The organism is Spirosoma fluviale, assembly GCF_900230225.1.
In the GTDB taxonomy this organism is placed as follows: Bacteria; Bacteroidota; Bacteroidia; order Cytophagales; family Spirosomataceae; genus Spirosoma; species Spirosoma fluviale.
Genome location: NZ_OCNH01000001.1, coordinates 57,672 through 173,014, shown reverse-complemented (window position 1 = coordinate 173,014; position 115,343 = coordinate 57,672). Strand labels below are relative to the sequence as shown.

The following is a 115,343-nucleotide window of genomic DNA, read 5'->3' as shown; positions in this document are numbered from 1 at the left end:
TCCTGGTTCGTGTTGATGCTGCTCACGTCGGCGGTCAGGTCGATTTGAGCATCGGTGAAATCAGGTTTCGACGACGTCATCTTCACATCGAAGTTCTGGAATTTACCATCCACTTCAGATAGCATCATGTGCGTTACCGTGAACCCTAAGTTAGAGTGCGACTTGTCGAGCGTCCAGTTTTGAGCGAAAGCGCCTACTGTAGAGAACAACAGGGCAGCGATCATCGTTGCTTTTTTCATTGGTTTGTATTAGATAAATGGTTAGTAAATGATAGTTTAATAATGAAATTCTTGATGGCTTCAGGCGCGAAGTCTGTCGAGCAGGTGGCTTAATGCTTCAGCCTCCTCTGCCGTTAGTTTACCCTCAAACGACTTGTTTAACGTATCCTGATGCGTATCCAGTTGTTTGAGCAGCGCCAGGCCTTTCTCGGTGATAATCACATCAACAGCCCGGCGGTCGCTGGGGCATTCGGTACGTAGCACCAGCTTCTTGGCAACCAGTTTGTCCACTAACCGCGATGCATTCGACATTTTATCGAGCATTCGCTCGGTAATGTCCGACACTTTGATTGGGCTTGGATGCTGACCACGCAAAATTCTTAACACATTGTATTGCTGCAATGTGAGTTTGAACGGCTTCAACAATTGTGTCTGGTTACCCGCTATCCAGTTGCTGGTGTACATCAAGTTCACGATCACTCGCTGGTACGGTGATCGGAAGGGTGTGCTTTGCTTGATGTCAGTTTCTATAGACATGCCACAAAGATAATGCAATTGTATTTAATGTTCCTACATTTAATACAGATATTTTTACCTATAAGGAATAATTTGTGGAGCGGATAGATCGAAATCCCGTAAACGAAGCGTCGATATGCCTTCAAACGCCTGCCGGAAAGGTATGGTGTTGCCCGGAATATTCGGATAATACGCCAGTCGAATCTGGAAACTGTTGAAGGTCAGATTCTCATTTCGGAGCCGGAAGCCAATGCCATAGCCCTGATACAGGGGACCGCTCAACAGTGGTCGATCGGGAAAACTAGCCAGCCCCAGGTTGGCGAATGTGATAAAGGCCACCCGAAACCCAACCAGATTGAGTTTGGAAAACAACACGTTTTCGTAGTTGATGAACCAGCGCTTCGTACCAATCAGCGCATCGCTGGTAATACCAATGCCATCGGTATTAATGCCGCTTCCGTTACTGCTCAAGGTAACATATTCATTGTCGAACCGATTGATGCCGGTAGTAAACCGTGTGTTGAAAAAATGACGCATGTTGCCCCATTTGGTTTTCATGAGCTGACTGAAATAGTTAGATTCCAGCGAGAAAACGCCCTGTTCAATTCGGTTATTCCGAATGTATCCGCCCACGCTGATCAGCCCGTAGAGGTATCCCAGATGACGAACGTACTTACCTTGCGAAAAATTGAACCCAGCATACAGCCGTTGGCCCAGTTCGGCGTTATCGAACCCGGCAATGGCGGCTATCGACTCGCCAATGGGTACGTCTTCGGTGCGGCCAAAGCCATAAATCAGCACATCGCGAACGTACTTCCGGCGGGAGAACCCTACACTGAACAGGGTTGTGCGGCTATCCTGATAGATCTGGTTCGTGTCGGCCGTTACGTTGGGGCGTATATTATAGGTATAACTGGTGTTACGAACTGCAATCACCAGCCGGGAACGTCCCTTCTCGTCGGTATTGTTCTGTTTATAGAATAGCCGGAACGAGCGGCCAATCCAGATGTCGGAATAATTATAACTGAGCGGCACCAGTAAAACACTGTCATTTCGGGTGATAAGTCGATTATTAATTTGGGTATGATTCAATTCGATAGCCCCCGCGTACTTCATGTCGGGCGTCAAAAAAGGTCGATACAACCGAATAGATGCCTGTTTTAGATCGCGCAGGTACAACATGGTAGCTTCGGCAGTCATGAAGGTTTTACCAATAAACGGAACCGTATACCGGGCCTGGTATTCCAGTTTTTGCCGGGGGTCGTTGGCCGCATAAGCCACCTGCGCAAACAAACGATGGCCCAATCCTCTAAAATTGGCCTGATCGAACCCAACACTAAAGTTGTTAAAGCCCCCGAATCCACCATTGGGTAAGAGCGACCAAACGTCCTGCGTAATCACGTAGACGTCAACAAACTGCTTGCTGCCCGGCCTTGGCAATACCAGAATCCGAGCATCGTGAAAGATCGACGTAGTGCGCAACAGACGCTCATTGTCACGCAGCACATTGGGTTCAAGGGCGTCCCCTTGCCGAAACAGTAGGTATGAATTACGAATTACGTGCTCACGAGTGTTGAAGTGCAACCGGTTGCCGGTGCGCTCGAACCAGTTGGCAGGTTTACGCAGGGTGTCGTAAACGGTCTGGCCAAAAACGCCGAGTCGCCGGATGTAAATGTCGCCAATGATTTTCCCCTCGAAGACCTTGAACGGATTAGCTTCGAGCTGACTAACTTCACCTATTCGATCCCGGCTGTTGTATACGTCCTGAAACACAGCATCATAAAACTGCCGGGTAAGCCGATGCTTGTACATTTTGGTTTTCAGGCGGCTGTAGAACACGCTATCCCGCTGTTGCAGGACACTGTCGGGCAGCGAATTTTCCTTGATGGTGGTCAGCGAGTTGATAAGCGCCAGCGAATCCACACTCATGGGCTTAATTACCTGGTTTCGAAGGGTATCGATCTGGTAGATCGTTGGAGCGGGCAGCACCGGGGCAATCTGCTCCGCTTTCGGTGGTTGAAGGCCAGGCTGGGCGAGTAGGGTGCTTGAACATCCGGCAACGACCAGCAACCACACCAGAAAACGGCGCAGACTGAGGCAAGGCGATACCGGATAAACTTTTTTCATTTCTGTGTAAACGACAGTTAGAATACTGCCGGTACAAATGGTTTAATGGGTATTAGTTAATCGTCAATGGTTATTGAGTTAATAGTCAATAACTAATAACTCAATAACCATTAACGATTAACTAATCAACTAACTGCTTTTGAAGCCAAAAGTCCCGCTGTCGTTCTGACCCGAATTGAAAATAATGAAAGCCGAACCGCTCGAAACCCATCTTTTTATAAAAAGCCTGCGCGCGTCCGTTCCGCTCCCAAACGCCCAGCCATACCGCCTGAAACCCTTGTTCTTTGGCCCAGTTGAGGCAATGGTTCAGTAATATTCGGCCCTGCCCCTGCCCTATTTGTGAAGCCAGCAGGTAAATACGCTGAACTTCTATAGCAGTACGTAATTTCATCCGTCTGGGTGGCGCGTGCCTCCTTAATTTTGCAAAACCAATCGGCACATGATCAGACGAAACCATTAAAAAGAAGGTGGAGCGGGGATCGGCCAGTTCAGTTTCCAGTATGGGAAGCGTAATGGCCGACTGAATATATTCGTCGACAAGGGCAGCTGGGTTATGCGGTGGCCCGAAGGCTTCGCGCATTGTTACGGCCGATAATTCTGTCAGTATAGCCGCATCGGCCGGGGTAGCAAATCGGATAGTCACAAGATGTATGATATAATATGTATGATATAGGATGTATGCTAACCAAATCATCCTGTGATGATTTACGAATTTAAAACGAAATTTGCCAGCGATGCCAACAGACCAGCTTCCAGAATTGCCCAAAGCAACCTAACGGTATACATCATACATCATACATCCTATATCATACATCATCTATCTTTTCCTCTGTGTTAACCTTACGTTATCCTTTGCTACTGGCTTCTGGCTCGCCCCGCCGAAAACAGCTTATGACCGATGCGGGCTTTTTGTTCACCATCGAAACGCGCCCCACCGATGAGCTATTCTCCGACACGATGCCTGTCGATGAGGTAGCCGAATACCTCGCCCGCCAGAAAGCCGAACAATTTCTGAGCGATGCCGAAGCCCAAAACCGCATTGTCCTGTGTGCGGATACGGTTGTCATTCTGGATAACCAGATTATGAATAAACCGCAGGACGAAGCCGATGCCCGCCGTATGCTCCAATTGCTCTCCGGCCAAACGCATCGGGTGCGCACGGGTGTCGCCATTCTGGCGCCCTCCGCCAGTGGCCAACCGGAGTTACACTCCTTTACGGATGAAACCATCGTTCAGTTCGCAACCCTAACCGACGACGAGATTACCTACTACATCCGGGAATGCAAACCGTTCGACAAAGCCGGGTCATATGGGGCGCAGGACTTTATCGGTCTGGTGGGTATCGAGCGGCTCGAAGGCTCGTTCTATACCGTCATGGGCTTGCCAACGCACCGGGTCTATCAGGCCCTGAAAGCCTACATAAAATAGGAATAAACCTGTATGTTTGTGACCTATTTCATCAACAACGATATGAGGTCACGTTTCTACACGGTTTTTCTTTTCATTTTTCTGCTGGTACCGGCCTTTGGTCAGGTCATCAACACCCAACCAACATTCCCCACGGCCGACGCCGAGATCACCCTTGTTTTCGACCTGACGAAGTCAACCGATAGTCGGGCAAAGGGGCTGTTGGGCAAACAGGACGACGTTTTTTTATGGTCGGGGGCCGGGTCGACGGCGAGCGGAAACGCGTTTGAGTTTCAACCCACCGGGCAAACTGATTTCAGTAAACCCTTTACGCCGGGTAAAATGACCGCTTTGGGCGGGGACAAATGGCAGATCAAGCTCGTACCGCGCACCTACTTCGGTGTGCCAACCGGAACACCCATTCGAAAACTTGGCCTGTTGCTGAAAAGTGGGGACGGAAAAGCCCAGACGGAAGACTTGTTCATCACCATTTACGACGCGAGTTTTAACCTGACGCGCTTAGCGCCGAATCAAAAACAGTTTTATGTTGACGCCGATGCGCCTTTGCCGGTACGCTATAAAAGCTCGCAGTCAGCAACGTTTAGCCTCACGCTGGATGGGCAACCGACGGCCAGTTCTACCGGCACCGATTCACTAAATACCAGCCTGAACACCGGCAGGCAATCGGGTTTGCTGCGAACGGTCATTGTCCGGGCAACTTCACTGAGCGCAACAACCGGCACCACCGCCCTTGCCGACACATTTCACTTTACCGTTAAGCCTTTGCCCACCGTGGCTGCGCTACCAGTGGGTTTACAGGATGGCATCAATTACACCGGCCCCAACAAGGCAACGCTGGTGTTATACGCACCGAAGAAAAGTTTCGTGTACCTGCTCGGCGAGTTTAACAACTGGGCCCTAGACCCGGCCTACCTGATGAACCGAACGCCCGACGGTACCCGCTACTGGCTCGAACTCCCTAACCTGCCCACCGGCGAAACGGCCTTCCAGTATCTGGTCGATGGAACCATTGGCGTGGCCGACCCCTACGCCGACAAGATTCTGGACCGGGACAACGATAAATTTATTCCGGCAACGACCTACGCGAACCTGAAAGCCTTCCCCGAAAAAGCACAGGGCAATACGGTTTCGGTCCTTCAGCCCGGCCAGACGCCTTACGTGTTTCAGACAACCGGTTTCCAGCGGCCCGCCGTTAATACGATGGTCGTTTATGAGTTGCTGGTTCGTGATTTCGTTCAGAATCGAAGCTACCAAACCCTTACCGATAGTCTGGCCTATCTGAAACGACTGGGCATTAATACTATTGAGCTCATGCCCGTTACGGAGTTTTCGGGTAATGATTCTTGGGGCTATAACCCAACGTTCTATTTCGCCCTCGACAAAGCCTACGGGACCAAAACGGCCCTCCGGCAATTTATCGATGCGGCCCACAAGCAGGGAATCGCCGTGGTGCTCGACATGGTGCTGAACCAGGCAGACTACGAATTCCCCTATGTAAAAATGTACTGGGCCGGTGACCGACCCTCGGCAGATAGCCCCTACTTCAACCAACAGGCCACGCACCCGTACAGCGTCTTTTTCGACTTCAACCACGAAAGCCCGGACACCAAAGCCTTCGTGGATCGAGTCTGTAAATACTGGTTGCAGGAATATAAGATAGACGGTTTTCGATTTGATCTGTCGAAAGGATTCACGCAGAAAATCTCGGGCAATGATGTAGCTGCCTGGGGAAACTACGATGCCAGCCGGATTGCGATCTGGAAACGCATTTACGACCAGATCCGTACCGTCGATCCAACGGCCTACGTCATTCTCGAACACTTCGCCAACGATTCCGAAGAAACTGAACTGGCAAATTATGGTATGCTACTTTGGGGAAATCATAACGGCGATTTTCGGGGGGCTGCCCGCTCCGCTGAGGTCGATTTCTCGGGCTTATCGTATCAGAAACGTAACTTCCAGAAGCCAAACCTGATCGGTTACGCCGAAAGTCACGACGAAGAACGGCTCGTTTTTGATTCCCGCCAAAATGGGGCTGCAACGGGTTCGTACAGCATCAAGTCCCTGCCAACGGCGCTCGATCGGGCCAAACTGACAGCTGCGTTTCTGCTGTCGGTGCCGGGGCCAAAAATGATCTGGCAGTTTGGCGAACTGGGATACGACCTGTCTATCAACACCTGCTCCGACGGCACAACCATAAAAGACGACTGCCGAACGGCGGCTAAACCCGTCCGGTGGACTTATTACCAGGACGTCGACCGGCAGAAATTATACAAAGTTTACAGTGCCCTGATTAACCTTAAAACCACGGTTCCGGCCTTTGCCACAACGGATTTTACGACCGATTTTACGGGCGTAGTAAAACGGTTAACCTTGCGCAGTACCTCAGGCACCGTTTTCCTAATCGGCAATTTCGATACGAAAGCGCAGACTGTTTCGGCCGGGTTTCCATCGGGCGGTAAATGGTTTCATTTTTTCACCGGGCAGGAGGTGCAGATTGCCGACGCCAGCCAATCGGTTACGCTGGAGCCGGGCGCGTTTCACCTGTATTCGACCACCAAATTACCGACGCCCGAAGCGGGCCTTGTTCCCTTCGCGCTGGTGCCGGGGGTTGTAACGGCGGTTGAACCGGACCCCGACAGCCAGCTACTTCTTTCGCCAAATCCCGCAACGGAACAAACGGTTTTGGAGATAAACAGCCGTTACCGGGGGAGCATCGAATTCAGCCTTCGCGAATCGGGTGGCCGGTCGGTCCGGTCCTGGAACGCACCCAAAACCAGCGACCGACTTCGTCAAGCAATCGACCTGCAACATCTGCCAATGGGAATCTATTTTCTGCAAATTCAGCAGGGCGAGCGGCAAAGCACCCTAAAAGTAGTGAAGCGGTAGCCGCCGTTAACGGGTACGTTTGCTGACTAATAAACAAAATGAGCCGGGGAGCATACGACGTGTCCCCGGCTCATTTTGTTTATCAGTGTACTCTACAGCGTAGCCATGTCGATCACGAACCGATACCGGACATCGCCTTTCAGCATCCGTTCATAAGCCGGTTGAATATCTTTGATGTCGATCAGTTCAATATCCGAAACGATGTTGTGTTCGGCGCAGAAGTCCAGCATTTCCTGCGTTTCGGCAATACCGCCAATCGTAGAACCGGCGATGCTCTTCCGACCGGGAATCAGACTGAACGCCAGCAGGGCTGAAGGCGTCGGGGGTGCACCTACGCAGATATGCACGCCATCGGTTTTCAACAGGCTCAGGTACTGGTTGTAATCGTGCTCGGCAGAAACCGTATCCAGAATAAAGTCAAAATAACCGGTAACGGACGCAAGCTGGGCCGGGTCGCTGGTGACGACGAACTTGTGCGCACCAAGTTTTCGGGCGTCTTCTTCTTTCTTCGGCGATGTGCTCAGGACCGTTACTTCCGCCCCAAAAGCCACCCCGAATTTAACGCCCATGTGGCCAAGACCACCCAGCCCCAGAACGGCCATTTTGTGTCCTTTGCCCACTTTCCAGTGTTTGAGGGGCGAATAGGTCGTAATGCCCGCACAAAGCAGCGGGGCCGTAGCGGCCAGATCGAGTGTTTCGGGAATATGAAGTACAAAATCTTCATTCACCACAATGGTGTTGGAGTAACCGCCGTAAGTAGGCGTTTTCTTATCCTGCTCCAGACTGTTGTACGTAAGCGTGTTGCCATTGGTGCAATACTGTTCCAAACCGTGCTGGCAATTTTCACACACGCGGCACGAATCGACCATGCATCCGGTTCCGGCTAAGTCGCCAACGTTGAATTTTTTAACGTTACTCCCGACAGCTACGACCCGACCAACGATCTCGTGTCCGGGAACCATTGGAAAAATGCCACCACCCCATTCATCTCTGATCTGGTGAAGGTCGGAGTGGCAAACGCCACAAAAGGTTATATCGAATTGCACATCGTGCGGGCCAACGTCGCGTCGGTCAAAATTCCAGGGTGCCAGTTCAGAATCTTTGGTCTGAGCGGCATAGCTTTTTGTGTCAATCATACGATTTGGTTTGATAAATGTGTTTCCCCTAAACGAGTTCAGGTTGCTGGATCTCGCTATTGGCGGGAATTATGCGGTCGGCCTGTAGTTGGGTAAAAAGATCAAAGAAGGACTCGTCGGTGCGCTGAAAAACCAGAAAACCCAGCTTACGGCTCTTCGACATGTCGGTCATTACTTCAATGGGTCTTCCCAGATCAAGGTCTGTGTGCCAAGCCGATGCCACACGGGTCAAATCAGGTTCGAGTAAGTGTTGCTTTTCGGCGATTTCCTGCCATAGCGGGCCATCGTTTGCCAGTTCGTCTTCCAATGGATGAATCGTGCCATCGAAACCAACGGCTTCAATACCGAACCAGTCGGCAATTCGTTGCCATAGCCAGCTCCAGCGGAACACATCGCCATTAACCACGTTGAACGCTTCATTATGCGCGGCTTCGGTGGTTGCGGCCCAAATGAGGTGTTTGGCCAGTACACGGGCGTCGGTCACGTCCGAGAGTCCCTCCCACTGGGCTTTGGAACCCGGCCAGCGGAAGGGCCGTCCACTGGCCTGGCACAGGCTGGCATAAACGGCCAGCGTGCTTCCCATATTCATCATATTGCCTACAGCCTTCCCGATAACGGTATGCGGCCGGTGGATGCTCCAGGTGAAGCCATCTCGGGCGGCAGCGGCATATACTTCATCTTCCTGAGCGTAGTAGAAATTTTCGATGTCAAGGCGGGGGTGCTCTTCCCGCAAGGGGGTTTCAGGCAGAAAGCCGTCTTTGGCATACGCGTCGAAAGGCCCCAGATAGTGTTTCAGCCCCGTAACCAGCGCGACGTGCTGTACCGATTTTTTGGGTGCCAGAGCATCCAGAAGGTTGCGAACCATGGTGCCATTTACCCGGATGTTCTCGGCTTCTGTCTCGTTCCGCATCCAACTCGTAAAAAACACATGAGTCGGGTTAATTGTCGACAGAGCCGTTTGCAGGCTCTCCGGATTCATCAGATCGGCAGCTACGGGCTGCAAATCAGTTAGTTCGGTATTGGGGTTCCGGGCCAGCCCGTAGGTCAGCCATCCCTGCTTAATTAATTCGTGGGCAAGATTGCTGCCGGTAATTCCACTGGCCCCAACAACTAAGGCAATTTTACGTGTACTCATACATTTGTCTGGTCTCGTCAACGCACAGGATGGACCGTATTTTAAGCCATCCGGCGTTATTGACTACAGACTAAACGGCGCTTAGGTCGACAAGTTTTTTTCGGGTCAGTCTTTGTGTGGCCCGATGTCTGATTTTCAGCAGTACAAGTGCCTGAATCCCGTAGCTTACCCCTTCGTAACACATTAATTGACATCGGCTTACTGAACCAGTTTTTCCCGAACTTTAAATTCCTCCAGATCAATTAAAGAAAGGTATTTTCGAATCAGTTCTTCATCGAACTCTATGCCGTGGTTCATCTCGATCAGGGTACTTCGTTGCTGCTGCAACAAGTCCAGATAGGTGCGTTGATAAGCCATTATGGCGTTCGTACGGGTATTACTCGTTTCGTTCAATTCCTGATTGAGCAGACGCAGGTCAATGTTTAGCCGTTCGTGCAGGTTAGCGATGTGTTCGTTGGTCAGCTCGTTTTTCCCCAAAAAGGCAAGCGAGGTTTGGGTAATGGCTTTTTGGATAAGAAGCTCCTGCTGTTGCTCCGGAATAGCGTTTGGCATACCTCTAAACTTCACTTTTCTAATTAACAAAGGCAAGGTTAACCCCTGAAAGACCAGCGTGACCAGAATAACGATAAAGGTGATGAACAAAATCAGGTTGCGGTGTGGGAAAGGCTGACCAGCTCCGATCAGTAACGGGATTGACAGCGCAGCAGCCAGCGACACCACACCGCGCATACCAGCCCAGCCCAAAATGAGGGGTCCGCGCCAATCAGGATTCGGGTCGGCCACCGTAATAAAACGACTGGCAAAGCGAGTGAAAAGGCCCGCGCCATAGGTGCAGAGTAAGCGGGTTATCATTAATACCAGCGAGATCGCCAGCCCATAGCCAATGGCGCTGCGGATACTAACCGTGCCAAGTTGCTGAACAACAGGCGGCAGTTGCAGACCAATGAGCAGAAAGACCAGCCCGTTCATGACAAACACAATGTTGGTCCAGACATTTACGCCCTGTATTCGACTCTGGTAGGTCAGCATACTTTGCCGTTTGTTGGAAAGCAGCAGTCCCCCGCTGACGACCGCCAATACGCCTGAATAGTGAAGATGCTCCGCTCCGTAATACATGCAGTAAGGCGTTACCAGCGTGAGCACAATTTCGATACTGGGGGTAGTAGGTAACCAACGGATGATGGCGTAGAAAATGACGCCAACCAGTAGACCAACGCCTATTCCCATGAAAACCACCAGGCCAAAACTGGTGGCAGCTTCCTGGAAATGAAACTGCCCGGTAATAACGGACGCCAGCGCAAACCGAAACACGATCAGGGACGACGCATCGTTCAGCAGACTTTCGCCCTCGGCAATACTCACCAGCGACTTGGGTACGCTGACCTGCCGCATAATGGTGGTTGCCGAAATAGCATCGGGCGGAGAGATAATACCGCCCAGAAGGAAACCCAGCGCTAGTGTGAAGCCTGGAATAAGGGCGTGCGACACAAGAGCAATGACGCAGGAGGTCAGGATAACAATGGGAAAGGCAAAACTGGTAATGACCCGTCGCCATTTCCAGAACTCTTTCCAGGACGTTTGCCAGGACGCTTCGAACAGAAGCGGAGGCAGGAAAATAAAGAAGACCAGATCCGGGTCGATGGTGATTGATGAAAACTCGTCCGTAAAGCTGAGCGCCAACCCACCTAACACCAGCACAATGGGATAGGCCAGCCGGAGCTTATTGGCCAGCATAACCAGCCCCAGGATAATCAGGATGAGAAAGATGTATTCGATAAATAGCCCTTGCATAGTGTAGATACCCGATAACAAACGAAAGCCCGGAAGTGGGCTTTCGAAAGGTCGCATTAGTGTATTTACTATCCAAGGACAAGCGCCTTATCATATCCAGAGGCCGTTTGTGACGTGCTGATCTGAGAACGCAGACGGGTTATAACGCTGGCGCGAGCACCCGAACGGGACCCATCAGGCCCGACGGCAGCAGGGGCGAATTGGCGCGGTAGAACGGTATGGTTGTAAACGTAATCTTGTTCGTCACGCCGGGCTGCGCATCGCCTACCAGCCGGTTGACCCAGAGGTTCGTCACCTTGACCTGCACCGTGTTGGCACCAGTTTTCAGAGCGTCGGTGATGGGTAGGCGGAAGGGTTTCTTCCAGACAATACCCATGTTTTTGCCGTTTACGATCACTTCGGCCAAGTTCTTTACATCGCCCAGATCGAGGATATACGAAGCTGCTTTATTAACCGTTGGCACCTCAAACGAATTTTCGTAGGTAGCCGTGCCCGAGAAGTATTTGATACCTGCATCGGCATTGTCGGTCCACGACGCCAGCTTATCGAACGTGGCCCCTTGCGGAGCGCCCCGTCCTTCCTGAAAACTCACCTTCCATGCACCATCCATCCGCGCCACCGCCGACTCCGTGACGGTTGGTTTGGTATAAGCCGCAACGGTGGCTTTTTCGCCAAATACGATAAAATACGCATCCCACGATTCGAACCGGAGCGGGATGATCGTGCGGCCATCTTTCACCTGATACGAAACCGTTTCTGTTTTGCCCGTTTGCGGATTCCACAGCTGCGGCACCTTTCCCGTTACCCGAAAGCTGATCTGCGCTTCGTTAAGGGCATCGCTGCGGTTATTGAGCCAGTAAATATCCTGTCCGGCCGTTTGGCGGTGAACGTACAGAATCTCGGCCGAAGCCCCCGAGATAATCACATCTTTAGCAACGCCCATCTCGCCCAACACCGCGTCGATCGGTTTGGCCGATACGGTTGGCTGGCTCCAGATCTGGTTCACGAGGGCGGTAAACTCGGCGGGGTTATCGCTCAGGCTCGGCGACTGTTCGGGCCTGGTACCCGTTACGTGCATACCCGCCTTCACCAGTTCGCTCAGTTTTTTCAACGTCGGCAGGGTCATGTACCGGGCCGACGCGTCCAGCACCAGCAGGCGGTACGGCTGGCCGCTCTTCGCCACAATTTTCCCACCCTCCACGCGCAGGGCCGTTTTGAGGGCTGTTGCGTTCACAAAATCATATTCGTAACCCGCCGGAAATTCCGGCAACTTGGTCGCGCAAAGCTGGGTGATGTTGTTATTCTCGCCGTAATAGTACAGCACATCGACAACGGGTTTGCCCTGCTGAAGCAGGTAACAGCTCCGGCCCAGGTAGCCGGTCCAGGCTTTGGCCTGCTCGGCCCAGGTTTCGTGGCGGGTAAAATACTGGCCGAACGGTCCCAGAGAAAAACCGGGTAGTTTATCGTCCAGCGGCTGGTGAACAGAGGTATGCACCACAAAGCGGTTCAGGCCAGACGCCATTTCCAGATCGGCGGTGCGCTTCAACTTTTCGGGATGATAGCTGAACGCGTTGCCTACCGAGGTCATCGACTCGGCCGCCACCAGATTCTGCCCGTAAATATGCGCTACCGACGCCGACTCGCGAATATCGGCCTGACTGCGGGGTTCTTCGTTGACCCCCTGCCCCAGACTACCGGGCGTCCACATGGCCGACATCGGAATATCGGCGTTTCGCTTCACATCCATACCATCGGCCAGATAAATCCGTTTGTTCTCGTGCGATTCCGTGTAGCGTTTCATGCCCCGCTCGTGGAGGGCGTCGCCAATGACATCGTAATGGTTGTCGGAAATCAGTTCACCGATGGTTTTGCGGTAGTCCCACAGGAATTTCTCACTCGCTTCGGCACTTTTCACCACCCGACCCGCCAGCACCGGAAGCCAGGGAATAAGGCTATAGCCGCGCCGTTTGGCAAACTCCTCGGGCATGGCTTTGGTCCAGGTCATAGCCCCCGCTTCGTAGCTGTCCAGCACCATGTATTCCAGCCCCTGCTTGCCCATCTGGCCACCCGTGGCATCCTTGTACATGTCGAGATAGGTATCGATGTATTTCCGAACGGCTAGTTTATCCAGTTTATCGACTTCCAGCCCCGTCGCTTCGGGCGATGCCGGGTGGTTTTGCCGACCCGTAAGCGAATAGCCCATGCGAAGGACTACCCATTCCCCAGCGGGGGCGGTCCAGTTCAGGGTACCGTCAGCGTTCATTTTACCCGTTAAATCGACTACATCCTCCGTCGGAATGGCATCGCCCGTTGTTGATGCGGCCGCCAGCTTATCTTCCCACCAGGGGCTGAAACCGGCTTTCTCCTCAAATTTATCAATACGCTCGGTGGTGTGCAGCACCAGCTCAGCCACATTAACGCCCTCCGGCTTGCCCGGTTTATCTTCCCCACCCATCAAGGCGGCAAAACGATTACCGGCTGGTGGTAACGTTTTGAAGGTAAACCGGAAATAGTTAGCCGTTGTGGGCGGGATACTGAGCGTAGTCTGGGCCACGGTACTACCCGGAATGGTTCTGACTTCGCGGAAGTTAACGCCATCGTCACTCACTTTTAAACTCCGGTTATTAGGAGCGCCCTCAAACTCCGCCAGGACTCCTCCGCTAGCGGCCCCAACAATGGAGAGTGCCTTAAACGTCTGGGGCTGTGCAAACTCGTATTGAATCCACATATCTTGCCCAACCTCCATGGGTGGCAGGGGTTTGGCATTGGTCAGGTCACCGTCGGTGAGGTCGGCCAGGGTAAAGGAGCCCCCGCTGGACGTAACTTTAGGGTTGAGCGCCGACAGGAGGGTTTCGCTTTTGGGCACACGGTAGGCAATAACGGCGGCATCCTGGTAGAAAGTGGGTAATACACCAACTGTTCCGCCGAAGCCTCCTCCCCCGGTGGGCAGGGGTACATGCTGGAAGTTACCCGTTGTGGCCGCTGGCTGGGGTAGTTTGCCAGTGAAAGCTTTGCCACCCGAAATCCGGGTTTCTGTCCAGACGTATTTTTTCATGGCATCACTCGGCGGAACCCACGGTCCGCCCGTCACGCTCCAGCCCGGCGAACCGGCAATGGCCATTTCGAGTTGCAGCTTTTTGGCTAGTTCGGTAGTGAACTTAAAGGCGTCTTTCCACTCGGGGGTCATGAACACCAGCTTTTTAGGCACGACATTGGGAGTCAATAAGCTGGCGTCGAAATTCTGAAACCCGCCAATGCCTACGCGCTTCATCCATTCGAGGTCTTTCTGAATACCTTCTTTGGTGATGTTGCCATTCATCCAGTGCCACCACACACGCGGTTTGGCGGCATCGGGGGGTGTACTGAACTGCTGCCGGAGCGTAGTAGCGGCACCCGCTGCCGGTGGATTTTGTTTTTTCGTCTGACCGAAACTGGTCTGAATGATAAGTGGTAAGGTTAGGCAAAGAGCCGCCAGGTGCTTCATAGTAAATTACAGGTAGGTGATTTTGCCGGATAGTAGAACGATTCCCTGTAAAACTAGGGCGATAATAATACCGCACTGTCCTGTACTTACCTAGTTATCTCCTTATTCGCAATGGAGAAGGCTTTGACGAAGGAGGTAGATTTTGGATTCAAAGTATAGGCCACATCCCTGGCATAGTTTAATTAGCCCAGTATAGGCGGCCCGTCAATAGTTAGTATCGCTCAGTTCTCGCCTGAAGCGCCGTAGGTGCGACCTACTCTGGTTCATGGAGGTCGCACCTACGGCGCTTTGTAGATCTACTCATTCTCTCTTTTCTATTGATAGGCCGCCCAGACAGGGCTTTTCGGTAAAAAGAGAGGGTATACAGCTATACAGCGTAGATTATTGATAAGTCACGAATCGATTGGTCACCGGCTGACCAGTTTTCCTCAAGACGGTTCATTGTTATCGACTACACTACCCCGCCGGTTGCTGACGCCATTTTCGAGCGGCATGGAGGTAAGCACTGGAAGCCGAGTAACCCAGCAGATAGGCGATATCCTGCGTGCCCAACGTTCGACCCCGTTCCAGATGAGTCGCCATCTGGCGTTTGATGTCGTCCGCAATGGATCGGAACGAAGTGCCCTCTTCGGTCAACTTGCGCTGAAAGGTTCGGTGGCTCATGGCAAACTGGCTTACCACCTCATCCAGACATGGTAACTCGGGCGAACAGAGATTGAGGATCATGGTACGCACCTGATCCGCAAACGGGCTACGACGAACCGGTGACTGACCCAGTAATTGCAGAAAAACCGGCAGCAACACGTCCAGATTCTTGAGCCGCCGACGATTGATCGGGCCAGCCACCAGACGCAGTTCTACCATTAATCGGTGAGCATTAGCGGTTGTGATGGGGCTGGCACAGAGCCGCTGGTATTCCTCTAATTGGCTATAGGGCACTTGTACTTCGGCAATGTCATCCTCAATCATCAGGCTAATTTCCCGGTACATCAGGAACAACACCGAGTCGAGTACCTGATTTTTCAGCGGATTTTGGAGTAGGGAACTTTGCAACTCAATGATCAGGTGATCCTGATGCTGGGTTGTTACCAGATTAATTACGGGAAAGGTGCTCGCCAGATAGTCGGCCAGTAAACCCAGGGCCTGCTCAATGCTGGAAGACGCCAGCGAGATTTGGTAAACCAGCCCCAACGCCCGTAAATTCAGGTAGTAGCCGTAATGCAGGCCCAGATGCGGGTCCCGGCTGAGATCGAGCATACCCGCCCAAAGCCTGGTATAATCTGCCAGACTCACCCAGCCTTTTTCATCCGTTAGATCAGACTCAGGAACATCCAGCTGGCTCAGCAGAAGCCGCCTGTCTAACCCTTTGCAGACGGCATAGTCCAGAAGGTTAAGAAGGTGCTGACTGGAGAGGTTTGTGCACATCGGGCCGGGGTCGTTGAGTTGACGCAAAATAGCCAAAAATTGGCGCAAACTATCAACCTAACCCAAACCCAGAGCCCGACTTTTGTCCTGTTCAATGCAAAACAAACAGTTCACCAAAAACCAATTTAGTTATGAAATCGCTGAAAACTGTTTTGATCATCAATGCTGTTAGTTCGGGAGCGACCGGCCTTTTGCTGTTGGCATTAGCTAATCCTATCGCCCAACTCTTCGGACAATCATCGACGGGTATTTTCACCGAGGTTGGCCTTTTCCTGGTTGCCTTTGCCGTGTTTGTCTTCTACCAGAGCCGCCAGCATTCTGTATCAACGGGAGCCGTCCGATTCATCATTGCCCTGGATTTACTATGGGTGGTAGCTAGTGTTATCCTGCTGGTATGGCCCTCGGTGGAGCTGACCGGATTAGGGCAGGCTGCCATTGCCGCCGTTGCCCTCTGGGTAGCCTTGATGGCGTATCTCCAAACGAATGGGCTAAAGAAAGTAACGGCTTAGGAAATATGGCGTACCGACCGTCGATCCAGTCGGTACGCCATCTCACAACAGCTTATCCGGCGTAATGGGCAACTCCCGGACTCGCTTGCCGGTAGCGTTGAAGACGGCGTTGGCTACGGCGGCCGCTACGCCAACAATGCCCACTTCACCGATGCCTTTTACGCCGAGTGTATTGGATTTCTGGTCGTCTTCCCGAATAAAAATAGCTTCCATGTCGCCAATATCGAGATTGGCCGGAACGTGGTAGTCGGCGAAGGAGCGGGTAACGAAATTGCCCCAGCGCGGATCGAGAATCGATTCTTCGGTTAGCGCCATACCAATGCCCCAGATATTGCCGCCGATGATCTGCGACCGGGCCGTTTTAGGGTTCAGAATGGTGCCCGCACCCGTCACCGCCAGAAACCGGTTTACCCGCACCATGCCCGTAAACCGGTTTACGGATACTTCGGCAAAGTTGGCGTTAAAGCTGTGCGCTGAGTATTCCTCGGCGCTTTCCAGCGGTTTGGCGTCGATTCGGGTCTGAAACTCGGTTAGTTTTTCGGACAGCATCAGCTGCGAGGCCGTTGGGCGGGCGAAAAACTGCTTGCCGGATCGCGTCAGTAGTTCATCCGTAATCTTTTGGCAGGCGTCGTTCACGGCGTTTGCGTAGCTGGCAGCCCCCACCGAACCCACCGCACCAGCCGCTGGCGGGAGGTCAGAATCGCCAATGACCACCTTGACGTTACGAAGGGGCAGACCGAGCGCATCGGCGGCCGTTTGCGTTAGGATTGTGTAGGTACCGGTTCCGAGATCGGCAGCGGCCAACTCAACCGTAGCCATCACGTCGTTACCGGTACGTTTCAGTTTCACAATGGCCGACGTGGGCCGCTGATGGGCGGGATATGTGCCAGCCGCCACGCCATAGCCAATCAGGTAATTACCCTGCTGGTTCTGGCGGGGTTCAGCTTTTCGCTTTTCCCAGCCAAAGGCCTTGGCCCCCACTTGTAAACAGTCAACCGCTTTTCGCGACGACCAGGGTTTGCCGTTGGAGGGATCGCGTTCGGGTTCGTTTTTAATACGCAGCTCAATCGGGTCCATCTTCAGGGCGTAAGCCAGCTCATCCATCGCCGATTCGAGGGCGAAACTGCCCGTCGATTTACCGGGGCCGCGTGTGTAGGTCGGCAAAATCACGTTCATCGGCACCGCCCGGTACGTAATGAGCGAGTTCGGCACGTCGTACATGACCTTCGAACAATCGCCACAAGGTTCGACGAACTCATTTTTTATGGCACCATGCGTCGTGATTTCGTGCGCCAGCGCCGTCAGTTTACCGTCTTTGGTAGCGGCCAGACTTACTTTCTGGTGATTCCGCTGGCGCAACCCCACCGAATTCACCATCTGCTGACGGGTCAGCGCCAGCTTTACGGGCCGGTTCACCTGTTTAGCGGCCACCGCCGTTAGTACCAGATTGGCCCACTGGCCACCTTTCGAGCCAAAACCACCCCCGATGTACGGCGTAATGATTCGCACCTGTTCGGGCTTGATATTTAACGTATTGGCCGCAGCACTTTGCGCCCCGTTCACGATCTGCGAACTATTATAGAGCGTTACACGATCACCGTTCCATTCGGCAATGGTGGCGTGGGGTTCCAGCGGATGGTGGTGCTCGATGGGCGTTTCGTACACCTGCTCAACTTTGTACTCGGCATCACGAAGCGCGGCTTTTGCATCGCCCCGTTTGGCATCAGCTCTTTCTTTATCCTTCGGGAGTGTAGCCTCTTTAGCCAGTTTCTCGAAATCGACTTTCGGCTCCTTCTTATCGTAGGTGACGTTGATCAGGTGCGTAGCATAACGGGCCTGCTCGAAGGTTTCGGCCACGACCAGACCAATATGCTGTCCGTAAAACTCAATTTCGGGACTTTGGAGCAGTGCACCCCCGCGAATCCCACCATTGACATTGAGCTTCGGGGCATTGGTGTGGGTGATAACGGCCAGCACACCGGGCGCTTTTTCGGCCGCAGTGGTGTCGATGATCCGAATCGTTCCGGCGGCAATCGTACTTTTAAACAGCACGGCGTAGGCCAGATTTTTGACCGGATAATCCGTCGAATAAGCTGCCTTTCCCGTCACTTTGGCAATCCCGTCGATGCGACTAATGGGTGTGCCGGTTAGTTTGTTTTTGTCTTGCATGGAAGTAGTGACGTTGAAATTAGGCTTTACCGCCGTTCATGGCCATTTGCAGCGCCAGCACAATGCTGCGGTTGCCCAGTTCTACTTTGAACTTGTTATGCTCCAGCGGCTTTGCATCGGCCATTTCGGCATCGGCAGCCCGCTTGAAATTCTCGGCTGTCGCTTCTTTACCCGCCAGAAATTGCTCGGCTTTTAAGGCCCGCCACGGTTTGTGTGCTACGCCACCCATTGCAATTCGCGCCTGTACGATCTTATTGCCCGACCCCATCTCCAGGCCAGCGGCTACCGAAATGAGCGCAAAAGCATACGACGCCCGGTCGCGCACTTTGAGGTAGTACGATTTGTCGGCAAACTTGTTAGGAGGCAGGTCAATGGACGTAATGAGTTCGCCATGCGCCAGGTTCGTGTCCCGTTCGGGCGTATCGCCGGGGAGTCGGTGGAAGTCCGTAAAGGAGATGCTCCGTTCCTGACCGCTGGCGTTCTTAACCTTAACTATGGCATCCAGTGCCGCCAGCGCAATCGCCATATCAGAGGGGTACACGGCTACGCACTTCTCGGACGCGCCGAAGATAGCGTGCAGCCGGTTAACGCCTTCCAGCGCCCCACAGCCGCTGCCCGGTTCGCGTTTGTTGCAGGGCATCGCCACCTCGTAAAAATACGGGCAGCGGGTACGTTGCAGCAGGTTACCGCCATTGGTCGCCATGTTCCGAATCTGTCCGGACGCGCCCGCCAGAATAGCCTGGGTCAGGAGCGGGTAGTTCTGGCGGATCAGCGGGTGATTGGCGGCATCGGTGTTTTTACCCAGCCCGCCAATCGACAGGCCGCCTTTGGCAAACCCGGCGGCAATGGGTTTTATCTCTGTCAGGCGCAGGCCCGAAATGTCGACAATGGCGCTGGGGCGCTCCACATCTTCCTTCATCAGGTCGATCAGGTTAGTGCCTCCGGCGAGGAATTTTGCATTTGGGTTTCCGGCCAGTTCCTTCGTGGCTGACGCAGGATCATTGGCCCGGCTGTAGGTAAAAGGTCTCATGGATTAGTGACTGGTTAGGCCGAAAACCGAAACGTCTGTTCGACGGGCTTTCCGCTGTGAACCTCCTGAATGGCGGCAACAATATTAGGATAGGCACCGCAGCGGCACAGGTTTCCCGACATCCGCTCCCGAATTTCTTCGGTCGACAGTTGAACCGGTGCCGTTTTTTTGCGTACGTCCTCAGTGACGTAACTGGCATCGCCCCGCTTCGCTTCGTCCATCAGGGCCACCGCCGAGCATATCTGGCCGGGCGTACAGAAACCGCATTGAAAGCCGTCGTGTTTCAGAAACGCTTCCTGCATCGGATGTAATCGAACCGTCGAACCGGACGTCCCCTTGGCGAGGCCTTCGATCGTTTTCACACTTTTCCCTTCGCAGCTGGCCGCCAGGGTCAGGCAGGACAAAACCCGCTGTCCGTCGACAATGACCGTACAGGCACCGCACTGGCCGTGGTCGCAGCCTTTTTTGGAGCCGGTCAGTTCCAGCCGCTCGCGCAGCGTATCCAGCAGGGTCATTCGGGAGTCGACCAGCAGCTTGCGAGCTGCCCCGTTTACGTTAAGCGATACGTTGACGCCATTTTCGATCGTTGCCGACGATAACTCCGCAGCAACCGGTACGCTGAGCGGTCGGGTAAACAGCTGCTCGGCCACCGCCGATTGGGCCGCCAGGATGCCCCCGCCAGCCAGGGTCACGAGCTTCAAAAAATGACGCCGGTTTACGCCGGTATCGAGAATCTCGTCCAGATCTTCCGGCATCAGATCTTCGAACAGTTTCTTTTCGTCGTCCGACAGGTCGGGAGTTTCGTTCACGTCCATTATGCAGTTCGTTGTGGCTCAATACGCGTATCGCTATGTAGCCAGGAAAGGTTATTTTTAGGGGCCAGTGTCTTCTGAACGTAAACGTTCTGTAGCCTCTATTGTTATGAGCGTCGACGGGCTCACTGCTTTCAGGCGAATCTTCTCACCGATCACATAAACATCAGGTACTATGCTCTATTACACGCAAATCGTTTTTGTAAAGGAAGGTCAGGAAGCCGTTTTCCATGCTTTCGAAGATCAGGTCTTACCCCTGCTCGAACGACACAAGGGTACATTACTCTACCGCGTCCGCCCGGATACTGCTTCTGTCCTGACAACTACGTTAGGCCATCCTTACGAAATCCATCTGGTCAGCTTTCCGGACCGAACCGATTTCGAGTCCTATCGGGATGATCCGGAGCGACGACAACACATAACATTGAAGGACACCTCAGTCGAGCGTATCCTACTCGTGGAAGGCAGGCGGCTGTAAGTATAGCTCTATGGCCATCGCTTTCGCGTGCTGATAACTCTTTATTGGTAGTTGGGTAAAACTCGAAACGGATGATTATCTTCAGTTATTTGCTACTCTCCGTAGTAGCCCAACTATAGATCGATTCTCGTTTTACTCAACGTTACGACAAACTGGAAAACATTGAAAGCTCGGTATTGAACCGGGCTTTCGCTTTATACAAACGATTCACTTCTCGTTATAGAATTATTTATCTAAGTTGGCTAAACTGGCGCATAGCGTCCGTTGATTTGGGCAGTATGAATTTTTCGGGGAGCAGAGTATACCCCAAAAGTACCTTACCTTTAATCCGTAAACTTTTCACCTTTGTTTAACCACCAACCAATTTGACAGGGTTACCCTTCGTTTACAGTTTATTATTTAACCAATTTCTACAATGAAAAGAGTAAGTCTGTTTCTGTTCATCTTTCTCCTCGGCGTCTGCGTAAGGGGATATTCTCAGGCCGCTGCGCCCGCTGACTTCTTCGCGGGTAAGTGGGAAATTACAATTACGGGTACGCCGGACGGCGATGCAAAAATGGTTACGGATCTGGTTCGTAAAGACGGTAAGCTAACGGGCGAAATGAAAGACCCAACGGGAAAGCGAACGGAGGTCACGCCGATTACGAAAGTTGAGGAAGGAACCGACAAAATGACGATCTACATTGATACGGCACAGGCGGGCGAAATCCCCATTGAGCTGAAAAAAGTGGACGACGACCATTTGAAAGGACAACTGATGAGCATGTTCGACACCACTGCACTGCGCATCAAAAAGTGATTCGTTAATTCAGTCATGAGCATGAGAACATTGCTCAGGGAGAATCGCCCTCTCCGGGTAGTGGAAAATCGTCAGGATACTCCCACTTGCCCAATTTCTGACTAGAGGTGCTTCTTCAGGGACAGGTTAAGTAGATTTGTAGCGCGGCCGGAGCCGCGCTACACGTTTATATTGATCATGAAAAACCAAATCGCTTTCTGGCTCGTATGGGCTTGCTGCCGGGCGGGCGCACTTTTGTTGGCTCATCAGGTTGCGGCTCAGTCGTCCACGAACCTACCGCATCTGCAAAAACAGGGGACGGCAACTCAGTTGGTCGTGGAAGGCAAACCGTTTCTTATGTTGGGTGGAGAGTTAGGTAATTCCAGCGCATCCAGTACAGCATACATGAAGCCCAGGTGGCCTAAGCTTCAGCAAATGCACCTCAATACCGTTTTGGCCCCCGTTTACTGGGAATTGCTGGAGCCAGAGGAGGGCAAATTCGATTATACACTGGTCGACGATCTACTCAAAGATGCCCGCCAGCACCAGATCAAACTCGTTTTACTTTGGTTTGGCACCTGGAAAAACAGCATGTCCTGCTACGTACCGGCCTGGGTCAAAACCGATACGAAGCGGTTTCCACGAATTCGGGATAAGAAGGGGAAAGCCCACGAAATCCTGACCCCGCTCGACAAAAACAACCTCGACGCCGATGTTAAGGCATTCAGTGCCTTGATGCGGCACATTCGCGAGGTTGACCAGCGGCAGCAAACTATCATCATGGTGCAGGTCGAGAACGAAATCGGGATGTTACCAGAAGCCCGCGATCACTCCCCTATGGCCAATGCCGCGTTTGGGCAACCCGTACCAACCTCCCTCGTTCAATACCTGCAAGCCAACAAAGCCTCACTGGCTCCGGCCGTTCGGGCGGCCTGGCAAACCAGTGGATTCAAGACCAGTGGCACCTGGGAAACGCTCTTCGGTTCTGGTCTGGCAACGGACGAAATCTTCATTGCCTGGCACTTTGCTCAATTTGCCAACCGCGTCACAGAAGCCGGAAAGACCATTTACCCCTTGCCCATGTTTGTCAATGCAGCCCTTAACCGGCCCAATGTAAAACCCGGCGATTACCCCAGCGGTGGCCCACTACCGCACATCATCGACATCTGGAAAGCGGGTGCCCCGGCGGTGGATTTCCTTTCTCCTGATTTCTACAATCCCGATTTCAAGTACTGGAATGACCTGTACACGCGCAAAGACAATCCGCTCTTTATTCCGGAAATACGCTTTGAGCCGTCCGATGCGGCAAAAGTTTTTTACGCCATCGGCCATTATGAAGCGATGGGCTTCTCCCCTTTTTCTATTGAATCGACGCATGAGCCCGCCAACGAACCCATTGCCCATAGTTATTCGATCCTTAGTCAGCTTTCGCCCCTGCTGGTGGCGCATCAGGGAAAAGGAGTCATGAACGGCATGCTCTTCGAGAAGCAAATACCCGTCGACACCATTCACCTGGGCGGCTATACGTTTACTTGCAAACATGATTATACCCTGGGCTGGTCGCCCAAAGCGAAAGAGGACGAATGGCCAATAACGGGCGGGCTAATTGTCCAAACCGGACCCGACGAGTTTACGGTGGCGGGCTCGGGCATTGTTATTACCTGTACCTCAGACAGACCGCAGACCCCCAACGCCGGTATTTTACAACTGGATGAAGGTGTATATATAGACGGGAAATGGCAGGCAGGTCGCCGACTCAACGGCGATCAACATCATCAGGGACGTCATATTCGTATTCCAACGGGAGAGTATGGCATTCAAAAGCTGACTTTATACCGTTACTAGCCAATAGCCTAACAAGATAATCCGGGGCGTATAATCGAGCGAAACGATGCGTGCGTGTTTTATCGGCACACACAGCGCTTAATAAATTGATGATTACCCCCGGATTTTAAGTTTTACATCTATCTGTATAATTTATATAAAAATTATGCAACCGATTGCAAATCTAAAAGATATTCTGATATTTGTATTAAGATAAGTATTAATAGTACCAATCTAGGAGACATTTCAGGCATTTCATTACTCAACTTTCATAACCAGACAGTCACCACTTTTTGACCTTAGCAAATTTGCAAAAGGGTTAAATTGATAAAGTTATACAAGCTGTATTTGCAAAAAATGGGACTGTAGCCCACCTTATCATTTTTCAATCAACACATAAACCAACCTTTTTTCCACCTCCTGTTATCACACCGAGCCTATGCCAAAAAACGTATCTACATAAAAAAAGTCAGTGATGGGCCAACATCACTGACTTACGAACACATCCCCGTTTCTCCTGCGAAAACCATCCGAAGTCGGATGCAGGGATTTTTTTGCCGTTTTTAAACCGACAAACAGTCAAAATTATGTCAAAACAACTACAGTTGCGTAGCTTGCTACGTACTTTTTTACGCCATGGGTTCTACCAATTTGTACTCATTGCGGCCTTTACAACAATAGCCTTTACGCATAGCGCCCTGGCCGACCAGCCGGTTTCGGGTGCCATTCTTGACGAGAAAGGAAGCCCACTGGTTGGGGTTAACGTTCAAATTAGAGGGACAACACGCGGCACAGCCAGTGATGCACGGGGCGCCTACCGAATTGACGTCCCTAACGGAAATTCGGTTCTGGTTTTCAGCTACATCGGCTACAAAAAGCAGGAAATAACGGTCAATAACCGGTCGATCATCAACGTATCGCTGGAGGCCGATGCCGGTGCGCTGGAAGAGGTCGTTGTGGTTGGTTATGGTACTCAAAAGCGTTCTTCTCTAACAGGTGCCGTTTCGACAGTAACCCCCAAAGAGCTTACGGCATTACCCGTACCAAACGTAGCCGCTGCCTTACAGGGCCGGGTGCCGGGGGTATCTGTTGTCAATAATGGCGGCCCGGGCGCGTCTCCCATCGTACAGATCCGGGGTATTGGCTCGATCAACTACGCATCCGGTCCACTATATGTGATCGACGGTGTACCAACGGGCGACCTCAACAGCTTCAATACCAATGATATCGAATCGCTGGAAGTCTTGAAAGATGCCAGCTCAGCCGCTATCTACGGGTCGAGAGCATCAAACGGCGTTATTCTGATTACCACCAAGAAAGGCGGGCGGGACAGCAAAATACGCATTACTCTGGATTCGTATGTGGGTACCCAAAGTGCCTGGCGCAAAGTGGATGTGCTCGATCGCGATCAGTATGTACAATACGCCAGAGCCCTCACGTCCAATGCCGGTATTCCTGTTCCAGGTCGGTTGAGTGACCTGAACCAGCCTATTTATGCCGGTGCTTCACAAACGTTTGCCCAGACCCAAACCAACTGGCAGAACGAGCTTTTCCGCAATGCGCCGATTGCTCAGCACCAGATTTCACTGTCAGGCGGAAATAGTGCATCCCGCTTTTTTGCATCGGGCAGCTATTTCAAGCAGGATGGTATCATGCGGGGCACCGATTTTGAGCGGGGCTCCTTACGGCTCAACTCCGACCACCAGGTGTATAAGTTTTTAACCATTGGCCAAACCCTGACGGCCGCGTATAGCAATCAGCGTTCCGAGCCATCGGCAGATCGTTCGCAGCTGATGCATGCCATTCGGATGATGCCTTACTGGCCTACTTCGGATCCAACCAAAGTAGGTGGCTTTAGTGCTCCTACGGCGTTAGACGGTTCTGACCCGGAAAACCCGCTCCGTGCCCTGACGATGGACATGAGCCGGAATAAATTCCTGAAAGCGTTTGCTACCGTTTATGCCGACATTAAATTGACCAGCTACCTGAAATACCGTTTCAACTATGGTGTTGATTTAGGCTTTAACAACGGCAGTACCTTCAACCCTATTTATAACGATGGGTATGGTCAGCGGGCTTCGGCTACGGTTTCGCAGTCACGCAACACAAACATTTCTCAGGTAATCACCAACCAGTTGTCGTTTGATAAAACGTTCGGCAAACATAACCTGAGTGCGCTGGCCGTTGCCGAAACCCAAAAAGTGCTGGGCACCGGCATGAATGGCTCGGGTAACCGACCCAATAACGACCTCGATGTTATTCAGGGCGTTAGTAACCCGGCGATTACGAGTACGCGCAGTGAAATCAACCTGATTTCGTACGTAGGCCGTATCAACTACGATTATGATGGCAAATACCTGTTAAGTGCTTCGATTCGTCGGGATGGCTCCTCGCTGTTTGCACCGGGCAACAAATGGGGTAACTTCCCATCGGCTTCGGTAGGCTGGCGCATCAACCAGGAGAACTTCATGAAAGGCCTCTCCAACCTGTCGGAACTGAAGCTTCGCGCCAGCTACGGCCGAACGGGCTTCAATGGCATTAACAACTACGCCTGGCAGTCGCTGGTACAAGCCGATGCTACGGCCTATCCCTTTGGCAGCGCCAACAGCTTAGGTTCTTATTTCAACGCCCTGGGCAATACCGAACTGAAGTGGGAAACGACCGACATGGTTAACGTAGGTGTTGATGTGGGTCTGTTCAATAACAAGCTCACCTTCACGGGCGAAGTTTACAACCGGTTTACCGACGGGCTGATTCTGGGAGTCCCCATTCCAAACTCGATTGGTTATTCCAATGCTCCCGTTGCCAATATCGGCAGTATGAAAAACTGGGGCTATGAATTCCAGGCAGGTTACAACATTGCAAAAGGTGATTTCCGGGGGAATGTATCGGCCAACATCGGCATCACCCGCAACCGGGTACTGAGCCTAGCTACCCCAACGGCTTCGATCTATGCCGGACAGAATGCGGACTACGGCGGATTTGACATTACCAAGACCGAAGTTGGGCAGCCCATCCAGTCGTTCTATGGCTGGCAGGTAGATGGTATTTTCCAGAATCAATCGGAGATCAATGCTGCCAACGCCATCGATGCCAACGACAAGACGCTTTATCAGGATAAAGCCGCTCCCGGCGATATCCGCTTTAAAGACCTTAACGGCGATGGTAAAATTGACGCCAACGACCGAACCTATCTGGGCAGCTACCTGCCGAAATTCAACTACGGTGCCAATTTCAGCGGTACGTATAAGAACTTCGACTTTACGCTGTACATACAGGGCGTTCAGGGCAACAAGATTTATAACGGTACGAAAGTCGTTACACAGGGTATGCTGCGCCTGTTCAATGCGGGTACAGACGTGCTGAACGCCTGGACACCAACCAACACCAGTACCAATATTCCGCGTGCCGTTAGTGGTGACCCCAACAACAACAGCCGTACCTCAGACCGCTTCATTGAAGATGGCTCTTACCTGCGGCTCAAAAACCTGACCATCGGGTATTCAATTCCGGGTACAACCCTCAGCAGCCTCACGAAGGGTACGGTTAGCAAAGTTCGGGTGTACATATCGACGCAGAACCTGTTGACATTCACCAAATACACCGGTTACGATCCGGAAGTGGGTTCCCGCAATGGTACACTGCTGCGAAATGGTATCGACTACGCTATTTATCCGCAGTCGCGTACGTTAATGGCTGGCCTTCAGCTTACGTTCTAATTAGTTTTTCACAAGCTAAAAATCTTATTCTTACCATGAAAAAACAGTATTTCATAATTGGCGCACTGGTCATTGGTGTCGCTATCGGGTGTGATGATAAGCGATTGGATCAGCTTAACCCGAATGCCGTGACCACGGATAGTTACTTCAGAACGGATGTTCAGATACGAAGCTCTGTCAATGGCGTCTATGGAGCCCTTCAGTCGACCAATCTGGTAGCGCGGGAGTGGTTTTTTACTCAGGACCTGCGTTCTGACGATGTATCGGCTGGCGGTGGTCAACTCGAAACACCTCGTAACCAGTTACTCAACGGTGTCCACGATACGGGTAACTCGCTGGTAAGTTCCGTTTGGACCGGTGCTTATCGGGTTATCCACCGGGCCAATGTTGTTATTGACAAAGCAGCCGCTTCGACCGCTACCCTAACGCCCAGTGTCGCCAATCAGGCCGTTGCCGAATCGAAGTTTCTGCGTGCCTGGTCTTATTTCGAGCTGGTGAGCTTGTGGGGTGGTGTACCCTTGTACAAAAACTATGTTACCTCGCTGGCAGCTTCGGCGCCCCGTTCGTCGGAAGCGGATGTGTACGCATTTGTCATTGCTGATCTGAAAGCGGCTCAGGAAGCCCTTCCGGCAACCTACGATGCTGCCAACCAGGGCCGGGCAACGAAAGGAGCAGCCCAGATGTTGCTGGCACGGGTCTATATGCAACAGGGCGATTATGCCAACGCCAAAACTGAACTTCAGAAGATAATCAGTTCAGGAACTTACCGATTGGTTGATGAATATTCCGATAATTTCATTGAAGAAACGGAATTCAATAAGGAGTCGATCTGGGAAATCAACTTCCTGCCATCGGGTGGCTCCTTTAACTGGAATGGCGATGCCGATGGTGCTTCGGCTGGCGAAGAAACCGTTCGTACTCAAGAGTATTCGGGTATTGGCTGGCGCAACATTATTCCATCCAACAGCCTGCTGGCCGAGTTCGAAAAGACGAGTAAAGGCGATGCTAAAACCGACCCTCGTTACGCGAAATCGGTATACACTACGGGCGACAAATACAACAATGACCAGAGCGTGCTGACCGATGGTCAACAAAATGGCTTTGGATCGATTGTCGACGGTAAAGAGGTAAAAATCAGCTGGCGGAAGTTTACCCTGATGTACAAAAATGGGGTTTCGACAACAGGCGGTATCAACCAGCGTATCATGCGCTACGCTGAAACGCTGCTGGCCATGGCCGAGTGCGAAAACGAGGCAGGCAATACAGCGAGTGCGATCAGCTACCTGAACATGGTTCGAGCACGGCCCAGTGTAGCCATGCCCGCTTACCCAACGGCCAACTACCCCGTTTCGACCAAAGATCAGATCTTAGCGGCTATTATACACGAGCGCCGAATTGAACTGAATGGCGAAGAGATTCGCAACCGGGACATTCTGCGCTGGCGCAAGCAGGGCAAGTTAAAGACTGAGCCATTTGCTTATTTCCAGAAAGGCAAGCACGAACTGCTGCCTATTCCACAGCAGGAAATCGACAATAACCCCAACGTTGGTCTGAAAGGCCAAAATCCTGGTTATTAATCGAATCAGATTAGCTAATTCATGAACAATGACACCGGAGTCTTCCGGTGTCATTGTTGTAATAGAGGGTACTGGTTATGATTTCAACTCACCCAACAACTAGTTATTATAAGCAAACGAATAGCTAATTTCCGACAGAATTTAGGATTACTTACAACTAAAAATCCTGTAAATCCTGTCAGAAAAAATTAAGTCTTATGAAAAAAGCAATCTTAGTCAGCCTACTAACCTTAACCTGCACCCTGACATTTGCACAGAACGCTACCGTCTGGAATGGAAAAAAATGCGCGGTTGTTCTCACCTACGATGATGCTCTGGATGTGCATCTGGACAATGTTATTCCGGTTCTGGATTCGGCAGGACTAAAGGGGACATTCTACTTATCAGGCTACTTTCCCGGTTTTGTCAGCAACATTACCCGCTGGAAATCAGCCGCTGTGAACGGGCATGAGTTGGCCAACCACACGTTATTCCACCCATGCACTGGTAATACGCCAGGGCGCGAATGGGTGAAGCCCGAAATGGACATGAGCAAATACACTGTTCAGCGGATGACGGACGAAATGAGAATGACCAACGTTCTTCTCAAAACCCTCGACGGACAGTCGGCCCGCACGTTTGCCTATCCTTGTGGCGACACAAAAATTGGCGACGTTGACTATTACAAAACAGCGGAAAATGATTTTGTAGCCGCCCGTGGCACCAAAAGCGAAATGAAGAAAATTACCGACCTCAACTTTGCCGAGATCGGTTCGTATGCCATCAATGGGCAATCGGGCGAGGAGTTGATTGCGCTGGTGAAGCAGGCACAGGCAAGTAATTCGGTACTGGTTTTTCTATTTCACGGCGTAGGTGGCGGCCACTCTCTGAATGTCGCGCTGCCGGAACACAACAAGCTGGTTCGTTATCTAAAGCAGAACCGATCCGATATTTGGGTAGCACCGTTTATTGAGGTGGTTCAATACGCAAAGGCTCACCAATCGAAGCAGAAATAGAATCGCTAATGAGAACAAAGCCCTTTATCCTCCTCGTTCTATTCGTCGGCCTGATGTCCGGTCTTAGCGCCCAGCGCGTGGCTGTCCAACAGGTAAAGCCTACCCTCCAAACCAGGTACGCGGCCGAGCAACTGACAAAAGCGCTTATTGCCCGGCATTATACCATCGTTACCCAAGCAGGTGTGACGGACATAACCATACGTCTGACCCCTGATAATCAGCAACTAGGAAGTGAAGCGTATTCGATCGCCAAAGAGGGTAATCAACTGACCATTACCGGGGGCGATGCCCGGGGGCTTATTTATGGTAGTCTTTCGGTGGTAGAAGCACTGCAAAACGGCACTTCGCTGCAAGCCATCAAATCTCAAAACGAGAAGCCCCATTTGCCGTTGCGGGCCATCAAGTTCGATTTACCCTGGGATACGTACCGGCATAGTGACGCCCTCGATCTGCATTACGAAACCTGCCGCGATACCCTTTACTGGAAAGCGTTTCTGGATATGATGGTCGCCAACCGGTTCAACGCGTTGAGCCTGTGGAACCTGCATCCGTATACGTACATGATCAGACCCACAAACTTCCCGGCAGCCACGCCCTTCAACGACCAGCAACTGGCCGAATGGCAATCTCTGTTCCATGCGATTTTCCGGATGGCCAGTGAGCGGGCCATTGATACCTATCTCGTTCCCTTCAATATTTTTACCAGTCCGGAGTTCTCGAAAGCCTACAACGTTAACCCCAAACTGAACAACCTGGAGCATTTCCACTTTATCGACGGCGACACATCGGCAATCGTGAAACGCTACACGCGGGAATGCGTGACGCAGGTGCTTCAGGAGTACCCCGAACTCACCGGCTTTGGCCTGACACTGGGCGAAGCCATGGGTGGCATGAGCCCCCAGCAACGCGAAGACTGGATGAAGGCAACCATCATTGACGGGATGCGGCAGGCCGGACGAAAAACGAAGCTTATTCACCGAATTCCGTTTTCCAGTACAACCGGCTCGCTGGGCGTTACCAGCATCGAAACCGAGAAACTAACCCGGAAGTCGATCGAAAGCGAAGGCGCGCTGGACTTTATAGAAGGGCCAATCTGGGCCGACTTGAAATACAACTGGTCGCACGCGCACTCGACCCCTACCCTGGTTAAAGTACACGGCGGTAAGTTGTACGACACGTACTTCAAGCCAGACCCGACGGCCTACAAAATTACCTGGACGGTGCGTAACGAAGATTTCTTTTGCCTGCGGTGGGGCGTTCCCGATTTTGTCCGGGCGCATATTGCCGCCAATAACCAGTCGTATGTAGGCGGTTATTTTCTGGGGTCGGAGACCTATATTCCGGCTAAAGACTATTTCACGAAACCCGGCGGACCAGTCGACTGGAAATATGCCTTTGAGCGGCAATGGCTATTTTACAAACTCTGGGGCCGTTTGCTGTATAACCCCACCACGCCCGACGCCATTTTTAAAGCTGAATTTGTCCGTCGCTACGGTGCTCCGGCGGCTCCCTTGCTGGAGGCTTACGCATTGGCTTCGGCCACACCCCTGCGGCTGGCATCGGCCTTTGATTTCACCTGGGATTTTTCGCTCTACAGCGAAGGGATGATGGCCTTCGACAGCCAGAAGAACGTTTCCTACATCTCGGTCAATCAGCAGATTACCCAACCAACGCTGGACCCGAATTATGTGTCGGTCACTGATTATGTAAAGACGATGGCTGCTGGAGGTTCATTCGGTTCCGGCAAAATTACCCCCCCTATTCTAGCCAGTATGCTGGAAACCGATTGCCGAAAATCCCTGCAACTCGTGCGTTCGATCAATGTAAAGGCGAGTCGATCGTTACAATACGAAGTTTCGGATGTGCAGGTTTGGGCTAATTTGGGACTACATCTGGCGGAGAAACTAAAGGCGGCCGTTGCCTTGCAAACGTACCGGACTACGGGGCAGGAAGCCCAGAAACAAGCGGCTATTCAGCACCTGAAGGCAGCTCTCCGGTATTGGGACACCGTTATAGCCATCACCCGGCCGCTGTATAACGACATGCCGCTGGTGCACCTGACGGAGCAGAAAGGACATACGTGGGAAGAAAACAATAAACTCCGCTTCCACTGGGAAAAGCTACGCCCGGATGTAATGAAGGACATTGAACTGGCCGAGAAAGCGAAACCGGATACGGGAAAGTGATGAATTCCTCAATCTTTTCTGTACTATTCCCGTGATGTCAGGTTCTTAAACCTGACAAGGTAGGTTTTGAGAAACCTACTGTCTGTTCGATTAATGTAGGTAGGTTTTGAGAAACCTACCTATGTCGGGTCTGAGGACCCGGCACCACGGAAAGCACAAAAACTCCACAAAAAAAGCTCCCTCATACCTGAAGGAGCTTTTTGCCTGAAACGATCACGAGCCGTTACGGCGTAATCAATTCGATTGATCCATCGGGCTTGCGCATCAATTCCCTCATTTTGATATTGCGTAGATGCGTTTTGCCCGTCAGTTCCACATCGTGGTAGAAAATGTACCACTTGCCTTTAAATTCTACAATCGAGTGGTGCGTCGTCCAGCCGGTAACGGGCTTCATGAATGTGCCCTGATACGTAAAGGGACCATAGGGAGAGTTACTGGTGGCGTAGGCCAGAAAGTGCGTATCGCCGGTTGAATAGGAGAAGTAATATTTCCCCTTGTACTTGTGCATCCAGGCACCTTCAAAGAAACGTCGATCATGGTCGCCCGCTAACAGCGGCTTCCCGTCTTTGTCGATAATTTGTACATCCTTGACCGGCTCGTCGAAGGTGAGCATATTTTTATTCATCCGAACGACTTTGGCACTTAGCGCAGGCTCGTTGTCTTTGCCTAAATCAGTCTTCAACGTTTTATCATACGTACCGGTTGCCCAGCGCTGGAGCTGTCCACCCCAAATGCCGCCAAAGTACATATACGTTGTACCGTCCGTATCCGTAAAAACCGCCGGGTCTATGCTGTAGCTGCCCGGTATGGGTGCTGGCTCGGCTTTAAACGGACCTGTCGGCGATTTGCTGGTGGCTACGCCCATACGGAAAACATCTTCTTTATCCTTTACGGGGAAGTACAGGTAGTAGGTTCCGTTCTTATAAGCGGCATCGGGAGCCCACATTTGCCGACCTGCCCACGGAACATCCTTAATGTCCAGCGCCACGCCATGATCCGTTACTTTGCCATTGATTTTATCCATCGAATAAACATGGTAGTCGCGCATGTTGAAGTGCCCGCCTTCGTCATCTTCCGGCACGTTGGCCTCAATATCGTGCGAGGGGTAGATGTAAATCTTCCCGTTGAATACGTGCGCCGACGGGTCAGCCGTATACAGATCCGTAACCAGCGGTTTGGGGCTGGCGGGAGTCGTTGTGCTCTGGCAAAAACCAGCCTGGAGACCAACACCAATCAGCGCGACAGCAACAAGAGTAATTTTAGTTGAGATAAACATAGGAAACAGGTTATTTAAATTCTTTGAGTCTGCGAATCAGACTCGCCGGGAAGATTCCCGAACGATCAGTTCATAGTTTAAGAGGATGGTATTTGTGGTGCTGATACGCAGAAGGCCGTTGAGGTGGTTAATCAGACTTTGAGCCGCTATTTCCCCCATTTCCTGACCGGGATAGTGAATCGTTGTCAGGTTAGGCTCCACCAGTTGCGCAATCGGGTCATCGTTGAAACCAACTACCGCAATATCTTTTGGAATGGAGAAGCCATTTTTCCTTAATCCGCCCATACAACTGGCTGCGCATAAATCACTGGCAACAAAGAGGCCGTCGGGTGGCGAGGGCATCCGGGCAATTTCATCGGCTACATCAAGACCATCCTGCCGGGTAAAGTCTGTTAACCGAATCAGTTCATCCTCAACCGGGAGCCCGTGTTCAAGTAATGCCATTTTATACCCTTTGAGCCGGTCCGCGTAAACGTTTCGCTTAACGCTGCCGGTTACATGCATGATCCGTCGGCAACCCTGGCCTAGTAAATGGGCAGTTGCTTCGTAGCCTGCCTTCAGGTTGTCGATAACGATATTGGTGCAATTTTTCTGCGGCATCACCCGATCGAACAGAATCATGGGAATACCCTTACGAAAGAATGTGCTAAAATGCTCCAGGTTATCGGTATCAGCCGCTAGCGAGACGAGCAACCCATCTACCCGGCTGTTAAACATGGTTTTTGCATTGGCCATTTCCTTCCTGGACGATTCAAGCGACTGGCTGATAATCAGGTTATAGTTGGCCTCATTTGCCACCTTCTCCATCCCCGAAAGCACAGTCGACATAAAGGAACTATCCAGCCTGGGTACAATGACCCCAATCGTTTTGGTTTGCTGCCGTCGTAGGTTACTCGCAAACGTATTTGATCGATAGCCCATCTCCAGCGCTTTGTTGCTGATCAACTGTTTTGTATTACTATTAATGGCCGGATGGTCATTAAGTGCTCTACTTACAGTGGCAGGAGACAGATTCAGTAACCTGGCTATGTCATAAATCGTCGTTTCTTTCTCCATATGAGCGATACTCTGAGTATAAATCAACTACGTTACAGAACACCCGTGCTCAACACACGCATTTCTATGCAATCGGTTGAAGTCAAAAATAGAACAAAGCAGTAAAAATAAAACAACTAGCTAAAAGACAACAAATTAGATAAGAAACTTAATACTTCTTTTAGTAGCTTAGGCTTAAAACAATCTAGTAAGCCTACCCATTAACAAGTTCTATTACCTATCCCCGTATTGAAAGTCCATTCGTCAGACCTTGTAATAAAAGAAATGACGGCTAAAGACTATCAATCGGAATGTAAATCTATGTTTTTTTCTCAAAAGTTAGTGCAATCGGTTGCAATTATAAAAATTATCAGGAACTTTATACTGAAAATAAGACAACAAAGGGATGTTCGGCCAGATAGCCCTTTTATGCCCGTATGAAAAAACTACTTTACTTTAGAAACCAGGTTGGCGTTACACTGCTCTTAAGCGGCATGGGGTTGCTTGGTATGGGGCTTAATGCCGGGCCAACTGCCGAACCAACGTTAAAAGAAGCGTATAAAAAATACTTTCCCATCGGTGTGGCCGTAGCACCGCGCAACCTGACAGGGCCGGAAGCAGATCTGATTGTTCAGCAGTTCAACAGTGTTACGCCCGAAAATGCCATGAAAATGGGGCCAATCCACCCTGAAGAGAATCGGTACTTCTGGCGGGATGCCGATGCCATTGTCGATTTTGCCCAGAAAAATGGCATCAAAGTCCGCGGGCACAATCTATGCTGGCACAGTCAGGCTCCACGCTGGTTTTTTACCGACTCCCTCGGGAAGCAGGTGAGCAAAGAGCTGCTTTTAAGCCGAATGAAACGTCATATCACCGATGTGGCAACCCGGTATAAAGGAAAAATATACGCCTGGGATGTGGTCAATGAAGCCGTGCCCGACACGGGTACCGGTGTGTATCGAAAATCTAAATTCTACGAGATCTTAGGAGACGAGTATATCGAGAAGGCATTTGAGTACGCCCACCAGGCCGATCCGGATGCTCGCTTGTTCTACAATGATTACAATACCGAAAATGCGGCTAAACGGGCCAAAATCTATCAGTTGGTTAAGAAATTGACCAGCAAAGGGGTTCCCATTCACGGCGTTGGCTTACAGGGGCACTGGTCCATCTATGAACCTACCGTTCAGGAGTTGGAAACGTCGATTAAGCAGTTTGCCAGCCTGGGTCTAGCCGTACAAATAACGGAGCTAGACGTGTCGGTTTATCCAAAAGAGCACGAACGTCGGGAAAAAAGACCAACAGACACCAGCGAGTTTACACCCGAAATGAACGAAAAACAGGCCGCTCACTACAAGATGCTGTTCGATGTGTTCCGGAAACACAGGAAGACCGTCACGAACGTTACATTCTGGAATGTGTCGGACAAAACCTCCTGGCTCGATAATTTTCCCGTTCCGGGCCGCAAAGATTACCCCCTCTTATTCGACCAGAATTACCAGCCTAAGAAAGCTTTTTGGAGTGTCGTTAAATTCTAAGCTACTTACTAACGCTAGGTTCAGGATAACTGTAGAATAGCCGGTCGCTATCCAGTAATCCTGAACATTACAGCCCGAATTTAATCGGGCAAACTGGTCAGATTGCCAGTACAGTGCGAAAATCAGCTATCCAACTAACGGACAAAGAATCTGAATTATGTAGCTTGCAGGCGATTATATCATCGTATTTCGCAGGCAGTTGCCAATGGTTGAACAGTACAAACAACAGCAGCCGTATTTGCTGGCTTTGGATTCCATCATTTTTGGTTTTGATGGAGAGAGTTTAAAAGTGTTGTTGGTTAAACGGGGTCTTGAAGAACAGACCTGGTCGTTGATGGGCGGGTGGCTTCAACCCAACGAAAGTCTGGAGCAGGCAGCCGCCCGGATTCTGTTTGACCTGACCGGCCTGACCAATGTATACCTGGAACAGTTGTATGCATTCGGCGAACCCCATCGCGATCCCATCGTCCGAACGATTTCAGTGGCCTACTTTTCGCTGGTTAAAGTAGCGGATTATGAGTCCAAGATTTCCGAGCGTTTCCAGGCTCGCTGGTTTTCCATTTATGATTTACCGCCTTTGCTTTTCGACCACGGCGACATGGTGGATCTGGCCATCAAACGATTACGCTACAAAGCCGCCCAGCACCCCATCGGCTTCGAGTTACTACCCGAAAAGTTTACCCTCCCCCAGCTCAAGAAGTTGTACGATGCGATCTACAACACCGACTTCGACAAGCGCAACTTTAGCCGGAAAATCCTGTCTACGAATCTGCTCATCAAACTAGACGAGAAACAGAAAGGATTTTCCCGAAAAGGAGCCTTTTATTACCAGGTCGATTCAGCTAAATATCAGCAACTTACCTCTTCTTTCCTGAATTTCATCCCGAATTCAGACACCATATTGTAAGAATTGTTATTGGTTAATTGTTATTGGTTATTCCCTAATAGTAAATCCTTCAATAACCAATACCGGGTCTATTATTTTGAAAAAAATTGTAGGTGTCAATTTGACATTTAAATAATAAGTGTCAACTTTACACTACTAAACAGAAGTGGTATAATCCTCTCTCAACTCATGTCAACGATCACGCTGGGCAACCAGGAATTCTTCCCCGGTATTGATGCCATCGCTTACGAAGGCCGTGCCTCTAAAAATCCACTTGCGTTCAAATGGTACAATCCGGATTTAGTTATTGGCGGAAAAACCCTACGCGAGCAGTTGCGATTTGCCATTAGCTACTGGCACACATTCACCGGAACCGGTGGTGACCCCTTCGGCCCCGGCACACGCGTTTTTGCCTGGGATCAGGATAACGATGCCGTTGTTCGGGCTAAATTGAAGATGGATGCCGCCTTTGAGTTCATCACCAAAATAGGCGCTCCTTACTATTGCTTTCACGATGTCGATCTGGTCGACGAAGCACCTACTGCCGCCGAGTACGAAAAACGGCTACAGGCCATTGTCGAATATGGGCAACAGAAACAGAAAGAAAGTGGCGTAAAACTGCTGTGGGGAACGGCCAACGTATTTTCCAATCCCCGCTACATGAACGGCGCATCAACCAACCCCGACTTTTCGGTGTTGGCCTACGCAGGTACACAGGTAAAGAACTCAATCGACGCAACGATTGCGCTGGGTGGCGAAAATTACGTTTTCTGGGGCGGTCGCGAAGGCTACATGTCGCTGCTCAATACCAACATGAAGCGTGAAGTGGAGCATCTGGCGAAGTTCCTGACCATGGCCCGCGATTATGCGCGTAAGCAAGGCTTTAAAGGCACGTTCTTCATTGAGCCAAAGCCGATGGAGCCAACCAAACACCAGTACGATTACGATGCCGCCACCGTTATCGGCTTTCTGCGTCAGTACGGTCTGGACAAAGATTTTCAATTAAATATTGAAGTGAACCACGCAACGCTGGCGGGCCATACCTTCGATCATGAATTGCAGGTGGCCGCCGACGCGGGTATGCTGGGCAGCATCGACGCCAACCGGGGCGACTACCAGAATGGCTGGGATACCGACCAGTTCCCAATCAACCTGTATGAACTGGTAGAAGCAGCCCTTGTTATTCATCAGGCGGGTGGCATCAAGCCCGGCGGCATCAACTTCGACGCCAAAGTACGTCGTAACTCGACCGACCTCGAAGACCTGTTTGTGGCGCACATTAGCGGTATGGATGCCTTTGCCCGCTCGTTCATCGTAGCTGATACCATCCTGAAAGAGTCTGATTACCTCAAATTCCGCAATGAGCGCTATGCCTCGTTCGATGGTGGACAGGGTAAAGCGTTTGAAGAAGGTAAACTGACGCTGGAAGACCTGCGCAGTTATACTATGGAGAACGGCGAGCCACAACTCCGCAGTGGCAAGCAGGAATGGCTCGAAAGCATTATCAATCAATACATCTAAGTACCGTTCCGTTAAAGTCTGACTGCTATCTGTACCGTGGCTAACGGGCAGGTAGTAGTCAGATCAGTTTACTCTTCCACCCTGACTCCTACCAGTATAAACCATGAAATTTTTCATCGATACGGCTAATCTGGCCGAAATTCAGGAAGCTGTCGAATTAGGTGTGCTCGACGGTGTGACGACAAATCCCTCTTTAATGGCCAAAGAGGGCATTACGGGGCAGGACCGTGTCTTGAAACACTATGTGGACATTTGTAAGCTGGTAGATGGCCCCATTTCGGCTGAAGTGATCGCGACGGACTTTGATGGAATGGTGCGCGAAGGCGAAGCGCTCGCCGACTTGCATCCCAATATTATTGTAAAAATCCCTATGATTGAAGAAGGCATCAAAGCCATTAAATACTTCAGTCAAAAAGAGATACGGACCAACTGCACCCTGGTCTTTTCGGCCGGTCAGGCTCTGCTGGCCGCTAAAGCAGGTGCTACGTATGTGTCGCCCTTCGTTGGTCGCCTGGACGATATATCGACAGACGGACTGGCGCTCATTGCCCAGATCCGGACTATTTACAGCAACTATTACAGCTTCGACACCCAGATTCTGGCGGCATCCGTTCGGCATCCGATGCACATTGTTAAATGCGCCGAGATTGGAGCCGATGTCATTACCGGGCCGTTGAGTGCCATCAAAGCCCTGTTGAAACATCCGCTGACGGATAGTGGTCTGGAGAAATTCTTAAGCGACTACAAAAAGGTTAACGGCTGATTCATCCGGCAAAGTACTTATCCTTTCTGACTGACCGCAGCAGCAGTTACGCTGCGGCTTTTTAAACTCATCGGTGATTTTCTCGGTTTGGTACTACGTAGCACTTTTCCGTTGAATGCATTCCGATAGTACTAAAGTAATAAACACGCAGGCCAATACTCTGGCCAACTCTTTGCCCGTCAGCCAGATACGCACAGGCGTTTCGGGTGTCCATTACGAAATTTTCGTTCGCTCCTTCGCCGACTCCAACGGCGATGGCATTGGCGACCTGAACGGGATAACCGGCAAACTCGATTACCTGAAAGACCTGGGGGTTTCGGCCATTTGGCTGATGCCCGTCAGTCCATCGCCCACGTACCATAAATACGATGTTACGGACTACTACGGCATCGACCCGGAGTATGGCACCCTCGACGATTTTAAACGACTGATTGCCGAAGCCCACCAGCGCGGCATTGCCGTTATTATCGACCTGGTTCTGCACCATACCAGCATTCGGCATACGTGGTTTCAGGAGGCATCCAAAGGCCCCGACAACCCCTATTGGAATTATTACAAATGGCTGCGGCCCGAGGAAATCAAACGGCGTAAACTAGCCACCCGCGACATTACAGCCGATTCGGGTGAGAAAAACCCGTGGCATGCGGTAACGGGGGCCACCTATCCGGAAAAATACTACGGTATGTTCTGGAGCGGTATGCCCGACCTTAACTTCGATTATCGGCCCGTTCGGGAAGAGGTCTTTACTATTGTCCGTTACTGGCTCAGCGAGATCGGGGTCGATGGCTTCCGGCTCGATGCCGCCCGGCATTTGTACCGCGAAGCCGAAGAACCCAAAAACCATGAATTCTGGCAGGAGTTCGGGCGCGTGGTGGAAGCCGCCAAACCCGGCGCGTATACCGTAGGCGAAGTATGGACAAGACCGGAACACATTGCGCCGTATTTCCGGGGATTGAAAGCCAACTTCAACTTCGACCTGCAACTGATGATTGCCGAGATCGTCCGGCGGGAGAACGACACTGAAGACCTGATCGAATACCTGACCTATGTCCACAGCACATTCGCGACGGTCAATCCGGACTTTATTGATGCACTGCTGCTCTCCAACCACGATCAGAACCGCATTGGCAGTTTGCTTAAGGGCAACCTGGACCATTTGAAGGTGGCGGCAAACCTGTTACTCACGCTTCCGGGCCTCCCCTACCTTTATTACGGGGAAGAAATTGGTATGCTGGGTATGAAACCCGACGAAACTATCCGTGAACCCTTCTTGTGGGACATCCGGGCCAACGATACCCAACGAACCCGATGGCGTCGGGGTAAGTACAGCACCAGCCAGACGGTTCGGCCACTGGCACAGCAGCAAAGCGATCCTGATTCGTTATTTAATCACTACAAACGTCTGATTCACTACCGAAACAGTCACCCCATCCTGAATGATAACCTCAGCCGACTGGTAGCAACGGGTATTCGCCAGAAGGGCATCATCGCCTTTAGTCGGCAGCAATCGAGTGGCGGCCCCTGTGTTCTGGTTATCCAAAACCTGACGCGCAAACCAATCGAGGTTGTCTTTTCCCCGAACGAGGACTGGTGTCGCTGTGTGGTTTTCGAAACAATACCCGCCAGTTCGTTTGTTGGCGACCGCGTAACCGTACCGGGTTATGGCTGTACGATTATCGAGTAAACACGCTGGTATTTAAGTTAGTACCTTCAGCTGTTCGGCTCGGATCGGTATCCACTGTACGGTATACCTCTGACAGACGCACTGTTTTTTCAAAAAAAGGTGGCAAAAAGCCGTATAACTTCCTGTTTGTAGCCTTTATCCTGGTAGAAACCGGTTCTGTAAAATCGGTTTCTACCAGGATAACCCACACACCATACAGCAAGCCAGCGTAAATACTACGCCGGGATACTAACACCACTTCATCATGACTAAATTTTTAATAGGACTATTGCTGATTGTGTCAGTCGGATTGCAGGCACAAACTCAGAAAACCAGTCGCCCCAATATTATTTTTATTCTGGCAGACGACCTGGGCTTCGGCGATGTCGGCATAAATGGTCAGAACTTGATTAAGACACCCAACATCGACCGCTTGGCGGCAGAGGGTATTCAGTTTCGCCAGTTTTACGCGGGCACCACGGTCTGCGCTCCCTCACGCTCAGCGTTGATGACGGGGCAACATACGGGGCATACGTACATTCGGGGCAACCGGGAGGTACAACCCGAAGGCCAGCAACCCATTGCCGACTCGGTGCTGACGATGGCCGAGATCTTAAAGAAAGCAGGTTATACGACGGCGGCTTTTGGTAAATGGGGCCTTGGACCGGTGGGCTCGGAAGGTGACCCATTGAAGCAGGGATTCGACCGGTTCTATGGGTACAATTGTCAGGGGCTGGCGCACCGCTACTACCCGAATCACCTTTGGGATAATGATAAAAAAGTAGTACTGGCTACCAACAAAAACCTGACCCAAACAAACGAGTTTGCCCCCGATCTTATCCAGAAACAGGCGTTGCGCTTTCTGGACAAGCGCTCCGGAAGTCAGCCGTTTTTCCTGTTCCTTCCGTACACGCTTCCCCATGCCGAACTTGTTCCGCCGGATGACAGCTTATTTACCAGTTACAAAGGCAAATTCACCGAAAAACCGTTTGCCGGAGCCGATTATGGCCCTAACGCCAAAACGGGCGGCTACGCATCGCAACCCTACCCGCACGCAGCCTATGCCGCTATGGTAGCCCGACTCGACCGCTACGTAGGGCAGGTGATCGCCAAATTGAAAGCTAAAGGGCTCGATAAAAATACACTCGTCATCTTTTCCAGCGACAACGGACCTCACGTTGAAGGCGGTGGTGACCCTACATTTTTCAACAGTAATGGCGGGTTTCGCGGTGTCAAGCGGGATTTGTACGAAGGCGGCATCCGGGAGCCGTTTGTGGCTCGTTGGCCAGGTATGATCAAGCCCAAAACACAAAGTGATTTCGTAGGGGCTTTCTGGGATCTGCTCCCTACGTTTGCGGAACTGGCCGGGGCTAGACTACCGACCCGAATCGACGGCATTTCATTTGTACCGGCCCTAACGGGCAAAGGTGTTCAGCGGAAACACGATTACCTCTATTGGGAATTTCACGAAGGTGGCGGCAAACAGGCCATCCGGCAGGGCGACTGGAAGGCCGTTCGGTTGCAGGCCGCTGGTAACCCAAATGGGCCTGTTGAATTATATGACCTCGCCAAAGACCCGTTCGAGAGCCACAATCTGGCCAATAAGTTTCCTGATAAAGCTCGCTACCTCATCAAGCTGATGAACGAATCGCACATGGAATCCACTATTTTCCCCTTTGCGAAGCGGTAACCGAAAACGTAGTCTACCTGACTAAACAGCCTGAATGCGTCGGCCGGAAGTCCTCATTGCCTAGCGAATCCTGCGAAGCCGTTTTTCTTTAACGGGTTCCGGTCTATCTTTGCCCAATTTATAGTTATACTGCTCTCATGGCCCAATCGACCCATCGAACTGCCCTCAGTGTCCGCCATTTAGTGGGTATCAAAGACCTGACCGAGTCTGACATTCAACTTATTCTGGACACGGCCAGTCAATTTAAAGAAGTCATCAATCGCCCCATCAAGAAGGTCCCTTCTCTGCGTGATGTGACCATTGCCAACGTTTTCTTCGAGAATTCGACCCGAACCCGACTTTCGTTTGAGCTGGCCGAGAAACGATTATCCGCCGATGTTGTCAATTTTTCGGCCTCGGGCAGTTCGGTTAAGAAAGGGGAAACGCTGCTGGATACGGTCAATAACATTCTGGCCATGAAGGTCGATATGGTGGTGATGCGTCACAGCAGTCCCGGTGCTCCGCATTACCTGACCAAACACATTAAAGCCAACGTGGTCAACGCGGGCGACGGTACCCACGAACACCCCACCCAGGCCCTGCTCGACTCCTTTTCCATTCGGGAAAAGCTGGGCGATGTGGCCGGTAAGCGGGTGGCCATCATTGGCGACATTACTCACTCACGGGTGGCGTTGTCCAACATTTTCTGCTTGCAGAAACAGGGTGCCGAAGTGATGGTTTGCGGGCCTAAAACCCTGATCCCAAAACACATTGAAGCCCTGGGTGTGAAGGTTGGGCATGACGTTCGGGCCGCTTTGGCCTGGTGCGATGTTGCCAACGTACTGCGCATTCAGCTGGAACGGCAGCAGATCAAATATTTCCCTTCGCTGCGGGAATACTCCCTGTATTTCGGCATCTCGAAACAGATGCTCGACGACCTGGACCGGCCCATTGTGCTAATGCACCCCGGCCCCATTAACCGGGGCGTCGAACTAACCTCCGACGCGGCCGATTCATCGCATTCCATTATTCTGGATCAGGTCGAAAACGGTGTTGCCGTTCGCATGGCAGTCCTGTATCTGCTGGCGCAGTTGTAGGTGGGTGGCCAGTCGGCGAACTTAGTGAAGAGTGCTTTTATTAGACCGAACAAATCCGCGAAACGCGCTGTTCTGCTGGTGGACCGGTACCCTACAAAAGCCGCAAGGTATTGCGGCTCGACAAACGACGATTCTTATGAAAGGCTTTCAATTTTCTGATTACATACCCCCCGAACAAAAGGAAGGCAGCAAATTTGACCAGTTGCTGAATATCTTCCAGCAGTTGCTGCTGCTCACCTCCGGCGATGTAGAGCAGGCAATGGCCTGGATGAGCCAGCTCGACCGGCAATATGGCCTCACCGATGACAAATACGGCATTGGTAACTTCTTCGACGACCTGAAAGAAAAAGGCTATCTGACAGAAGAGAACCAGGAAGGCAAGATCGTGATGACGCCCAAAAGCGAACAGACGATTCGGCGCAGTGCTCTGGAAGAGATTTTCGGGAAACTCAAACGATCCAAGTCAGGCGGGAACCACAACTCGCCGTATACCGGAACGGGCGATGAGTTGAGCAGCGACCTCCGTACTTACCAGTTTGGCGATACGCTGGAACAGATTTCCATGACCGAATCCATCAAAAACGCCCAGATTAACAGCGGTGTTGAGGAGTTCAGACTCATGGAGCGTGACCTGGAAGTAACCGAGAAAGAGCAGAAAACGCAAACGTCGACGGTGCTGATGATCGACATTAGCCACTCGATGATCCTGTACGGCGAAGACCGGATTACACCCGCTAAAAAAGTGGCCCTTGCGCTGGTTGAACTCATCAAACAGAAGTACCCCAAAGACACGCTCGATATTGTGGTGTTTGGTAATGATGCCTGGCAAATTCAGGCTAAGGAACTCCCCTATCTGGAAGTTGGCCCTTACCACACCAATACCGTAGCCGGGCTTGAACTGTCCATGGACTTACTGCGTCGGCGGAAGAACAAGAATAAGCAGATTTTCATGATCACGGACGGCAAACCGACCTGTTTGAAAGAAGGCATTAAATACTACAAGAACTCCTTTGGCCTCGACCGCAAAGTTGTGAGTAAAACCCTGACGCTGGCCGCCCAGTGCCGTCGGCTTGAGATTCCCATTACGACGTTCATGATTGCCTCAGACCCTTACCTCAAGCAGTTTGTGCAGGAGTTCACCAAGGTCAACAACGGCCGCGCCTACTACAGCGGCTTACAGGGATTGGGCAACATGATGTTCGAAGATTTCCAGCGCAACCGCCGGAAAAATATTAAGTAAAGCAACGTTCAAAGACGTGTGAAGGGTGGGTCAAACGCCATATCTTGGAGATATGGCGTTTGACCCACCCTTCACACGTCTAAACAACATTCTACCAATGAACACCTTCGCAGACAAAGCCGTTGCGTATTACAACTCGCTGGCGGCTCCGACTAATCTTCCGCCCGATATAGGCGTCATGAATCCCTATCAAGAGCCAGACGTAAAGGCAATCGTTGCGGAGTTTTATACCAAATTCTTTACCGATAATACCCCGCGTGTTTTTATACTGGGCATCAATCCGGGGCGGTTCGGTGCGGGGGTAACGGGCATTTCCTTTACAACACCCCAGAACCTGCGCCGATATTGTGGTATCGAAAATGACCTCCGAGATACTCCTGAGCTGTCGAGCCGGTTCATTTATCAGGTTGTTGATGCATTTGGCGGTGCGAAGGACTTTTACGCACGCTTTTTTCTGACCTCTCTGTTTCCGCTGGCGCTCACGAAAGCCACGCTGGGCACCGGACCAAAAAACTATAATTTCTACGATGACCGGGCCACTACCGAAGCCCTCTGGCCCGCCATTGCCGACACCGTTCGTACGCAACTGGAATTTGGGTGTAACAGGCGCGTAGCCATTTGCCTGGGCCGGAAAAACGAAACGTATTTACGCAGACTGAACGATAAGCAGGGCTTCTTCGACCGTATCGTCACCCTCGACCATCCCCGCTATATTCTTCAGTATAAAAGCAAAGCTATGCCTGCGTATCTGGAGAGCTACATTGCTACGCTGCATGAATGTACCGAATAAGCCTGCTAAAGACTCGAATGCGCGTCTTTAGCAGGCTTTATGTAAAGGTGTGTAGGATGGCTGTTATCAGTGATTTACACCCGCTTAAATTCGACCGTGGTTGTGTAAGTTTCCTGAACTCCATCGCCATCGATGTCATCCTTTTCCAGAATGCTCCAGGTCATTACGTTTCCATTTACGGTATAATCGTACGTAGAGGGTCCATCTTCACCGGTGATCGTCAGTTTATTTCCCGCCGTTTTCCAGGTAGCCTGTTTTCCAACCGGGCTGTAATCATCAGCACCAGCGGACTTACATTTTGGCGAATCGGTACCCGTTACGGCGCCATTACCTTTCAGGGTAAACGTTATATCGGTCAGGCAGGCAACGACATCTTCACCGGCAAACACCTTCATCAGGGCCAGGTAATCCTGGGTTGTCTGACCATCGGATAGCTTCATCCCGGAAATTTTCCAGCTTCCTTCAACTGAATTTGGCGTTACCGGATCGCCACCATTACTATCACTTTTTTTACAACTGCCAAACCATAATGGCATTGTGACAACGAATGCCCAGGCTAGTAAACGACTTACATGCATCATGTTCGTAAAGTATTTGTTTGAGTTTCTTTGGTTCTGTACAAATGTAGAGAGCCAGAGAAGCCTCGTCAGGGACACGCTGCCTGACTTGTCATTTAGGCTGTATGAAATGATGCAGGAAGTGGATGAAGCGGTTGGCGGCCGACACCTGCTACGGTCCGGCCCTAGTAGAAAAATAAAAACCGGCTCGTTAATGAGCCGGTTTTTCAAACGGTAGTCTCTATTGAGAGTTACTGCTTTTTGAGGTCCATTGTGTAGGTATAGGCCGTTTTGGTACCTGTACCTAAAAAGTCCTGGCTGTCCTTCCACTGCAATTTAAGGATCGTGCCCGTACCCAATACCGCATAGGTCGTCTTGGTCCCATCACTTTTTGTGAGCGTCAACACATTGGCATCATATTTCCAGGTACTCGTGGCATCGATACCCGTGATCGTACTGGGTGGTATGGCGCTTTTCTGACAGGTAACGGGATTATCGTTGGCAATCGTCCCACCCGATTTAAAGGTCAATGTAATATCGTTCAGGCAAGTGGTCGTTAACAGCAATGGAGCAGCAGCCAGTAAGTCTTCGTACACGCCGGCAACTTTTGGGTTTGCCGTAAGCGCACTGATTTTGTAGTTACCCTCCACCGTTGATGAGGCCGTGTCAGGATTATCATTTTTCGAGCAGCTACCAAACCACATTGGAAGTGCCAGTACTACCGCATAAGTCAGTAGTCGGGATGGGATTATGTTTTTCATTTTCCTGGTTGTAAGACGTAAAATCTGGAGTAGGCGATTGCTTTTACCTACAAATAAAAACGGTTCCTGAGTTAATGTCCCGTTAATTTATCAGGAGAACCCTATTTCGTGATTCAATGCAGTAGACAACTGAAGACCGTCTTCTTCGAGCTACTGAATTACCCGATTAACTGTAGCAATGACTACTACGTATTAAGTTGGATCTGCTGACCAAGGGCAATAATTGCCGGAGACGAATTGCTCGACAAATAAGCCACTACGTGCTGGAGTTCCAGTTCTGCATAGGGGTTGTTCTGCTGATTGACCAAGGGTATGGCGACTACCCCCGCCAACTGGCTCACGTTGAAATGAGATGGAATAAGGGCCACTCCTTTCCCAAGTTGTACCAGTTCGGCCAGCAGTTCGAGCGAGGTCACTTCCTGCGCAATGTGCCGTTGATACCCCGCCTGTCGGCAAAGCCACTCAACCGATTCGAAGACGGGATTGAGCGGGGGAGGAATTTCAACCCATGCCTCGTGTTGTAACTGAGCCAGAGAAATGCTATCTCGTTGAGCCAGCGCATGATGCCGTGGAAGAAGTACGGACGTAGAGCCTTTTGTGAATGGAATGGCCGATAGGGTAGCGAACTGCAACGGCAAAATTGTCAGCCCCAGGTCGATCGTATTATCAATCAATGCCTGTTGCACCGCCAGAAACGAAGGCAGTTCAACCAGTTTGACGGTCGCCTGCGGCACCCGCTCCGACAACAGATTCATCACATCGACGATACGGCTCCGAAGTAAGGTCTTGAAAACGCCCATCCGAATGGGTTGCTGCAATCCCGCCCGCCGGGTAGCTTCAATAGCCTGCTGACTCAACTGGATCAACTGGCGGGCTTCTTTTAAGAGCACCCGGCCCGCATCCGTCAGTTCTACTTTCCGTTGGATGGTTCGTCGGCTCCGGACAAACAGTTCTACCCCCAGTTCATTTTCCAGCAGTTGTATTTGCTGGCTTAAGGCTGGCTGGGAAATAAAAAGCCGACCGGCGGCTCGTCTATAATGCAGTTCCTGCGCTACTTCAACGAAATAACGAAGCTGGCGTAATTCCATAGATGCTGATAACGTATACTTATCGCAAAGTAAGAAAGTTCAACTGGCTACTACTGACTTAATGTACAGAACGCTTGCCGCTATCACCAAGTATGATGTAGCCTACCGGCGCTATAAAAAATTGGCTAGCGTGATCATCACACTAGCCAATCCTTTCATTACCAGACTATTACTTCTCTTTATTCATAAACTTGATACTCGATAGCGACATCAGCGGCTGACTATTTTTTGCCTGATCGTTTTTGAAGACGAAATACACGTCATGAACACCTTCGGCATTTTTAAGCGTCAGGTAAACGGGTGGACGGGCAAAGGGGTTGGGACGGGGTTTAGCGGGTTCGCCGGGAACTGCTGGTGCTCCCGCCGGGCCGTTTCCACCACCAGCGGGTCGGGGACCGGCTTCCATTTGGGCCATTAGCTTTTCCATATCCACTTCCGGGGCCAGTTCAACGATGGTTTCGCCAACGAGGGGGCCGGTGGGTGAGTCGAGGTGAACTTCAATGGTACCGCCCGAGCTGCCTTCGCGTCGCTGAGCGGTAGCGGTCAGTTCAAGCTGTTTGATACCCGTTAAATCCAGTTTCCGGAAACCGATGTAGCTGTTTGCATACGGAATCACATTCTCCCCTTTTCCCATACCCTTGGCCTTTACGTCGGCCCCGCGAATAAACGCAGCGGTAGACGCATCGAGCTGTGGGCTGCGCAGTACGAGCAGTTGCTCACCGGTCTGGGCTGGTACAGGCTTACCACCTTTCACTGCCGGTGTGCCCCGGTCGGTATAAGCCGCCCGGATCAGTACAGACCCATTGCCTTTGTCGCCTTCCGGAATCTTCAGGCTATACGTGCCCTCCATGGGTAAGCTGCTGAGGGTTTTCTCGTTGATGTGCAGAATGTAGTTCACCAGAATACCCGCATCGGCAACCGACATCGCCGGGTGACCCGGCATGGCCACATCGCCCCAAACACCTACGCCACCCTGCCGGATTTTGGTAACCAGTCGCTCGGGCGCTGCGGCATCTCCTTTGTATTTGGCAGCAACGGCAGTAAAGGCCGGACCAACCGACTTTGTGTCGATTTGGTGGCACACTTTACAGTCGCTCTGGCTAATTAAAGCCTGTGCTACAGCATATTGCGTTGATGCATCGACACTTCGCTGGCCCTGCGCAACCTCGGCATAATCAAAGCCTTCGGAGGTATAGTCGATGCTCATGGCTACCCTGGCCGGACTTATTTTGCCCGGCGCAGCGGCCGATTTGGCAAGGGTTCCATCTTCCTTATCCGACACATTCACCGCGTACTGGATGGGCTGATCGGGGAAGAAGAACGTTTTATTTCCGGTAAGATTCACCGCAACAACGGGCGCTTCGTTTCCGGCAATGATGCGTACGGACTGGCTGTTGGCTGCCCCGTGCGTATCCGTAACCGTCAGCGTGGCGGTGTAAACACCAGCTTTATCGAAGGTAACAGCTGGGTTAGCAGTCGTAAACACCCGTGGAGCAATACCCGGCGAGGTCACTTTCCACTGATAACTAAGCGCATCACCGTCATTATCCTTACTCCCATCGGCCGATAACGTGAGCCGAAGCGGCAGCGTACCGCCCGGCTTACTGGCGCGGTCCGTCGCTACGGACGCCTGCACGATTGGCTTGCGGTTTCCGCTGTTGTACTCGATCCGAACCAGCCGGGCATTGTCGCTTTTCCGGAACCAGTTGCTGCCGTATTCGAGTACGTACATATCGCCATCGGGACCAAACTTCATGTCGATGGGCTCCACCGGATGATAGCCAGGCAGCACCCGCTCCATAGACTTGTAATTGCCCTCGGCATCCATAGAAACGGCCATAATCCAGCCTCGGGAGAAGTCGGTGATGAGCCATTTCCCTTCGTAATACGCGGGCCAGGGGCGCTTGGCACCTTTAAAGTCGGTCTGGTGATACACCGGCCCGCCCGTTGCCGAACGAGACCCTGTACCCACCAGCGGAAACTCCTCCGAAACGGCGTATGGGTAATAAATAAACGACGGAGCCGTAGGCGGCAGCTTCGTCAGTCCCGTATTGTTGGGCGAGTTGTTGACCGGATTTTTCGGGTCTTTTTTCTCCAGAGGTTTCTTGTTGGCGTAGTCGTATACCGGAAACGCCTGATTGTTTCCCACGAACCACGGCCAGCCGAAGTTACCCGGCTTCCGGGCCTGGTTCATCTCGTCGTAACCACGCGGACCAATTTCAGAATCCTTCGTAGCATCGGGGCCGATTTCGCCCCAGTAGACATAGCCCGTCTGGCTGTCGATCGAAATGCGCCAGGGGTTGCGATGCCCCATAGAATATATTTCGGGGCGGGTTTTTTCGGTGCCTTTCGGAAACAGGTTTCCTTCGGGAATGGAGTACGTACCGTTGGCTTCGGGGTGGATACGCAGGATTTTTCCTCGCAAGTCATTGGTATTACCGGCATGGCCCTGATCATCCCAACTGCTGCGGTCGGGGCGTTCGTCGGTCTGGGCAGCCTGCTGGTTTCCGGTGTTGTTACCCACCGTGAGGTACAGGTTGCCAGCCCGGTCCCAAGTCATTCCGCCACCCGTATGGCAGCACACCTCGCGCTGGGTCGTTACTTCCAGCATGACCTTCTGCGAGTTCTCAACCAGTTTTTCGTTGCGGTACTCCCATCGGGTCAGCAGGTGCTTCTTTTCGGTTGGATGTGCGTAGTAGAGGTACATCCAGTGATTCTGCTCGAAGTTCGGGTCAAGCGACAAGCCCAGAAGACCTTCTTCTGCTTCCGATACACGCCCCTGCGCGGAGGTGTACTTCGTGTTTACGGGAATCGTAGCGACCAGATCAACCGTTTTTGTGATCGGGTCATATTTTTTCAGCGCTCCCTTGCGCTCGATGATGAACGCCGTGCCATCTTTGGCTACCTCAAACGCCATCGGCTCATCCAGATCCTCGGCCAGGACGACGGGCGTAAACCGGGTTTCGTCGGGTTTAGCCGGTCCATCCTGCATCACAAAAGAGGCCAGCCCCAGGAATAATCCTGCGTTGACAGACAGACTGAACAGACCCGGAACACGGATGCTCCTTTTCCAGGCTTTGCTTATAGTTTTCTTCATTGGAAAGTCTGGTTAAGCCAGTATCTTTTTCAGGTTGGTAATGCTGGTCGTGATGCTTTCAATACCCTGCGGGGCCATGTCCTGCTCCACGAAGAAGTATTTCAGACCGGCTATTTTGGCTGCTGAAAACACCTTTTTAAAATCGACCACGCCGTTACCCACTTCGGTAATCGTTTTGTTGTCGTCCTTAATATCCTTGATGTGCCAGAGCGGGAACCGGCCCGGCTGCTCTTTAAATAAAGCCACGGGGTCTTTACCTGCTTTGGTGGCCCAGGCAAGATCCAGCTCCATTTTCACCAGTTCTTTATCTGTTTGAGAAAGAATGAGTTCATACGGGGTTTTACCACCATCGACGGGGTCGAACTCGGTAGCGTGGTTGTGGTAAGCAAAGCCGATACCGCCTTTTTTGGCTGCTTCGCCCGTTTTCTGGAATACCTCGATAGACTTGTTGATATCATCAATTGTGCCGACGGGTGTGCTGGAACAAACCAGATACGACAGCCCACCTTCATTGGCCTCATCGACCAGTTGCTGGTAGTTATCGCGCAGGTTGAGCATGGGCGGCATTTTGGAGAAATCCATAGCCGGGCGGGGTGGTGTACCGGCAGGAGGTGCACCGGCGGCACCGGCGGCACCGGGTGGTGTGGGACGTGGCCGAAATGGTGCGCCACCGGCATGGTGTGCCCGCCAGGTCATACCCAGATCACTAACCAGTTTCCGGAACTCTTTGGCCGAATACCCATAATAACCGCCAAGCGTACTAAACGCCGACTCTACTTCATTGTAGCCCGCAGCCGCTACTTTTGCCAATGTCCCTTTGGGGTCCTCATTCATTGGCTTAAACAGCGTAAATAACTGAATACCAATCGGGTATTTAGGCGCTGCAAGAAAAAGATTGTTTGCACCGGCAAGCGTTGGCAGAGTGAGGCCGCTAAGCGTTAGCGCACCGGCATCATGCAGAAAATGTCGTCTTGTTGTCATAAAATCAAGTAAATAAGCTTGGGAGATAGTTGGTCCGGCAGAAAGGTATTTTGTAGTATTCAACGATTGAGATGTTGACCACCAAACGGGTATCCGCTGGTGGTCAACGCTCCGGTTAACAGAGGAAACTAAGTAGAGTCAGTCAATTCGGCTTACTTATTTTTTTTCGGCAACAGCGGCATCCTGTTTGGTAAACTCGCCGTTCACTTTGAGTTCAATTTCGTCGCTCACTACCACAACCGGAATGGTACCCACGCCGAAATCAGACCGCTTTATGGTGCCACTCGCTTTAAAACCCGCTTTTTCCTGCTCTTTACCGCCCATACCTTTCATGGCAACGGGGCCAACCATGATCACATTGAGGGTTACGGGTTTCGTAACGCCGTGCATCGTCAGATCACCAACCAGTTTGTACTGTTTTCCCTCTACTTTTTTGAACGACGTGCTCTTGAATGAGAGGGATGGAAATTTGGCGGCATCAAAAAAGTCGGGGCTTTTGAGGTGACCATCCCGGCGCTCGTTGTCGGTATTAATGCTGTTCACATCGGCCGTTAGTTCAAACGTAGCATCCGACAAATCGGCTTTTGCTGAGTTGATTTTGGCATCGAACGTTTTGAAATTACCGTCCACATCAGACAGCAGATTGTGCGTAAGCGTAAACCCTACCCGAGAGTGAGATTTATCAACAGCCCAGGTTTGCGCGTAAGCAGTGGACAAGCTAAGCAGAGCAGCAACGGAGAATACGAGTGATTTCATGCGTGTTTGAGATTGGTTTGTGAAAAATTAAGTGAACTATCTAAAGACTACGTTATCCGGACAAGTAACGTTAGCGGGGCCGACCACCTGCCGGGGCCGCTGCGGGTGCCGCCTGTGGTTGACCACCGCCATCGCCGTCGCCTTTTACGTCGTCATTGCTCACCGAACGGCCTTTTTTACGGGGGGCTTCGAAGGTCATTTTGCCGATCCGGTAAGAGAAAGTCACCTTTACGTTTGAGTTGTACAGGTTGGTAACACTCACCGACGACAGCGTTGGGGTGTTCAGGGTGGTACGCATGGTTACCCCACCCCCGAAGTTCTCAGCCGCCAGCCCAATACTGCCCCGCTTGTTGGCTATATCTTTCCGAACACCCACCGAGTACATGTAGAAACTTCCCATCGTGCCCTGCAACTGGGGGTTTGGTCCCCGGAAAAAGCTGAACACCTGCGCACTCCACCCTTTATCGAGCTGGAGCTGGCTCATAAGCCGCCCGCCAATGCTCACGCCCGAGTTGTTGATGGCAATCGACTTCCCGTCGGCACCCGGCGTCAGGCCCTGCATGTACACGTAGTAGCCGTCAATACCACCGTTGACTGTCCACTTGGACGTGATGCTGGTATTGAAAAAGATGTTGGTACCAATGGTGCGCTGTACGCCAATGTTCTGAAACGTTGTGATGATTGCCCCGGCCAGCGTGTCGGAGGGTATCCGGATCTGGGAAATGCCGTTGTTGGTCAACCGCCCGAATACCGACGCATTGATGTACGTTTTTTTGACGGTGGAGCTTAAGCTCAGTTCAACATTGTCCGTTAGTTCGGGGCTCAGGTTCGGGTTACCCACCATAATCATCTGGGGGTTGGCCGTGTTCACGTTCGGGTTCAACTGTTGTAAGCCCGGCCGCTGAATCCGGCGATTGTAGGCGGCCTTCACGGTCGTTCCGCCCTTCAGGCTTTTCGATACGTTGATGCTCGGCACCAGATTGCTGTAATCGGGGATATTCAGGTTCGTATTTTCGTTTGCTTTGGCCGTAATACCCGTGTGTTCGTAGCGGGTGCCAACTTTAAACGTGTATTTGCTGGGCGTTACGTAGGTGTACGAAATATAACCCGCGCCGATGTTCTGGTTGTAGAGCAATGAGCCCGACGGATTTGTCGGATCAAAAACCAGTTCACCCGTGCTGCCGCCTAGCTGGTACTGAAACCGGCTATCGACCTGGCGCATGATGGCCTTGGCCCCAAACTCCAGTAATTGATTTTTGCGGATGGGCGTCTGGTAGTCGGTCTGGAAGGTAAACTCCTGGTTGGTGTTGTTATTTAGGTTACGCTGACGGCTGGTGAGTTGGCCCGTTTGGCCAAGAATATCGGCATAGAAGTTATTGGTCAACCCCGTGCGGCTGTATTGTGTGGAGATCGACCATTCCTGCTGTGGCTTGAAGGTTCGGATGTAATCCAGGTTCATATCCACCGAGTTGGACAGGTCTTTTCGGTCCACATCGCGGTTGGTCATATTCAGCAACGTTTCATTAACGTAGGTGTTCGTCAACTGCGTTTGCTGCTGAATGAAATTTCGGGTACCGAACCGAACGTTAGCCGACAACGACTGATCCTTGGCCAGATCGTAGTCCATACCCAGCGTATACTGACCAAAGATGGGCTTGTCGAAAGCCGTGCCCTGCTGGCTCGTTCGCAATGACCGTCCGTTTACCTGCGTAGTCTGGTCCAGTGTGGACGACGCTCCGTTATATCCGGCGCGGCCAAAGCCACCCAATGTGATGCCCAGTTTTCCCTGCCGATAAGACCCGTTCAGGCCTAGGTTAGAGGCTCGCAGCCCGGCCCCGGCATCCACGTTCAGCGTCAGCCCGTGTAGGGTGTTCTTCTTGGTAACGATGTTAATGATACCGGCGGCCCCTTCGGCATCGTATTTGGCCGACGGGCTCGTGATCACCTCAACCGACTTGATCATGTCGGCGGGAAGTTGCTTGAGGGCATCGGCCACGTTAGCGGCTACAATCGTCGATGGTTTGTTGTTGATCAGCACCCGGATATTCTGGCTACCGCGCAGGCTGACGTTTCCATCCAGATCGACCGACAGCATGGGCACCCGCTTCAGTACATCCGACGCATCACCCCCTTTGGCGGTTATGTCTTTGTCGGCGTTGAATACGAGTCGGTCCACTTTTTCTTCAATCAGTGCAGCCTGGCCTGTTACCACCACTTCGCCCAGGGTACGCACATCGGCCGGGAGTTTTATGGAGCCCAGGTTAAGATCTGTGCCTTTTACAACGGTGACCTTCTGCGAGTCGCGGGTTTTGTAGCCAATAAACGAATACTGAAGCCGGTAATCGCCCGGTGCCAGTTTGGTCATCGTAAACTGACCTTTGGCATCGGACGTGGTTCCGTCGATGGGCTTGTTCGTGACTATATTTATGAGGGCAACGGTGGCAAATTCAACGGGTTTCCCCGTTGTCGAATCGACCAGAATCCCGGCTATTTTACCGTTTCCTTTTGGGGTATCTTCGGCCACACCCGTAAATTCTTTTTTACGGCGATTGTCTTGTCCGCCAAAACCGCCGGGGCCGCCTGGCCCGCCCCCCGGAGGGCCAAACTGGGCGTAGGTGAGCCCGGGCAGAATTAGGCTCGTCAACATTCCTATATGGAGCAGAAGAAGGAATTGTTTTTTCATTGTCAGTTGTATCGGTAAATAATAGACCAAAACAACACCTATTCCAGCAACCATAAAAACACAATAGACCGCTGGGGTATAAACGTCGACAGAGACCCGGTTTTAACCGATAGAATCGAACCAGGGGATACTAACGGGTACGATGAGCTATCTATCGACTGAAACAGGCTCACTATCGGCGAATTCGGGTTAACCAGCGATTGACGGATGGGGAGATTAGAATTTCATGTAAACTTGTGGCTTATCAAGCAATTATGGCTGCTACCCTGTTTTCACGCCGGTATGTCCCGCTCCTGAGCCATGTATTAGGCTGGGGCTTGCTGGGCTATCTGCTTTTCTTTTCACAGTCCTTTGGTTCAGAAATACGGCTCCCTACGGTGTTCTGGATTCGGCAGGGCATTTTCTTCTGCCTCATGGTGGGCATGTTTTATCTGAATCTACAGGTATTGGTACCCCGGCTGCTATTGCAGGACCAGCGAAGCCGCTACATACTTACCCTCACCGGTGTTATCGTTTGCATATTACTCATCTTGTGGGCGGTCGAAAGCTGGTTTAACCTGCCGGTTCTGGTACATAAAGCGTTTCACCCCGATGGCAAGGGGCGTCCCAGAGTATACGGCTGGATTCAGCCGAACATGTTCACAATTTTACTGATGCTGGGCATGAGTACCAGCCTGTCGCTGCTCCAGAAATGGCAGGCCGACGCGAACCTGAGGCTGGCACTGGAACAGGCAAAAACAACCTCCGAACTTTCTTTTCTGAAGGCCCAGATCAACCCACACTTTTTCTTTAACACCCTCAACAATATCTATGCCCTAACCCTGCTGGATGTAGAAACCGCCCGCGAAGCGTTACACCGGCTTTCGCGCATGATGCGGTACGTACTCTATGATACCCAGTCCGGCACAACACTGCTAAGCAAAGAATTGGCTTTCGTGGGCGATTACATTCAACTCATGCAGCTGCGGTTAACGGACAAAGTAACCGTTACGCTTACCCCCCCCAGCCCCCTGAACGACCGGCCCATTGCCCCCATGCTCCTGCTTCCCTTCGTGGAAAATGCCTTTAAACACGGCGTCAGCGCCCTGCATTCGAGCCAGATTCATATTAGTATCCGGCAACAGCAGAATCAATTAATGCTCGATGTTCGAAATACCCTGTTTCTGGACAAATCGCCGTCGCTCGAAACGGGCAACGGTATTGGCCTGACCAACACTCGCCGACGACTCGACCTGCTCTATCCGGGCCGTTATGCGCTACAGATCAACGAGCAAACGCCCGCCGGCGAATACCAGGTGCAACTAACCCTCGACCTCTCATGAATCTCACCTGTATTGCCGTCGACGATGAACCGCTGGCCTTGGGCCTTGTTTGTGCTTTCATCGAAAAAACGCCATTTCTCCAGTTGGCCGGTCGCTACAGCAGCGCTGTCGAAGCTCTGGAGGGGTTGTTATCCGGCCCTCCCGTGAATGTAATTTTTCTGGACATTCAGATGCCGGACTTGACCGGTCTGGAGCTGGCCCGCGTGCTGGAGCGGAGCAACCGGGGAGCGCATATGACACGAATTGTCTTTACAACGGCTTTCGATCAATTTGCGCTGGATGGATTTCGGGTCGATGCACTGGACTACCTGCTGAAGCCGTTCAACTACGAAGAATTTTTACGGGCAGCGAGTAAAGCCCGGCATTTTTTTGACCTGGTTCAACGACCGGAGCCGACTCCGGCGGTTCAGATTCTGTCTGCCCCCAGCGAAGTGTTCGACGATTACCTGTTCCTCAAAGTAGAATACCAGTTGGTTCGCATTGCTTACAACGACATTCTTTACATTGAAGGGCTGAAAGATTATGTGAAAGTATACCGGCAAAGTGAGCCGGATAAACCCTTGTTATCGCTGACGAGTTTGAAGGCTCTGGAAGAAAAACTACCGGCCAGTCAGTTCATGCGGGTCCACCGGTCGTTCATTGTGTCTTTACAGCGGATCAGTGCATTTACCCGCAACTCCGTCCAGATTGGCTCTGTGGTTATACCGGTCAGCGATCAATACAAAGATGTGTTCAGCCAGTTTATTTCCCGCTGGCTTTAACGATAACGAACATGCAAGGGGCTTTATAAAGCAATAATTTGGGGTAGAGGACTACCTAACGATATATTTCGGCTCATTATCGACAAGTTATATGGAGTTAAACTTATACCGGGTGTTCGTTCAAACGAACAACTGCCTAACTTTACGAGGCAGAGGCAGTGATCAAGCAAAGTGATCTGCCCACTATAACTTTAGCACGTCGTCCCATGCTCGTAACTACTACCTCAAACATAGAGGGGAAAACTATTAAAAAATACGTAGGTCTAGTCAATGGAGAGGCCATTATCGGAGCCAACCTTGTCAAGGACTTTTTCACCAGCATTAAAGATGTAGTCGGTGGCCATTCGGGCGCTTACGTACAGGCACTGCGCGAAGCAAAAAGTATTGCCCTCAAGGAAATGATCGATCAGGCGACCCGGTTGGGTGCAACCGCCGTAATAGGCGTTGATCTGGATTACCAGACCATTGGCGGCAACGGCTCCATGCTGATGGTTAGTGCCAACGGTACTGCCGTTGTGGTAGAATAAATTCCCGGCTCTACGAACTGCGAAAGGCCGAATGGCCTTTTTTTATGCCCCTACGTAAAGTGATAAAGGCGAGCCATGTGGCTCGCCTTTATCACTTTACGTTCGTTTACAGACTAGAACCGGTCGTCGTCCTCATCTTCTTCCTCCCCACCAAAGCTGGTGCCGGGGTTGAACATCGACCCAAGCAGGTCTTTGAACGACAGGCCGGTATCCATGGCTTTCTTGCCAACCAGCGAATGTTCAGCCAAACCATGCAGGGCGAACTCCATCATAAATAGCTTTTCAGTTTTGCCCAGACGCGGGTGGAAACCATCAACCAGATCGTCGAGACCGTCAATGGTACGGAGCCGGGCTTCGTAATCGCGGTTCGATAAATCATTGAGAAATTCCATCGTGTTGCCATCGCCAAACCAGTCCGTAACTTTCTTGTACGGATTACCGCGCTTATCTTTTTTGGCTTTTTCAGGATTTGGGAAATAAGCCAGAAACTGGTTACGGATCGCTTTACCGATCAGGTTTTGGGCCACAATCACCGGTCCTTCCACTTCGCCTTCATATACCAGCTCGACTTTACCGCAGATGGCGGGAACAACCCCGTAGAGGTCAGAGACGCGCACATACGTCTCTTTTTCACCGTTGATCAACGCCCGCCGTTCGGCCGAGGACAGCAGATTCTCGTAGGCCGAGATAGTCATCCGGGCCGATACGCCACTTTTTGAGTCGACGTATTCGCTTTCGCGGGCTTCGAGCGCTACCTGTTCGATTAAATCAGCAACCAGGTCATTGGTTTTCACCATGCCTTTCTGCTCGGTTTTTACAACGGCTTCCTGCAACGTAATCTTCTTTCCGATTTCGATGGATTTCGGATAGTGGGTCACAATCTGGGAATCGATCCGGTCTTTAAGAGGAGTTACAATGCTGCCCCGGTTAGTATAATCTTCCGGGTTTGCGGTAAACACGAACTGAATATCGAGTGGCAGACGCAGCTTAAAGCCTCGAATCTGAATATCGCCCTCTTGCAAAATATTGAACAGCGATACCTGAATACGTGCCTGCAAATCGGGCAGTTCATTGATCACGAAAATACACCGGTGCGAACGTGGAATCAGTCCGTAGTGAATAGTCCGCTCATCTGAGTAAGGCAGTTTAAGCGTAGCTGCTTTGATGGGGTCCACGTCGCCAATCAAATCGGCTACGGAAACGTCTGGTGTGGCCAGTTTCTCGGTGTATCGCTCGCTGCGGTGCATCCAGGAAACAGGCGTCTGATCCCCCTTCTCGGCAATAAGGTCGATGGCAAACCGGGACAGTGGCTGCAGTGGGTCGTCATTTAATTCCGACCCGGCCACAACGGGAATATACTCGTCCAGCAAATTGACCATCAGCCGGGCAATACGCGTTTTGGCCTGTCCCCGAAGGCCCAGCAGGTTAATATGGTGCATCGACAGGATGGCGCGTTCAACGTCGGGGATAACCGTATCTTCGTACCCCCATATGCCCGGAAAAACGACTTCTTTTTCCTTAATTCGGTCAATCAGATTATCCCGAAGTTCCTGTTTAATTGAGCGGGTTTCATAGCCAGCGGCTTTAAGTTCGCCGAGCGTTGAGATTGTCAGTAATTTTGATGCTTTCAGGCTGCGGTAGTTCATTCGATAATTCTTAGTGAAGAATGTGGAACGATACGTGTAAATTGAGAATTAGTGGCTAACTTAATTAACTCCCCTCTCTATTTCTGCATATTGATGGCTTCTACACGAATCACACTTCATTAGGTCTAACAGGCTTTCTGGAGAAATGGTTTTTGGATGGTCAAATTGACTAATTTTACCGATTATGCACCGGAATGACAACTCCGGTTGTCGTTTTATGAAATCAACATTACGAGTTTTCTTTTCGCTTAGTATCCTTCTTGGGTTTTTTGGTTGCCGGGTTCAGCATAGCCCGCCAGAGCTGGTTAAGATCTCTGTCAATCAGGCTTACGTAGATCAGTCCATCACACTGTCTGGCTATCAGTTCGGTACGGACCCTACGGTTACATTTGGGACAGCGACCTCTGCTGTTAACGCGCCCATTGGCAGCCACGACGAAACGTCTATTCAACTGCTGGTACCCAGAGTGGCACCGGGCAAAACCCAGATTCGTGTTCAGACGAAGGAAGGCAGCTCCGATCCACTCCCCTTTACGGTGCTTCAGCCAGCCCCCATTGTTACCGCCATTACCCCAACAAATGGGCTTCCCGGCACGCAGGTTGTTGTTACGGGCGACTACCTGAATCAAATTCGACGAATTCGATTCAACGATATTGACGCCATAATTAATGATAGTACGGCCCGGAAACTGACGATTACGATTCCCCCAACCGTACCCAGAGGACCGCAGGCATTTATCGTTGAAACATCCGCAGGTACGGTTATCAATCGATTCGTTATCGCCGGAACGCCCCAGATTACCAGCATAAGTCCAACTAAAGCCAAACCAGGGGCGGAGTTAGTCATTCTTGGGAAGAACTTCACCGATGGAACGGTGAGCATTAACGGGCTGGCTCCCGATAAAGCCCTGACGACCATAAAAGATACCGAAATCCGCACCATTATTCCTCAATCAGCCACATCAGGACTGGTGCGGGTGCAGGTTTTTGAGTCATTGATAGCCACCAGTACCGACACACTGAAACTCTTCCAGCCTCCTTTTATTACACACCTGATGGCTCAGGACGGCGCAGCGGGCGAAAAGCTAATTGTAGAAGGTCGAAATTTTCAGGAAATTTCGACCGTGTCGATTGGTAATGTGTCCGTGCCGTTTCGGATAATTAACGCAACGCAACTGGAAGCTACCGTCCCGGCCTTACCTACATCCGGGCGAGTATCGGTAACCGCCACCGGTATCGGCGGCACCACAACGGCCACAGACCCGTTCTTCTTTTTCCTGCCCCCCTCCAATCTGACCTTCACGCCAGCCCGGCAACTACGCGGACGCCCGCTAACGGTATCGGGCAATAATTTATATCGGATTACCAGCGTCAGCGTTAGCGGGATTACGGTACCTGTAACCAGCCGTAATGAGGGCTTCGATCTGCTGATTGGCATCCCCGAAATCGCCGTTAGCGGTCCAATTACGGTAACCAGCCGCGCAGGTACCACATCAGCCCCGTTGGTGATCGTTCAGAAAGCGGTCGTTTCAGACATCCTTCCGTTAAAAGCCCGCCCCGGCGAGCGGGTGGTTCTCCGGGGGGACTTTCTGTTGAATGCCTCAATCCTATTCACGGGCTCCACGACGCCTGCCGCCGATGGGGGTAAGAAAGAGGATAAAGAACGCTGGGTGCTGGTGCCGAACGACGCCCAGACGGGACCATTGCGGGTAACGAACGAAACGAACGATGCGACCACAACGGCCCCGTTTACCGTTCTACGGCTCATTAATAACATCGACTTCACACCTAAATCGGGTAAGGTTGGCGACCAGATCGTCCTGACTGGACAGAACCTGGCCACCGTTCAGGAGATTCGATTCAGCAACGGAACGTCCACACCGGCCGCTTTTGTGCTGGAAGGCGCAAACCTCCGGGTCACCATTCCGGCCGGAGCCATTACCGGGCAAATCTGTCTGACCAACGAAGCCGGAACGAGTTGCAGTAGTTCAAATTTCACGATAACCCGGTAGGTAGAGACAACGCATGCGTTGTCTCTACTGCATCTGCCTTACCAATACCTCATTGATTCTGACATAACTTTCGTGCGTCCAGCCGGCAACGTGCGGAGTCAGCACCACCCGGTCCGACTGGCGGAGGTAGTCGAATGCCTGTTGCTGATCGGGCGTGAGTTTAGCCAGCTTCTCATTTTCCAGTACATCCAGACAGGCTCCGCGAATTTTCCTGCTTTCCAGCCCACGAACGATGGCGGACAGCGACGCGATTTCCCCACGTGCAATATTGATGAGATAAAACGGTTTGCTGAATTGGGCAATAAAGTCGTCGTTGATCAGCATACGTGTTTCATCGATCAGCGGGATGTGCAGGCTGAGTACGTCCGCTTCGGCTTTGATCTGCTCCAGAGAAGCTTCTTCGGCATAAGCATTGCCATAGTTGGTCAGGAATTTGTCGTAGGCCAGTACGCGGCAGCCAAAGCCGCTCAGCCTTCGGGCGGTCGCCTGTCCATTGTTGCCGTAGCCAATAAGGCCCACGGTCAGGCTACCGAGTTCATAGCCCCGGTTACCCTCCCGATCCCATGTACCCTGCCGCACTTCACGGTCGGCTTTCAGAATATTGGCAAGCAGGGCAAGCAGCATACCAACCGCGTGTTCGCCAACGGCATCGCGGTTTCCTTCGCCTGCATGGAAAACGCGAATATGCCGCTGCTCGGTTGCAGCCAGATCAATTAAGTCAAGACCGGCACCAGCCCGGCCAATGAAACGAAGCTTGGGTGCCTGGGCCAGCAGCTCTTCATCTACAAAAGTTTTGCTTCGGATGATTAACCCATCGAACGGCGAAAGGGCGGCTAATAAGTCAGCCCGTGTAATTTTAGGCTGATAATCATAATGATAGCCAGCCTGATCGAGCATGGCAAAAAGCGACGGGTGCATCTCGTCGGCAATGAGAATAGACAGTTGATTCTGGGACATCCGTTGTGTTTTCGTAACTTGCAGCAAATACAGTGAAAAATGAAGAATGAAAAGTGAGGAGTAAACACGTATTTGGTTTATTCCGTTTGTTCGTCACTTTTCATTCTTCATTTTTCATTATCTGCTAACTCTTGGCGAAACTACAAAAAGTGCATGGAACAACGCCAATCCGACGATTCGAATCCAACTCGTACAAATCCATCTGATGCGCCAGCTCCAGACGTTCAACCGCGTGCTACGCAGGCTAATGAACCTGAGCCTACGCCACCGCAAACGGGTAATCAACCCGCTGGCAATCGACAAGACAATCCGCAACGGAATAATCGCAATGGCGAACCACGCAATGGCGAACCACGTAACGGAGAACCACGTAACGGAGAACCACGCCCCGAGCGAAACCGCGATGGCGGACCACGCGATGGCGGACCACGCGAGGGTGGCCAACGGGAAGGGAGCCGTAATCAACGCGATAACCGGCAACAGCAACCTAAAAACGGTGTTGATGACAAGGCAGCTACGGCAAACGGAGCCAACATGACCGAAAGACCCGAGCGCGGACAACGGCCCGGCCAGCCCAACCAGCAGCGACCTAAAAATCAACGCGACGGACAAGGGCAGCCGGCCAATGGGCAGAATAGTCAGCGACAAGCGGAAAATCGCCAGCGCGACGAAAATCAGAACGAACGCAGCCGTCCGGCTAGCGATAACCGAAACGGGCAGCGGAGCTCTCTGGCACCAGAACCAGGCCTGGCACAACGGGAAGACGGTAACCAACCCGCGCAATTGGCTGAGACGAATAGCCGGGGCGAGCGATTGGTCATCGGCATTTCGCTGGGCGACTACAATGGCATTGGTCCGGAAGTAATTCTGAAAGCGTTGCAATACAATCGGCTACAGAAAATCTGCACACCCGTTATTTATGGGTCTATGCGGATTCTGAACCGCTATCGCAATCTACTGAATCTGAAAGACTGGAACCTTAATGGTGCGCAGACGGTGGGCCAAATCAGTCATAAGCTGACGAACGTTATCACATGCTGGCCCGATCAAAATCAGGATATTCAGCCGGGACAGGTAACCGCCGATGCTGGTCAGGCAGCCCTGGCGTGTTTGCAACGGGCGGTCGACGATTTGAAAGACGGCAAGATCGATGCCCTCGTTACGGCACCGATCAATAAAAATAACATCCAGTCCGACGAGTTTAAATTTCCGGGGCATACGGAGTATTTGGCCCAGGAGTTCGGAGTTCAGGATAATCTGATGTTCCTGGTTAGCCAAACCTTGCGCGTAGGTGTTGTAACTGGGCACGTACCACTGGGACGTGTTCGGCAAAACATTACCCGCGAACGAATTGCGCAGAAGTTAACCCTTATGATGCAGTCACTGAAGCAGGATTTTGGCATCGAGAAACCAAAGATTGCCGTGCTGGGTCTTAATCCCCACGCGGGCGAAGAAGGCCTGCTGGGAACGGAGGAGAACGACATCATCAAGCCGCTCATTGCCGACTGGCGCAACAAAGGGCAGTTGGTTTTTGGCCCCTACCCCGCCGACGGTTTCTTTGGTACCCGCGCTTATTCCAAATTCGATGCGGTGCTGGCCATGTATCACGATCAGGGATTGATTCCATTCAAGGCCATTGCGTTTGAAGAAGGCGTCAACTTTACAGCAGGTATGCCTGCTGTACGGACCTCGCCCGATCATGGCACAGCTTATGATATTGCGGGCAAAGATCTTGCCGACGAAACCTCCATGCTGCAGGCTATCTACACCGCTATTGATGTAGCCCGAAACCGCAAAGAGTTCGTCGAACTGGAAGAAGGAGCTTTAAAATGAGTTATTGGTTAGCAGGTTCTTGAGTTCACGTTCCGGCAACTTCATACCTAAAAGCGAATAACCAACAACTTAACAACTACTAACTAATTCAACGAATGCTTAAATCAATGACCGGCTTCGGCAACGCAACGGTGGAGGCTGGTGGCCTGTCGGTAACTGCAGAAGTTAAAACCCTGAACTCTAAATTTCTGGATATTTATTGCCGCATGCCCCGCCAGTTTTCCGATAAGGAAATTGAACTGCGGGCGCTATTAACCCATCAACTGGAGCGCGGCAAAGTGGAGCTTTCGTTGAACCTGACCCGCACCAACGCCATTCGGCCGGGAGTTACCATCAATCGCCCGCTGGTGGCGGCTTATGTAGCCGATGTGAAGGAAACCGCCAATACGATGCTGATGAGTATTTCGGACGGCGATGTGCTTCAACTGGCCCTTCAGCAACCCAATGCCTACCTCACCGAGTCGACAGACCATTCGGCCGATGTATCAGATTGGGAAACGGTACTTCAAGCTGTAAAAGAAGCTATTCACCGGTGTGACGGGTTCCGTAAACAGGACGGAGCGGTGCTGGAAAGTAAATTTCAGGAATATATTCAGATCATTACCGACCGGCTGGCCGACATAGAAGAGCAGGATGTAAAACGGATGCCCGCCGTGCGCGACCGGATGCGGAACTCGGTGCGTGAACTACTAGACAACGAATCGTTCGACCACAATCGCTTTGAACAGGAGCTGGTCTATTACGTCGAGAAATTCGACATCTCGGAAGAGAAAGTCCGGCTCAAAAACCACCTCAGCTATTTTCTGGAAGTGCTGGCAACGGAAGAAGCCAACGGCAAAAAACTCAATTTCATCTCTCAGGAGATTGGCCGTGAAATCAATACCATCGGCTCCAAAGCCAACGACTCATCCATCCAGCGGTTTGTGGTACAGATGAAAGACGAGCTGGAAAAAATTAAGGAGCAGACGATGAATGTGATCTAGATGTTTCTCGTTTCATAGGTAATCAAAACAGCATTCGTATGGAATTTACAGTAACTGTTGACCCGGAAGTAATTGATGTATTAGGGGCAGATCAGGTTAGCGCATTTTTGAACGATGCGGCTACCAAACTCAAGCTCAAAGTTGCTGCTCAGGAAGCCTTGGCCGACATAGACTATTTCGATGAATTAGTGAATGAGTCAGAGTGGAAAAAGGCGCGCCAGCAAGTTTGGGAGCAACAATAACATTACTAATCCGTAACGACTAGATGCGCTTTGTTTTCGATGCCAACATACTGATGGCTATCCTGATTGGTGGACGGGCTTTTCACAAAGTTATTCTAGCATCACTGGACGTAATAACGCCTGATTTTGCCCTCATCGAGCTTGACAAATACAGTGAAGTCATCGTCGAGAAGTCAAAATTGGATTGGCCAGCGCATCTTCAGTACGGTCACTTTGTTTCTTCAAAACTGACGGTTGTACCCCGGTATCTGGTTGAACCAGAAAACGTAGAAAAAGCAACCCGACTTATTGCCGATATTGACCCCAAAGACATTAGTTATTTAGCATTAGCGATTCAAACTGATTCCGTATTAATTACCCGAGATAAACCAATTGTTGAAGCGGCTCGCCGGAGGGGATTTCGGCGAATTTTGCTTTACGATGAGTTCTTAAAACTCTACAGTTAAGACTGTGGGTCTTTCCAGCTAGTATGCAAAAACTCCCATCTGACTTCTATCAATCCCACAGCACCCTTACGCTGGCTCAGTTGCTATTAGGCTGCGAACTGGTACACGAATCGGCGGAAGGCGTTACGGCGGGGATCATTGTCGAAACAGAAGGTTACCTAACCGACGACCCAGCCTGCCATGCGTACCGTAGGCAAACTACCCGCAATGCAGCTATGTTTGGACCGGCGGGCACGCTGTATGTCTACCAGATCTACAACCACTACAACTGCATAAATGTCGTAACCGGGCCGGAAGGCGTTGGCGAAGCCATATTGATTCGTGCCCTCGAACCCACAGAAGGCATCGACCTGATGGGCCTCCGCCGAAACGAAGCGTTTAAAACGGGCTTCGAGCGGTATCGGAGTAACACCATCGACGCCACAACCGCCGATGGGCAGCGCAACCTCGCCAACGGTCCTGCCAAGCTGACCATTGCGTTGGGAATCACCAAGAATGAACACAACGCATCGTCTCTGACCACAGGCAATATCTACATTCGCGGCCCAGTTTTACACGACTTCGACATGGTCACGACCACGCGCATCGGCCTGACCCACGGCACCGATCTACCGTATCGATACTATATAAAAGGAAATAAGTTTGTGAGCCGGAAGTAATTGAGAAAGCGGTTTGCTGTAGCCTGGACGGCCACGTCCGGGAAGACATAAACTCATTTACTCCCGGACGTGGCCGTCCAGGCTACAGGAGAACAGGCTAGACCGAACCGTTTAATGAGATGAAACTGGACTCTTGAACAGGTTCATAATTTAACTCCGATTGACTCCGTTGAGTCATCATCTTTCTCCTTCACCTGTACTAGTTCAATTTTGACATTATTTTCTGGATAACGTTCTTTGCTTTGAGAAAGCACAGGACCTGCGCCATTGATGCCGATACCGCATAAGGCCAGAATAATGAGACATACCAGACCCATTAGCTTAACAAGCTTTTTGACTCGTTTCATGAGCGGATAATAGAGATTTGAAGCTGCGTTAGCGCAGCGTAATAAGAGAAATCAGGAAAGCATAACAGCCAGATCGGCAGGATGGGAATTAACTTAACGCAACGAGAGAGCAATCTGAAGCGTCAGCGGGGGTAGTTTTGCGCTGAACAAATTTAGCGGCTTGTACAAGCGGAATCTTTCGGCGGCAAGCACTTGCTATTTCGGCATTAATCAACTTATTGTAAGCCAACAAGCTTTTTTGTAGGGAGAGTTGGCAAGTAGAGCCATACGATTTTAAGCACGTGCGTTCAGGTTTGCTTCGTTGAATAGCCTCCTGCCTATGCGTACTACACAACTCCGTTCGAGTCGTTTGCTTTAATCGATTTACATTGGCATAATCACCTCCCAGACAAGCAAAGAGGCTACATAACAACGCCACGACAAGCAGTGCTCTTCGTAGTGTAAATACCTGTTTGGGAAGTGTTTTTGTCATGTCAGTTTTTGCCAAGGTATGTCACTAAATCGCCAATCGACTGAATGCCTGCTTGTCGGGCCTGTCCCCGTCGCATCATCAGGCAATAGCTGTTGTTGAATCCCAGCGGCTTCAACCAGGTTAGTTGGTATTTTTTCTGAAACTGCGTTCGGCAGAACTGATAGACTGAATCGGATTGCATTGGTACTGTTTTTAATACAGCCGCAGTTGGCTGTAAAACAACCAGCAAGCCCGTTCCGGTGTATTCCGGATAGAAGTCAATGGCCCCGGTGCGGAGAGCGTCGAAACAAATTTGCGTACCGCCGAGGCCCGTTTTGGTCACCAGCCGAAGCTGCGTCTGGCCTTCGATCAACTGCCGGTAAATCTCTGCCAGAATGTACTGCTCCGTAAATACTTTAGACCCCATCACAACGGTTTCGGTTCGATTGCCGGGTGCGGGCATTTTATATAAGCCTGATTGGCGTAAAAAATCTCTCGCTACATTTTCCGGTGCTTCTTTCTTAAAATCGACCCGGTAGTTCAGCGCTGTCATTACCGAATCGGTCAGCTTACCCGCTAGTAAATTCAGCGTTAGCCCCAGGTCGGGGTGCCGGTCGAGGGCGGCCTGCCGAACGACCGGAGCCGCATCGTAGGGCGGAAAAGCGTGTTTAGGATCGGCCAGAACCAGCAGGTTGAAGGCGTTGATGCGGCCATCGGTCGAGTAGCCGCTGATGATGTCGACCTGATTTCGATGAATGGCTTCGTACATCAGATTCTGGTCGATGAGCCGGGGGCGTAGTTGCAGCCCGTACGTTTTCTGCAAACCCGGATAGCCATCGGCACGACCGTAAAATTCGTGCGCAAAACCCGCCACAAGCTTATCCTGACGACCCGGAACCAGATAAAACGCCGACAAAAACGGAACCAGCACCACAAACGCCAACGCCCCAACGCGCATCTTTTTCCCGGATAACTGTTGCAAACGCGCCAGTCCGAAATCAAAACAAATGGCTAGTAAAGCAGCCGGAATAGCGCCGGACAGCATCATATTGACGTTACTGAGGGCAATACCACTAAAGATAAACTCGCCCAGCCCACCAGCTGCTACATAGGCCGCCAGCGTGGCAACACCTACGTTGATCACCGTTGCCGTCCGGATGCCGGCAAAGATGACCGGCAACGCCAGTGGTAATTCAACTTTTGTCAAAATCTGGTTTTGGGTCATGCCCACACCACGGGCCGCTTCCTTTATCAACGGGCTAACTTCGGTAATTCCTACAAACGTGTTGCGAATAATGGGCAGCAGCGCATACAGGAACAACGCCACCAGCGCCGGGCCAACACCAATGCCCAACAGTGGAATCAGGAAACCCAGCAAGGCTACACTCGGCACTGTCTGCAATACACCCGCAACGCCCAGCACACCGTTTGCCAGCCGGGTTTTTCGGGCGATAAAAATCCCAAGCGGCACACCAATCAGCAACGCCAGTAATAGCGAAACGAACGTTAGCCCGATGTGGGTCAGCGTTTGCTCCAGTAACTTATCGGCGTGGTCGCGGACAAAGGCAAAAAAGTCAGTCATTCAGCCGGTGGGGTTTGTCGTCCAGAAAGTCCCGTACAAAATCAGTAGCGGGGTTATTGAGCAATTCATCCGGCGGGCCAATCTGCACAATCTGCCCTTTATCCATCAGGGCAATGCGGTCGGCAAGTTCGAGGGCTTCGCTGACATCGTGCGTAACCAGCACCACCGTAGTTTCGCGGAGTTCATTCAGCCCGAATAACTCCCGCCGAACGTGTTTTCGGGTAAATGGGTCGAGGGCGCCGAAGGGTTCATCCATCAACACGACGGGCGGATTGACGGCCAACGCCCGTGCCAGCCCCACCCGTTGGCGCTGTCCGCCACTCAGTTCAGCCGGGTATCTATTGAGGAGTGAAACGGGCAGTTGAAGCTTCTCCATCAGTTCGCGGGTGCGGTCCTGAATTCGGATCGTATCCCAATCCAGTAATTTAGGCACCGTAGCAATGGCATCGGCAACGGTGTAATGGGGAAACAGGCCACCATCCTGAATGACGTAGCCGATACGCCGACGCAACTCCGGCCCCGGCTGCTGCCGCACATCAATACCATCGACGCTAATTAAGCCGCTTGTGGGCTCAATCAGGCGATTGATCATCTTGAGCGTTGTGGTTTTGCCGCATCCGCTTGTTCCGAGCAACACCAGCGTTTCGCCCGGCGCAACCGTCAGCGACACGTCGTTAACCGCCGTATGCGACTCAAAGCGTTTGGTTAATTGCCGAACTTCAATCATTCGACGATCTGAACGCCTTTCCAGAAAGCAACCCGGTTTTGAATCTGGCTGGCGGCTGGCTTTGGCTCGGGATAATACCAGGCCGCATCCGGGTTAGTTTTCCCATCCACGGTCAGGCTGTAATACGACGCCAGTCCTTTCCAGGGACAGGTAGTATGCGTGTCACTATCGACCAGAAATTTCGCTTTGACCGAATCTTTCGGGAAGTAGTGGTTATTTTCAACAACGACCGTATCGTTACTTTCGGCGATGGTTTCGCCGTTCCAGATAGCTTTCATGAGTCAGTAAGGTTTAAAAGGATGTAACGCCGGTTCTGCACAGAACCGGCGTTTGTATATAACGGAATAACTCGTGTTTTGTCTTTACTTCAGTACCTGTAATTCGATCACTGAATTATCGTACACCCGGTGCGTGGCTTTCTGGAAATCGGCGGCATCGGCTTTGTAGATATTCTCCACATATTTCTGCGGATTCCGGTCGATGAGCGGGAACCACGTACTCTGCACCTGAATCATGACCCGGTGGCCTTTTTTGAACGTGTGCAGCACATCCTGTAACCGGAAGTTCACATCCGTTACCTCGCCGGGTTTGAACGGCTCCGGCTTCTCGAAGGAGTTACGAAACCGTCCGCGCATTGCCTCCGACCGTACCATCTGCTGATAATTCCCCAGGGTAATGTTCCGGTTGGGCATATACGGATGATTCGGCTCATCGGGCGGGTACACGTCAATGAGTTTGACGACCCAGTCAGCATCGGTACCCGTCGTGCTCACTTTGAGTTTGGCCATAATCTCACCACCCAATGTTAAGTCCTCGGTCAGTACCTCCGTCTGGAAGGTAAGCACATCCGGCCGACGACCCGCAAAACGCTGATCTTCCGACATGTAATTGAACGGCGTAAAGCCCTGGGTTGTGGTAATATCTTCGGTGTATGGAACGGGTTTCTTGGGGTCACTAATGAACTCCGAAAACAGCTTGTTCGAAGTCTCCATGGCTCGGTTGGTAGCCAGATTTCCATCCGACATCAGGAAGAATTGCTTTGTGGCAGCATCGGCCACGGGCCATTTATCGAATGTTTTCCACTCGTTGCGGCCGGTATTGAACAGGTAGGCTTCCGGAAGACCGCTTTTGCCATCGCCCGCCCCTTTCAGGAAGTGCGTGAAGAATTTAGCTTCAATATTTCGCTGGTAGAACGTAGCGACACTGTCGCCAAAATAGACGTTGCTGTGCAGTGTATGTCCCGTCTCGCGCGACCACCGGCCATGCCCGAACGGCCCCATCACCAGCGTGTTGTAGGCACCGGGGCTGTTCTTCTCAATCGTTTTGTACACGTTCAGCGGCCCGTACAAATCTTCGGCATCGAACCAGCCGCCCACCGTCATAACGGCCGGACGAACGTTTTTCAGGTGCGGCAGAATGCTTCGTTTCTGCCAGAAGTCGTCGTAGTTGGGGTGGTTGACGGTTTCCTGCCAGTAAAAGTTATCCTTGTAGTATTTGTCCGCGTTTTTCAGTGGCCCCAAATCATACTGCCACTGGAAACCGTCCTTGGTTCCCGTTTGAATCATCTGATCGTTGTACCAGGGCTTCGTTGTTGGCTCGGGGTGCTGCACGCCGAAGACAGGAAACGTAAACAGATAGGCCTGAATGAAAGCGCCATTGTGGTGGAAATCGTCGAAGAAAAAGTCAGAAACGGGAGCTTGTGGCGATGCCGCTTTTAGCGCGGGGTGAGCATCGGGTAGCGACGCAGCCGTGTAGAACCCCGGATAGCTGATACCCCACTGCCCTACCCGACCGGTATTATTGGGCACATTTTTGAGGAGCCACTCAATGGTGTCGTAGGTATCGGAACTTTCATCGGGCGAGCCAGCAGTAGAAACGGTTGACTGCCCTTTCTTACCCCCTTTTTTGGGAGATGCCGGAGGGTCGGGCAGATTGGGTGTCATGTTGGTCCAGGTTCCTTCCGATGCCCAGCGTCCCCGCACATCCTGATAGACAAAAATAAACTTCTCGCGCATGAGCGTTGCCGACGGGCCCACCTGCGCGGGGTAGGCATCGGCACCGTATGGAGCCACGCTATAGCACGTGCGCTGCATCATGAACGGGTATTTCGTTGTTGCCGAGGCATCTTTCGGGACATACACAGCGGTGTGTAATTTCGTGCCGTCGCGCATCGGGATTTTGTACTCGAATTTCTGGTAGTTATCGCGAACGAAGTTGCCAGTTGAGGTTTGCTGAGCGTGTGCGGGACGGATGAACGCAATTAAAAGCAGCGCGTAAAGCCAATGTTTCATAGACAGGTATTAATGGAGTTGATAGTCGTAAAGATAGCGATATGCATGACACCGGCGACCAACAAAAAACGCCTGGCTAATGCAGGCGTTTCAAATTCGTATGGTCAAGTATGTACGTGAGGTTCTCTACAAATCGCGGGCTCTGACGTGGAGAATTTTGCCGTCGCGTTCGATGACAAGGGTATCATCTTCTCGCTTTGCCTTTTCAACTAACCGTTTGTGAGCCAGCCGAAAGCCATCCATTACTTTTTTTGCAATATCCTCCTGTTTATCTGGCGTTTCCATAGCTGTTCAATAAATAATTCCACAAAGTTTGATCGTGTAAGTGTCTGGTCATGATATACAGATTCGGCATCGTATCAATCGGTCTCTTCGAGTGTAAAGATATACTCTACAGCCTTGTTAAACACCTGCGCCAGTTTCAGCGCCAGAATCGTTGAGGGAACATAGCGGCCCGTTTCAATCGAGTTGATCGTTTGCCGACTTACGCCAATGCGGTCGGCCAGATCGGCCTGCGACAGGTTATGCTCCGCCCGCTCTACTTTCAGTCGGTTTTTCATAAAGCGAGCAGGTTAGTATTGTTCCGATGGATGAGCCAGCGAAACCGGATGATGAAGACTAGCAAAACAGTGAACATATTGTACATCATGACATCTAAAAATGCACCCTCATAAACGGTTAAGATGGCGATTGTTAAAATAATATAGTTCGCATACACGCTCCATTGAAGGGCTTCGAGTCGTAACTGGCTAATCATTTCATCTTCTATTTTCTCTCGCGAAAAAGCAATGAATAATAAACCGACAATAACTCCAATGGCAGCTATTTCGTCGGTAAAATTATCCATAAAACCAAAAGAATAACTTACTACATCAGTAGACTTCATGACAGGTGCGCCAAATTCTTTACTGATTAGCCTAGCAAAAAGATTAAAATCAGCATAAAGATTAGCTACACCAAGAGCTGTAAACGGAACAAAAATCAACCAGCCGATCAGCCGGAAACGATGCGGGAAAAGCCACTTTGTTTTCATGGATATGTAAAGTTAAGTTGACATACCAAACGTAAAGTTCGTTTTTCATAATGTCAAGTTTATTTTACATATACATCAAAAAAAATTTGTTATATGTTGGAGCGAATTGCACAATGGATGAGGAAGAAACGTCCTGCATTTATACCCGACCGGGACGGTCGGTACTACAGTTGCATGCTGGCACGGGTGAATACCCGCGTCAGCATGTGCAATCCGCATCAGAAGTAAACTTCCGCCCTTACACTCACATTTTAAAAATCTCTTTCATGAGCACCCATTTTTCGCCGGGTTTGGCCATGGGTAGGGCTTGTTGGTAGGTCCACATCAGGTTTTCCCACTCCTGTACTTTGGGGTTTGCGGCATCGGAAGCGGCTTTGGCTTCGAAGGAAAAGGTTTCGTTCGTTTCCATGATCATGAACAGCCGGTTGCCGATGCGGTAAATTTCCATCTCGGTAATACCGGACTCTCGGATGCTGGCTTCAATTTCGGGCCGGATCTGTTTATGGTATTCTTCGTATTCGGCAATCCGGGCGGGGTCGTCGATCAGGTCAAGGGCAAAGCAGTAGCGCATACGTGTCTGAAACTGGATTTAGGAAACGATTTGGCTGAAGGGTGCTTCAAATGCCATATTCTGGAGATACGGCGTTTGAAGCACCCTTCAGCCAAATCGGTAAATTAAGCTTTTCTGAGATTTTCGTACTAATCCGTAATGGCCCGGTCCAGATGCGTATAGCCACCGTCTACGTGTACCAACTGCCCGGTTGTATGGCTCGATTTGTCCGATAGCAGAAACGCTACGGCATTGCCCAGCTCTTCGGGTGTGGTCATGCGGTGTTCCAGTGGGATTTTGGAGACAATCTGTTTCAGCTTCTCTTCCGGGTTGGGCAGGGTTTTAATCCAGCTGGCGTACAGGGGCGTCCAGCTTTCGGCTACCACCACACAGTTGACCCGGATACCATAGGGCAGCAGTTCTACGGCCCATTCGCGGGTTAGCGCACTACGTCCCCCATTGGATGCTGCATAAGCCGAGGTGTTGCCCTGGCCCGTTTCGGCCACTTTTGACCCGATATTGACGATAGCTCCTTTCGACTCTTTTAGCGCGGGCAATGCGTGGTGGGCCATGAGGTAATAATGAACCAGATTTTTGTGCAGCGACGCGATAAACCCTTCGTAAGACCCGCGCTCAAGGCCTACGCCGTCGTTCACCCCGGCATTATTCACCAGCCCATCGATCCGGCCAAACTGAGCGAGCGTCTGCTCAACCGCCTGCTGGCAGGCCAATGGCTCGGTCAGTTCCGCTACAAATTGATGCGCCTGCCCACCCGTAGCCCGAATGGCATCTACCGTATGCATGTTATCAACTTCATTACGGCCAATAATTACAGGAATGGCTCCTTCTGCGGCCAGTACTTTTGAGATTCCTTCGCCAATTCCCTTAGCACCACCGGTAACGATGATGACTTTATCATGCAGGTTTAAATTCATGGGTTATCTATTTATCGGGTCTAAAAACACCGGAGACGAAAGGAGAAAGACATATTTCGGTCATTTCTCCTTTCGTCTCCGGCAGGCAACTCAGTACATCTCTGCTTTAGGGCACATAGGTTTCAAGTACTGTCATGTCGCCATCAGGCACGAGCGTAACCGTATCGACCGAGGCCGGAATGAGAGCACACTGGCCCATTTTCAACGAAACAGAATAGCCCCCCGGCGCTTCGATGGTGAGCGCACCGGCTACGCAGATCAGAATGACGAACGAGTCGATATGCGTGTAGTCGTGCTCAACTTCCTGATTGAAATTGAGCACGTTCGTTACGAAATAATCGCTCGTAACAGCATTTACGCTTTCGTTAATCTTCTTGTCATACTGCGTTTTATAGTCGTTGTAATGCTTGTAATTGATGGCATCGACAGCCAGATCGGTATGTAGTTCACGCTTCTGGCCGGTCGTAGCATCAACCCGGTCGAAATCATAAATGCGGTAGGTCGTATCGGATGTCTGCTGGATTTCGGCCAGCAGCAGACCTTTACCAATGTAATGAACCCGACCGGCAGGCAGGAAAAAAACATCGCCGGGTTGTGCCGTTTCAATGTTGAGCAAGTCCTGAATGGTGTTGTCGGCTACGGCTTTAACATATTCGTCTTTGGTAACTTCCCGATTGAAACCTGAGTTAAGCTTAGCTCCTTCGTCGGCCTGCATGATGTACCACATCTCAGTTTTACCAAACCCGCTTTTGCGTTCGGCAGCCAGTTTGTCGTCGGGGTGTACCTGGATAGAGAGATCATCATTGGCATCGATGAATTTGACCAGCAGCGGAAACCGGTTGCCATAGGCGTTATATACATGTTCGCCGACCAGTTCACCTTTATACTGTTCAACCAGTTCATGCAGGGATTTGCCTTTCAGTGCGCCCTCCGCCACAATGGAAACATTACCCTCAACATCGGAAACCTCCCAGGTTTCACCACAGTTGGGCAATGGCGAAAAGTCTTTCTCCAGAATGGTGTTGATCTTCTGGCCTCCCCAGATTTTGTCTTTGAAAATGGTCTCGAATGTAAGCGGATATAACATAGTAACGTGTAAGTATTGACAAGGATGAGTAATGATTGGTTAGGATGACAGCCTTTTTAATAACTGTCGGTATTTGACAATTGTTGATTGCTCGGCTGATGAGACTTTGTAAACACCTACTTCGGCCAGCTGTACCGGGCCATTAACGCTCGTAATAAACAACTGGAGTTTAGACGATGCAACGGACAGAAAGCCAAAAAGTCGCCTGGAACTCACGACAGCAAATGATTGAAGGACCCAGAGTTTCTGTTCCAACACCCTATTTTTTACTCACAAACGTGTTAACCGTAAAGTAAAGAACGTCGTTTTCTCCACGGCTGCCAAGTAAGTCGGCAGATCGTAGGGCGAACAACGCCAACTTTTCTGTGCGTAACCTACTAATAAACTTAGTAGCGATATAGTAAATAACATAGTGCATAAAAAACGATTCATATCATTAAATATACTGTTTGATGTCATAACATGTGTTTTTGTTAGAATAAGATACGTATCCCAAAAATCTAGTTTATATTATGCTGGATTTAAGATACTTCACTAGGAAACAACTTAAATTTCGACTCAGTGTGATAAGAAACTCAGCATTATTATTAGAAATCACTTAAATCAATTTACTCATTCAGACCGTAAGCAGTACGATCCGCTTCGCTTGTGTAAATGCAATGAAAAGCCATCTACAAAAAGTGTGTTCTGCCTGTGTATATTATCGTAAAACCCTCCCCTATGTACCTCCATAATTCTATTCATTGACAACCTCTATACAATTTCCGCTTTCGTAAAGCATATCTTATCTGTCAGGCAACGTAACCCCTGACCGCTGTTTACCAGCCATAGACAGATAGTCCTTTTTGTAGTCATTGCCCAACCTTGTTTTTTTAAAATTCCTCTGACCACCGTTTAAACTTGCTAAACACCTAATTTTCCTTTATCAAATGAAAAGAAAAACCGTACCTGCAAACCACGTAACGACCGAGACTGATTACCACGCTAACTGTTCTTTGGACAACTTCGATAATCTCTATGGTAACTACGCTAGTAAAATTCATCAAAAATGCCTGATGATGATCAATGACGACGAAACTGCCAAAGATTTCACGCAGGATATTTTCCTTAAAGTATTTACCAAACTTCACACATTTCAGAACCGGGCCTCTTTCGCAACCTGGATCTATGCCATTGCCCACAACTATTGTCTGGATCAAATTCGACTCAGCAAACGTTTTAAGAAGGAATCGCTTTCGGATGACCTGATAGGTGAATTACCCGAAAATGACCAACAGGAACCGGGTGTTATCCAAATGCAGATTCTGGAACTTCTCCTGAAGGAGCTACCCGATCAGGAGGTAACTATGCTGCGGCTCAAGCACGAGCAGGGATTGAGCGTCAAAGCAATTAGCGAACAGTACCAATTATCTGAAAGCGCCGTTAAAATGCGGCTAAAACGAACACGGGATAAAATACAGAGCCTCTGCAACGACTTCTATGCTTAACTCCAACTTAACAAAATGCCTGCAATAGCCTATTATTGCGGGCATTTTGTGGATTAAACTACCTGTTCCAGCATACCGATATACCCGTTTACGCCTTCGTCCAGCTCTCGCAAATAGATAAATTCATCGGCCGAGTGCGAACGCCCCGAGTGCCCGGGCCCGCATTTAAGGGATGGGCAGTCTAACACGGCCTGATCCGACGTGGTTGGCGAGCCATACGTATGTCGACCCAGGGCTAAACCAGCCAGAACAATCGGGTGATTATCAGGTATAGACGACGGCTTAAGCCGAATTGACCGGGGCTTTACATCGGCCTGTACATTTGCCCGGATCGTTGCAATCACTTCTTCGAGAGTGTACTGTTCAGTAACCCGTACATCTACAGTGAATGTGCAGGTATCGGGAACAACATTATGCTGTGTGCCTGCATTAATAATCGTTACAGATAGCTTTATTGGTCCCAGGGTTGGCGAAACCCTGGGAAATTGGTATGTCGTGAGCCAGTTTATATCCTGAATAGCCTTGTAAATTGCATTATCCCCCTCATTGCGGGCAGCATGGCCGCTAGTCCCTTTTGCAGTACAATCAAGTACCAGCAAGCCTTTTTCGGCAATGGCCAGTTGCATTTCGGTTGGCTCGCCAACGATGGCAAAACTGATGGGAGGTAATTCGGGCAGTAACAGCTCCAGCCCGTCGCGGCCCGAAATCTCTTCTTCGGCGGTGGCGGCCATCACAATATTAAACTTCATGGCCGGGCAGTCATAAAAGTAGACGAAGGCTGCCAGCAGAGACACCAGACATCCGCCGGCATCATTACTACCCAGACCAAAAAGCTTGTCATCACGTTCCAGTGGCTCAAACGGGTCGAGCGTCCAGGACTTGTTCGGCTTCACCGTGTCGTGGTGTGAATTCAGCAGGATCGTTGGCTTCGCAGCGTCGAAATGCAGATTCTGGGCCCAGATGTTATTTTTAAGTCGCTGATAGGGTATTTGCTTATCTCGAAAAAACGCTTCGATTTCAGCCGCTGTATTCGTTTCCTCCCGGCTGAACGACGGCGTCGCTATCAGCCGTTTAAGCAAGGTACGAGCGTCATTGATAAGCGTTACTTTTTGATTTGATAGATCGGGTTGAGTCATAAAAAAAGCATTGACCGCCCAAATATAAGGCCAACGAGCCGAAGTCTCTGAGGTTCCGGTTTTATCAGTTAATGTTATCTGCTTTATTGGCAAGCCAGTACTGTCCCGCTAAGCTTCGTAAAACTTCACCTTTTTTTCCCGCAAAAAGGCTTTGATTACGTCTACATGAACGCATTGGCCAACGTTCAGGAACGGGTAGTTCGACACACGGCTTTTGCGACCATTGACCAGTACTTCCTGATCTTCAATGTCGAAGCCAAGGTGCAAATGGCGTGTTGCAGACTGCATACCATAAATAAGTCCGTTTGTATCGAACAAGGGTCCGCCACTCTGCCCCCGGAGGCCGGGTGTACTAAGTTCAATACCCGTAATTACGCCATTATCACCCGTTAGCCGAGTTACGATGCCGTCAATTGGGAAACTAGGCGAGGTCAGTCGACCCGTTGTTGTCCACTCAATATCATCAATGGCTGGGTTATACCGGAAATTGTTAAACTCTGGAAACGGATAACCTAGCCGGCATAAACTCCGGCCCGGTTTAACGCGACTGGTATCGCCCAGAAAAACAGCATGGGATCGGTATAAAAGCCGATTATACCCCTCAAAACGCAGTAAGGCCAGATCCTGCGTGGGATGGTGATCTATACTCAGTTTTTGGAACTGATCAACGCAACTAATGAAATTGTTTCTTACCCGAATAATGGTGTCGGCTGTGAGTTTGAATTTAGTCTCCAGCTGGCTAATTAAATGAGCGGCATTCTTTTCTCGTAGTGCTTCCCGACGTGCCCCCTGAAACTCCCGGTACTTATGGTAAATAGGATCGCTCTGACGGATAAGTTCGGCCACATGCTTGCAGGTAATAGCACATCCTTCCTCATTTATGAAGAAAAGCGTGGCCGTGCCGGGTACAATTTCATTGTGGCCGTATAGCCGAACAATGGAATGCATTGGCTGGGTAAACGGATTAACGCGTTCAATGGCGTCAACAAACATAAAAAGGTGTCGATAAATGAGTCTGCAAGTTAATGAATCCAGACTCACTTAACGGCCAGAGCAACGTTCAAGACTAGTAAGAGCTAATTTTCCGACAGGATTACCGGATGAAGAGGATGAAAAACATGCGAAACATCCAGTCAATCCGGTCGAAATATAACCTTAGAAGCTGTTTGAGTTAATCGATTTGCTCCTAAATCGATTAACTCAAACAGCTTCTTACTCCTTATTTCTTGGGTGTAACTTTTACCTCCGCCGGTACAACGGCACCTCGATCACCACTATCGGGCGGAGCCTGCTGGGGAGCATTCAAGGCATTGTTAGTCGTATCCCCCTGCCGACCAAACACCGAACTGTCGCTGGTGGCGGTGGTATCGCTCATTGTAGATTCGGCACTGTTCTCCGTAGCATTCTCATTCTTCTTGCCGGAACAATTCCAGACAGTCAGGCTGGACCCGATGAGACAGGCAGCCAATAACCAGGACCGAAGCGGTCGTATGCGAGTATGAATCATGGTTTTCAAACGTTAGAGTAAATTATAGGTACTAAAATCAACAGTCTCCAGGCCGTGTTTGTGTTCCCTGGGTTATTTTTTGATAGCAGACGAATCTCGGATTCCGAGTGCTCCGGGGGCCGTCGAATCACTTACCTGGCCATGAGCCTCCTGAACGCTTCTTTTCGTAGCTGCCGATGTGTCCTCAACAGCATTGGGTTCAGCGCGAGCGGTGGAATCTGTACTAATACCATCCGTACTATTTTGATTCTCACTGCACTTCTGAATAAGTAATGCCAGTACCAGCACGGCAATGGCAATCATGGCCCAGCGAAGCCAACGCACATTTTCGTGCCGCCGGTCGCCTTCAGGGCTTTTAGGAATGTTAGGATTAACGGCGGTTCCGCTAAAATTATCCGTTCCCTGAACTTCGGTTTGCTGACCGGTTGGGGTTACCAGCTCATCAAATTCCAGCAAGCTCGATACGCCGTCCAGACCCGATGGAACGGCTTTCCTGAACTCGGTTGCCTGCCCGAGTAGTAGCGTTTTCAAACTCTCGGCGGTCAATCCCTTTTCCTGTTCCTGACGTCCCAGTACCCCCATCAGTACCGAACCCGCCAACCCAAGAATAGTCATGACCGACTGGGGTTTTGTACCACTATGCAAGCCAATTAGCTCGGTAGAACGAACAAGTTTGTCGCCAAAAATATGGTCCAGGAACTCAGTATCAGCGTTGGTGGTCTCAGTTATAGCTTGTGGCGTACCCATAACCTGACTTACATCCAGCGGTGTCTTACCATACTCTCCTTTATCCAGAAAATTAACGATTGAGGTTGCACCCCCTGTGGCCTGTACCCGGCGAGTCAATGCTCCGAGTAACGTTGGTAGAACGCCATTAACAGCTTTCAGCGTAGTAGCTGGCGATTCATTCAGGGTAGCACTTAATTTATCAATTACACCGGGTGTAAACTGTTCTTTAAGATAAGATAATAGATGAACGGCCATAACATTTCGTTGAGTTGAGATACATAAAACCGGTCATCTGGCTGAATGTTCTATTTTAAGTTGGTAAGTGAGTAACCAAACCGGTAAGTTAAAAAAGTCGGTAAGTGGCTGACGCGAAAGCAATACGCTCGCGTTAGCCACTTACCGACTTTTTTAACTTGCTAACTTACGTTTATAACTGGGGGATACGGAGCACCTGATCTGGATAGATTAGATCGGGGTCTTTCAGCATGGGCTTGTTTGCTTCAAAGATGACGCCGTATTTCATCGGATCGCCATAGACCTCTTTCGCGATCTTTGACAGCGAGTCCCCTGATTTTACGGTATAAAACTTACCCTCAGGCGTAGGCTGGTCGACAGAAAGTTGATTATCAACGGCTGAAACCCCTTCGACGTTACCAACCGCCAGTGCGATTTTTTCAGCGTCCTCCTGCGATTTCACAGAGCCGGTTATAGTAACCGTATCTCCCTTGGTTTTAACGGTCAGGCTATTATAGGCCAGGCCTAACTGCTTCACATGGTCAAGTAGCGCCTGAGCACGTACTGGCTCAACAGTTTCAGCTTGCGTCGGGGCTGGTGCTACCTGATCCTTATGAAATATTTTCTCACCTACGCCCTTAAAAAATGATAATAGACCCATTGGTTTAGTAAGGTTTTAATTAAACATCTGTTTATAGCCAGCAATTACGCCAACTCATACCTGACAAACAACAGCAAAGGTCTAATGTTTGTTTAAAAGCATATACTTAGCACAAAAGACATACAGTAATTAAGACCCTCAGCGTACGCATAAAGGCCTTACTTTTGCGTTCTTTTTCTGCAAGTTTTCACTCGTTTCTATAATCAACACACGTATACGAATGCTAGTTAAAAACAGGTTTCGGTGGGGGCTGATTCTAACCGTACTGGTTGGTTTAAGTGCCTGCACGAACAACGACATTGATCCAACGGGAGGCAGTACCATTACGCCGACAAAAGGAAGTGCCGACTTCACGAAATATGTGGCGGTAGGCAACTCCCTCACAGCCGGATATGCCGATGGTGGACTATACCGGGAAAGTCAGCTTAATTCTTATCCAAACATTCTGGCGGGCCAGTTTGCGCTGGTTGGTGGCGGTAGTTTTGTGCAGCCACTATTTACAGAAGCCCAGGCTGCTGGGTCGGGCTACCTGAAATTAATAAAAGTGCCTTCGTTAACCGACCCGTCCAGTCTGATCTCCTCCATCGGCCAGGTGGCTCCCGGCGCGGCACGGGGTGGCCTTACCTCCGCTGGCTTTCCCTTATTAACCAAATTCACCGATGCGAATCAGAATTTAGGGGTACCGGGTATTCGTGTATCGGACATACTGATTCCCAATTATGGCTCTGCCCAGGGAAACCAGTATTTCGAACGGTTGGTCGCGAACCCGCTCACCACCTACTTTCAGTACATGAGCGATAACCTGAATGGGGCCACGTTTTTCTCGTGCTGGTTAGGTAACAACGATGCCCTAAACTATGCGACTTCTGGCGGGGAAACGCCTTTAACCCCAACGGCTTTGTTCACAACGAACTTTACCGCAGCCATGAACAAACTAACCGAAGGTGGTCGCAAGGGCGTAGTCATAGGCGTTCCAACAATTACTACGGCGCCCTATTTTACAACCTTGCCCCTGCCGCTGGTGCTGGCGCAATTAAATCTGTTATTGAGGCCAACAACGCCCATTACTGCTCTAATTATCCAGACTGCCAATGGTATTCGTGCCACACAAACGGGTGATTTGCTCATGCTGCCAAACGCCCTCGACTACGCAAACATTGGCAGTCAATCCGTAGGAACCAAAGTGGGGCCTTATGGCCTTAGCATCACCAATCCACTGCCGAACCGGATGGTTCTGGATGCAAGTGAGGTGACCGCCCTAAACGCAGCTATTGCCACGTATAACGGCATTATGAAGGCGCAGGCAGATGCTAAAGGAACTGCCTACGTTGATCCTAACACAATCCTGAACCAGGTAGGGTCAGGCAACGGCGTTACTCAGAATGGCATTACCTATACGTCCGCTTTCATTCAGGGAGGGGTATTCAGCCTGGACGGTATTCACCTTACACCCGCTGGATATGCTCTAATGGCTAATGAGATTATTAAAGGAATCAATGCAAAATATGGCTCGACAATTCCGGCGGTCAACCCTGCCAACTATCGCCGTGTATTACTGCAACAATAATTACGTATTCATGCGACTAAAACAGCTTTCAATAGCCGCTCTGCTACTGGCAAGTGTATCGACCTCTTTTGCCCAAATCAAACCATTTGAGTTTGGTATTAAGGGAGGAGGTACGTTTACACATGGCTTCACTAAAGTACCTGCTCAAACGATTGGCAGCGTTCAGGTACCTAACCTGGAAAACAAGAATAACGGGATTGGTTATGGCTATTCAGGCGGGATATGGGCAAGAAAGAACTTCAACAGCTTTTTCATTCAGGCAGAGATTACCTATAATCGGTTTGTACTGAAGCAGAAAACAAACGTTACGCTCGATGTAAACGCCAATGCGCTGCTGGCGAATGCGCTGCCTATAAGCGTTCGGCCGGGCTTGTTGAACGCTACCCTTAATGCAACGTCAGAATCGATTCTGGAATCAGTAAACGTACCTGTTTTATTCGGGAAGCGCTGGATGGGCGGAAAGTTGCGCGGCTATGCCGGACCAAACTTTCTCTTTGTACAAAAGGCTCAGCTCGACCGAACGACGGCGGGTGTTATCAATGCCAACTCGTCGGTGAGTTTCCCCCAAACGGACATTCCGGCAACAAGCGCGAGCACGAACCTGCTTAACAAATACGAAGCCCTGAATCTGGAAGTAAAAGATTTCACTTACGCGCTGGAATTGGGCGTTGGTTATACCCCCCTTCCGTTCCTGGATATTGATGTTCGCTATGCCGCTCCTGTGGGTGGTGTGTACAAAGATTCGAATATCACGGGTTTTCTGGGTATAGCAACAGTATCACTCGGTTTCAGAGTATTCTGATTGCCTACCAATAGTTATTTAGTTATTGGTGAGTAGTTATTTGTTAGTCATAACATAATAACTACTCACCAATAACCAAATAAGCATGAATTATGGCTCTGCAATGAGAGCAAATCCATTTTTTGAAGGTTTGAGTTGATAGCGCGTTAATCGATAGCCTCCAGATGGTGCCACATTGGCATCACCTGCCCGGTATACCGGAAATTTACGGAAAAGTCGGCTTTGTTCTATCCACAAACTATCGTGCCCCATGTAGCCATCCACCTCTGGCGTTTGCCAGGCAGGCAGGAGGATGTCGGCTTTGCGTTCGGGCAAAAACTGCCAGGCGTATACCCTCCCAAACGAACCACTTCCGTCGGTGGTCGTGTAGACGTACAATTCCGGAAACCGGTTACTATCCAGATCAGCAACTTCAGCACCCATAACGGGGCCATCTACCAACATAGTGAAGTTGGTTAAGAGCAACGCGCCCCGGTAGGCTTTGACCTGCAAATTACGTGTACGCCCACTATCCGAAGCGGCAATGGTAAATGAGTATATATTAAATCGCAACGATTTAGTATAGCTGAGTTTAGCAGGAACGGATGGGTTTCCGCTCAAGCAGGAAGTCCGGTAAACAGATGCAGGTAAAAGGATATGAAAACCGCTTTTTTGAGCCGGTTGGACAAGCCATACCAGGCTTAGCAAGAAATATCCTACCTTGTTACTCATTGCCCCGTCTGCTATTTTTAATCTGGAACGGCAGCGGGCCAAAAAAAGTTGATCAATCTAGGGCTCCAGAAATAATTCGCCAATTGCGGTTAACTTCAGTAAGGTAGGTAATACCTGCAACCCTTTCTCAGTTAAACTGTAATCCACTCGGGGCGGCACTTCATTATACGACTTTTTTTCAACGACACCCAGACTAACCAGCGCCTTAAGTTCCTGAATTAAAACCTTTTCACTTATGGCTGGAATCATGCGCCGAAGCTCTCCGTATCGTCGGGCTTCAGTGCCTAGCTGATATATAATATACAGTCGCCATTTTCCACATATTATATCTAGTGTTTTTTGAAGAGCTAAATGCTTGGGGTCAATAGGTTGTTGTTTACTTACTTGATCGTTCATGAGGAAAATAGCACTAACCTTTTGGTTTGTAACGTACTGATTAAAAGAGAGTTACAGTAATATGAGCAAATATAGATATTTGTATTAAATCTATAGCAGAGCTTTTTTATTGAAGGTTATATAAACACTTCTGCAGCTGATAACTCGCTATTAATCAATACTAAAAAATTTTCAACCAAATTATTTATTCTAATTTTTAAAGGAGAGCGAATAAACAACTACGAAATAAAATTCAGCATCAGGCGCCTACTAGGTAACAGCCTTAATGCATGTTACAACCAGTTGGGGGCGTAAGGAGAGAATATTTGAGTAAACTATTTAGGTAATGGGGATGGGCTTTTGCGAATTACTCATACAACTACGGGAAGAATAGCCTTATTTTGTTTCTTTCAACGTCGACTATATTATTGAAAACGCTGCTTGTTATTGCTGGCCCGACAGCCGTTGGTAAAACCAGCTTATGCGTCCGTCTGGCTAAACGACTACATACCGATGTTGTGTCGGCAGACTCCCGTCAACTCTATCGGGAGCTTTCCATCGGTACGGCCAAACCGACCTTGGCTGAAATGGAAGGGGTACGCCATCACTTTGTTAATTCACATTCTATTCTGGATCCTGTCAATGCGGGACGTTATGAACAGGAATGCCTGAGTGTACTAAACGCTCTGTTTGCCAAAAAGGATATTATTATTCTATCAGGAGGGACCGGCTTATATATAAACGCCGTTTGCGCTGGCCTTGACGACATGCCGCCGGTTGATCCTGTTTTGCGGGCGCAGTTACTGGCTCGTTTCCAGCAGGAAGGCCTCCCCAATCTACAGGCTGAGTTGCGGGAGTTAGACCCAGTGTATTCCCAATCTGCCGACTTACAAAATCCTATCCGGGTAACCAGGGCGCTGGAGGTGTGTTTGTCAACCGGTCAGCCTTATTCGTCGTTTCGGCGTCGGCAAACGACCGAGCGTCCATTCAGATCTGTGCTCATTGCTCTCGAACGCCCACGTGAAGAACTTTATTTGCGGATTGACACCCGAATGGATGCGATGCTTGAGGCAGGGCTTATTGACGAAGTAAGGTCTCTTATACCCTATCGGCATCTATCGGCCTTACAAACAGTTGGCTACCAGGAGGTTTTCCCCTACCTGGATGGTGAGTATGACTATGAAGAAATGGTTCGTTTACTAAAACGAAACTCCCGCCGGTACGCTAAACGGCAACTCACCTGGTTCCGGAATCAGGCAAACTATCGATGGTTTGCCCCAGACGAAGACGAAAAAATTGTTAGAGAGATGAATGATACTGGAAGGATGTATGATGTATGATATAAGATGTAGCGTACTGCTTTTCCATACATCTTACATCCTATATCATACATCATACATCATACATCTCTCTTCTTACTGAGCCCGGTAGGCAAGCATGCCGCCAATTACATTACGAACATTATTAAAGCCATTTTCCTCCAGAATTTGCTGGGCCATGCCACTGCGTTTACCCGACCGGCAATGAACAATAACCTCTTCGTCCTGTAAGCCATCGAGTTCGTCCAAACGATACGATAAGTCGCCGAGGGGGATAAGGGTAGCACCAATGTTGTCTGCTTCGTATTCTTCTGGCTCACGAACGTCGAACAAATTCAATTTTTCACCTTTATCGAGTCGCTCCTTCAAATCCTGTACGGTAATATCCATGGTTTTAGTTTTGTAAGTTGTCACTAATAAGTAATCAATTAGTGAGTAGTTAAGACAGGTAATCTTAGTGCACCAGCCACGTTTCACTTAATCACTTGCTACTTATAACTCCTTTAATGTTGAATAATTAATTTGTGCACGGCTGTTCGTTTTTCAGAAAATAGTCGAATTAAATAGAGACCATCTGGCAGATAACTCAAATCTAACGTTTGCTGACCACGACTTGGTTCGAAACTACTTAGTAAACGTCCACTGCCGCTCATCACTTCAAGTCGGTTCAGTTTGGGCTCATCCCACCGAATAAGCCCGGCTGTCGGGTTCGGGTATGTCTGTAGTGGCAACAAAGGCGCTGGTTCAGGAATAGCCGTTACAATAGTGTCGGGTTTGGCACCCATTACAGGCCGGAGCATAAAGGCTCCCCGCACATTTAGTGAAGCTGAACTTCCGTTCTGATCCCAGTTTGTGCCGCTGTTGTAGAATATCTGAGAGCCAAATGGGCTGTTTTTATCAAATCCCAGGCGCAACAACGCCGTGTCACTGCTACTAATCTGCTGGTAACCAACGTAAAACGTGTCTTTTACCGAAACACTCTTCGTGAACTTATAGTCAACAAACCCATTTCGTGACGCTGGGTATTGAGTCGAAAATGATTGCTGATAAATGGTCGTGCCTGGTCGCCCTCCCCGGTTATTATACACATTGATGACAAAAGATTGCCCCGTCTGATTGTTCATGAAGGGCACAATGCAAGCCCGAATACCCCCAAGGGCATCGGGCTTGTTCAGGATAAACCGCACCGCTATCTGTTCACGCTGCCTTATTTGTTGAGCGTACTCCCACGACCCATCGTCATACGCATAATAATCGTCAAGGGCGGCTACTGCCGAAATGGTGTCGTTAATCCGAAGGTTAACACCGGGGATGGATGGGTTTTGGTCGTCGCTGGTTAACAAGTCGACTTTGTACCGTAACATGGCTCTGGCAGCCTGACCAAACCCCGTAACGGGAGTTGGCTTTACTACTTTACGCTGTGAACTGAGGGAAGGTATCAGGGTTGAGTTCGTTTGCGGATCGTCCTGCACCAGTCGCCCCGACACCTCGTCGCGAACGGTAAAACGGAAAGTCGTAAAGTTAAAGTTATTGAACAGGTTGTTAATATCTGTTGTAACAGTGTCTGCCATCTCGGCCGCCGGATTAACAACGTATTGAGACAGTGGCATGGCCGTATATCGCTTCAGTAAGGGCGACAAATTCTGTCTTACGGCTACATCTTTTACAAACCGGTCGTTAACGGACCTGCCTTTATTCAGGTAGATGTAATCAATATGCCAAGTATCGAAGGGACCGGACTCCCGCCCAAAGGTTCGAAAGCGAAAGGCAAATCCGGCATGGAAGTAAATCAGGTTTCGAACAGGGACAAACACCTGAATAAAGTTATTGTTGAGAACACCGCCCACTTTAGCCCAAACCGTCCGCCAGTTATTTGTATTATCCAGAAACTGCACGGTTAACGAATCGCCCGCCTGACGGCTCAGCGAATCGCCGGGATCGGGTAATTCGCCCTCGCCTTTAGCCTGCCAGTAGAAACTCAGGTAGACGGAATCGGCAGCCGTCAACCCAGCCAGATTGATCGGACGTGATGTCAGGGTATCGGTATATCCTTGCGCCAGCGCATTGTTCTGCACATATGGCCGGCCATTGGCTGCCAATCCATCGAATGAGGCAACGTTTATAGTTGGCTGATTGATGGCCATGGTGTTATTTATGTACACACCACTGCCTGGTTGCCAGCGGGCAGGATCAGGCCGGTCGATACCGGGGCGACCGGTTGCTGTCGAAAAATCCTCAAAAAATGGAATATTGAGCGACCCCTGCCCCCAGCCCGTCGAATAGGACAGAATCAACAGCACAAACAAAAAACCGCGCAGACAGCGTCCGGCAAACGGTATAGGCGGCTGATAAAGGAAATCAATTCTCATCTGGTAATAAAGGCCGGAAGTAGTGTTTATTGGTCCGGTTCAATTGGCCCTACGATCCACAAATCCATTGACTCGCCAACGCGGATACGCTCGCCAGACCGGGCTTCGGGCCGCTGTTTGACTACAGTACCAACCTCCTTCTCGGGGTCATCAACGGAAATTTTCGTGCCAACTTTCAAATTCGATCCGCGAATAGCGGCTTCGGCTTCGTCGACCGGCAATCCTACAACGTTCGGAATCTCGAACATCGTACTTCCTAACCCATCACCAACTTCAAGATCTATCTGAGCGCCTTTCGGAATGGGCGTTCCTGGCGCAATTTCCTTCCCATTGTACAGTTGGCGAAGTACCGCATTTTTAGCCACATCGGGCACATAAATTGGCGGGCCACTTAGTAAATCCAGCGACTTGAGGTTAAGCTCAGCACTACGGAGCGTTAAGTTGACCAGATTAGGCATCTGCACCATCGGGGCTACCCGTTTGGTAATGGTCAGGTATATCTTACGCCCCTCCTTAACTTTTGCATTGGCCCGTGGGTACTGCTGAATAACCATTAATGGCTGTGCTCCCGCAACGAAGGTACAGTCACTAACTTCGTAACGAAGATCCCGGTCGTCCAGCAGGTTTTCCATCTCATCCAGACTCAGGCGCGTTACATCCGGTACAGTGATTGTTTGCCCATGATTCGTTGTATACGGCAGGTAAACAAAGAAGAATACCAGGAACAAAGCAGCTATCAGGGCCAGAATAATGCCAACATGGATCAGCAGGTCAGAAAAGGAGCGGGTGCTGATTTTAGCCATTCGGGTGTGGTGATTGGTGGAGCGTTATCGGCTCACTAAGTTCATGTGGTTTACTTAATTCACAAAAGTAGCAGAATCCGTCACCCCCTACCGATAGCCTGCAAACATTTTTTTGAGGTATTTACCAACAATATCGAACTCAAGATTGACCATATCACCAACCTTTAAATCCCGAAACGTCGTGTGATTATACGTGTATGGAATGATTGTCACTCTAAACCGATTGTCTTCTGAATTGAAAACGGTCAAACTGACTCCATTGATACATATTGATCCTTTTTCGACGGTTACGTTCCGGTTGGCGGGGTCATCGCCCAGCTCATATTCGAAATCAAAGAGCCAGCTGCCATCAACATCCTGTATGTTGGTACATATCCCAGGCTGGTCGACATGCCCCTGCACGATGTGCCCATCAAATCGACCATTGGCAGGCATGCACCGCTCAATATTGACCCGGTCGCCAACGGTAAGCCTGCCAAGATTGGTTTTTTTCAGCGTTTCGTCCACCGCCGTTACGGTGTAGCTTCGATCATCCAGGCTGGTAACCGTCAGACAAACGCCATTATGACTAACACTCTGGTCAATTTTCAGTTCGGGGGTTAATGACGACCCAATTCGAAATGTCAGATTGGTACCTTCTGCTTCAATAGCCTCTACAAGACCGGTTGTTTCAACAATTCCAGTAAACATAAATAAATGTAAGTGAGTAAGTCGGTAAGTGAGTAAGGCCACTTGCTCATTTACCACACACCATAAACAGCGAACTGCCAAAGGGGGTTCGTGTCAGTAGTTTTTGCTCAGCCCGAACAATGCCGAGCAGCATTTTATTTAGCCATGGACTCGGTAAATAAACATCCGACATAGCCTCTGCGGGTGTATGCCAACCCAGCTTTAATTGAAGCTGCTGCCATTGCCTGACCAGGACTATCGGCAGTGAAAGCACAAAGCTCCAATAGGTAGATGATTGTCGTTTCAATCCGCATGGAGGGAGTAACCGCTCGAAATCACTCAACACAAATCGCCGGACAATACCAACCGCTAAGTCATGCTCTCCCCGAAAAGCCCTGAAAGCGTTATTATTGCTGATCAGGATGCCCCCCGGTTTTAACCGATTGGCTAATGCCGCTATCAGTGGCAGTAAGTCAGCATCCAAAAAATAGCAGAACACATCGTTACAAACGATGACATCGTAGGTGACCGTGGGCTCGAAATCAGCTAAGTCGTTCAGATTAACGAAGGAGACAGGAAGCTCCCGATCATGACAGCACGCAACGGCATCGGTAGACCCATCAATACCTCGTAAACGGGTGTAGCCCATCTGCCGCAGAAATAGCAGCAGTCCACCGGTACCGCAACCAGCGTCCAGAATAGACATATCACGTTTTTTGCCAAACTGACGCAGAAGTGCATCTGCCACCCGTTCATGTAAATGGCGGTACCACCACAATTGGCCTTCCAGCCTGAACATTTTTTCGTATTCTTCCGAACGACCAATCATGTTTGAAGAGAACGTGTGTAGAGGTTTATCGTGGGGAATCTGGCAATAACGCTGGCCCGGCTATTGCTGCACGACCTGCTCCTTTCGCGGGCTTCCATGCTTGATAACATAGGGCGGCAAGCCGCTGTGGGCCATAAATAATTTGCCAAGGTACTCACCCAATACGCCCAGAAAAAGCAATTGAATACCTAAACCGGTCAGAATTGCCCAGGTAACGATTATCCAGCCAGCGAGTTCAACCTTGTTCGTTAGCCAGCCCATGATCAGAACCAGACCGCCCAATAAACCCAGACTCATCAGAGCGGCACCCAAAACCGTAAACATACGGATTGGCCAAAGTGAGTACCCGATAAACACGTTCATAAACAGGGAGATGAGTTTACGAGCCGTGTAATTCGAACGCCCTTCTACCCTGGCATTGTGCGCTACCTCAACGCTCCCGACTGTAGATGTTATTCGAAAGATCAGTCCATCGATGTATGGGTAAGGCCCTTTGTAGCGGCAAATTTCATCCACTACTTCGCGACGGATAACCTTAAAACTCGACAGGTACAAATCCCTGGGCTTACCAATGGAGTAAGTGGTGAGCGTGTTGACGATCCGGCTACCCACGTTTCGAAACCAGTGATGTTGTTTTCGTGCGTACCGGCTATAGACCACGTCGTATTGCCCGCTCTCAGCAGCCTCAACAAGCGCCAGGATAGCCTCAGGAGGATTCTGAAAATCGTCGTCAATAATGGCCACGTACTGCCCCACCGTATGATTCAAACCACATAGTACCGCATTGAACTCACCAAAATTACGACGAAGGGAAAGCGCCGTCACATTATCGTACCGATTCTCCAATTGCTGACACACCAGTTCCGAACGATCGGCGCTTCCATCGTTAACCAGAATAATTTCAAACGCCAGTTCAGACAACCACCGCTGCAGCCGTTCTGTGAGCGGGGCAATGGTACGCTCGCTGTTATAAACGGGGATGACGACGGATAAGAACATGAAAACGAAGAAGTGAAAGGGCAAAAGAGCAAAGCATACGGTTTTTACGGTGGTTCAGACCTTTGTTCTCTTACTCATTAAGTTAATTGTCTCAATTATAAAGTCTGCCTCATGATCCGTCAGCGCCGGATTTAGGGGTAAGCTCAGACTGTTCCGGTGCAACTGCTCGGCAATTGGCAGGGAAAGATGAGCGAATGCCGCATACGCCTGCTGATGATGGGGTGGAATGGGGTAGTGAATATCCGTTCCAATACCCTGTTCCAACAGATACGTTCGGAGCTCGTCGCGCCGGGGATGCTGAATAACGAACAAGTGCCAGGCATCGAGTTCAAGCTGGTCGGCCGGTGGTAATACAACATCCGGGTTCCGGATACCGGTAAGGTACCGTTTTGCCAGTACTTTTCGGCGGTCATTTGTTTCGGGCAACGCAGGCAATTTAGCCGATAGCACGGCCGCCTGAATTTCATCCAAACGACTATTGAATCCCAGGTAGTCGTTTATGTACTTGTGGCCCGATCCATAATTCCGCAGGGCACGTAAACGCTCGGCGAGCGCACCGTCATTTGTTGTAATAGCTCCGGCATCGCCCAGCGCACCCAGGTTTTTGGTTGGATAAAAACTCCAGCCTGCCGCATCGCCCAGATTACCCGCCTTCCGATGGGGCATATTTAACTGACTTCCTGCATAAGTAGCCCCATGCGCTTGAGCGGCATCTTCAAGAACATTGAGGTTATATCTTCGTGCCAGTTTATTAATAGCCTCCATATCGCAGCAACGTCCATACAGATGTACAACCAGGATAGCCCTGGTATTATCTGTAATAGCCGCTTCTATACGGAGGGGGTCGAGTAAGTACGTGTGTGGATCAGGTTCAACAAAAACGGGTGTTAATCCCGCATGGGTAATACTAAGTACCGAAGCAATATAAGCGTTAGACGCAACGATAACCTCGCTTTTGGCCGGAAACGCCCAGGCATTCAGTATCAGTGTTAACGCTTCCAGACCATTGGCAACGCCTACACAATGCGTTGTCTGGCAATAGGCTGCAAACTCGTTTTCAAACGTTTCAACCTCCTTCCCCAGCACATACCAGCCTGATTCTGAAACCCGCTTTATGGCCGACTTAATGGCTTGTGAATAAGGCGCATTAATCTGTCTTAAATCTAAAAATGGGATCATTCCGAATCGGCCATCAATAAACCAGGAGCCATTTGGCTGTTCGGATAAGGTTCATAAATGTAATCGTCTTTATCGTACAATTTATTCGACACCACCAGCAGAATAGCATCTTCGGAGAACTCATCCATGCTATGCCAGTCTTTAGGTTCCAGAACCAGACACTGGCGGGGAGTTTCCAATCGAATTACCTCTTCCTGCCTCCCATCATTATTATAAACCCGGCAACTGCCTCGTAAACAAATGAGCGCATTCCAGGTCTGGTGATGTCGATGACCCGCACGGCTACCATTTCCAGTTTCATAGATATAGAAGACACGCTGGATAACACCTGGGATAATCTTTTCAAAAACGGTTAAGTTTCCGGTGTCGGATTCGTAAGTTGTCAGTTCGTAAAGTTTGGCCATCCGCGAAACTGGTTTGACTAATGAAGTACCTGATTTATATTGGCGGGTTTAAAATTATTAAAAACTTATTAAAGCATAAGCAACAATTAACCATTTAAGTACAAATACCTACAAATCTCGGTAAAATTAAACTATTATAAACTCTATGCCCGTTTTAAACCCCTTATCGTCCATTAACTCATGATAAAAAACAAATTTTTCATAACCGGATTATTTCTGCTCAGCCTGATCGTTCTCTACTATACCTTCTTCGACGGTGGCAATATAACCTCGTCTAGTGGGGTAGATGCCGTGATTGACCCGGCCGCGTATCGGCAGCAGATGGACACCAAACGTACTGAAAAAGACAAGTTTATGCAGACCAGTACGGAGTCGCCATTCACGAATAAGTCATCCTTTAAGGGACTCACCTACTTTGCTGCCGACCCGTCTTACCGGGTTACAGCTCGGCTCGAACCGTTCGCCGATAAAACTCAGAAACTGGTCGTTGGTATGAGCGATGGAAGTGAAGAAGTATACGAAAAGTTCGCTCACGCGGTTTTCAGCCTGAATGGCGAAGCACATCGGCTTCTAATTGTAAAGATGGAAAATACCTACTCCATTCTCTTTCGGGACGCTACGTCAGGTAAAGAAACGTACGGAGGAGGGCGCTACCTGGAACTTGACCCTGCTACCCTTACCGATACCCGCACCATATTGGATTTTAATACCGCTTACAACCCGTACTGTGCTTATAACCCAGGGTATGCCTGCCCGTTACCACCAACCGAAAACACGCTTAAGATAGCCATAAGAGCGGGCGAAAAATACATACCCCATGACTAACCGGCGTACGGCCCATTAGTTTTTTGGCATCAATTACCTGAATGAGCAAGTAGCCAATCAACCAAATGGCTAACTTTGCATTAATTATCTGCTTTGCCGCTGTATGGAAGTTTCCTATAAATGGTTACAAGAGTTTATTGAATTACCTGAGTCACCCGAAGAAGTTGGTAAATTATTAACCGCTACGGGACTTGAAGTTGAAGGAATAGAAAAAATAGATGCCGTACCCGGTGGACTGGCTGGCGTAGTTATTGGGGAGGTGCTAACCTGTGCGAAACATCCCGATGCCGATAAGCTGAGCCTCACTACGGTTGACGTAGGTGCCGAACAGCCATTACCCATCGTTTGTGGTGCGCCCAACGTAGCGGCTGGTCAGAAAGTGGTCGTGGCACTTGTAGGAGCTACGCTTCACCCGAGTTCCGGCGAACCCTTTCAGATTAAGAAAGCCAAAATTCGGGGCGCAGCGTCCGAAGGAATGATTTGCGCTGAAGACGAAATTGGGTTGGGAACATCGCACGCGGGCATCATTGTGCTGGATCCGAACGGTCCGGTCTCCCAGCTTCCAAACGGGACGCCCGCAGCCCGTTATTTCAACCTCGAATCCGATTATCAGATTGCAATTGGCCTCACACCCAACCGCATCGATGCCGCTTCGCACTACGGAACAGCCCGCGATTTGAAAGCCGTGCTAAAACGACCCCTTCGTCTGCCCGTCGTAGATGCCTTTGCCGTGGCCAATACAGACCTGACGCTCGATGTTCGTGTGGAGGATACGACAGCCTGCCCGCGTTATACCGGAGTTACGTTAAGTGGCCTAACGGTTGGCGAATCGCCCGACTGGCTGAAACAACGGTTGCTGAGTATTGGGCTGAACCCCATCAATAACATCGTCGACGTAACTAACTACGTTTGTCACGACCTCGGTCAGCCACTTCATGCCTTTGATGCCGATAAAATTGCCGGCCGACAGGTTATCGTCAAAACGTTACCGGAGGGTACGCCCTTTGTAACTCTGGATGGCGTGGAACGGAAATTAACCGCTACCGACCTGATGATCTGCGATGCTGAAAAGCCGATGTGTATTGCCGGTGTTTTTGGTGGTCAGTACTCGGGAGTATCGGCTCAAACGACCAGCATCTTTTTGGAATCCGCTTATTTCTCGCCAACGTCTGTCCGTAAAACGGCTCAGCATCATGGGTTAAAAACGGATGCGTCGTTCCGGTTCGAGCGTGGCATCGACCCGAACATTACGGTCTTCGCCCTGAAACGAGCTGCCCTGCTCATTCAGCAAGTGGCCGGTGGAGTGGTCAGCTCGGAGGTTACGGATCTTTATCCCGCCCCCATCGAGCCATTCCAGGTACCGGTTCGCTACCGAAACATAGACCGGCTCATTGGAATCAAAATCGACCATCCCGAAATTCATCGGATTCTCGAAGCGCTGGATATTCAGGCTGAAGAAAAGACAGCCGAGGGCTTCCTCGCCATTGTCCCCCCCTACCGCGTCGACGTAACGCGGGAGGCCGATGTCATTGAGGAAATCCTCCGAATCTACGGCCTGGACAACGTCCCCCTTTCGGTAAATCTTGCCGCTGACTCCCTGTCTGAATTCCCGAAAACAGACCCTGACCAGTGGCAAAGTCGGGTTGGACAGTTAATGGCTGCCAATGGTTTCTACGAAATCCTGACCCTGTCACTAACCCGCCCAGCGTACAATGATGCCATTCGGTCGTCGTTACCGGGTGAGGACGTCACGTTGCTTAACCCACTCAGTGAGGAGTTGTCCGTTATGCGGCAAACACTGCTGTTCTCGGCACTCGAAACGTTGCTGTACAATCTGAACCGGAGACAAAAAGACCTGAAAACATTCGAATTCGGCAAGGTTTATCATAAAGTAAAACTTGAGGATTCGACCACCAAGTACGTGGAGCGGATGCGGATGAGCCTGGCTATTATTGGCAACCAACAGCCCGAAAGCTGGCTTCAGAAAAGTCAGCCGGTAGCATTTCATGATCTGGCAACGGCTGTTCAGCGGGTGCTGAATCTGTTCCGGGTCAAAGCTTACGACACCCAGCCAGCCGACCCTACCCTTTTCCAGTATGGCCTGACGTATGTTGTCAATAAAAAACCACTGGTAAGTTTAGGGCTGGTAAACCCGAAACTGACGAAGTTAGTTGACCTGAAGCAGCCCGTATTTTACGCCGACTTCGACTGGCAGGCCTTACTCAAACTAGCGAGCCCCAAAGTACGCTACGAGGAGGTGTCCAGGTTCCCGGAGGTTCGACGTGACTTATCGCTGGTGCTTGACAAAGCTGTTTCGTTCGAGCAGATCAGCAAGCTGGCCCGTCAGACCGAACGAAAATTATTACGGTCGCTGAATGTGTTTGATGTGTATGAAGGAGAAAATCTGGGAGCCGATAAAAAGGCATATTCCGTCAGCTTCATGCTACAGGATACAGCCCAGACCCTTACGGATGTAACAATCGATAAGACTATGCAACGGCTCATGACTGCCTTTGAGCAGGAGTTGGGGGCGGTAATTAGAAAATAATGAGTGAATGCCTGAATGAGTGAATAGAGCAGTCCAACTATTTAGTCATTCAGACATTCACTCAATCACTCATTAAAAACTGTGGTTAGCGAACATCAAATTATTGCACTGGTTGAGCGCTTTGAGCACAAACTCAAAAAGCTTAGGGAGGGTTATGGTGATGCGCAGAAGCAGATTGAACAGTTGGAACTGGAGAACGCAACCCTCCAGGAAAGCTTACGAGAACAACAGGATCTGGTCAGGCAACTGCGGAAAAAACCTGTTAATTCGGAAAAAAATACACCAAAGTCGAAAGATGTTGGTATAATTGTAAAAGACAATCTGTCTGAGACAGATACGAATGCTGAATTAAAACGACAACTCGACGAGTATATCCGGGAACTGGAACGGTGCATTGCTCATTTGAGTAGTTTGTCATAAACCCAAATTGGCTCCGGGGTAACGACCTATCTGAGCCGACTGCAGCGATGGAAGAACTGCCAATTCGCGTAAAAATTGCCGACCGATTCTACAAATTAGCCGTAGAACCGGATTCGGAAGCTATTGTACGCGAAGCCGCCAAGCTGATTCAGGAAGAACTGAAGCAATATCGGGAAAAAGGGCTGAGTGATACGCAGGAAGCCCTGGCAATGATAGCCTTCGACTGCTTGGTTACCAAGCTCAGAGGAGAAAGACAAATGCAGCGATTACAACAAATGGTGTTTGACAAAATAACTCAATTAGACCAGGTTATCACGCCGGTCGTGACGACATAAACAACGGCGGGATTCCATCCCACAATACCCAGAGTAAGCGTTCAGGGCACTCGTATCGCAGCAGGTTGATGGTTTATTTGTTCAATCCTAACGATATAGTCCAATGGACATTCCAATTTGGTTAACGATTCTTGCCGCCCTTGCAGGGGGTGGCATTGGCATATTAATTGGCCGCCAAACGATGGCGGGCGTTCGCGCAAAGCATGAAAAAGATGCAGAAGAAAAGGCAGCGGCTATTTTGAAAAATGCTGAATTACAGGCCGAAACGATAAAAAAAGATCGGATACTGGAAGCGAAAGAAAAATACCTGAAGCTGAAAACCGAATTCGAAGAAACAACGAATCAGAAACGAAATCTACTTCTCCAGAACGAAACAAAACTCAAGCAGCGCGAACAGCAACTCGCTCAGCAGGCCGACCAGCAGCGCACCCGGGAAGGTGAACTGAACCAGCAGCGTAATGAACTTGGTCAGCAAAAAAATACGCTCGCTCAGCAGATCGAAGCCCTTAACAAACGCCGGGAAGACGTTGACCGTCGGCAACAGGAAGCCGACCGGATGCTGGCCGACCAGGTGGCACAGCTTGAAAAAATTGCGGGTCTCTCCGCCGAACAAGCGCGTGAGCAACTCGTAGAAAACCTGAAAGCCGAGGCCGAAAGTCGGGCCTCTTCTTACATCAAAAATATTATTGAAGAAGCCAAACTGACCGCTACCAAAGAAGCGAAAAAGGTGGTTATCGAAACCATTCAGCGGACGGCTACCGAGCATGCTATCGAGAACTGCGTATCAGTCTTCAACATAGAGTCGGATGATGTGAAGGGTAAAGTTATCGGCCGGGAAGGACGTAACATCCGTGCCCTGGAAGCCGCTACCGGCGTTGAGATTATCGTTGACGATACGCCCGAAGCCATCATCATTTCGGGTTTCGATCCGGTTCGACGTGAAATTGCCCGGCTCTCCCTGCACCGACTCGTACAGGATGGCCGTATTCACCCCGCCCGGATTGAAGAGATTGTTGCAAAAACCCGCAAAAATATTGAAGACGAAATTGTTGAGATCGGTGAGCGTACCGTTATCGACCTCGGCATTCATGGCCTTCACCCGGAACTGATCAAGATGGTTGGTCGGATGCGTTTCCGGTCAAGTTATGGGCAGAATCTGCTCCAGCACTCCCGCGAAGTAGCCAAACTATGCGCTACTATGGCGGCCGAACTGGGACTGAATGCCAAGCTGGCCAAGCGGGCCGGACTGCTACACGACATTGGTAAAGTGTGGCCCGAAGAAGCCGAACTGCCCCACGCCATCCTGGGCATGGAACTTGCCAAGAAGTACAAAGAGAACCCCGAAGTTATCAATGCCATCGGTGCTCACCACGACGAGATCGAGATGACGAGCATGATTTCGCCAATTGTTCAAGTTTGTGATGCCGTATCGGGCTCACGGCCGGGTGCCCGTCGGGAAATGATGGAATCGTACATCAAACGGCTCAAGGAACTCGAAGAACTGGCGGGGAATTTCCCTGGAGTAACCAAGTGCTACGCCATTCAGGCCGGTCGCGAACTGCGGATCATGGTTGATGCCGATCATGTTTCCGATGAACGTGCGGGTATCTTATCGTACGAAATCTCGCAAAAAATAGAGAAAGAAATGCAGTATCCCGGCCAGATTAAAGTGACGGTTATTCGGGAAATGCGGGCAGTAGCTTACGCCAAGTAAGTTTTTGAATAGGAACGCTGATCGAACGGATTATACGGATTTAAACAGATTTTTATCAGTTTTATCCGCCCAATCCGTTCGATCAGCGTTCCTATCATTTTATACACATGAACCTGAACCAAATGGATTTTCTGACTACCCTTTTGCTGTTACTCGTCGGTGCAGGCGGTGGCGTGGCTCTGGCCAACGCCTTGCGTAAACGTACTGGCATTACCAACGTGCGGCATGACTCGGTCATTCTGCTGGAACGGATCGAGAAAGTGTTTAAGGTCGTGATGGCGGAAGGGTACTTCTCGGAAATTTATAATTACCAGGATCAGAAAAAGATTTTATACCTGCTCAATGACCCCAAGAAGGCAATGGTCATTGCCCGTTCTAAAGTACTGGTTGGCTTCGACTTTGCCAAGGTACGGTTCCGGGCGCCGGACAATGGTGAACAAAAGTTGATCATCGACTCATTTCCCGAGCCCGAAGTACTCTCTATTGATACCGATTACAAGTTTTACGACATACAAGCCGGTATTCTTAATCACTTCAGTGGTGATGATTATACGCAGATTCTGGACGAAGCCAAACAAGCCATGAACGAGCGGGCCATGCAAAGTGATTTGCCCAAAATTGCCAATAATCAGATTCAGTACATGATGTACCAGTTGGCGAGTTCAATGGGGTGGCAGCTTCAGTTACCCGAAGCCGATCAGCAAAAGCTGGAAGCACTCAAAGCTCAGGCAGAAGACCAGGCACAAGCGATAAAACGGTTGAACGTGGGCAATCAGTCCGAAAACTAATCGTTTTCTAACGGACTGATTATCTTTTTGGTTAACTAAGAAATTACTCATCCGTTATGCGAATTGGCTACCTGCTTCTACTTTTCCTCCCCTGTTTTGCCCGTGCTCAGGGTAATGCCGACGGAAGTCTTTTCTGCCAGATGGGAAAGGTTCGTTATTTTGGTCAGTTGGCGGCCAACCCAAAGGCAAGACTGGCGTATCCGGGCGATGCGTCTATTGATGTAACATATTATGGCCTCGACTTACGGCTTACCACATCACCAAACACCCTGCGGGCCGCTACGACGGTAACGCTTAAAAGTACGGTGGCCACCCTTAGCAGTTTTTACCTCGACCTGAACTCAACTACGGCAACAACCGGTGAGGGCCTTCGGGTCGATTCCGTAAAAGCGGGTAATCAGAAGTTAGTTTTTCAGCATGCTCAAAATAGACTGACCATCACTCCTTCGCAGCCACTCGCAACCGGACAGGCATTCACCTTTACCGTGTTTTATCAGGGCATTCCAAACGGTGCAGCTAAAGGCAGTTTCAAATTTGACAAGCATGAAAGTACGGACGATCCGGTGATCTGGAGTTTGAGCGAGCCTTACGGTGCTTCGGACTGGTTCCCCTGCCGGGATACCCCCGCCGATAAAGCCGACTCCTCGTCGGTACGGATTACCGCCCCGGGCCGACTCGTATCCGTTTCGAATGGTACGCTCGTCAGCACAACGACAAATACCGACAGCACCCGTACGTATTTCTGGCGTAACAGTTACCCTATTGCCCAATACCTGATTTCGATAGCCGTCTCCAATTACAGCGAATACAATACGCCTTTCACGTATGGTAGCCAGACCATGCCCGTCGTGCATTACATTTATCCAGAAAACCTGGCTCAAGTGCAGGCAAACCTCGACAGAACACCGGACATGATTCGGTTGTTCTCAAACCGGTTTGGGGCTTATCCCTTTTTGCGCGAAAAATACGGTCATGCTCAGTTTGCGCGAAACAACGGCGGCATGGAACACCAGACCATCTCGTCCATGGGTATATCATCATTAACACCCAACGTCATTGCCCATGAACTGGGTCATCAGTGGTTCGGCGATAAAATTACCTGCCGCGACTGGCAAAATATCTGGCTTAATGAAGGGTTTGCTTCGTATACTGAAGCCATTTACACCGAATCGGTAAGTGGGCAGACTGGCTACCAGAATTATATGAACAGCTTCATGAGCAGTGCCCGGACCGCCAGGGGCTCCATTTATGTACAGGACATTTCTAACTTCAATACTATTTTCAGCAGTTCGAGAAGTTACGCCAAAGGAGCTTCCGTTTTGCATATGTTGCGGGGCGTTTTAGGCGACAGTGCCTTTTTCCGCACCATGCGCACGTACGCCGAATCGCCAACGCTCGCCTACAAAACAGCAGTAACCGAAGACTTTCAAGCCGTGGCCGAGCAAGTTTCCGGTCGTTCGCTGGATTACTTCTTTAAAGAATGGATTTATGGCGAAGGATATCCGACGTATAAAGCAACGGTATCGCCGGGGAGTACGGATAAAACCGTAACTGTACGACTGGAACAGCGTAATGCCGTTGCAACGAATCCAGCTTCTTTTACAATGCCCGTACAGCTCCAGATCAAATCAGCTACGGGCGATACAACCGTAATGGTCGTCAATGATCGGGCCGACCAAACGTTTACCCTGCCCGTTAAAGGGGCCGTATCCGGACTAATCATCGACCCCTCGAACTGGATTCTGAAAACCGTTGAAAGTGTTTCGATCTCTTCCTCAGCTACTCCCTCTACGTCTGTTGTAACGGCCACTGATGAGCCCCAACCAGGCAGCTTCCGGATATATCCAAACCCAACATCAGAAACACTGCTGGTTGATTTTACTTTGCCATCTCGCGGAGCCGCTACCATTTCGCTCCTAAACTTACTGGGACAACGGGTTCAGATACTAACCGAACCAATGCTCCTGGCTGGCAAGCATACAAAGACAATATCCCTTCGCGGCTTACCAACTGGGCGGTATACAATAATCCTTGAAACACCGGATGGACGACAAAACCGGGTAGTTTTGATCAACTGATTTGAACGGCTACCTGTTCGGACAGAATGATGATAAAGACAGAAAGTCGATGACAATCTACCCAAGTTTCAGCCGCATTTTGAGATGAATAAAAAGCGTTGATACAAGCTGGAACCGCTTCCTCAATTAAATGAAATGAGGATTAACATTTCATGGCTGGTTTGGTTTGTTAATTAGGCATCTATGGGCTGGTCAATTGATGAACAGACTATTTAACTCAATACCCTACACGAGCAAACATGACAGTATCATCCTCAACGAACGATTTGGCAAATAGCGCCACCCTATCTGTCCAGTCAACTAAATCTACAACTGTTACTAATTCTACCTTAGGTTCTGCCGGTCAGGTTATCCCTGATCTTATTTGCTTCTCGCACTTACGCTGGAACTTCGTTTACCAACGGCCTCAGCACTTACTAAGTCGGGCGGCAAAAAACTACCGGGTCTGGTTTCTGGAAGAACCCATGTGGAGTGATACGCTGCACATGAGTGTAAGTAAGCAAACAGATCGAATAACGGTTTTGGTACCGCATTTGCCGCATGGCACAAGTCCTGAAGAAGCCATTCGTCTACAACGCCAATTGCTTGACGAATTCATTGCCCGCGAAACCATTCGTTCGTTTGTTGCCTGGTATTATACACCCATGGCGATGCTATTTAGCGACCATCTACAGCCTAGCCTGACGGTTTACGACTGCATGGATGAGTTATCTGCATTCTGGGGTGCTCCTCCGCAGCTGTTGCAGAAGGAAAAACAACTGATGCAGCAGGCAGACGTTGTCTTCACCGGTGGCTACAGTTTGTACGAAGCCAAACAAAACCGACACCCACATGTGTTTGCGTTTCCAAGTAGTATTGACTTTACCCATTTTTCATCAGCCCGTAAACCACAACCCGATCCTGTCGATCAACGTCAGTTAGCAACTCCCCGAATTGGCTTCAGTGGCGTTATCGACGAACGATTTGACTATAAGTTGATGGGGGAATTGGCCGAACGTCGTCCGGATTGGCAGTTTGTGCTCCTTGGTCCTATCGTTAAAATAGACCCGGCGCTTCTTCCTCATCAGCCAAATGTTCATTATCTGGGCATGAAGTCCTATAAAGATCTACCAATGTATTTCAGCAACTGGAATGTAGCCATGCTGCCCTTTGCCCTAAATGAGTCAACACGGTTCATCAGCCCAACAAAAACGCCTGAGTATTTAGCTGCGGGTTTGCCGGTTGTCTCGACGCCTATCCGGGATGTCATACGAACTTATGGCAGTAAAGAGCTGGTTGAAATTGCCGACAATGCCGAAGCTTTTGAAAAGTCAATCGAGCGTATGCTGGCTAAAAAATCATCTAACTGGCAAACGGTCGACTCGTTTCTGAAAGAGAACTCATGGGATCACACCTGGAACGAAATGAATCGACTTATGATGGCCCAGCTAAGTGTGGTAGTGGATCAATAAAGAAGTTGTAAAGTGGTAAGTGGCTGGGGTGCGAGTAATACTCGTGCGTCAACCACTTACCACTTTACAACTTGCTAGTCTCCTTTTGGCACAACCAGGACAACATCTTCTTTCTCAACTATAACCTGCCCTTCAGCTAAACCTTTTGGCTTACGAACGAACTTTTTGGGGGTTACTATAACAGGGCATAAGCTTTCCATTCGGCGTTTGGAATACCAGGCGGCTAACTCTGCGGCCCGTTCAATAACTCGTTTGGGAAACGCTTTACCAGCCTGATATTTAATGATCACATGTGAACCGGAAACGTCACGTGCGTGAAGCCATAGGTCATCCTTATACGAATAGCGCTGAGTAAGGAGGTCATTATTTTTTGCGTTCCGGCCAATCAGTATTCGGAATGACTCAAACACAACTTCTTTAAAAAGCGAGGCAGTCTCACCCGCACTGGCATAGTTAGCTTCGGTAAGCAAACTGTGCTGTTTAATGTATCGTCGAAGGTCTTTTAAGGTCTTTATACCCTCCAAATCGATCTTTTGCTGATCAATACGAACCATTTCGGCTTCCCGAGCTGCTATCTGATCCGCAAAATGCTGCTCTTCGAGCTTTTCATTTTTAGCTTTCCGATAATAGTTTTCTGCATTCTTCTGCGGAGTTAAATCAGGCTTAAGTTTAATGACCAGCGGTTGATCCCGATAAAAGTCGTATAGGGTTACACGTTCCGGCGATTTTAGACTGGGGGTTGATGGAATCTCGTGTAAGTTAGCCATCAAAATATGTCCTTTCTCTTCATGGCTGGCTCCTTCCTCTTTCGATATTAAGCGCTGCATGGATATGTCAATCTGCGACTCAGCCCGTTTTCGACGTTTTTCGAGCAATTTTAGCAAGTTTGCTTTTTCATGCTCAAATACGGTCAGCCCATTAAAGGAAGTATAGAACCGGTTGGCTGCTTCTATGGGATCGGTAAACTCACGTTGGGACACATCGGCGGTGAGGTCACCAAACGGCAGTAAGCTAAGTGTCGGCTTATGTTCCAGCCTAATCAGGTAGTAATGAGGATGGGTAAGTTGGCGCAAAGCCTCCTGAATGACAGGCCATTTCCAGGGACCTTCCGACGAGATAGACAGTTTTTTTTCCTGTTCGTCAATCCACTTGTTTACTACTTTACCAAATGTTGGGAAGAGCTTTCTATGCTCGAAGTTAGCCCGTTCAAAAGCGGCATACGACTGGTCGATGGGTCGGTCAAAGCCATCTAGTAGAAGTTGAGCGTCGGTTGCCAACTGGCGGTTAAACAGATCAACTACCTCATTACCATGGAATGCCAGCAGATTGGGCCGGTTGCCAAAAAACTTAAAGACCAACGTACTGTCGCCTTCCAGTTCAATTGCCAGACAGCGCTCGTTTAGAAACGTTCGTACCCCCACAACGGCCCTCTCCTGACCAGGCTCACCAACGATAGATTCGAACAGATCTACGCTGTTTGTACGAGCGCGCTGTACACTTTCCGGAAAGAACAACCCGGAGAAATCAGGGCGAAGACTCGCCTTGATGTAAAAAGGCTTGTAGTAATTTATTTTTCCTTTAGCCTGAGCAAATACAAGAACTACCTCATCTCGGTCTTGACTAAAACACGCCATAAATCGAAGACCAGTGGTTGATTCTTCGGTATTGGTATCTGGAGCCGGAGTGCGCGATAAAAGGTGTCTTTCAAGAGCGGGGCCAAGTTGCTTGAGGAAGTAGTAATTGGTATGCATGAGTACCCAGAAAGATAAGCAAAATAGCTGAGACAGCCGACGTTTATATCTGCGTGGCGGACTTTATAATGGAATTAAAGTGGACCTAATCAAAAAATATTTAGCTTCTTTATAAGAAAATAGACTATAAGTATATACTCTTCTTTGGCTATTACGTTTACCTTACATTAGAATAAATGAATTTTTTATCATTAAAGTTAAATTATACCAAATAGACGTGCGATTTTAACCCATCCTGAATAGATGGTACTCGGGCAAACGATACACATTAGCTATAATTTCTAACCACGTTGCTTAGTAATAAATTTTTGTTTATCTTCTTAAAATACTAAAAAAGTCTGAGTAGCAGATGAAGTCAAAAAAAATAGCTTTCTGCATATAATCTTAACATGGAATTTATCCATAAATAAGCACATTGAAATCAATTTCATCTTAATGGATTCTGATCAGAAATAATATGTTTTTTAGTGAATTTAATTATAATTCATAAGTAATTACAACTAGTCATTATACTCAAACTACTCATCGAGCTGTACCCATTCAGGATAAACGTACAGTAAAATATGCAAAAATTAAAATTAGAATTTAGCTTGGCAAAGCAAATCAGAATCTTTAAAATGAAAGCATCATGAACTTTTACCTAACCTTTATAACTTCCCGGATATTTTATCTCCCAAGACTTCCACTGATCTGTGTTAGATGTCCTCCAGAACTCTACACAAGGCACTTTTCTTTATCCATAGCCATAGGGTAGAGTAAGTAATGATTACCAGATAACAGAGTCATGTTGCCTGCTAATGACAACTTTAGCTATCAAAAACAAGATGATGTCCTACTATATATCTCTCCAAGTGATGAGCGATAATGCAGTCATTTATCTTTTATTTAAAAATGAGCAAACAATAAATTAGTATAATTTTATAACTAAATAATACCAGCGCAAGAATTGAGTTGTTACGGGTAAGCAAACTTTAAAAAAATAATACTTTTCATTACCATAAGTAGAAGAACTCAACAGTAAATACCTGCAAAACTGTTCCTATAACTACTTAATCACTTTTGTATAAGTACTTAAGTAGTTAACAAATAATTTTTTAATTCCTATTAAACATTAAAATAAATAAATATAAACAATTCAATAAAGCAAGATATCGAAGATCAAACAACAGATTGTCCAGTAGCAAGTTAGCAAAAATGCATATATAACAATAAAGACAATTAATTTCATTTAAATAGATTTAACACTACTATATTGTTACTATTTCTTTTTGAAATACAATTTATCATTCATAATATTGATTCGTTTTATTAAATAATTAACCAACCTATTTTTCATGAAAGCATCGTTCTACAGATTTCTGCAGACCGCTTTTCTGGGTACAGTATTATTACTGTGGAGCTTAAACGCTTCCGCCCAGGACCGTCGCCTAACGGGTAAAATCACGGGCGTTGATGGCCCGGTACCAGGGGCCAACGTTGTACTCAAGGGTACCCAAACGGGTACTGCCACTGATGCCGATGGAAATTACGCACTGAACATTCGGGGTGCTAGCCCGGTGCTGGTGATATCGGCCATTGGTTTCAAAACCCAGGAAGTAAATGTGGGTAACCGCTCGTCTGTTGACGTAACGCTCGCAGACGACGCCACCGCTCTGAGCGAAGTTGTTGTAACGGGCTATTCGACCGAAAATCGCCGGGATGTGACCGGGGCGGTATCAACCGTAAAGCCAGCCCAGTTGAAAGTTGTGCCATCTACAAACGTAGAACAGCAGCTCCAAGGACGGGTAGCCGGGTTAACCGTTATTACCAACGGACAACCTGGTACGACCAGCCAGGTGCGGGTACGGGGTTTCGGTTCGTTTGGTGGTAACCAGCCCTTGTACGTTGTTGATGGTGTACCAACGCAAAGCATTCAATACATTGCTCCAGATGACATCGAGTCGACCACTGTTTTGAAAGATGCAGCTTCGGCATCCGTTTACGGAGCACGTGCGGCATCGGGCGTGATCGTCCTGACAACAAAGAAAGGCCAGCGCCGTGCACAGAAACTGAGCATCAGCTACGACGGCTTGTACGGTGTTACCGATCCAGGTCATGGTCAGAAAATTCTGACACCACAGGAACAGGCTGACTGGACCTGGCAGGCACGCAAAAACGACATCTTCCAGGCTGGAGAAACGATTGGACCAAACAGCTTTACGGGTATTTCCAATGGCCAGTACGGGTCGGGGCAAACCCCTGTATTACCGGATTATCTGCTGGTAGGTAGCCGGACAGGCGTTGCTGCTTCTGCGGTGGATCTGGAAGCCGAGCGGGCCAAGTATAACATCAACCCAGCCAACGGGGCCATTTACAATGTTATTCCCGCCAATAAGGCAGGTACAGACTGGTACGGAGCCATTACGCGGGTAGCTCCCCTGATGCGTCACACGCTGGGCTTCTCCGGTGGCTCAGAGTCGAGCCGTTATTACCTTAGCCTGGGTATGCAGAAACAGGCTGGTATCATCACTTACAACGATTTCTCGCGTTATACCTTCCGTGTGAATACCGAATTCGATATCACAAAGAAACTACGGTTTGGTGAGAATATACAGCTCGCCTATGTGTCGACAACGGGCTTGCAGGGTAGTACAGGAAGCACGCTTGGCAATGGCACGAACAACAACTCCAGTGTTGCGGCCGATGAAAACGATATCCTCCTGGCGTTCCGTCAGGCCCCGATTATTCCGGTATACAACTCCTTCGGTGGCTACGCAGGCACAGCAGCCTCGGGTTTCAATAACGCCCGGAACCCTGTGGCTAACCGTATTGGAGCAAAGGACAACATCAACTACAACCTGATCGCTTTCGGTAATGCTTACCTGGAATATGATGTCATTCCAGCATTAACACTGCGCAGCAGCATTGGCGGAACCTATTTCAGCAACTACAATAACTCGTACAACCGGTCTCAGTACGAGAACTCAGAGAACAACACGAACTACGTGTACAACGAATCGTCGAACGTTGGTTTAGCCTGGACGTTTACCAACACGGCTCAGTACAAACAGAAGTTTGGTATTCATGACGTTAGTGTTTTAGCCGGTATCGAAGCCCTCAACACAGGAAGTGGTCGGGGTATCAATGGTTCTGGCCAGAATCCATTCACGACAGACCCAGACTATGTAACGATTGGCACAACAACACCGGGTGCTACCCGCAGTGTAAACAGCTACTACGGCAAGGGCAACAATTTCTATTCTCTCTTTGCTCAAGCGCGTTACACGTTTAATGACAAGTATATCCTTACGGGTGTTGTTCGCCGGGATGGATCGTCGCAGTTTGGCTCTCAGAACCGCTACGGGGTATTCCCTGCTGTTTCGGCGGCCTGGCGTCTTTCTTCGGAAGATTTCATGAAGAATCTGCCCTGGATCTCGGATCTGAAAGTACGTGGTGGGTATGGCCTGATGGGTAACTCGAACTACCTGAGCTCTACAAACCAGTACAACCTGTTTGGTTCCAACGCGGCCAACAGCTACGACATTACGGGGGCCAATACATCGGTACAGGCCGGTTATTACCGTAGCCAGATTGGTAATGCTGCTGCTAAATGGGAAACCAGCATCACATCAAACATTGGTATAGATGGTGCTTTCTTCAACAACAAACTGGAAGTTGTTCTCGATTTCTGGCAGAAAGATACCAAGGATCTGCTTTATCCGCTTGCCCTTCCGGGCGTCGTTGGTGTTCGTGCCAACGCTCCTTACGTGAACGTAGCCAGCATGCGTAACAAAGGTATTGACCTGCTTGTGACAACCCGGGGCAATGTGGTTGGCGATCTGGGCTATGAGGTTACAGCGGTTGGAAGTATCCTGGACAACAAAATCACGGCTATTGCTCCATCAGTGCCTTATTTCACAGCCAATGGTCAGCGTTTAAGCTCGCCTGTAGTTCGTAACCAGCCGGGTCATGATCTGTCGTCCTTTTATGGTTACAACGTCATTGGCCTCTTCAACAGCAAAGCAGAAGTTGATGGTGCCCCCACACAGAGTGGTGCCGCTCCGGGCCGTTTCCGTTTCCAGGATATAAATGGTGATGGTCAAATCAACGATGCCGACCGTACCTTCCTGGGAAGCCCAATTCCTAAGTTTACGGGAAGTCTGACGCTGACGCTGAAGTACAAAGGGTTCGACCTAAACACCCAGGTGTATGCTTCGCTTGGCAACAAGATCTTCAATAACTCGAAATGGTACACCGACTTCTATCCTTCGTTCCCCGGAGCCGCTGTTAGTCAGCGCGTGAAAGATTCGTGGTTGCCAACGCATACAGACACACGAGTACCGATTTTTGAGAATACCTCAAACTTCAGCACGAACACCGAGTCGAACTCCTATTATGTTGAAAATGGCTCATACGGCCGGATGCAGTACGTAACGCTGGGTTACACCTTCCCGGCCACCCTGTTGAACCGGGCTAATCTGAGCCGGTTGAGACTGTCGCTGTCGGCAACGAACCTGTTCACGATTACGAAGTACTCTGGTCTGGACCCAGCCGTTGGTGGTTCGGCTGACCAGAACTTTGGTATCGACATCGGTAACTACCCTGTTACCCGTGGCTATAACGTAGGCTTGAGCTTCGGTTTCTAAAAAAGCAACTAAGCACTGGCAGTGAGTTTACTAACTACAAACTCACTGCTTTTAATGAACAATTATCTAATCGTAGGTAAAAGTCAAACCATGAAAAAAATCATATTAAGGGGCACAATCGTAACATTGGTACTTACCATGGTTACGTTTGCCTGTAAAGACAAATTTCTGGATGTACCGGCAACAGGCCAGTTGGCCAGTAACCAGCTGACATCCAAAGCCGGACTTGAAGGCATCCTCCTTTCCTCCTATGCGCAATTGAATGGCCGGGGTTTTTCCCGGGCAACCAGTTCCTATAACTGGGTACGTGGCAGCGTTTCGGGCGGTGAAGCGAACAAAGGCTCGAACTCTGGTGACGGCGGTGGCAACACCAACTTCTCAACCTTCCAGCGGTACGAAATATTACCTTCAAATGGTGATATCAACGATAAGTGGCGGGGCATGTACGAAGGCATCAGCCGGGCAAATGCCGTTCTGCGGACTTTACCCTCAGCAAGCGCTGATGTGTCTGAAGCCGACAAGAAACGGTTAGCTGCTGAAGCTCGCTTTCTGCGCGGACATTACTATTTTGAGTTAAAGCGTTCTTTCAACATGGTCCCCTATGTAGATGAAACGCTGGATTACGGCACGGGTATTGAATTGGTTAAAAACGATGTAGACATCTGGCCAAAAATTGAAGCCGATTTCAAATTCGCTCAGGACAATCTACCCGAAACTCAGGGTGCGGCCGGCCGGGCCAACAAGTGGGCTGCTACAGCTTATTTAGCTAAAACATACCTGTATCAAAAGAACTATACGGCCGCTAAACCGCTGTTCGATCAGGTTATTGCAAACGGCCAGACTACCAATGGCAAAAAATATGGTTTGGCAGCCAACTTCACGGATGTTTTCAACGCGGCTAAAGACAACAGTGAAGAGTCTGTGTTTGCCATTCAGGCGGCTGTTAACACGGGCGACGTATCCAATTCGGCTCAGGAGCTGGATCTGAACTTTCCTTACAATACGGGTTCTAATGGGCCTGCTGGTTGCTGCGGTTTCTTTGCACCAAGTTTTGAACTGGCGAACTCATTCCGGGTTGATGCCAATGGTCTGCCTTTATTGGATGGTTCCTATAACAGCGGAGCAAACCAGTTAAAAAATGATCAGGGTATCGACTCAAAAGCTGCGTTTACACCCGATGCGGGCCCTGTCGATCCTCGCCTGGACTGGTCGATCGGACGCCGTGGCATTCCTTATTTAGACTGGATGGTTCACCCAGGTCTGGACTGGATTCGTGATCAGAGTTATGCAGGTCCTTTTTCGCCTAAAAAGTTTGTTTTCTACCGGTCGCAGGACAAAACCCTGACGGATGGTAGTTCCTGGACGGATGGTTACTCAGCCATTAACTACAACATTATCCGTTTTGCCGATGTCCTGTTGATGGCGGCTGAAGTAGAAATTGAGGCTGGTAGTCTGGAAGTTGCCCGTGGTTATATAAACCGGGTTAGAACCAGAGCGGCTAATGCCGATGCCTGGGTCAAAACGTCTGATGGAACAAATGCAGCTAATTACGTGATTAGCACCTATACAACTCCATTTGCGAGCAAAGAAGCTGCTTTGGCCGCTGTCCGGTTTGAGCGGAAGCTGGAACTGTCGGGAGAAGGTCACCGTTTCTATGACCTTGTTCGGTGGGGAGTTGCAGCACCCGTACTTAACGCTTTCCTAAGTTACGAAAGCCAAAAGCTACCATTGGGTTACTCGGGCGCTAAGTTCACTGCCGGTAAAGACGAGTATTTTCCAATCCCACAAGTTCAGATGGACTTGCAGAAAGGTGTATTCAAGCAAAATCCCGGATATTAAAACAACTGCTTAAATTCTGTAACATAAAAAAGGCCGCTCTGCTTAGCAGGGTGGCCTTTTTTATGTTACAGAATCATCTATCGGACACGATTATTAATCTATTCAATACATAGACATTTATCATAGCAAACCATCAAACAACAGACCAGCCGGGTTTCGAGGATTTACAGGCAAACAAGCGGACCCGTAAATACGAAGCCTACTATACGGCTAAAGCACCCCGCAGTGAGCAATCCATGACCAGTTCTGATAAGATTGTACAGCGTGAGGAAGAAAATCACAACCTAGAACGACGAGTGTGACCGAACTAGCCCAGGAATAGGGAGGTCATGGCCCGAGGGGCCATAGTAGTAGTCGAAACGACAGTAGAAAACCACGTCCTTGTCCTGACTAAACTATTCTTTAAACCATAGCCTTAGTATATACTCAGTTGCACCTATAGGTATTCTCGTATAAATACTTAGTTAAACTAATTTTAATAGTAGCAATAGAATGCTGATAATGTACCACTTAGTATATTTTCCTTATTAAATAAATACCGGGAATCCCTCAGCTCATCTACTTAATATGTAAAAAGTACGTGTAAATTATACTTACAAATAATATCACTAAAGCAATTCAATAAGTATATACAGAAATACAACATGTTGATTTACAGCGATTTAAAAAAATTAAAAATATAATTATTTTTATATTTAATGATCTTTTCTTTATATGAATGTACCACGATTATTACGATTTCACTTTGAAATATAATTTAATCGGCATAATATTGATGCGTTTAACTAATTATAAAACCAACCTAATCTTCATGAAAGCACAGTTCTACAGGTTTCTGCAGACCGCTTTTCTGGGCGCAGTCTTACTGCTCTGGGGCTTAACAGCCTCTGCCCAAGACCGTCGTGTGACGGGTAAAATTACGGGTACCGATGGCTCAGTACCAGGGGCCAACGTTGTTCTGAAAGGAACACAAACCGGTACTGCGACAGATGCGAACGGCGATTTTTCGCTGAACATTAAGGGATCCAACCCTGTGCTGGTGGTATCAGCCATTGGCTTCAAGACGCAGGAAATTACGGTGGGAAACCGTACTTCTATTAGCCTCAAACTCGAAGACGATGCCACTGCGCTAAACGAGGTAATCGTGACGGGTTATACTACGGATAATAAGCGTGATAATACCGGTGCCGTTGCGACGGTGAAGGCACGTGCACTGACAGCTGTACCCTCAGGTAACGTTGAACAACAGCTGCAGGGCCGTGTTTCGGGTTTAACGGTTATTACAAACGGACAGCCTGGTACTGCCAGCCAGGTGCGGATTCGTGGATTTGGTGCCTTTGGTGGTAACGAGCCTTTGTATGTAGTTGATGGCGTACCCGTTGGCTCTACTAACTTTTTGGCTCCTGACGACATTGAGACCACAACGGTACTGAAGGATGCGGCTTCGGCTTCTATTTATGGAGCGCGTGCTGCCAACGGTGTAATTGTTTACACCACGAAAAAAGGGTCGAAAACGGCTAAACGACTAAGCATCAGCTACGATGGCCAGTATGGTGTAACGGATCCTGGCAAAGGCCCCAACAACCTGAACCCACAAGAGTTCGCTGACTGGACCTGGCAACAGTACCGGAACACCGCGTTCCAAAACGGCACTGCGCCTATTTATAGCCACCCGCAGTTTGGCTCAGGCAGCACCCCGGTCATTCCCGATTATATCAATGTTGGAGGCCAGGCAGGTGTTGTCGGTACCGTTGATCTGGCGGCTCAAAGACTCAAATATAATGTTGACCCTACAGCAGGTGCTATCTACCAAGTAGTACGCGCGAACAAAGAAGGCACCGACTGGTTTAAAGCCATCACACGTCAGGCTGCCCTTCAGCGCCATGCACTGGGTTTTTCAGGTGGCAGCGAGAACAGCCGTTTTTACATTGGTATGAGCGCGCAAACCCAACAGGGTATTATGCTTGAGAATGACTTTAAGCGATACACCTTCCGGGCTAACAGCGAGTTTAACCTCTCGAAGCGTGTTCGTATTGGTGAAAATCTTCAGTTTACCTATCTCTCCATTCGGGGTCAGGGTGGAGCTGCTGGTGGTCAGGGGGTTGCTGCTGACGAAAATGACTTCAACTTAGCCTATCGTATGCCTTCCATCATTCCCATCTACGACGAATTTGGTGGATATGCCGGTACTGCTGCAAAGGGCTTTAACAACCCTCGTAACCCGGTAGCCAGCCGTCAGGGACAGGCTAACAACAATAACTTCAGCATCAATGGCTTTGGTAACGTCTATGCCGAATATGAGCCGATTGATGGGTTAACGTTGCGCACTAGCCTTGGTGGTCAGATCAACAACAACTATGGTGTGGGCTATGGCCGTATCCAGTACGAGAACTCAGAAAATAACTCTGCCACAAGTTACAATGAGAACGCCAGCTACGGTTACTCATACGTGTTTACCAATACCGCCAACTACAAGCATCAGTTTGGTTTGCATAAACTCGATGTATTAGTCGGTCAGGAAGCTCTTAACACGGGCATAGGTCGTAACATTTCTGGTAACGGACAAAATCCATTTTCGTTCGACCCTAACTTTATCACGCTGAACACGGTATCTTCAACGGGCCGTACAGTAGGTAGCGGTTATGGTCTGGGCGTTAATTTCTACTCCCTCTTTAGCCGGGTAAACTACTCGTTCAATGACAAGTATATTGTAACGGGTCTTGTTCGACGAGATGGTTCGAGCCGCTTTGGCGCACAAAACCGTTATGGTGTGTTCCCGGCTGGTTCGGCAGCCTGGCGTATCTCGTCTGAAGAGTTCATGAAAAACCTACCTTGGGTTAGCGATCTGAAAATCCGGGGTGGTTATGGTATCATGGGTAACTCAAACAACGTAGATCCCAACAACCAGTTTAACCTGTATACAGCCAATCTGGGTAACTCAGCCTACGACATCAACGGTAGCAACTCCAGTACGCTGGATGGCTATTACCGGTCACGTATTGGTAACCCATCCGCTAAATGGGAAAGCTCCATCACGAAAAACATTGGCTTAGATGGTACGTTCTTCAACGGTAAGTTAGATGTAGTTTTAGACCTTTGGCAAAAAGATACGAAAGACTTGCTCTTTCCTGTGCCAATTCCTGACGTAATTGGTAACTACGCGGCTGCCCCA

The 115,343-nt window shown here is 49.9% G+C and carries 93 protein-coding genes (2 of these 93 cut by a window edge); 43 read left to right on the top strand and 50 right to left on the bottom strand.

From position 1 onward, the window contains the following. The 4 genes from CRO74_RS00690 to CRO74_RS00675 all read right to left on the bottom strand — a co-directional run. On the bottom strand, nucleotides 1-239 hold the start of the coding sequence (locus tag CRO74_RS00690) for a YceI family protein (protein ID WP_097124092.1). Its footprint begins 331 nt before the window's first position; 239 of the gene's 570 nt are visible here — the first part of the coding sequence; the start codon lies at nucleotides 237-239; its stop codon lies beyond the left edge, outside the window. A 60-nt stretch (nucleotides 240-299) separates the two neighbouring features. Then, on the bottom strand, nucleotides 300-755 hold the full coding sequence (locus tag CRO74_RS00685) for a MarR family winged helix-turn-helix transcriptional regulator (protein ID WP_097124091.1): 456 nt from the start codon (nucleotides 753-755) through the stop codon (nucleotides 300-302). A 54-nt stretch (nucleotides 756-809) separates the two neighbouring features. Continuing rightward, on the bottom strand, nucleotides 810-2,861 hold the full coding sequence (locus CRO74_RS00680; protein WP_097124090.1) for a BamA/TamA family outer membrane protein: 2,052 nt from the start codon (nucleotides 2,859-2,861) through the stop codon (nucleotides 810-812). A gap of 121 nt (nucleotides 2,862-2,982) precedes the next feature. After that, nucleotides 2,983-3,504: a GNAT family N-acetyltransferase gene (locus CRO74_RS00675; protein ID WP_097125958.1), complete on the bottom strand. Its 522-nt coding sequence runs from the start codon at nucleotides 3,502-3,504 to the stop codon at nucleotides 2,983-2,985. Between the two features lie 188 nt (nucleotides 3,505-3,692). On the opposite strand from CRO74_RS00675, the gene CRO74_RS00670 reads away from it, so the two are divergent. Next, complete coding sequence (locus CRO74_RS00670; protein ID WP_097124089.1) at nucleotides 3,693-4,289, top strand: Maf family protein; 597 nt, start codon at nucleotides 3,693-3,695, stop codon at nucleotides 4,287-4,289. A 42-nt stretch (nucleotides 4,290-4,331) separates the two neighbouring features. Then, the gene (locus CRO74_RS00665) at nucleotides 4,332-7,178 is read left to right on the top strand and encodes an alpha-amylase family glycosyl hydrolase (RefSeq protein ID WP_097125957.1); all 2,847 of its coding nucleotides are present in this window, start codon (nucleotides 4,332-4,334) and stop codon (nucleotides 7,176-7,178) included. Nucleotides 7,179-7,270: 92 nt separating this feature from the next. On the opposite strand, the gene CRO74_RS00660 is transcribed toward CRO74_RS00665, so the two are convergent. The 5 genes from CRO74_RS00660 to CRO74_RS00640 all read right to left on the bottom strand — a co-directional run bounded on the left by CRO74_RS00660 (nucleotide 7,271) and on the right by CRO74_RS00640 (nucleotide 16,149). Beyond that, nucleotides 7,271-8,314 carry an NAD(P)-dependent alcohol dehydrogenase gene (locus CRO74_RS00660; protein WP_097124088.1) on the bottom strand — a complete coding sequence of 348 codons (1,044 nt, stop codon included), beginning with the start codon at nucleotides 8,312-8,314 and terminating at the stop codon, nucleotides 7,271-7,273. A gap of 28 nt (nucleotides 8,315-8,342) precedes the next feature. Next, nucleotides 8,343-9,449 carry an SDR family oxidoreductase gene (locus CRO74_RS00655; RefSeq protein ID WP_097124087.1) on the bottom strand — a complete coding sequence of 369 codons (1,107 nt, stop codon included), beginning with the start codon at nucleotides 9,447-9,449 and terminating at the stop codon, nucleotides 8,343-8,345. Nucleotides 9,450-9,647: 198 nt separating this feature from the next. Then, nucleotides 9,648-11,240, bottom strand: a complete 1,593-nt coding sequence (locus tag CRO74_RS00650) for a Na+/H+ antiporter (protein ID WP_097124086.1) — start codon at nucleotides 11,238-11,240, stop codon at nucleotides 9,648-9,650. Between the two features lie 139 nt (nucleotides 11,241-11,379). Further along, a complete protein-coding gene (locus CRO74_RS00645) occupies nucleotides 11,380-14,724 on the bottom strand; it encodes a glycosyl hydrolase (RefSeq protein WP_097124085.1) in 3,345 nt (1,114 codons plus the stop codon). Between the two features lie 456 nt (nucleotides 14,725-15,180). After that, nucleotides 15,181-16,149, bottom strand: a complete 969-nt coding sequence (locus tag CRO74_RS00640; protein ID WP_097124084.1) for an AraC family transcriptional regulator — start codon at nucleotides 16,147-16,149, stop codon at nucleotides 15,181-15,183. A 131-nt stretch (nucleotides 16,150-16,280) separates the two neighbouring features. Between CRO74_RS00640 and CRO74_RS00635 the strand changes: the two genes are divergently transcribed. Beyond that, a complete protein-coding gene (locus tag CRO74_RS00635; protein WP_097124083.1) occupies nucleotides 16,281-16,658 on the top strand; it encodes a hypothetical protein in 378 nt (125 codons plus the stop codon). A gap of 42 nt (nucleotides 16,659-16,700) precedes the next feature. On the opposite strand, the gene CRO74_RS00630 is transcribed toward CRO74_RS00635, so the two are convergent. Genes CRO74_RS00630 through CRO74_RS00620 form a run of 3 tightly spaced genes read right to left on the bottom strand, consistent with a single transcriptional unit; the run spans nucleotide 16,701 to nucleotide 20,672 of the window. Continuing rightward, nucleotides 16,701-18,827 carry a xanthine dehydrogenase family protein molybdopterin-binding subunit gene (locus CRO74_RS00630; RefSeq protein ID WP_097124082.1) on the bottom strand — a complete coding sequence of 709 codons (2,127 nt, stop codon included), beginning with the start codon at nucleotides 18,825-18,827 and terminating at the stop codon, nucleotides 16,701-16,703. Nucleotides 18,828-18,846: 19 nt separating this feature from the next. Next, nucleotides 18,847-19,857: an FAD binding domain-containing protein gene (locus CRO74_RS00625; protein WP_097124081.1), complete on the bottom strand. Its 1,011-nt coding sequence runs from the start codon at nucleotides 19,855-19,857 to the stop codon at nucleotides 18,847-18,849. 14 nt (nucleotides 19,858-19,871) lie between these two features. After that, complete coding sequence (locus CRO74_RS00620) at nucleotides 19,872-20,672, bottom strand: 2Fe-2S iron-sulfur cluster-binding protein (protein ID WP_097124080.1); 801 nt, start codon at nucleotides 20,670-20,672, stop codon at nucleotides 19,872-19,874. Between the two features lie 172 nt (nucleotides 20,673-20,844). Here CRO74_RS00620 and CRO74_RS00615 point away from each other — a divergent pair, with 172 nt between their 5' ends. The 7 genes from CRO74_RS00615 to CRO74_RS00585 all read left to right on the top strand — a co-directional run bounded on the left by CRO74_RS00615 (nucleotide 20,845) and on the right by CRO74_RS00585 (nucleotide 32,226). Beyond that, nucleotides 20,845-21,147, top strand: a complete 303-nt coding sequence (locus CRO74_RS00615) for a DUF1330 domain-containing protein (RefSeq protein ID WP_097124079.1) — start codon at nucleotides 20,845-20,847, stop codon at nucleotides 21,145-21,147. Between the two features lie 415 nt (nucleotides 21,148-21,562). Continuing rightward, nucleotides 21,563-21,946, top strand: a complete 384-nt coding sequence (locus CRO74_RS00610) for a hypothetical protein (RefSeq protein WP_097124078.1) — start codon at nucleotides 21,563-21,565, stop codon at nucleotides 21,944-21,946. A gap of 177 nt (nucleotides 21,947-22,123) precedes the next feature. Next, nucleotides 22,124-23,770, top strand: coding sequence for a GH35 family beta-galactosidase (locus CRO74_RS00605; RefSeq protein ID WP_144035862.1), 1,647 nt, complete (start codon nucleotides 22,124-22,126; stop codon nucleotides 23,768-23,770). A gap of 566 nt (nucleotides 23,771-24,336) precedes the next feature. Further along, nucleotides 24,337-27,468 (top strand): SusC/RagA family TonB-linked outer membrane protein, encoded by a 3,132-nt coding sequence (locus CRO74_RS00600; RefSeq protein ID WP_097124077.1) that lies wholly within the window; start codon nucleotides 24,337-24,339, stop codon nucleotides 27,466-27,468. Between the two features lie 35 nt (nucleotides 27,469-27,503). Continuing rightward, on the top strand, nucleotides 27,504-29,045 hold the full coding sequence (locus CRO74_RS00595) for a RagB/SusD family nutrient uptake outer membrane protein (RefSeq protein ID WP_097124076.1): 1,542 nt from the start codon (nucleotides 27,504-27,506) through the stop codon (nucleotides 29,043-29,045). A gap of 197 nt (nucleotides 29,046-29,242) precedes the next feature. After that, the gene (locus CRO74_RS00590) at nucleotides 29,243-30,040 is read left to right on the top strand and encodes a polysaccharide deacetylase family protein (protein WP_097124075.1); all 798 of its coding nucleotides are present in this window, start codon (nucleotides 29,243-29,245) and stop codon (nucleotides 30,038-30,040) included. A gap of 8 nt (nucleotides 30,041-30,048) precedes the next feature. Continuing rightward, nucleotides 30,049-32,226 (top strand): glycoside hydrolase family 20 zincin-like fold domain-containing protein, encoded by a 2,178-nt coding sequence (locus CRO74_RS00585; RefSeq protein WP_097124074.1) that lies wholly within the window; start codon nucleotides 30,049-30,051, stop codon nucleotides 32,224-32,226. Nucleotides 32,227-32,449: 223 nt separating this feature from the next. On the opposite strand, the gene CRO74_RS00580 is transcribed toward CRO74_RS00585, so the two are convergent. Next, on the bottom strand, nucleotides 32,450-33,502 hold the full coding sequence (locus CRO74_RS00580) for a glycoside hydrolase family 43 protein (RefSeq protein WP_097124073.1): 1,053 nt from the start codon (nucleotides 33,500-33,502) through the stop codon (nucleotides 32,450-32,452). Between the two features lie 36 nt (nucleotides 33,503-33,538). Next, nucleotides 33,539-34,558 carry a LacI family DNA-binding transcriptional regulator gene (locus CRO74_RS00575; RefSeq protein WP_097124072.1) on the bottom strand — a complete coding sequence of 340 codons (1,020 nt, stop codon included), beginning with the start codon at nucleotides 34,556-34,558 and terminating at the stop codon, nucleotides 33,539-33,541. Nucleotides 34,559-35,031: 473 nt separating this feature from the next. Between CRO74_RS00575 and CRO74_RS00570 the strand changes: the two genes are divergently transcribed. From CRO74_RS00570 to CRO74_RS00530, 9 genes are all read left to right on the top strand, one after another. Next, nucleotides 35,032-36,075, top strand: coding sequence for an endo-1,4-beta-xylanase (locus CRO74_RS00570; protein ID WP_245877808.1), 1,044 nt, complete (start codon nucleotides 35,032-35,034; stop codon nucleotides 36,073-36,075). A gap of 205 nt (nucleotides 36,076-36,280) precedes the next feature. Then, complete coding sequence (locus CRO74_RS00565) at nucleotides 36,281-36,982, top strand: NUDIX hydrolase (RefSeq protein WP_097124070.1); 702 nt, start codon at nucleotides 36,281-36,283, stop codon at nucleotides 36,980-36,982. 168 nt (nucleotides 36,983-37,150) lie between these two features. Further along, a complete protein-coding gene (gene xylA / locus CRO74_RS00560) occupies nucleotides 37,151-38,482 on the top strand; it encodes a xylose isomerase (RefSeq protein WP_097124069.1) in 1,332 nt (443 codons plus the stop codon). Nucleotides 38,483-38,585: 103 nt separating this feature from the next. Next, nucleotides 38,586-39,245, top strand: coding sequence for a fructose-6-phosphate aldolase (gene fsa, locus CRO74_RS00555; RefSeq protein ID WP_097124068.1), 660 nt, complete (start codon nucleotides 38,586-38,588; stop codon nucleotides 39,243-39,245). Nucleotides 39,246-39,360: 115 nt separating this feature from the next. After that, nucleotides 39,361-40,929, top strand: a complete 1,569-nt coding sequence (locus CRO74_RS00550) for an alpha-amylase family glycosyl hydrolase (RefSeq protein WP_097124067.1) — start codon at nucleotides 39,361-39,363, stop codon at nucleotides 40,927-40,929. 244 nt (nucleotides 40,930-41,173) lie between these two features. Continuing rightward, nucleotides 41,174-42,598: an arylsulfatase gene (locus tag CRO74_RS00545; RefSeq protein ID WP_097124066.1), complete on the top strand. Its 1,425-nt coding sequence runs from the start codon at nucleotides 41,174-41,176 to the stop codon at nucleotides 42,596-42,598. Between the two features lie 137 nt (nucleotides 42,599-42,735). Next, nucleotides 42,736-43,674, top strand: a complete 939-nt coding sequence (locus tag CRO74_RS00540; RefSeq protein WP_097124065.1) for an aspartate carbamoyltransferase catalytic subunit — start codon at nucleotides 42,736-42,738, stop codon at nucleotides 43,672-43,674. A gap of 136 nt (nucleotides 43,675-43,810) precedes the next feature. Next, on the top strand, nucleotides 43,811-44,914 hold the full coding sequence (locus CRO74_RS00535) for a vWA domain-containing protein (RefSeq protein WP_097124064.1): 1,104 nt from the start codon (nucleotides 43,811-43,813) through the stop codon (nucleotides 44,912-44,914). A 97-nt stretch (nucleotides 44,915-45,011) separates the two neighbouring features. Beyond that, nucleotides 45,012-45,704 carry a uracil-DNA glycosylase family protein gene (locus CRO74_RS00530; protein ID WP_097124063.1) on the top strand — a complete coding sequence of 231 codons (693 nt, stop codon included), beginning with the start codon at nucleotides 45,012-45,014 and terminating at the stop codon, nucleotides 45,702-45,704. A 74-nt stretch (nucleotides 45,705-45,778) separates the two neighbouring features. On the opposite strand, the gene CRO74_RS00525 is transcribed toward CRO74_RS00530, so the two are convergent. The 7 genes from CRO74_RS00525 to CRO74_RS00490 form a co-directional block, all read right to left on the bottom strand. Beyond that, nucleotides 45,779-46,285, bottom strand: coding sequence for a lipocalin-like domain-containing protein (locus tag CRO74_RS00525; RefSeq protein ID WP_097124062.1), 507 nt, complete (start codon nucleotides 46,283-46,285; stop codon nucleotides 45,779-45,781). A 227-nt stretch (nucleotides 46,286-46,512) separates the two neighbouring features. After that, nucleotides 46,513-47,022, bottom strand: coding sequence for a lipocalin family protein (locus tag CRO74_RS00515; protein ID WP_097124060.1), 510 nt, complete (start codon nucleotides 47,020-47,022; stop codon nucleotides 46,513-46,515). A 185-nt stretch (nucleotides 47,023-47,207) separates the two neighbouring features. After that, complete coding sequence (locus CRO74_RS00510) at nucleotides 47,208-48,110, bottom strand: LysR family transcriptional regulator (protein WP_097124059.1); 903 nt, start codon at nucleotides 48,108-48,110, stop codon at nucleotides 47,208-47,210. 169 nt (nucleotides 48,111-48,279) lie between these two features. Next, a complete protein-coding gene (locus tag CRO74_RS00505) occupies nucleotides 48,280-51,207 on the bottom strand; it encodes a PQQ-dependent sugar dehydrogenase (RefSeq protein ID WP_097124058.1) in 2,928 nt (975 codons plus the stop codon). Nucleotides 51,208-51,219: 12 nt separating this feature from the next. Then, the gene (locus tag CRO74_RS00500) at nucleotides 51,220-52,188 is read right to left on the bottom strand and encodes a sugar phosphate isomerase/epimerase family protein (RefSeq protein ID WP_097124057.1); all 969 of its coding nucleotides are present in this window, start codon (nucleotides 52,186-52,188) and stop codon (nucleotides 51,220-51,222) included. Nucleotides 52,189-52,344: 156 nt separating this feature from the next. After that, nucleotides 52,345-52,944 (bottom strand): YceI family protein, encoded by a 600-nt coding sequence (locus CRO74_RS00495; protein WP_097124056.1) that lies wholly within the window; start codon nucleotides 52,942-52,944, stop codon nucleotides 52,345-52,347. A gap of 70 nt (nucleotides 52,945-53,014) precedes the next feature. After that, entirely contained in the window at nucleotides 53,015-55,627 is a 2,613-nt protein-coding gene (locus tag CRO74_RS00490) for a TonB-dependent receptor (RefSeq protein WP_097124055.1), read from the bottom strand. Nucleotides 55,628-55,881: 254 nt separating this feature from the next. On the opposite strand from CRO74_RS00490, the gene CRO74_RS00485 reads away from it, so the two are divergent. The 3 genes from CRO74_RS00485 to CRO74_RS00475 all read left to right on the top strand — a co-directional run bounded on the left by CRO74_RS00485 (nucleotide 55,882) and on the right by CRO74_RS00475 (nucleotide 58,237). Then, nucleotides 55,882-56,949 (top strand): sensor histidine kinase, encoded by a 1,068-nt coding sequence (locus tag CRO74_RS00485; protein ID WP_097124054.1) that lies wholly within the window; start codon nucleotides 55,882-55,884, stop codon nucleotides 56,947-56,949. Further along, nucleotides 56,946-57,710, top strand: a complete 765-nt coding sequence (locus tag CRO74_RS00480) for a LytR/AlgR family response regulator transcription factor (RefSeq protein ID WP_097124053.1) — start codon at nucleotides 56,946-56,948, stop codon at nucleotides 57,708-57,710. Before CRO74_RS00485 ends, CRO74_RS00480 begins: the two co-directional genes overlap by 4 nt. Nucleotides 57,711-57,916: 206 nt before the next feature. Then, a complete protein-coding gene (locus tag CRO74_RS00475) occupies nucleotides 57,917-58,237 on the top strand; it encodes a heavy metal-binding domain-containing protein (protein WP_097124052.1) in 321 nt (106 codons plus the stop codon). A gap of 113 nt (nucleotides 58,238-58,350) precedes the next feature. On the opposite strand, the gene CRO74_RS00470 is transcribed toward CRO74_RS00475, so the two are convergent. Beyond that, nucleotides 58,351-59,883, bottom strand: a complete 1,533-nt coding sequence (locus CRO74_RS00470; protein WP_097124051.1) for a P-loop NTPase family protein — start codon at nucleotides 59,881-59,883, stop codon at nucleotides 58,351-58,353. A 217-nt stretch (nucleotides 59,884-60,100) separates the two neighbouring features. Here CRO74_RS00470 and CRO74_RS00465 point away from each other — a divergent pair, with 217 nt between their 5' ends. Next, a complete protein-coding gene (locus tag CRO74_RS00465) occupies nucleotides 60,101-61,894 on the top strand; it encodes an IPT/TIG domain-containing protein (protein ID WP_097124050.1) in 1,794 nt (597 codons plus the stop codon). A 24-nt stretch (nucleotides 61,895-61,918) separates the two neighbouring features. On the opposite strand, the gene CRO74_RS00460 is transcribed toward CRO74_RS00465, so the two are convergent. Further along, nucleotides 61,919-62,851: a 2-hydroxyacid dehydrogenase gene (locus tag CRO74_RS00460; protein WP_097124049.1), complete on the bottom strand. Its 933-nt coding sequence runs from the start codon at nucleotides 62,849-62,851 to the stop codon at nucleotides 61,919-61,921. A gap of 153 nt (nucleotides 62,852-63,004) precedes the next feature. On the opposite strand from CRO74_RS00460, the gene pdxA reads away from it, so the two are divergent. The 5 genes from pdxA (at nucleotide 63,005) to CRO74_RS00435 (ending at nucleotide 67,014) form a co-directional block, all read left to right on the top strand. Then, the gene (pdxA, locus tag CRO74_RS00455) at nucleotides 63,005-64,684 is read left to right on the top strand and encodes a 4-hydroxythreonine-4-phosphate dehydrogenase PdxA (protein WP_097124048.1); all 1,680 of its coding nucleotides are present in this window, start codon (nucleotides 63,005-63,007) and stop codon (nucleotides 64,682-64,684) included. A gap of 95 nt (nucleotides 64,685-64,779) precedes the next feature. Further along, nucleotides 64,780-65,667 carry a YicC/YloC family endoribonuclease gene (locus CRO74_RS00450; RefSeq protein ID WP_097124047.1) on the top strand — a complete coding sequence of 296 codons (888 nt, stop codon included), beginning with the start codon at nucleotides 64,780-64,782 and terminating at the stop codon, nucleotides 65,665-65,667. 38 nt (nucleotides 65,668-65,705) lie between these two features. Continuing rightward, nucleotides 65,706-65,909, top strand: a complete 204-nt coding sequence (locus CRO74_RS00445; protein WP_097124046.1) for a hypothetical protein — start codon at nucleotides 65,706-65,708, stop codon at nucleotides 65,907-65,909. Nucleotides 65,910-65,932: 23 nt separating this feature from the next. Further along, a complete protein-coding gene (locus tag CRO74_RS00440; RefSeq protein WP_097124045.1) occupies nucleotides 65,933-66,355 on the top strand; it encodes a PIN domain-containing protein in 423 nt (140 codons plus the stop codon). A gap of 23 nt (nucleotides 66,356-66,378) precedes the next feature. Next, on the top strand, nucleotides 66,379-67,014 hold the full coding sequence (locus tag CRO74_RS00435) for a DNA-3-methyladenine glycosylase (protein WP_097124044.1): 636 nt from the start codon (nucleotides 66,379-66,381) through the stop codon (nucleotides 67,012-67,014). 143 nt (nucleotides 67,015-67,157) lie between these two features. Here CRO74_RS00435 and CRO74_RS00430 read toward each other — a convergent pair whose 3' ends face one another. From CRO74_RS00430 to CRO74_RS00385, 11 genes are all read right to left on the bottom strand, one after another. After that, nucleotides 67,158-67,361, bottom strand: coding sequence for a hypothetical protein (locus tag CRO74_RS00430; RefSeq protein WP_097124043.1), 204 nt, complete (start codon nucleotides 67,359-67,361; stop codon nucleotides 67,158-67,160). A gap of 473 nt (nucleotides 67,362-67,834) precedes the next feature. After that, nucleotides 67,835-69,394: an ABC transporter permease/substrate-binding protein gene (locus CRO74_RS00425; RefSeq protein WP_097124042.1), complete on the bottom strand. Its 1,560-nt coding sequence runs from the start codon at nucleotides 69,392-69,394 to the stop codon at nucleotides 67,835-67,837. Then, complete coding sequence (locus CRO74_RS00420; RefSeq protein ID WP_097124041.1) at nucleotides 69,387-70,121, bottom strand: ABC transporter ATP-binding protein; 735 nt, start codon at nucleotides 70,119-70,121, stop codon at nucleotides 69,387-69,389. Before CRO74_RS00420 ends, CRO74_RS00425 begins: the two co-directional genes overlap by 8 nt. After that, nucleotides 70,118-70,399 (bottom strand): DUF427 domain-containing protein, encoded by a 282-nt coding sequence (locus CRO74_RS00415; RefSeq protein ID WP_097124040.1) that lies wholly within the window; start codon nucleotides 70,397-70,399, stop codon nucleotides 70,118-70,120. The genes CRO74_RS00420 and CRO74_RS00415 overlap by 4 nt, the downstream gene beginning before the upstream one ends. Before the next feature lie 84 nt (nucleotides 70,400-70,483). Continuing rightward, on the bottom strand, nucleotides 70,484-72,412 hold the full coding sequence (locus CRO74_RS00410) for a CocE/NonD family hydrolase (protein WP_097124039.1): 1,929 nt from the start codon (nucleotides 72,410-72,412) through the stop codon (nucleotides 70,484-70,486). Nucleotides 72,413-72,538: 126 nt separating this feature from the next. Beyond that, entirely contained in the window at nucleotides 72,539-72,697 is a 159-nt protein-coding gene (locus CRO74_RS31420; protein WP_179830089.1) for a DUF8506 family protein, read from the bottom strand. A 74-nt stretch (nucleotides 72,698-72,771) separates the two neighbouring features. Next, nucleotides 72,772-72,972, bottom strand: coding sequence for a helix-turn-helix transcriptional regulator (locus CRO74_RS00405; protein ID WP_097124038.1), 201 nt, complete (start codon nucleotides 72,970-72,972; stop codon nucleotides 72,772-72,774). Further along, a complete protein-coding gene (locus CRO74_RS00400) occupies nucleotides 72,969-73,445 on the bottom strand; it encodes a hypothetical protein (RefSeq protein ID WP_097124037.1) in 477 nt (158 codons plus the stop codon). The genes CRO74_RS00405 and CRO74_RS00400 overlap by 4 nt, the downstream gene beginning before the upstream one ends. A 244-nt stretch (nucleotides 73,446-73,689) precedes the next feature. Continuing rightward, entirely contained in the window at nucleotides 73,690-74,016 is a 327-nt protein-coding gene (locus tag CRO74_RS00395; protein WP_097124036.1) for an L-rhamnose mutarotase, read from the bottom strand. A 128-nt stretch (nucleotides 74,017-74,144) separates the two neighbouring features. Further along, a complete protein-coding gene (locus CRO74_RS00390; protein ID WP_097124035.1) occupies nucleotides 74,145-74,930 on the bottom strand; it encodes an L-fucose dehydrogenase in 786 nt (261 codons plus the stop codon). A 106-nt stretch (nucleotides 74,931-75,036) separates the two neighbouring features. Beyond that, nucleotides 75,037-76,017 carry a type I phosphomannose isomerase catalytic subunit gene (locus CRO74_RS00385; RefSeq protein ID WP_097124034.1) on the bottom strand — a complete coding sequence of 327 codons (981 nt, stop codon included), beginning with the start codon at nucleotides 76,015-76,017 and terminating at the stop codon, nucleotides 75,037-75,039. A gap of 929 nt (nucleotides 76,018-76,946) precedes the next feature. Between CRO74_RS00385 and CRO74_RS00375 the strand changes: the two genes are divergently transcribed. After that, a complete protein-coding gene (locus tag CRO74_RS00375) occupies nucleotides 76,947-77,504 on the top strand; it encodes an RNA polymerase sigma factor (RefSeq protein WP_097124032.1) in 558 nt (185 codons plus the stop codon). Between the two features lie 53 nt (nucleotides 77,505-77,557). Here CRO74_RS00375 and CRO74_RS00370 read toward each other — a convergent pair whose 3' ends face one another. The 5 genes from CRO74_RS00370 to lysM all read right to left on the bottom strand — a co-directional run bounded on the left by CRO74_RS00370 (nucleotide 77,558) and on the right by lysM (nucleotide 81,771). Then, entirely contained in the window at nucleotides 77,558-78,640 is a 1,083-nt protein-coding gene (locus CRO74_RS00370) for a M20 family metallo-hydrolase (RefSeq protein ID WP_097124031.1), read from the bottom strand. A 108-nt stretch (nucleotides 78,641-78,748) separates the two neighbouring features. After that, a complete protein-coding gene (locus CRO74_RS00365; RefSeq protein ID WP_097124030.1) occupies nucleotides 78,749-79,633 on the bottom strand; it encodes a S1 family peptidase in 885 nt (294 codons plus the stop codon). Nucleotides 79,634-79,859: 226 nt separating this feature from the next. Further along, nucleotides 79,860-80,147: a hypothetical protein gene (locus tag CRO74_RS00360; RefSeq protein ID WP_097124029.1), complete on the bottom strand. Its 288-nt coding sequence runs from the start codon at nucleotides 80,145-80,147 to the stop codon at nucleotides 79,860-79,862. A gap of 72 nt (nucleotides 80,148-80,219) precedes the next feature. Next, nucleotides 80,220-81,131, bottom strand: coding sequence for a DUF937 domain-containing protein (locus tag CRO74_RS00355; RefSeq protein ID WP_097124028.1), 912 nt, complete (start codon nucleotides 81,129-81,131; stop codon nucleotides 80,220-80,222). Nucleotides 81,132-81,303: 172 nt separating this feature from the next. Further along, a complete protein-coding gene (gene lysM, locus CRO74_RS00350; RefSeq protein WP_097124027.1) occupies nucleotides 81,304-81,771 on the bottom strand; it encodes a peptidoglycan-binding protein LysM in 468 nt (155 codons plus the stop codon). 220 nt (nucleotides 81,772-81,991) lie between these two features. Between lysM and CRO74_RS00345 the strand changes: the two genes are divergently transcribed. Both CRO74_RS00345 and CRO74_RS00340 read left to right on the top strand, forming a co-directional pair. After that, the gene (locus tag CRO74_RS00345) at nucleotides 81,992-83,338 is read left to right on the top strand and encodes an SGNH/GDSL hydrolase family protein (protein WP_097124026.1); all 1,347 of its coding nucleotides are present in this window, start codon (nucleotides 81,992-81,994) and stop codon (nucleotides 83,336-83,338) included. Between the two features lie 10 nt (nucleotides 83,339-83,348). Then, entirely contained in the window at nucleotides 83,349-84,140 is a 792-nt protein-coding gene (locus tag CRO74_RS00340; RefSeq protein WP_097125955.1) for an outer membrane beta-barrel protein, read from the top strand. A 90-nt stretch (nucleotides 84,141-84,230) separates the two neighbouring features. On the opposite strand, the gene CRO74_RS00335 is transcribed toward CRO74_RS00340, so the two are convergent. Both CRO74_RS00335 and CRO74_RS00330 read right to left on the bottom strand, forming a co-directional pair. Next, nucleotides 84,231-84,692: a PliI family lysozyme inhibitor of I-type lysozyme gene (locus CRO74_RS00335; protein ID WP_245877718.1), complete on the bottom strand. Its 462-nt coding sequence runs from the start codon at nucleotides 84,690-84,692 to the stop codon at nucleotides 84,231-84,233. 216 nt (nucleotides 84,693-84,908) lie between these two features. Continuing rightward, on the bottom strand, nucleotides 84,909-85,247 hold the full coding sequence (locus CRO74_RS00330) for a winged helix-turn-helix transcriptional regulator (protein WP_097124024.1): 339 nt from the start codon (nucleotides 85,245-85,247) through the stop codon (nucleotides 84,909-84,911). Nucleotides 85,248-85,654: 407 nt separating this feature from the next. Between CRO74_RS00330 and miaA the strand changes: the two genes are divergently transcribed. Beyond that, entirely contained in the window at nucleotides 85,655-86,566 is a 912-nt protein-coding gene (miaA, locus tag CRO74_RS00325) for a tRNA (adenosine(37)-N6)-dimethylallyltransferase MiaA (RefSeq protein ID WP_097124023.1), read from the top strand. Nucleotides 86,567-86,641: 75 nt separating this feature from the next. Here miaA and CRO74_RS00320 read toward each other — a convergent pair whose 3' ends face one another. The 8 genes from CRO74_RS00320 to CRO74_RS00285 form a co-directional block, all read right to left on the bottom strand. Beyond that, the gene (locus tag CRO74_RS00320; protein ID WP_097124022.1) at nucleotides 86,642-86,935 is read right to left on the bottom strand and encodes a rhodanese-like domain-containing protein; all 294 of its coding nucleotides are present in this window, start codon (nucleotides 86,933-86,935) and stop codon (nucleotides 86,642-86,644) included. Nucleotides 86,936-87,048: 113 nt separating this feature from the next. Beyond that, complete coding sequence (locus CRO74_RS00315) at nucleotides 87,049-88,914, bottom strand: T9SS type A sorting domain-containing protein (RefSeq protein ID WP_097124021.1); 1,866 nt, start codon at nucleotides 88,912-88,914, stop codon at nucleotides 87,049-87,051. A gap of 26 nt (nucleotides 88,915-88,940) precedes the next feature. Further along, nucleotides 88,941-89,717 (bottom strand): PASTA domain-containing protein, encoded by a 777-nt coding sequence (locus tag CRO74_RS00310; RefSeq protein WP_097124020.1) that lies wholly within the window; start codon nucleotides 89,715-89,717, stop codon nucleotides 88,941-88,943. 87 nt (nucleotides 89,718-89,804) lie between these two features. After that, nucleotides 89,805-90,407, bottom strand: a complete 603-nt coding sequence (locus CRO74_RS00305) for a riboflavin synthase (RefSeq protein ID WP_097124019.1) — start codon at nucleotides 90,405-90,407, stop codon at nucleotides 89,805-89,807. 46 nt (nucleotides 90,408-90,453) lie between these two features. After that, nucleotides 90,454-91,215, bottom strand: coding sequence for a class I SAM-dependent DNA methyltransferase (locus CRO74_RS00300; protein WP_097124018.1), 762 nt, complete (start codon nucleotides 91,213-91,215; stop codon nucleotides 90,454-90,456). 60 nt (nucleotides 91,216-91,275) lie between these two features. Then, nucleotides 91,276-92,214, bottom strand: coding sequence for a glycosyltransferase family 2 protein (locus CRO74_RS00295; protein WP_097125954.1), 939 nt, complete (start codon nucleotides 92,212-92,214; stop codon nucleotides 91,276-91,278). A 54-nt stretch (nucleotides 92,215-92,268) separates the two neighbouring features. Then, nucleotides 92,269-93,393 carry a DegT/DnrJ/EryC1/StrS family aminotransferase gene (locus tag CRO74_RS00290; RefSeq protein WP_097124017.1) on the bottom strand — a complete coding sequence of 375 codons (1,125 nt, stop codon included), beginning with the start codon at nucleotides 93,391-93,393 and terminating at the stop codon, nucleotides 92,269-92,271. Next, nucleotides 93,390-93,797, bottom strand: a complete 408-nt coding sequence (locus CRO74_RS00285) for a sugar 3,4-ketoisomerase (protein ID WP_097124016.1) — start codon at nucleotides 93,795-93,797, stop codon at nucleotides 93,390-93,392. Before CRO74_RS00285 ends, CRO74_RS00290 begins: the two co-directional genes overlap by 4 nt. A 180-nt stretch (nucleotides 93,798-93,977) precedes the next feature. On the opposite strand from CRO74_RS00285, the gene CRO74_RS00280 reads away from it, so the two are divergent. From CRO74_RS00280 to CRO74_RS00245, 8 genes are all read left to right on the top strand, one after another. Beyond that, entirely contained in the window at nucleotides 93,978-94,622 is a 645-nt protein-coding gene (locus CRO74_RS00280; RefSeq protein WP_097124015.1) for a DUF1684 domain-containing protein, read from the top strand. A gap of 103 nt (nucleotides 94,623-94,725) precedes the next feature. Beyond that, nucleotides 94,726-97,170: a phenylalanine--tRNA ligase subunit beta gene (gene pheT / locus CRO74_RS00275; RefSeq protein WP_097124014.1), complete on the top strand. Its 2,445-nt coding sequence runs from the start codon at nucleotides 94,726-94,728 to the stop codon at nucleotides 97,168-97,170. An 81-nt stretch (nucleotides 97,171-97,251) separates the two neighbouring features. Beyond that, nucleotides 97,252-97,590 (top strand): hypothetical protein, encoded by a 339-nt coding sequence (locus CRO74_RS00270; RefSeq protein WP_097124013.1) that lies wholly within the window; start codon nucleotides 97,252-97,254, stop codon nucleotides 97,588-97,590. Between the two features lie 47 nt (nucleotides 97,591-97,637). Continuing rightward, complete coding sequence (locus CRO74_RS00265) at nucleotides 97,638-97,925, top strand: cell division protein ZapA (protein ID WP_097124012.1); 288 nt, start codon at nucleotides 97,638-97,640, stop codon at nucleotides 97,923-97,925. A gap of 103 nt (nucleotides 97,926-98,028) precedes the next feature. Continuing rightward, nucleotides 98,029-99,639 carry a ribonuclease Y gene (gene rny, locus CRO74_RS00260; RefSeq protein ID WP_097124011.1) on the top strand — a complete coding sequence of 537 codons (1,611 nt, stop codon included), beginning with the start codon at nucleotides 98,029-98,031 and terminating at the stop codon, nucleotides 99,637-99,639. A 122-nt stretch (nucleotides 99,640-99,761) separates the two neighbouring features. Beyond that, nucleotides 99,762-100,427: a DUF4230 domain-containing protein gene (locus CRO74_RS00255; RefSeq protein ID WP_097125953.1), complete on the top strand. Its 666-nt coding sequence runs from the start codon at nucleotides 99,762-99,764 to the stop codon at nucleotides 100,425-100,427. Between the two features lie 56 nt (nucleotides 100,428-100,483). Then, entirely contained in the window at nucleotides 100,484-102,505 is a 2,022-nt protein-coding gene (locus CRO74_RS00250) for a M1 family aminopeptidase (protein WP_097124010.1), read from the top strand. Nucleotides 102,506-102,744: 239 nt separating this feature from the next. Continuing rightward, complete coding sequence (locus tag CRO74_RS00245; protein WP_097124009.1) at nucleotides 102,745-103,956, top strand: glycosyltransferase family 1 protein; 1,212 nt, start codon at nucleotides 102,745-102,747, stop codon at nucleotides 103,954-103,956. A 74-nt stretch (nucleotides 103,957-104,030) separates the two neighbouring features. Here the strand turns inward: CRO74_RS00245 and CRO74_RS00240 are convergent, their stop codons facing one another. Beyond that, a complete protein-coding gene (locus CRO74_RS00240) occupies nucleotides 104,031-105,707 on the bottom strand; it encodes an NFACT RNA binding domain-containing protein (RefSeq protein ID WP_097124008.1) in 1,677 nt (558 codons plus the stop codon). A 1,334-nt stretch (nucleotides 105,708-107,041) separates the two neighbouring features. Here CRO74_RS00240 and CRO74_RS00235 point away from each other — a divergent pair. The 3 genes from CRO74_RS00235 to CRO74_RS00220 form a co-directional block, all read left to right on the top strand. Further along, the gene (locus CRO74_RS00235; RefSeq protein ID WP_097124007.1) at nucleotides 107,042-110,332 is read left to right on the top strand and encodes a SusC/RagA family TonB-linked outer membrane protein; all 3,291 of its coding nucleotides are present in this window, start codon (nucleotides 107,042-107,044) and stop codon (nucleotides 110,330-110,332) included. A 90-nt stretch (nucleotides 110,333-110,422) separates the two neighbouring features. Then, nucleotides 110,423-112,171 (top strand): RagB/SusD family nutrient uptake outer membrane protein, encoded by a 1,749-nt coding sequence (locus CRO74_RS00230; RefSeq protein WP_097125952.1) that lies wholly within the window; start codon nucleotides 110,423-110,425, stop codon nucleotides 112,169-112,171. 811 nt (nucleotides 112,172-112,982) lie between these two features. Beyond that, nucleotides 112,983-115,343, top strand: the 5' portion of a protein-coding gene (locus tag CRO74_RS00220) for a SusC/RagA family TonB-linked outer membrane protein (RefSeq protein WP_097125951.1). The gene runs 891 nt beyond the window's last position; the window shows 2,361 of its 3,252 coding nt (coding positions 1-2,361); it begins with the start codon at nucleotides 112,983-112,985; its stop codon lies off the right edge, out of view.

Bases quoted from the DNA above. Each gene is read 5' to 3' on its own strand.
- CRO74_RS00470 (WP_097124051.1), bottom strand. From the start codon at position 59,883: ATGAACTACCGCAGCCTGAAAGCATCAAAATTACTGACAATCTCAACG.
- CRO74_RS00685 (WP_097124091.1), bottom strand. From the start codon at position 755: ATGTCTATAGAAACTGACATCAAGCAAAGCACACCCTTCCGATCACCG.
- CRO74_RS00405 (WP_097124038.1), bottom strand. From the start codon at position 72,972: ATGAAAAACCGACTGAAAGTAGAGCGGGCGGAGCATAACCTGTCGCAG.
- CRO74_RS00615 (WP_097124079.1), top strand. From the start codon at position 20,845: ATGCTCTATTACACGCAAATCGTTTTTGTAAAGGAAGGTCAGGAAGCC.
- CRO74_RS00580 (WP_097124073.1), bottom strand. From the start codon at position 33,502: ATGTTTATCTCAACTAAAATTACTCTTGTTGCTGTCGCGCTGATTGGT.
- CRO74_RS00600 (WP_097124077.1), top strand. From the start codon at position 24,337: ATGTCAAAACAACTACAGTTGCGTAGCTTGCTACGTACTTTTTTACGC.
- CRO74_RS00625 (WP_097124081.1), bottom strand. From the start codon at position 19,857: ATGAGACCTTTTACCTACAGCCGGGCCAATGATCCTGCGTCAGCCACG.
- CRO74_RS00680 (WP_097124090.1), bottom strand. From the start codon at position 2,861: ATGAAAAAAGTTTATCCGGTATCGCCTTGCCTCAGTCTGCGCCGTTTT.
- CRO74_RS00585 (WP_097124074.1), top strand. From the start codon at position 30,049: ATGAGAACAAAGCCCTTTATCCTCCTCGTTCTATTCGTCGGCCTGATG.
- CRO74_RS31420 (WP_179830089.1), bottom strand. From the start codon at position 72,697: ATGGAAACGCCAGATAAACAGGAGGATATTGCAAAAAAAGTAATGGAT.
- CRO74_RS00265 (WP_097124012.1), top strand. From the start codon at position 97,638: ATGGAAGAACTGCCAATTCGCGTAAAAATTGCCGACCGATTCTACAAA.
- CRO74_RS00430 (WP_097124043.1), bottom strand. From the start codon at position 67,361: ATGAAACGAGTCAAAAAGCTTGTTAAGCTAATGGGTCTGGTATGTCTC.
- CRO74_RS00255 (WP_097125953.1), top strand. From the start codon at position 99,762: ATGGATTTTCTGACTACCCTTTTGCTGTTACTCGTCGGTGCAGGCGGT.
- lysM (WP_097124027.1), bottom strand. From the start codon at position 81,771: ATGGGTCTATTATCATTTTTTAAGGGCGTAGGTGAGAAAATATTTCAT.
- CRO74_RS00590 (WP_097124075.1), top strand. From the start codon at position 29,243: ATGAAAAAAGCAATCTTAGTCAGCCTACTAACCTTAACCTGCACCCTG.
- CRO74_RS00345 (WP_097124026.1), top strand. From the start codon at position 81,992: ATGCTAGTTAAAAACAGGTTTCGGTGGGGGCTGATTCTAACCGTACTG.
- CRO74_RS00620 (WP_097124080.1), bottom strand. From the start codon at position 20,672: ATGGACGTGAACGAAACTCCCGACCTGTCGGACGACGAAAAGAAACTG.
- CRO74_RS00330 (WP_097124024.1), bottom strand. From the start codon at position 85,247: ATGAACGATCAAGTAAGTAAACAACAACCTATTGACCCCAAGCATTTA.
- CRO74_RS00505 (WP_097124058.1), bottom strand. From the start codon at position 51,207: ATGAAGAAAACTATAAGCAAAGCCTGGAAAAGGAGCATCCGTGTTCCG.
- CRO74_RS00635 (WP_097124083.1), top strand. From the start codon at position 16,281: ATGAAATCGCTGAAAACTGTTTTGATCATCAATGCTGTTAGTTCGGGA.
- CRO74_RS00655 (WP_097124087.1), bottom strand. From the start codon at position 9,449: ATGAGTACACGTAAAATTGCCTTAGTTGTTGGGGCCAGTGGAATTACC.
- CRO74_RS00440 (WP_097124045.1), top strand. From the start codon at position 65,933: ATGCGCTTTGTTTTCGATGCCAACATACTGATGGCTATCCTGATTGGT.
- CRO74_RS00295 (WP_097125954.1), bottom strand. From the start codon at position 92,214: ATGTTCTTATCCGTCGTCATCCCCGTTTATAACAGCGAGCGTACCATT.
- CRO74_RS00410 (WP_097124039.1), bottom strand. From the start codon at position 72,412: ATGAAACATTGGCTTTACGCGCTGCTTTTAATTGCGTTCATCCGTCCC.
- CRO74_RS00365 (WP_097124030.1), bottom strand. From the start codon at position 79,633: ATGTTTGTTGACGCCATTGAACGCGTTAATCCGTTTACCCAGCCAATG.
- CRO74_RS00490 (WP_097124055.1), bottom strand. From the start codon at position 55,627: ATGAAAAAACAATTCCTTCTTCTGCTCCATATAGGAATGTTGACGAGC.
- CRO74_RS00515 (WP_097124060.1), bottom strand. From the start codon at position 47,022: ATGAAAAACATAATCCCATCCCGACTACTGACTTATGCGGTAGTACTG.
- CRO74_RS00385 (WP_097124034.1), bottom strand. From the start codon at position 76,017: ATGTTATATCCGCTTACATTCGAGACCATTTTCAAAGACAAAATCTGG.
- CRO74_RS00605 (WP_144035862.1), top strand. From the start codon at position 22,124: ATGAAAAACCAAATCGCTTTCTGGCTCGTATGGGCTTGCTGCCGGGCG.
- CRO74_RS00540 (WP_097124065.1), top strand. From the start codon at position 42,736: ATGGCCCAATCGACCCATCGAACTGCCCTCAGTGTCCGCCATTTAGTG.
- CRO74_RS00565 (WP_097124070.1), top strand. From the start codon at position 36,281: ATGGTTGAACAGTACAAACAACAGCAGCCGTATTTGCTGGCTTTGGAT.
- CRO74_RS00415 (WP_097124040.1), bottom strand. From the start codon at position 70,399: ATGAAAGCTATCTGGAACGGCGAAACCATCGCCGAAAGTAACGATACG.
- CRO74_RS00340 (WP_097125955.1), top strand. From the start codon at position 83,349: ATGCGACTAAAACAGCTTTCAATAGCCGCTCTGCTACTGGCAAGTGTA.
- CRO74_RS00310 (WP_097124020.1), bottom strand. From the start codon at position 89,717: ATGGCTAAAATCAGCACCCGCTCCTTTTCTGACCTGCTGATCCATGTT.
- CRO74_RS00630 (WP_097124082.1), bottom strand. From the start codon at position 18,827: ATGCAAGACAAAAACAAACTAACCGGCACACCCATTAGTCGCATCGAC.
- CRO74_RS00640 (WP_097124084.1), bottom strand. From the start codon at position 16,149: ATGTGCACAAACCTCTCCAGTCAGCACCTTCTTAACCTTCTGGACTAT.
- CRO74_RS00550 (WP_097124067.1), top strand. From the start codon at position 39,361: ATGCATTCCGATAGTACTAAAGTAATAAACACGCAGGCCAATACTCTG.
- CRO74_RS00570 (WP_245877808.1), top strand. From the start codon at position 35,032: ATGGGGTTGCTTGGTATGGGGCTTAATGCCGGGCCAACTGCCGAACCA.
- CRO74_RS00475 (WP_097124052.1), top strand. From the start codon at position 57,917: ATGCTCGTAACTACTACCTCAAACATAGAGGGGAAAACTATTAAAAAA.
- CRO74_RS00535 (WP_097124064.1), top strand. From the start codon at position 43,811: ATGAAAGGCTTTCAATTTTCTGATTACATACCCCCCGAACAAAAGGAA.
- CRO74_RS00445 (WP_097124046.1), top strand. From the start codon at position 65,706: ATGGAATTTACAGTAACTGTTGACCCGGAAGTAATTGATGTATTAGGG.
- CRO74_RS00320 (WP_097124022.1), bottom strand. From the start codon at position 86,935: ATGGATATTACCGTACAGGATTTGAAGGAGCGACTCGATAAAGGTGAA.
- CRO74_RS00450 (WP_097124047.1), top strand. From the start codon at position 64,780: ATGCTTAAATCAATGACCGGCTTCGGCAACGCAACGGTGGAGGCTGGT.
- CRO74_RS00660 (WP_097124088.1), bottom strand. From the start codon at position 8,314: ATGATTGACACAAAAAGCTATGCCGCTCAGACCAAAGATTCTGAACTG.
- pdxA (WP_097124048.1), top strand. From the start codon at position 63,005: ATGGAACAACGCCAATCCGACGATTCGAATCCAACTCGTACAAATCCA.
- fsa (WP_097124068.1), top strand. From the start codon at position 38,586: ATGAAATTTTTCATCGATACGGCTAATCTGGCCGAAATTCAGGAAGCT.
- CRO74_RS00500 (WP_097124057.1), bottom strand. From the start codon at position 52,188: ATGACAACAAGACGACATTTTCTGCATGATGCCGGTGCGCTAACGCTT.
- CRO74_RS00250 (WP_097124010.1), top strand. From the start codon at position 100,484: ATGCGAATTGGCTACCTGCTTCTACTTTTCCTCCCCTGTTTTGCCCGT.
- CRO74_RS00240 (WP_097124008.1), bottom strand. From the start codon at position 105,707: ATGCATACCAATTACTACTTCCTCAAGCAACTTGGCCCCGCTCTTGAA.
- CRO74_RS00305 (WP_097124019.1), bottom strand. From the start codon at position 90,407: ATGTTTACTGGAATTGTTGAAACAACCGGTCTTGTAGAGGCTATTGAA.
- CRO74_RS00525 (WP_097124062.1), bottom strand. From the start codon at position 46,285: ATGATGCATGTAAGTCGTTTACTAGCCTGGGCATTCGTTGTCACAATG.
- CRO74_RS00420 (WP_097124041.1), bottom strand. From the start codon at position 70,121: ATGATTGAAGTTCGGCAATTAACCAAACGCTTTGAGTCGCATACGGCG.
- CRO74_RS00375 (WP_097124032.1), top strand. From the start codon at position 76,947: ATGAAAAGAAAAACCGTACCTGCAAACCACGTAACGACCGAGACTGAT.
- CRO74_RS00425 (WP_097124042.1), bottom strand. From the start codon at position 69,394: ATGACTGACTTTTTTGCCTTTGTCCGCGACCACGCCGATAAGTTACTG.
- CRO74_RS00530 (WP_097124063.1), top strand. From the start codon at position 45,012: ATGAACACCTTCGCAGACAAAGCCGTTGCGTATTACAACTCGCTGGCG.
- CRO74_RS00285 (WP_097124016.1), bottom strand. From the start codon at position 93,797: ATGGCCAAACTTTACGAACTGACAACTTACGAATCCGACACCGGAAAC.
- CRO74_RS00575 (WP_097124072.1), bottom strand. From the start codon at position 34,558: ATGGAGAAAGAAACGACGATTTATGACATAGCCAGGTTACTGAATCTG.
- CRO74_RS00370 (WP_097124031.1), bottom strand. From the start codon at position 78,640: ATGACTCAACCCGATCTATCAAATCAAAAAGTAACGCTTATCAATGAC.
- CRO74_RS00230 (WP_097125952.1), top strand. From the start codon at position 110,423: ATGAAAAAAATCATATTAAGGGGCACAATCGTAACATTGGTACTTACC.
- CRO74_RS00465 (WP_097124050.1), top strand. From the start codon at position 60,101: ATGAAATCAACATTACGAGTTTTCTTTTCGCTTAGTATCCTTCTTGGG.
- CRO74_RS00545 (WP_097124066.1), top strand. From the start codon at position 41,174: ATGACTAAATTTTTAATAGGACTATTGCTGATTGTGTCAGTCGGATTG.
- CRO74_RS00355 (WP_097124028.1), bottom strand. From the start codon at position 81,131: ATGGCCGTTCATCTATTATCTTATCTTAAAGAACAGTTTACACCCGGT.
- CRO74_RS00280 (WP_097124015.1), top strand. From the start codon at position 93,978: ATGATAAAAAACAAATTTTTCATAACCGGATTATTTCTGCTCAGCCTG.
- pheT (WP_097124014.1), top strand. From the start codon at position 94,726: ATGGAAGTTTCCTATAAATGGTTACAAGAGTTTATTGAATTACCTGAG.
- CRO74_RS00495 (WP_097124056.1), bottom strand. From the start codon at position 52,944: ATGAAATCACTCGTATTCTCCGTTGCTGCTCTGCTTAGCTTGTCCACT.
- CRO74_RS00235 (WP_097124007.1), top strand. From the start codon at position 107,042: ATGAAAGCATCGTTCTACAGATTTCTGCAGACCGCTTTTCTGGGTACA.
- CRO74_RS00645 (WP_097124085.1), bottom strand. From the start codon at position 14,724: ATGAAGCACCTGGCGGCTCTTTGCCTAACCTTACCACTTATCATTCAG.
- CRO74_RS00360 (WP_097124029.1), bottom strand. From the start codon at position 80,147: ATGATTCATACTCGCATACGACCGCTTCGGTCCTGGTTATTGGCTGCC.
- CRO74_RS00315 (WP_097124021.1), bottom strand. From the start codon at position 88,914: ATGAGAATTGATTTCCTTTATCAGCCGCCTATACCGTTTGCCGGACGC.
- CRO74_RS00595 (WP_097124076.1), top strand. From the start codon at position 27,504: ATGAAAAAACAGTATTTCATAATTGGCGCACTGGTCATTGGTGTCGCT.
- CRO74_RS00245 (WP_097124009.1), top strand. From the start codon at position 102,745: ATGACAGTATCATCCTCAACGAACGATTTGGCAAATAGCGCCACCCTA.
- rny (WP_097124011.1), top strand. From the start codon at position 98,029: ATGGACATTCCAATTTGGTTAACGATTCTTGCCGCCCTTGCAGGGGGT.
- CRO74_RS00400 (WP_097124037.1), bottom strand. From the start codon at position 73,445: ATGAAAACAAAGTGGCTTTTCCCGCATCGTTTCCGGCTGATCGGCTGG.
- CRO74_RS00395 (WP_097124036.1), bottom strand. From the start codon at position 74,016: ATGCGCTACTGCTTTGCCCTTGACCTGATCGACGACCCCGCCCGGATT.
- CRO74_RS00480 (WP_097124053.1), top strand. From the start codon at position 56,946: ATGAATCTCACCTGTATTGCCGTCGACGATGAACCGCTGGCCTTGGGC.
- CRO74_RS00665 (WP_097125957.1), top strand. From the start codon at position 4,332: ATGAGGTCACGTTTCTACACGGTTTTTCTTTTCATTTTTCTGCTGGTA.
- CRO74_RS00290 (WP_097124017.1), bottom strand. From the start codon at position 93,393: ATGATCCCATTTTTAGATTTAAGACAGATTAATGCGCCTTATTCACAA.
- CRO74_RS00300 (WP_097124018.1), bottom strand. From the start codon at position 91,215: ATGATTGGTCGTTCGGAAGAATACGAAAAAATGTTCAGGCTGGAAGGC.
- CRO74_RS00435 (WP_097124044.1), top strand. From the start codon at position 66,379: ATGCAAAAACTCCCATCTGACTTCTATCAATCCCACAGCACCCTTACG.
- CRO74_RS00610 (WP_097124078.1), top strand. From the start codon at position 21,563: ATGAAAAGAGTAAGTCTGTTTCTGTTCATCTTTCTCCTCGGCGTCTGC.
- CRO74_RS00390 (WP_097124035.1), bottom strand. From the start codon at position 74,930: ATGAATTTAAACCTGCATGATAAAGTCATCATCGTTACCGGTGGTGCT.
- CRO74_RS00485 (WP_097124054.1), top strand. From the start codon at position 55,882: ATGGCTGCTACCCTGTTTTCACGCCGGTATGTCCCGCTCCTGAGCCAT.
- CRO74_RS00510 (WP_097124059.1), bottom strand. From the start codon at position 48,110: ATGGAATTACGCCAGCTTCGTTATTTCGTTGAAGTAGCGCAGGAACTG.
- CRO74_RS00650 (WP_097124086.1), bottom strand. From the start codon at position 11,240: ATGCAAGGGCTATTTATCGAATACATCTTTCTCATCCTGATTATCCTG.
- xylA (WP_097124069.1), top strand. From the start codon at position 37,151: ATGTCAACGATCACGCTGGGCAACCAGGAATTCTTCCCCGGTATTGAT.
- CRO74_RS00460 (WP_097124049.1), bottom strand. From the start codon at position 62,851: ATGTCCCAGAATCAACTGTCTATTCTCATTGCCGACGAGATGCACCCG.